A 111,888-nucleotide genomic window follows, 5' to 3' on the forward strand; every position below is an offset into this window, starting at 1 on the left:
ACAGGCTATATTCAGTCGAGCCGTGCAACCATGCAGGGCTGACACGTCCATTACTCATCGCCTACCTGAAACGGATGCCCTCTTCGTCATGAGCCAACAGCCCTTCCTGCCGTTTTCCAAACCTACCATTGATGAAGCCACCATCTCGGCGGTCGGCGATGTGCTGCGCTCGGGCTGGATCACCAGCGGGCCGAAGGTGCAGGCGTTCGAAGCGCAGCTGTCGGAATATTTCGGCGGTCGGCCGGTACGCACTTTCAACTCCGGCACCTGCACCATGGAGATTGCCCTGCGTATCGCCGGTATCGGGCCTGGGGATGAAGTCATTACCACACCGATTTCCTGGGTTGCCACGGCCAACGTTATTCTGGAGGTAGGCGCCACTCCGGTATTCGCCGATATTGACCCGGTGACCCGCAACATCGACCTGGCCCAGGTTGAAGCCGCGATAACCCCGCGCACCAAGGCGATCATCCCGGTCTATTTGGCCGGCTTGCCCCTGGACATGCCGATGCTTTACGCGCTGGCCAACAAGTACAACCTGCGCATCATCGAGGACGCCGCCCAGGCCCTGGGTTCCAGTTGGGACGGGCAACGCATCGGCGCTACCGGCGACTTTGTGTCGTTCAGTTTCCAGGCAAACAAGAACATCACCTCATCCGAAGGCGGCTGCCTGGTGCTCAACAACGCCGAAGAGGCCCGTCTGGCCGAGAAATACCGCCTGCAAGGCGTGACCCGCAGCGGTTTTGATGGCCTGGATGTGGACGTGTTGGGTGGCAAATTCAACATGACCGATATCGCCGCCGCCATTGGTCTGGGGCAGTTTGCCCACATCGAGAAGATCACCGCCCATCGCCAGAACCTGGCTCGGCATTACTTCGAATGCTTCGGCAGTGATTTTGAACAAGTGTACGGCGCGCAACTGCCGCCGGCCGACTTCGAAAACAGCAACTGGCACCTGTTCCAGCTGGTATTGCCGGAGCGTCAGGACGGTTTGCCTGCCCGCGCCACCTTTATGGAACGGATGCAGGCCCACGGCGTCGGCATCGGTTATCACTACCCGCCGATCCACCTGCTGAGCCTGTATCGGGCACAAGGGTTCAAGGAAGGCATGTTCCCGGTGGCGGAGCGTGTTGGGCGTCTGATCGTGTCGTTGCCGATGTTTACGGCGATGACAGAGGCGGATGTAGAGCGGGCTGTGGCGGCGGTCAAAGCAGTACTGAAAGCAAGCTGATCACATAATGTGGGAGGGGGCAAACCCCCTCCCACATTGGGTTTTGCGTTTACTCGCCGATAGCGGCTTTGTAGCCGGCAGCGTCGAGCAGTTTTTCCAGATCAGCCGAGTTGCTTGGCTTGAGCTTGAAGATCCAGGCGCCATACGGGTCAGAGTTCAGCAGCTCAGGACTACCGCTCAACTCTTCGTTGACCGCAATCACCTCGCCAGCAACCGGCGAGTAGATATCCGAAGCGGCTTTCACCGACTCAACCACACCCGCCTGGCCTTGCGCTTCAAAAGTGGCACCAACCTCAGCCAGTTCAACAAACACCACATCACCCAAGGCTTCCTGAGCATGGTCGGAGATCCCGACGGTCACGGTGCCGTCGGCTTCCAGACGGGCCCACTCATGACTTTCGGCAAAACGCAGGTCGGCAGGGATATTGCTCATAGTCTGTGTCCTCAAGAAGAAATGTCAGCGGCCATAGGCCTGCCGGAAAATAGTTAGATCAGGGTTTTGCCATGGCGTACGAAGGTCGGCTTGACCACTCGCACCGGGTACCACTTGCCGCGGATTTCCACTTCGGCCCGGTCGGCAGTCGCCGTCGGTACGCGCGCCAGGGCAATGGATTTGCTCAGCGTAGGTGAGAAACTACCACTGGTGATCTCTCCTTCGCCAACATTGGCGATACGAACCACCTGGTGAGCGCGCAGAACCCCCCGTTCTTCCAGGACCAGTCCCACTAATTTGAATTGCACCCCGGCAGCCTTTTCCGCCTCCAGCGCGGCGCGGCCGATGAAATTTCGCCCGGCGGGCTCCCAGGCGATGCTCCAGGCCATGTTGGCGGCCAGGGGTGATACCTGCTGGTGGATATCCTGGCCATACAGGTTCATGCCGGCTTCCAGGCGCAGGGTGTCGCGGGCACCGAGGCCGATGGGGGAAATACCGGCGCCCACCAGATCGTTGAAAAAACCCGGCGCCTGGTCTGCAGGCAGGACAATTTCCAGGCCGTCTTCGCCGGTGTAACCGGTGCGGGCAATAAACCAGTCGCCGTCGGCCTGGCCTTCGAAGGGCTTGAGCTGATGGATCAGGGTGCCACGGGACTGGGTCACCAATTCGGCGATCTTGTGCCGCGCATAGGGACCTTGAATGGCGAGCATGGCCAGCTCGGGGCGCTCCTGGAGTTGCACTTGATAGCTGCCCAGTTGCGCCTGCATCCAGGCCATGTCCTGGTCACGGGTGGCGGCGTTGACCACCAGCCGGTAACCGGTTTCGGTACGGTAGACGATCATGTCGTCCACTACCCCGCCCTGCTCGTTGAGCATGGCGCTGTACAACGCGCGGCCGCAGCCGTGCAATCGATCAACGTCATTGGCCAGCAAGTGCTGGAGCCATTCCTTGGCCTGAAGGCCGCTGACATCGATCACGGTCATATGAGATACATCGAACACCCCGCAGTCGCGCCGCACCTGATGGTGCTCCTCAACCTGCGAGCCGTAATGCAAAGGCATATCCCAACCGCCAAAATCGACCATTTTCGCGCCGAGGGCGAGATGCAGGTCATACAGAGGCGTACGCTGTCCCATGGGTTTCTCCTTCCGGGCTTGGCGAAGGTGCGCAGAGTTGCCGCCAGTGCCGAGCGCCTTGGATTACAAGGCCAGCAGACACATGCGCCAACCCGCCTCGAAAGACGCGGCACACCGAATGCCGCGCATTGTAGCCGCAAGCTGTAGGACTGGCACCTAACCGATTTGTCGTGCGGAGCGTCGGATCAGCCCGACGACCGGCAACAACCCAACCAGTACCAGGGTCAGCGCCGGCAGCGAGGCCCGCGCCCATTCCCCTTCACTGGTCATTTCAAAGATCCGCACCGCCAGGGTGTCCCAGCCAAACGGGCGCATCAGCAAGGTGGCGGGCATTTCCTTGAGCACATCGACGAACACCAGCAGCGCCGCGCTCAGGGTGCCGGGCAGCAACAGTGGCAGATACACCTTGCAAAACAGTTGTGGGCCGCTCACCCCCAGACTTCGTGCGGCCTCGGGCAACGACGGACGGATACGCGCCAGGCTGTTTTCCAGCGGCCCGTAGGCCACCGCCAGGAACCGCACCAGATAGGCGAGCACCAGCGCCGAGAGGCTGCCCAGCAGCAACGGTTTGCCCGTACCGCCCAGCCAGCCCGACAGCGGCACCACCAGTTCGCGGTCCAGGTAGCTGAAGGCGAGCATGATCGACACCGCCAGCACCGATCCGGGCAAGGCATAACCGACATTGGCCAGGCTGATGCCGGAGCGAATCGCCCGAGTCGGCGCAAGGCGGTTGGCGAACGCCAGTATCAGCGCCACGCCGACGGTGATCAGCGCCGCAATCCCGCCCAGATACAGGGTGTGCAGGATCAGGCCGGTGTAGCGCTCATCCAGGTCGAACCGGCCACGCTGCCAGAACCACACCACCAGTTGCAGCACCGGGATCACAAACGCGCAGGCGAACACCAAGCCACACCAGCCACTGGCCGCTGCCGCCTTGAACCCACGCAGGTGATACAACGCCTTGCCTCGCGGGCGCTCGTTGCTGGGTCGGCTTGCTCCACGGGCGCGCCGTTCGCCATACAGCACCAGCATCACCACCAGCAGCAACAGGCTGGCGAGTTGGGCTGCGCTGGACAGGCTGAAAAAGCCGTACCAGGTTTTATAGATGGCGGTGGTGAACGTGTCGAAATTGAACACCGAGACCGCACCGAAATCCGCCAGGGTTTCCATCAAGGCCAGGGCGACACCCGCCCCAATCGCCGGCCGCGCCATGGGCAGCGCCACGCGCCAGAATGCTTGCCAGGGCGACTGGCCCAGCACCCGCGCCGCTTCCATCAAGCCCTTGCCCTGGGCCAGGAATGCAGAGCGCGCCAGCAGGTAGACATAGGGGTAGAACACCAGCACCAATACGATGATCACGCCACTGGTGGAGCGCACACGCGGCAGGCGCAGCCCGGCGCCGAACACGTCGCGCAGCAGGGTTTGCACGGGGCCCGCAAAATCCAGCAGTCCCACGAACACGAAGGCCAACACGTAGGCCGGAATTGCAAAGGGCAGCATCAGTGCCCAGTCCAACCAGCGGCGGCCGGGGAATTCGCAGAGGCTGGTCAGCCAGGCCAGGCTTACGCCCAGCAACGTCACGCCAAGGCCGACGCCGAGCACCAGGGTCAAGGTGTTACCCAGTAAACGTGGCATCTGGGTGTCCCAGAGGTGGGACCAGATCTGGGCGTCGACGCTTTGCCAGGACAGCAACAGCACGCTCAGCGGCAGCAGCACCAGGGCGGCGACGCTGAAGACCGGCAGGTACCAGCGGCGTTGGGCGGGATGGGCCACGGCTTAATTCTCTGGAGGGTGAACACAACACTGTGGAGGGGACGTGCCCTACAGCCTGTTAAGGCTTTTTGTAGGAGCGAGCTTGCTCGCGAAGAACTCAGGGCCCCCGCGTTTATCCAGAATGAACGCGTTGCCTGAACGTTTTTCGCGAGCAAGCTCGCTCCTACAGTGGCATGGCGGTGAATCAGCCCCCCTCCCACATTTTTTGATCTGCGGCGATTTACAAAATCAGTTCCAGCCGGCGCGATCCATTAAGCGAATAGCCTCGGCCTGGCGCTTGCCCGCCACTTCCACCGGCAAGGTGTCGGCCACGAATTTGCCCCAGCTCGCCACTTCAGCCGACGGCGCTACCGCTGGGTTGGCGGGGAACTCCTGGTTCACATCGGCGAAAATCTGCTGCGCCTCGGGCGTGGTCATCCACTCCACCAAGGCCTTGGCCGCCGCCGGGTGTGGTGCGTGCTTGGTCAGGCCAATGCCCGACAGGTTCACATGCACGCCACGGTCGCCCTGGTTCGGCCAGAACAGCTTCACCGCCAGGTCCGGCTTCTGCTTGTGCAGGCGACCGTAGTAGTACGTGTTGACGATACCCACATCGCATTGCCCGGCATTGATCGCCTCCAGCACCGCAATATCGTCGGAGAATACGTCGGTGGACAGGTTATTCACCCAGCCTTTGACGATTTCTTCAGTCTTGCTCGCGCCATGGGTTTCGATCAGCGTGGCGGTCAGTGACTGGTTGTAGACCTTTTTCGCCGTGCGCAGGCACAGCCGGCCTTCCCACTGTTTGTCGGCCAGGGCTTCGTAGGTGGTCAGGTCGCCCGGTTTTACCCGGTCGGTGGAATAGGCGATGGTCCGCGCGCGCAGGCTCAAGCCGGTCCAGGCGTGGGCCGAAGAACGGTATTGCAACGGAATGTTCTTGTCGATCACCTCGGAGGTGAACGGCTGCAGGATGCCCATCTGCTCGGCCTGCCAGAGGTTGCCGGCGTCGACGGTGAGCAGCAGGTCGGCGGTGGCGTTTTCGCCTTCGGCCTTGATGCGCTGCATCAGCGGCGCTTCCTTATCGGTGATGAATTTGACCTGTACACCGGTCTTGCGGGTGTAGGCGTCGAACACCGGCTTGATCAGTTCGTCGATGCGCGAGGAGTACACCACCACTTCGTCGGCGGCCTGCACGGCGGTGCTGCCGATCAGGGTGAGTGCCAGGGCAGTCAGGAGGCGCTTGGGTGCCAACATGGGTGCGGTCGCTCATTTGCAAAAAGAGCGCAAATGATAAGGACTCACATTTGGTACCGCTTGCTGGAGGCGTTACCAGATGTTGCACGGTCGGAGGTATGCGTGAGGGCTGATGGCCTCATCGGGGGCAAGTCGAATCGTCGCACCGCCCCTCCCACAGGGTGCCGCATTTCAGTTCACAGTTTGGCGAGTTCCGGAAGATCGCCGGTCAAGCCCAGGGCCTGGCGTACAAACAATGCCTTGGCTTCGGGCAACTGGTCGACCATTTTCAAGCCGGCATTGCGCAGCCAGCGCAACGGCAGTTGATCGGCCTGGAACAAGCGCTCGAAGCCCTCCATTGCCGCCATCAGCGCCAGGTTATGCGGCATGCGCCGCCGCTCGTAGCGGCTCAGCACCTTCACATCCGCCAGACGTTCACTGCGTTCGTTGGCCGCCAGCAGCACTTCAGCCAGCACCGCGGCATCGAGAAATCCCAGGTTCACGCCCTGCCCCGCCAACGGGTGGATGACGTGAGCCGCATCGCCAATCAATGCCAGGCCTTCGGCCACATAGCGTTTGGCGTGGCGCTGACGCAACGGCACGCAGACGCGCGGGTCGGCGCTGATCACGTTGCCGAGGCGCCCTTCAAAGGCGCGCTCCAATTCATCACAAAAGCGTTCATCATCCAGGGCCATCAGGCGCTCGGACTCCGCCGGCGTGGTCGACCACACAATCGAGCACCAATCCTCTTGCCCATCGCGCACCAGCGGCAAAAACGCCAGCGGGCCGGTATCGGTGAAGCGTTGCCACGCCGTGCGCCGGTGCGGCAGGCTGCTGCGCACGCTGGTCACGATGGCGTTATGCAGGTAATCCCATTCACGGGTGGGAGTGCCGGTCAGGCGGCGCACCGCCGAGTTGGCGCCGTCGGCGGCCACCACCAGCGGCGCGCGCAGCTTGCGCCCATCGGCCAGGGTCAGCAGCCAGTCATCGCCGGAACGGCGCATCTGCTCCAGGCGCGCAGTCGCCAGCAGCCCCAGGTCGCAATCATGCAGGCGGTCCAGTAGGGCATCCTGGACCAGGCGGTTCTCGACGATATGCCCCAGCACCTCGGCATGTACGCTGGCTGCCGAAAAGTGGATCTGCCCGGTGCCGCTGCCGTCCCACACGTGCATCTCGCCATACGGGCTGGCGCGACGCTGGACGATGCCGTCCCACACGCCAAGGCGCTCCAGAATGCGCTGGCTGGCGGCGGACAACGCACTCACCCGCGGTTCAAACGGCGCTGCCGGCTCGAACGGCTTGACGCTCAGCGGGCTGCCGTCAAGCAGCAACACCTGCAGGCCACTGCCCTGCAACGCCAGCGCCAGGGCGCTTCCGACCATTCCGGCCCCGACAATCAGCACATCTGCGCGCATGTCCATGCTTTAAGCCTTGTCTCGTGTGCGGCACAGGCCGCCAATAAAGTGATGGGCCGGCTCAAACATCGGAGCGCACCCCCAGCCCCATGGCCTGGCGGGCGAACCAGCGTTTGGCCGGCGGTAACAGATCCAGGCCGAGCAGGCCCATGTTGCGCCCCAGCGCCACCAACGGTTGCCCGCTGCCGAACAGGCGCGTGACCTGGTCGGAGAAACCCACGGTCAGTTGCTGGTCCAGGCGCTGGCGCTCGCGATAGCGTTGCAGTGTCGCCAGGTCACCCGGCACTGCCGGCCCGGCCAGCAAGGCTTCGGCCAGGGCATTGGCATCGCGCAGGGACAGGTTGAAACCTTGCCCGGCGATCGGGTGCAGGCTGTGCGCGGCATTGCCGAGCACCACCAGGTGCGAGCGTACTTGCTCTTCCGCTTCCACCAGGGTCAGCGGATAAAGATGCCGCGCGCCCACCTGTTTCAGGGTGCCCAGGCGATAGCCGAACACGCCCTGCAATTCGCTCAGGAAACTGCGCTCATCCAGGTTGGCCAGGCGCTGGGCGTCCATGCCGATGCGGGTCCAGACCAGCGCACAGCGGTTGTCGGGCAGCGGCAGCAAGGCCATCGGCCCCTCATCGGTGAAACGCTCGAACGCTTCGCCATTGTGGGCTTCGCTCGGGGTAATATTGGCGATCAGCGCGCTCTGGTTGTAGGGCCGGGTTTTCACGCCGATGCCAAGCTGCTCGCGCAGACCGGAGCGACCGCCATCGGCCAATACCGCAAGCTCGCATTCCAGTACGGTTTCGTCATTGAGGGTCAGCCGATAGCCATCGGGCAGCGGCTCCATGCGCGTCACTTCCGCCGGGCAGCGCCAGCTCACCACGTCCTTGTCCAGGCCTTGCCACAGGCACTGGCCGAGCCAGGCGTTTTCCACCACATACCCCAGGGCCGGCACGCCTTCTTCCAGGGCCGACAAGCGTGCGGTAGAGAAACGCCCGCGGTCCGACACATGAATCTGTTTGATCGGCTCCGCGCGCCGGGAAATTGCTTGCCAGACGCCCAGGCGCTGATAAATCTGGCGAGCGCCGAATGACAACGCCGAAGAACGCGCGTCGTAGCTCGGCTGATAGCTGTCACCCGGCGCGAAGGGTTCGATCAGTGCGATTTTCCAGCCGCGCGCCTTGGCCCCGGCCTGCAACGCCACGGCCAGGCTCGCGCCCACCAGGCCGCCGCCGATGATCGCCAGGTTGACCCGGCTCATCGGGCCGCCGCCATCAGCGCTTCGATCTCGGCCACCGTCTTGGGCACCGCGCCGGTCAGGATTTCACAGCCTTGCTTGGTCACTATCACGTCGTCCTCGATGCGTACGCCAATGCCACGCCACTTCTTCGCTACGTTCTGGTTGTCCGGTGAAATATAGATCCCCGGCTCCACGGTCAAGGCCATGCCGACTTCCAGCACGCGCCATTCACCGCCCACTTTGTACTCGCCCACGTCATGCACATCCATGCCCAGCCAGTGGCCGGCGCGGTGCATGTAAAAGGCGCGGTAGGCTTCACTGGCGATCAGCTCGTCAACGTCGCCTTGCAGCAACCCCAGCTTGACCAACCCGGCAGTGATGACCTGCACGGTCGCCTCATGCGCCTGGTTCCAATGCTTGTTCGGCGCGATCTGCTTGAAGGCGGCTTCCTGGGAAGCCAGCACAATTTCGTAGATCGCCTTCTGCTCGGGCGAAAACTTGCCATTGACCGGCCAGGTGCGGGTGATGTCACTGGCGTAGCAGTCGATCTCGCAACCGGCGTCGATCAGCACCAGGTCACCGTCCCTGAGCAGCGCGTCATTCTGCTGGTAATGCAGGATGCAGCTGTTACGCCCGGACGCGACGATGGAGCCATAGGCCGGCATTTTCGCGCCGCCCTTGCGGAATTCGTAATCCAGCTCGGCTTCCAGGCTGAATTCATGCAGGCCGGCACGGCTGGCCTGCATCGCCCGCACATGGGCCGCGCAGGAAATCCGCGCCGCCTCGCGCATCACCTTCACTTCCGCCGCCGATTTATACAGGCGCATGTCGTGCAGCAGATGATCCAGGGCAACGAACTCGTTCGGCGGCTGGGCGCCCAGGTGCGCTTTGGAGCGGATCACGTTGATCCACTCCATTACATGCCGGTCGAATTCGGCATTGCTGCCCATGGCTGAATACACCCGATCACGGCCTTCGATCAGGCCGGGCAGGATGTCGTCGATGTCGGTGATGGGAAACGCGTCATCAGCCCCGTAATCACGGATCGCGCCTTCGGTGCCGGCGCGCAGGCCATCCCACAATTCGCGTTCGGCATTGCGCTCGCGGCAGAACAGCACGTACTCGCCATGCTGACGACCGGGCATCAGCACGATCACCGCTTGCGGTTCGGGAAAACCGCTCAGGTACTGGAAGTCGCTGTCCTGGCGGTAGACATGCTCCACATCACGATTGCGGATCGCCACGGCGGCGGCCGGCAGGATCGCGATGCTGTTGGGTTCCATCTGCGCCATGAGCGCCTTGCGGCGACGGGTGTATTCCGCTTTGGGGATATGGATCATGGGCAGATGGGCTTCCTCGTTTAGTGCAGCGACGGCTTGGGCGAAGCAGGCTCAGCGGACTTTTTGGTCTCGGTGAACAGCAGCAACGGCGCAACGCGCAGGTATTCCATGACTTCCATGTAGTCGCCCTCGCCGTCTTCGGACTCTTCCAGGGCGTCCTGCACTTGGGAGATGGCGGCCAGGTCCTGCAGCACCTCCTTGGCGTCGGTGCTCAGCTCCAGGCCGCCGGCGTTCACGCCGAAACCGTGGAGGAAACCCTGGCACCATTGGCCCAGCGCGGCGGCGCGTTCGGCCAGCGGCGCATCGTCGGTGGGCAGCAGCAGGACCACGGTGACGTCATCACCGGTCAGCTCGCCCTTGACCATCTCTTGCAGGCCGATCAGCGCATTGCGCACGTTTTCTTCGGGTTCTTTCTCCAGCAGCTCGGCCACATCGGCCAGCCAGTTGTCGGCATCGAAGCCGACACCGGTGCAGCTGCGGCCCAACAGCACGCCGTGCAGTTCGGCAGGCGAGCAAGAATGGCCGCTGGTGCTCAGCAGTTTGGAAAAAGCGTCGTACGGGGAGTTCTGAATGGGCATGGTGAGCTAGGCGCCAGACGGCGCAATGTCTAGAATGGAGCGCTGTATCCTAGCACCGGCAGACGTACCAAGACTATCGAGGGCGTCAGATCGTTTATCCTGCAGTTGCCATTCATCAGACAAATCCAGTGGAACCCAATGGAAGACACCGACCTGCAAGCGCTGATGGCCAGACTCGAACTGCTAATTGATCGGGTCGAGCAACTTAAGAGTCAAAACGGACTCCTACTAGCTCAGGAAAAAACCTGGCGCGAGGAACGCGCTCACCTCATTGAAAAAAACGAAATCGCCCGGCGTAAGGTCGAATCGATGATTTCGCGCCTGAAGGCCCTGGAGCAAGACTCATGAGTTCAAGCAATAGCGTTACCGTGCAGATCCTCGACAAAGAATATTCGATCATCTGCCCCCAGGAAGAGCGCAGCAACCTGGTGAGCGCTGCCCGCTACCTGGACGGCAAGATGCGCGAAATCCGCAGCAGCGGCAAAGTGATCGGCGCCGACCGCATCGCCGTGATGGCCGCGCTGAACATTACCCACGACCTGTTGCATAAGCAGGAACGCCCTGACGTGCAGGCCAGCGGCTCGACCCGCGAGCAAGTGCGTGACCTGCTCGAACGCGTTGATCTGGTGCTTTCCACCGATTCAGACGCACCCAAGGGCTGATTGCCGAGTCTGTTTAAGGTATACTCGCCCCACTCCCTGGCGTGCTTGCCAGTCGGCGATGTCCCGGAGCCGATTCGCACTACCCTGGAAGTTGCACGTTGGGCTGGTGTGCATGTCCGCTAGACGGAAAGCCTTAAAGCCTACTGCTTCTTCCACCTTGAACTTTCGGGTTCAAGGGCTTAGTCGACAGCGGTTCTGTCGGGGAGCCTGAATTCCCAAACTCAATGCCAGTCCCAGGACTGGCATTGTTTTATGAGCCGAAAAGCCATGACCGAACCTGCGCCGCTTTCCCGTCCGCAACTTCGACGCATGTTGCGCAAAGCCCGCCGCGCCCTCACGCCCCGCGAGCAGCGCCAGGCCGCCTGCGGCCTGTATCGGCAACTGGCACAGCACCCGCTGTTTCGCCGGGCCAAACATATTTCCTTATATCTACCGACGGACGGCGAAATCGATCCGCGTCTGCTGCTGCGCGCTGCCCAGCGACAGGGCAAGGCCACCTACCTGCCCGTACTGAGTGCGTGGCCACGTACCAAGATGGTGTTCCAACGCGTGCGGCCTGGGGATAAGTTGTTGCCCAACCGCTTTCGCATTCTGGAGCCACGGGCCAATGCCCGGTGCCAACGCAAGGTGTGGGCGCTGGACCTGGTACTGCTGCCGCTGGTGGGGTTCGATAACGAGGGTGGGCGATTGGGCATGGGGGGCGGATTCTATGACCGCAGCCTGGCCTACCTTGCCAGGCGAAAAACCTGGCGCAAGCCGACGCTGCTGGGGCTGGCCCATGAATGTCAGCAAGTCGATCGCCTGGCGCAGGCGAGCTGGGACGTGCCGCTGGCGGGCACGGTCACCGATAAGCAATGGTTTGTCGCAGAAACGTCGCTGGAACCGCGACGCGGTTAAAACCGAGTTAACGCTTGAATTGCTGTTGCACAGGCGAGAGTTCGACCGGCGCATCGGTCTTGTTCGACCACAGGCTCTGGGCATACCCGGTGGTCACGACGCCCAGACCAAACAAAATTACCAAAATCCATAGTAAATCCGGTTTACGTTGCATCGATTGCCCCCCTTCAGGCACCTCGTACACGATGACAACAACGTTCCAAAGTAGTCCGTTGCAGCTGCACCAAGCTTAAAAGCCGGCATTCTGCGGTAACGTGAACCAACACGCAAACCTTGACGCCAACCGACTGTCGGTTTGTCATGGCATTGCCCGACAACTTGCCCAATGCCTTTCTCAGGAGTCCCGAATGGCCTACTGGCTGATGAAATCCGAGCCCGACGAGCTCTCCATCAACGACCTGGAAAAGCTCGGCGAAACGCGCTGGGACGGGGTTCGCAACTACCAGGCGCGCAATTTCCTGCGCGCCATGGCGGTGGGCGATGAGTTTTTCTTCTATCACTCCAGTTGCCCGGAGCCCGGCATTGCCGGTATCGGCAAAATTATCCAGGCCGCCTACCCCGACCCCACCGCGCTGGATCCGGACAGCCATTATTTCGACGCCAAGGCCAGCGCGGAGAAAAACCCGTGGAGTGCGATCACCGTGGCCCACGTCAAAACCTTCCCCAAGGTACTTGGCCTGAGTCACTTGAAACAGCAAACCACGCTCGTCGAGTTGCCACTGGTGCAGAAGGGCAGCCGGCTTTCGGTGATGCCGGTCACGTCGGATCAATGGGCTGCGATTCTTCGACTGCTTTAACTGTTCCGATGCTGTTGCTATCAGGCGGCAGATGTCACTGGACCGGGATGCAGGGTATGTGTGATGTACCGGACTTACTGGCGCGGGATTGACTGTTGTTTTTTTGCGGTGGCGCTGTCGCGGTGCAGGAGAAGTCTTGCCTCTTGAGACAAGCATCTAAGACCCTTCGATTATAAAAAGAATAGAAATCAGAAAAAACAACATAAAGAACTGTCACTTATGACAGTAGCGGGCTCCTTCTCCTTAGCGCTTACTTTTGGCGTAACGGTTGCCACCGAAAACTTGAGCAACTGGTCACACTCATTACTTAAGGGAATAGCCATGCCTGACATAACGACATCCAAGCACTGCGAATGTGGCGATATTACTACCATCATTATCGATAAAAATAACCCCACGGGAATAACGACCGTAACAGGAGAATATCCATCACGGGGATTCAAGGGCGACATAGAGGTTGAGTACGCCGCTTCTGGAAGTGTATTCACCCTTAAAACTCGAAGGTATAGATTCAGCGGTGCGAACCAAGGGCAGAACCAGAGATTCGAAGTTAGGTTCGGCCCAATATTGGCGATAGAACCAATACAGAATGGACAATGGATTAATTGGCCTTCATCTATGGATGTGCCCTATTATCCTCCGGGGATGATTTTTACATTTTTATTCAACTTTCATGTTGATCCATGTGGAACAACCAGATACGACAGGAAAGGCGTGATTCTCAAATAATTACTTCAATTGTAAACACCAACGAGCCTGCGGCTTGCCACGCGAGCCGCAGGCTTCGTTAATCAACAGTTACTGAATAATCAAGTTATTGAACAACAAATCCTCAACCACCGGCTTGCCCGTCTCGTCATTCATCACTTGCTGGGTTTGCTTAAGGGCTTCCTGGCGCAGCTTTTCCTTGCCTTCAACGGTGCTCATGGCCTCGTTGGTCTGCTGGGTAAACAGCGCCACCAACTGGTTACGGATCAAGGCGTCGTTTGCCTTCACCGCCGCGGCGGCTTCGGACCCGGTCACGCGCAGGGCGATGTCAGCCTTGAACACCTTGAGTTTCGCCGTGCCATCCAGGCCGTAGTTACCCACGAACGGCGGGCTCAGGCTGATATAGCTGACCTTCGGCGCCTCGCCCTCTTTGGCTTCTTCGGCCTGAGCCGCCATCGGCAAGGTCAGGGCCAGCATCAATAGGATCCACGCTTTCACAGTTCATTCCTCGAATTCGGTTGCCGGGTAGCATAACGCTAGCAAGGCTGAGCACAAGCTTATGGGGGCTTATCAGGCGCGGGCATGCTCGTTGACCCACGGGCGTACCCTCCTACACTTATCGGCCACGACGCCAAAAGGAATAGTCCGATGAAAGCTGTGCTGTGCAAAGCCTTCGGCCCCGCCGAAAATCTGGTGCTGGAAGAGATCGCCAGCCCTGCGATCAAGCAGAACGAAATCCTGCTGGACGTGCACGCGGCCGGGGTGAATTTCCCGGACACCCTGATCATCGAAGGCAAGTACCAGTTCAAGCCGCCCTTCCCGTTTTCGCCGGGTGGCGAAGCGGCGGGCGTGGTGAGTGAGGTTGGGGAGAAGGTCAGTCACTTGAAAGTCGGTGATCGCGTGATGGCCCTGACCGGCTGGGGCAGCTTTGCCGAGCAGGTCGCGGTGCCGGGCTATAACGTGCTGCCGATCCCGCCGAGCATGGACTTCAACACCGCCGCCGCCTTCAGCATGACCTACGGCACCTCGATGCACGCGCTGAAACAGCGGGCCAACCTGCAACCCGGCGAAACCCTGTTGGTGCTTGGCGCTTCCGGTGGCGTGGGCCTGGCCGCCGTGGAAATCGGCAAGGCCATGGGCGCCCGGGTGATCGCCGCCGCCAGCAGCGCCGACAAGCTGGCGGTGGCCAAGGCGGCCGGCGCCGATGAGCTGATCAACTACAGCGAAGCCAGCCTCAAGGACGAGGTCAAGCGCCTGACCGGTGGCAACGGCGCCGATGTGATTTACGATCCCGTGGGTGGCGACCTGTTTGACCAGGCCATCCGCTCGATCGCCTGGAACGGCCGCTTGTTGGTGGTGGGCTTTGCCAGCGGGCGCATCCCGGAACTGCCGGTGAACCTGGCACTGCTCAAGGGCGCGGCGGTGGTGGGGGTGTTCTGGGGTTCGTTTGCCCAGCGTCAGCCCCAGGACAATGCGGCGAATTTTCAGCAGTTGTTCACCTGGTATGGCGAGGGCAAGTTGAAGCCGTTGGTGTCGCAGGTGTATCAGTTGGAACAGGCTGCCCAGGCGATCAATGATCTGGGGCAGCGCAAGGCGGTGGGTAAGGTGGTCGTTCAGACCCGCTGATAGCCAGTTGAAATGCGAACAATGTGGGAGGGGGCTTGCCCCCGATAGCGGTGGATCAGTTGACACATATGTTGACTGAACCACCGCTATCGGGGGCAAGCCCCCTCCCACATTTGGATCTCCAGCGCCTGCAGAATCCACTTACGACCACACCTTATCTATTCGCGACATGTTCATTAAAGAACATGCAATTGCTCCCATTTCCTGTGTTTGCAGATAAGAGGCGATGCTATTTTCGGTAACGAAACTGTAACATTCGCATCCGCAGTCAAAACAAGAAATCTGGAGCTCTTGAATGTTTGCTTTCTTTCGACCTGCCGCACATCAGGCGCCCCTGCCTGAAGAAAAAATAGACACGACCTACCGACGGCTGCGCTGGCAGATCTTCGCCGGTATTTTCATCGGTTACGCCGGCTACTACCTGCTGCGCAAAAACTTCTCCCTGGCCATGCCCTACCTGATCGACGAGGGTTACACCCGTGGGGAACTGGGCCTGGCGATGTCGGCCATCGCGATAGCCTACGGCCTGTCCAAGTTCCTCATGGGCCTGGTGTCCGACCGCTCCAACCCGCGCTACTTCCTGCCCTTCGGCCTGCTGGTTTCAGCGGGGGTGATGTTCATTTTCGGTTTCGCGCCTTGGGCAACGTCCAGCGTGACCATGATGTTCATTTTGCTGTTCATCAACGGTTGGGCCCAGGGCATGGGCTGGCCGCCGAGTGGGCGGACCATGGTGCACTGGTGGTCGCAGAAGGAACGCGGCGGCGTGGTGTCGGTGTGGAACGTGGCGCACAACGTCGGCGGCGGCCTGATCGGCCCGCTGTTCCTCTTAGGCATGGCCTGGTTCAACGACTGGCATGCGGCATTTTACGTGCCGGCCACGGTGGCGCTGGCGGTGGCGGTGTTTGCCTTCATTACCATGCGTGACACCCCGCAATCGGTGGGCCTGCCGCCTATCGAAAAGTACAAGAACGACTACCCGGAAGGCTACGACGCCAGCCACGAAGACGAATTCAGCGCCAAGGAAATCTTCGTCAAGTACGTGCTGCGCAACAAAATGCTGTGGTACATCGCGTTCGCCAACGTGTTCGTCTACCTGCTGCGCTACGGCGTACTGGACTGGGCGCCGACCTACTTGAAAGAAGCCAAGCATTTCACGGTCGACAAGTCGTCGTGGGCGTATTTCTTCTACGAGTGGGCCGGTATCCCGGGCACGCTGCTGTGCGGCTGGATGTCGGACAAGATCTTCCGTGGCAATCGTGGCCTGACCGGCATCGTGTTCATGGCGCTGGTGACCGTGGCGACCCTGGTTTACTGGCTTAACCCGCCGGGCAATCCAACGGTCGACATGATCGCGCTGGTTTCCATCGGCTTCCTGATCTACGGCCCGGTGATGCTGATCGGCCTGCAGGCGCTGGAACTGGCACCGAAGAAAGCCGCCGGTACGGCTGCGGGTTTCACCGGCCTGTTCGGCTACCTGGGCGGTTCGGTGGCGGCGAGTGCGGCGATGGGCTACACGGTGGACCACTTCGGTTGGGACGGCGGTTTCGTGCTGTTGATCGGCGCGTGCGTCCTGGCGATTGCCTTTCTGATCCCAACGCTGTGGCACACCAACAGTGTCAGCTCGGCGCGTTAACCGCCTGAGCAATCCTTTGCACAACGCTTGAGCCGCGCCTCCAGGTTTTTATCTGGCATGGCGTGGCTACGCAGGGCGTTCACGGTCTGTTCGACATAATCGCGAGTGGTGCCGTAACGCCCGCAAGCGCTTTGCAGCACATGATTGAGCACAATATCGGGCAAGTTGCCGGCATAGCTGGGCAAGTGCCGCTCCAGCACAAACCCCAACGCCTGTACCTGGCTGCCATCTTCCAGCCGGCAACTGAGCCAGTGCGGTCGATAGGACGGGTAAGGCATTTCGCGTTGCCACAACGCATAGAGCGAAGCCTCCAACTGATCTTCCGGCAAGCGGTAAGCAAACCCGCTGCACGAGCCGCCCCGATCCAGCCCGAACACCAGGCCCGGCAGCTCCGGCGTACCCCGGTGCTCATGCGACCACAAGTACAAGCCCCGATGATAACCATGGACCCGCGCCCGCACCCGCTCGGTGGATGAACATTCCGGGCGCCAGATCAGCGAACCATATGCAAATAGCCAGACCGGCCCACCCTTGTGCCGAGCCATGGTGGCCTGCATCGAGCTCATCAATTGTTCGTGAGTGAGTTGCGGCCCCAAGTCGAGCCGCGGAGGGTAAGCCAACTGCAAAAGATCGGTTTCAATGGCGGTCATGGCGAAAAGCGGTACGCCTCCTATGTATTACCAGTTGTAAGCGACTTTACCGTAATAAAACGCGCCGCTGTAACCGTACGGCGAAAAAGTGCTGTAGGCGAGATTGGCGGCGCAATGGTGCTGCCGGATTTGATCTGCTCAGGGCCGAGGGGCATAGGCAAACACGTCAGCGCGCATCTGGTGCGCATCCATACCGGCGTCGACCAACGCATCCAGCGTGCCGTAGATCATCGCCGGGGATCCACTGGCGTATACATGCATGGCCTTAAGATCCGCAATGTCCTCGCAAACGGCTTCATGCAGCAACCCGCAACGTCCTTCCCAGCCGCACAGGTCACTGACGACTTTGTGCAGAAACAGGTTGGGCAGTTGCCGCCACTGATCCCAGTGCTCGATCTCGTAGAAATCTTCCGGGCGACGCACGCCCCAGTACAGGTGCACCGGGTGCTTGAAGCCGGAAGCCCGGCAATGCTCGATCAGGCTGTGCATCTGAGCCATGCCGGTACCGGCGGCGATCAGCACCAGCGGCCCGTCCGGCAGCTCCGCCAGGTGTGTGTCACCGAACGGCAGTTCGACGCGGGCCATCTGATTGCGCTGGAGCTGGTCCAACAGGTTGCGTGCGCTGTCTTCGCGGGCCAGTACGTGCAGTTCCAGCTCGCGTCCACAGTGAGGCGCCGACGCCAGAGAAAACGCCGACTTCTCGCCGTTCTCACGCTCGATCATCAGGTATTGCCCGGCGTGGTAACGCACGGCCTTGCCTGCAGGAGCCCGCAGGCGCACGCGCCACACATCGCCGCCGACTTCCACGCATTCGCTCAATTGGCACGCCAACTTGCGCAACGGCAGTTCCCCCGGCGCCAGCACGCCATCCCACAAGACAATGCAATCTTCCAACGGCTCGGCAATGCAGGTGTAGAACTCACCATGGTCACGCACCTCACCCGCCTGCTGCACCCGACCCTCCACCAGCAGCGCCGCGCAGACGTGGCAGACGCCGTTGCGACAGGCCTGCGGGCATTCGTAGCCCAGGCGGCGCGCGCCATCGAGAATTCGTTCGCCAGGGTCCAGTTCCAGGACCGCGCCGGAAGGTTGCAAGGTTACACGCATCAATCTATTCCCAATTCTTTCCAGATTGCATCGACGCGAGCAGTCACTGCGTCATCCTTGACGATCACCCGGCCCCACTCGCGGGTAGTTTCGCCCGGCCATTTGTGAGTGGCATCCAGGCCCATTTTCGACCCAAGGCCTGAAACCGGCGAGGCAAAATCGAGGTAATCGATGGGCGTGTTGTCGATCATTACCGTGTCGCGCTTGGGGTCCATGCGCGTGGTAATGGCCCAGATCACGTCATTCCAGTCGCGGGCGTTGATGTCGTCGTCGGTGACGATAACGAACTTGGTGTACATGAATTGTCGTAAAAACGACCACACGCCCAGCATTACCCGCTTGGCATGGCCCGGATACGACTTCTTCATGGTGACGATGGCCATGCGGTACGAGCAACCTTCCGGCGGCAGGTAGAAGTCGGTGATTTCCGGAAACTGCTTTTGCAGGATCGGCACGAACACTTCGTTCAGCGCCACGCCGAGAATGGCCGGCTCGTCTGGTGGCCGGCCGGTGTAGGTACTGTGGTAGATCGGTTTGATCCGATGGGTGATGCGCTCGACGGTGAACACCGGAAAACTGTCGACTTCGTTGTAATAACCCGTGTGGTCACCGTAAGGCCCTTCATCGGCCATCTCACCGGGGTGAATCACACCCTCGAGGATGATTTCGGCGGTGGCCGGCACTTGCAGGTCATTACCACGGCATTTCACCAATTCGGTGCGGTTGCCACGCAGCAGGCCGGCAAAGGCGTATTCGGACAGGCTGTCCGGCACTGGCGTCACGGCGCCCAGGATAGTGGCCGGGTCGGCGCCGAGGGCCACGGACACCGGGAACGGCTGGCCCGGATGCTTTTCGCACCACTCGCGAAAGTCCAGGGCGCCGCCACGGTGGCTCAGCCAGCGCATGATCACCTTATTGCGGCCGATCACTTGCTGGCGGTAGATGCCGAGGTTCTGGCGGTCCTTGTTCGGTCCCTTGGTGACGGTCAGGCCCCAGGTGATCAGCGGGCCGACATCGCCGGGCCAGCAGGTCTGCACCGGGAGCATGGCCAGGTCGACGTCATCGCCTTCGATGACCACTTCCTGGCACACCGCGTCCTTGACCACCTTGGGCGCCATGGCAATGATCTTGCGAAAGATCGGCAGCTTCGACCAAGCGTCCTTCAAGCCTTTGGGCGGCTCGGGCTCCTTGAGGAAGGCCAGCAGCTTGCCGATCTCGCGCAGCTCGCTGACCGCCTCGGCGCCCATGCCAAAGGCGACGCGTTCGGGGGTGCCGAACAGGTTGCCGAGCACCGGGATGTCAAAGCCGGTCGGGTTCTCGAACAGCAGCGCCGGGCCCTTGTTGCGCAAGGTGCGGTCGCAAATCTCAGTCATTTCCAGTACCGGTGAAATCGGCATCTGGATACGTTTCAACTCTCCGCGCTGCTCAAGTTGCTGCACGAAATCCCGAAGATCCTTGAATTTCATTAACCATGCCACCCGTAAAATAGGCGTACATCCTACCTGCTCTAGAGGCGGCTGGCAGCTTAATTGGCCGTCAACCCCCGTGATTGCAGCGATCTGAACAACGGCTCCAGGAAGGCCTCGATGTGCCGCGCGCCTACGTCGGAAAGGTGGTTATCGTCGGTGTACAGCGCGCGGCCATTGAGTTCCACCCGGCACAAGCCGTCGGTGCCGCACAGCAAGGGCGCGGGGTCCAGAACCCTGACACCGCTGTCGGCCGCCGCCAGCTCGTCGAACAGCTGGGTAATAAAGGCCTGGCGCTTCACATGCTCGGCCACGGCAAGCCCTTCACCGTCCACCGGTCGGTTCATCATTGCCAGGCGACTGAGGCGGTAAGGCACGATGATTTCCTGCAGCGGCACCTCCTTGACCAGCCAGACCTTATGCCCGGCAGCGCGCAGCGCCTGGATGCGCTCGCGCAGGCCCTGGGCAAAGCGCTGCTCGGCGACCGCACGCACATACTCACCAGTGCTGGGGTCCTTGAGCGCATGCTCTTTGTCGCCCGACATTTGCCCATAGACATACAGGCTCCAGCGCGCCGCCAGCACCACATCGCTGAATTTTTTCTCGGCCATCGCCTTCTCGACGCGACGGTTGAAATGCGCGCACCGGGCAATATTCTCCAGGCCATCCAACGGAATACAGCCCGCGAAGCTGGCTTCAACCAGGCTGATATCGTGGCGATCAGCGCCCTCTTTGAGTGCCGGAATCAGCGCGGTGGCATGACTGTCACCCCATACCAGCGCCGAGACGGACTGGGTTGGCGGACCAAAATGGCAGAACAACCGCTCGTCGGGCGTGTCTTTGTCAGCCATGCACGCCAGCAGGTCCGGGCTCCACTTTTTCGCCTGGGCGAAACGCAACGCCTGTTCGGACAACCGTGAAGGCACACCGTCGAATTCACGTATCGCAAGGCCCGTAAAGCCCAATCCCAGAATGCCGACCACAGCTGCCGCCAGAATCGACTTGCGGGCCGCCAACAGGCGTTTTTCCCGGAACGGCGTTTCCACAAAGCGCCAGGACAAGTAGCCCAGCACCAACGAGAGCAGCATCAACCCGGCTAACTCCAGGGTGCTCAAGCCATCCACCGCAGCATAGTTGGCGTACACAAACACCGGCCAATGCCACAGGTACCAGGAATAGGAAATCAGCCCGATACCGACCATCAGCCGCGTGCTCAACAGGCGCCCGACCCAGGTGTGTTGCTGCCCGTTGGCCCAGATCAGCCCGACGACACCCAGCACCGGCAGTAGCGCGGTCGCGCCGGGGAAAGGGGTTTTCGCGTCGTAACCCAATACGGCGATCAGAATCAGCGCCAGGGAGGCCAGGCTGACCCCCTGCGCCAGGGCGGGCGAGGCGCGCCACTCATATTTGGGCAGCACCGCCAGCATCGCGCCGGCCAACAATTCCCAGGCCCGCAGGTGCAGCAGGAAAAACGCTTTTTGCGGCTCATGCTCAACCGCCCAGACGCTCATGCCAAAGGAGCCCAGCAACACCGCGAACAGCGCCAGGCGCCAGTGCTTCAGGCGGCTTGAAAGCAAGGTGAGCAGCAGTGGGAAAACAATATAGAACTGCTCTTCTACCGCCAGCGACCAGGTATGCAGCAGAGGCTTGATGTCAGAGGACGCATCGAAGTAGCCATGCTGGCGTGCGAACAGCAAATTTGAGGTAAAGGTCACCTGATAGTGCGCCGACCGCCCCAACTCCTCATAGTCCTTGGGCGCCAACAGGAACCAGCCCACCGCCAGTGTCGCTGCAATCATTACAAACAGCGCCGGCAGGATGCGCCGTGCGCGGCGGGCCCAGAAATCAATGAAACTGAAGCGTCCGGCCTGGCGCTCGCGCCAGATAATGGACGTGATCAGAAAACCGGAAATAACGAAGAAGACGTCAACGCCAACGAAACCGCCGGTAAGGCCAGGAACGCCGAAGTGAAACAACACGACGGCGAGGACAGCGATGGCACGCAGCCCATCGATGTCTCTGCGGTAAGCAAGAGTGGTCATAAGAATTGTGGTCAGTCTGTGACGAAAGGAGTGAGCGTAGTCGCGCGTACAATTTTTGTTACTTAACGGACACTTATGCCATAAAACCCGATGAATCTCGACGCAAAAAAATGGCGCCCCCATTGGGGCGCCATTTTTCGGACCTGAAACGCGGTTTTACTTGCGCTTCATCGACAGGAAGAACTCGTCGTTGGTCTTGGTGGTTTTCAGCTTGTCGATCAGGAACTCGATGGCGGCCACTTCGTCCATCGGGTGCAGCAGCTTGCGCAGGATCCACATGCGCTGCAGTTCGTCGTCGGCAGTCAGCAACTCTTCGCGGCGCGTGCCGGAGCGGTTGATGTTGATGGCCGGGAACACACGCTTTTCAGCGATACGACGGTCCAGGGGCAGTTCCATGTTGCCGGTACCCTTGAACTCTTCGTAGATCACTTCGTCCATCTTCGAGCCGGTTTCAACCAGCGCGGTGGCGATAATGGTCAGCGAGCCGCCTTCTTCGATGTTGCGCGCGGCGCCGAAGAAACGCTTTGGCTTCTCCAGGGCGTGGGCATCGACACCACCGGTCAGCACCTTGCCGGAGCTCGGGATCACGGTGTTGTAGGCACGGGCCAGACGGGTGATGGAGTCGAGCAGGATCACCACGTCTTTCTTGTGTTCGACCAGGCGCTTGGCCTTCTCGATCACCATTTCAGCCACCTGCACGTGGCGGGTTGGCGGCTCATCGAACGTCGAGGCAACCACTTCGCCACGCACGGTGCGCTGCATTTCGGTCACTTCTTCCGGACGCTCATCGATCAACAGTACGATCAGGTGAACTTCAGGATTGTTACGCGCAATGTTCGCTGCAATGTTTTGCAGCATGATCGTTTTACCGGCTTTCGGCGGCGCGACGATCAGGCCACGCTGGCCTTTGCCGATAGGGGCGCACAGGTCGATTACACGACCGGTCAAGTCTTCGGTGGAACCGTTACCGGCTTCCATCTTCATGCGCACGGTCGGGAACAGCGGGGTCAGGTTCTCGAAGAGAATCTTGTTTTTCGCGTTCTCTGGACGATCGAAGTTGATCGTGTCGACCTTGAGCAGGGCGAAGTAACGCTCGCCTTCCTTCGGAGGGCGGATCTTGCCCACGATGGTGTCGCCGGTGCGCAAGTTGAAGCGACGGATCTGGCTCGGCGAGACGTAGATATCGTCTGGGCCGGCAAGATAGGAAGCGTCTGCGGAGCGGAGGAAGCCGAAGCCGTCCTGGAGAATCTCCAGCACGCCATCACCGGAGATTTCCTCGCCGCTTTTCGCGTGCTTCTTGAGCAGGGAGAAAATCACGTCCTGCTTGCGCGAACGGGCCATATTTTCTATGCCCATTTCTTCGGCCAGTTGGAGCAGGTCGGTAATCGGCTTTTGCTTGAGTTCAGTCAGATTCATATAGGAATGACGTAATCATTTATGGAGGGGGGAAATTAAGCTTTTGGCTTAATGAGGCCGCGCCGCAGAGAAGGCGACAGGATCGCGTACTAATCGAAAAGGAATGCGTCGGCGACGGCTTGCAGGGGGCAGTGGAGAAACCAGTGCGGGGCCGAATGTACCACCTGAATTTCGGAGCGTCTAGCCCTGTTTTACGAAAAAGCCCCGAGATTTTCGGGGCTTTTTTGGCGACGCTTAAATGTTGGCGTCGAGGAAGGCTTGCAGCTGGGACTTCGACAGCGCGCCTACTTTAGTGGCTTCGACGTTGCCGTTCTTGAATAGCATCAACGTCGGAATACCACGCACGCCGTGCTTGGCCGGGGTTTCCTGGTTCTCGTCGATGTTCAGCTTGGCAATGGTCAACTTGCCGTCATAAGTGGTTGCAATGTCGTCCAGGACCGGAGCGATCATTTTGCAAGGGCCGCACCATTCGGCCCAGTAGTCAACCAGCACCGGGCCGGCAGCCTTGAGTACTTCGGCCTCAAAGGTCGCGTCGGTGACGTGCTTGATAAGATCGTTGCTCATGGATGTCTCCGGAATGTAAGCAAAAAAAACGTTGCCCATCATAGCCGCCCTTCCCTCGTTCAGGAAGCCGCCTCTGATTGAGTCTTGCTATGGCGACGCATGACTTTGCATATCGCCGGCTCACGGCGCGACGGGTGTGACGAAGGCAATACCCGTGCGCAATGCGGCATTACGTACATGTTCCTGCATGGTTTTCTGCGCCGCCGCACTGGTGCGCCGGGCCAGGGCACGCAAAATCCTGCGATGCTCCTGCCAGGTTTCCATGGCGCGCTCTGGCCGGATGAACGGTAGTTTCTGGCTTTCCAGGAATACATCGGCGCTGGCGCTCAGAATACTCACCATCGCCTGGTTGCCGCTGGCCAGCAGGATGCGCTGGTGAAACTTGAAGTCCAGCCGGGCGGCAGCTTCAAAGTCACCCGCTTTGAGCACCTTGCGCATCGCCTCGACATTGTCTTCCAGGCTGTCGAGCTCGTCGGTGGTCAATGTGACCGCCGCCAACCCTGCCGCGAACCCTTCCAGGGCGTAACGCAGCTGGAAGATCTCCAGCGGCGTGGCCTGCGCCGCAAACGGCCAGGCGAGTTCGGACGGTGGGTCCGGCGCCTGCACAAACACGCCCTTGCCCGGCTGCACACTGACCACACCCAAGGCGCTCAAAGACGATAACGCCTCACGCAACGATGCCCGGCTGACGCCCAACCGCACCGCCAGATCGCGTTGCGAGGGCAATGCATCGCCCGGCCCGAAGCCCTGCTCCTTGATCAGTTTGCGGATGGCCTGCAGGGCCGCTTCCGGTACGGCTTGGGCGATGGAATTCATAAAAACTCAAGGTTCCAGTCAACTGAGCGGCTAGTTGTAAAGCTATTCACGCCTGCCGGCAAGCCACGCCCCAAAGGGGCTCGCGGGGTTTTTACGGCGCTCGAAAAGGGTGCGAAAAGCTTAATGACTGTTCAGACCAGTAAGACCATCCCACCCCAACGGATCCGTGCCTTACAGACAATTCAATGAGCGCTGGCATGGGCTGTGCACTGGGCAAACTCAGAAAATTCCTTCGCCCTTCTCGGAGAGTGCCATGACCAAGCGCTACAGCGCCCTGCTCACTGCCCTGTTTGCCAGCCTGATGCTGAGCCAGGCACCCGCCCAGGCCAACGGTTTGGACGACATTGTTGCCCGAGGCACCCTCAAGGTCGCCGTGCCGCAGGACTTCCCGCCGTTCGGTTCGGTGGGCCCCGACATGAAACCCCGCGGCCTGGACATCGACACCGCCAAGCTGCTGGCCGACCAGCTCAAGGTCAAGCTGGAGCTGACTCCGGTCAATAGCACCAACCGCATCCCCTTCCTCACCACCGGCAAGGTCGACCTGGTGATCTCCAGCCTGGGCAAGAACCCCGAACGCGAAAAAGTTATCGATTTCTCCAAGGCCTACGCGCCTTTCTACCTCGCCGTGTTCGGCCCGCCTGACGCGGCGATCAGCACCACCGACGACCTCAAGGGCAAGACCATCAGCGTGACCCGTGGCGCCATCGAGGACATCGAGCTGACGGCTGTCGCGCCCAAAGAGGCGACCATCAAGCGCTTTGAAGACAACAATTCGACTATCGCCGCCTACCTGGCCGGCCAGGTCGACCTGATCGCCAGCGGCAACGTGGTGATGGTGGCGATCAGCGAGCGCAACCCGAAACGCGTACCGGCGCTGAAGGTGAAGCTCAAGGACTCCCCGGTGTACGTGGGTGTGAACAAGAACGAGCCGGCGTTGCTGGACAAGGTCAACCAGATACTGGTCGCGGCGAAGGCTGATGGCAGCCTGGAAAAGAACGCTATGCAGTGGCTCAAAGAGCCGCTGCCGGCTGATCTGTGACGCGACGGAGCTGACTGATGGCGTATCAATTCGACTTTGTACCGGTGCTGGCCAACACCGACCTGTTGTTACGCGGCGCCCTGTTTACCCTTGAGCTGACGGCTATCGGCGCACTCCTGGGAGTGGCCCTGGGCACCGTCGGTGCAGTCGTGCGGGCATGGAAGATTCAGCCGTTCGCCTGGTGCTTCGGCGTGTATGTCGAGTTGATCCGCAACACGCCCTTTCTGGTGCAGCTGTTTTTCATCTTCTTCGGCCTGCCGTCCCTGGGCTTGAAAATCACCGAGTGGCAAGCCGCCGTACTGGCGATGGTGATCAACCTGGGGGCCTATTCCACGGAGATCATCCGTGCCGGTATCCAGGCCATACCGCGCGGGCAACTGGAGGCTGCGGCGGCATTGGCCATGACGCGTTTCGAAGCGTTTCGCCATGTGGTGCTGCTGCCGGCACTGGGCAAGGTGTGGCCGGCCCTGAGCAGCCAGATCATCATCGTGATGCTTGGCTCGGCCGTCTGTTCGCAGATCGCTACCGAAGAGCTGAGCTTTGCCGCCAACTTCATTCAGTCGCGCAATTTCCGCGCCTTTGAAACCTATGCCCTGACCACCCTGGTGTACCTGTGCATGGCGTTGATGATTCGCCAGTTGCTCAACTGGATCGGCCGCCGCTATGTGATGAGGAACAGCCGATGAGTGATTTTTCCTTCTGGGACATCGTGCGCAACCTGCTCACCGGCCTGCAGTGGACGCTGTTGCTGTCGCTGGTGGCGTTCATAGGCGGCGGTGTGATCGGCCTACTGGTGATGGCGATGCGCATCAGTCACAAGGCATTCCCGCGCAATGTCGCCCGCACCTATATCGAACTGTTCCAGGGTACGCCGCTGCTGATGCAACTGTTCCTGGTGTTTTTCGGTGTGGCGTTGCTCGGGGTGGATATTTCGCCCTGGCTGGCGGCGGCCATCGCCCTGACCCTGTTTACCAGCGCCTACCTGGCCGAAATCTGGCGCGGCTGCGTTGACTCCATTGCCCATGGGCAATGGGAGGCATCGGCCAGCCTGGCGCTCAACCCCCTTGAACAACTGCGCTACGTGATCCTGCCCCAGGCCCTGCGCATTGCCGTGGCGCCGACCGTGGGGTTTTCGGTGCAGGTGGTCAAAGGCACCGCCGTGACTTCGATCATCGGTTTTACCGAACTGACCAAGACCGGCGGCATGCTCGCCAATGCCACCTTCGAACCCTTCATGGTCTACGGCCTGGTGGCCCTCGGTTACTTCCTGCTCTGCTACCCCTTGTCCCTCAGTGCGCGCTACCTGGAAAGGAGACTGCATGCCTCTGCTTAGAATTTCCGCCCTGCATAAGTATTACGGCGATCATCACGTACTCAAGGGCATCGACCTCTCCGTTGAAGAGGGCCAGGTGGTGGCGATCATCGGCCGCAGTGGCTCGGGTAAATCCACCTTGCTGCGGACCCTCAATGGCCTGGAGTCGATCAACGACGGCGTGATCGAAGTCGATGGTGAATACCTCGATGCCGCCCGCGCCGACCTGCGCAGCCTGCGGCAGAAGGTCGGGATGGTGTTCCAGCAGTTCAACCTGTTCCCGCACCTGACCGTCGGCGAGAACGTCATGCTCGCCCCGCAAGTGGTGCAGAAGGTGTCCAAGGCCAAGGCCGCGCAGTTGGCCAAGCAGATGCTGGAGCGGGTCGGCCTGGGGGAAAAGTTCGACGCTTTCCCGGACCGGCTGTCCGGTGGCCAGCAACAGCGCGTCGCCATAGCCCGCGCCCTGGCCATGTCACCCAAGGTGCTGCTGTGCGACGAAATCACCTCGGCCCTCGATCCGGAACTGGTCAACGAAGTGCTCAGCGTGGTGCGCCAACTGGCCAGGGACGGCATGACGCTGATCATGGTGACCCACGAAATGCGCTTCGCCCGGGAAGTCGGTGACAAGCTGGTGTTCATGCACCAAGGCAAGGTGCATGAAGTGGGCGACCCCAAGGTCCTGTTTGCCAACCCGCAAACGCCGGAGCTCGCCAACTTCATCGGTTCAGTGGAACAGCCGGGCTGACCAGTTCGAAACGGCCTTGCCCCTCCAGCGACGTCTGGCTCCGCACTTGCAGGGCCTCGGCGGGCAGGTCGGTGTCGATGTCGACCTGGGCGGTCAAGCGCTGACCTGTTACCGGCCTCCCTGCGACGCGTGCCGTCAGGACCTGGCCCGGTAATAACTGCCCAGCCGCACCACCGCCGGGCGGGTCCCAGTCGACGGCACGCCCATCCACCTGTGCATGCTTGAGGCTAAGCCGCAACCGCCCCTGCCGGCCAAAACGGAACGCTTGCCCATCGGCGGCACCGATAAACCGCAACGCCATCACCGACGGCTCGACGCACAACACGTTGAGCTGCAGCGTGCGCGTGGCGAGCGTCACGGTGGTGCTTTCGACCAGCGCCTCCCGGCGAATGACCCCGTAGTCGATACGCGGTTGGCTCACGGACAACCGGCAGTTTTCGGCGTGCGCGCCCTGAGCCAGCAACACCGTACAAAACAGCGCACAGCCGAGGCATTTAAGCTTACCGACCATGGCACACCGCCGCTGTTGTATCGAAGAACTTGTCATTATCAGGCTGGCTCCCAGGGGAAATGTTCAGCAGGCAACTGGCCGAGTCCGGCAATGAAACCCTCAGGTCTTGCACCTCGTTCACGTCGTTCAGGAAGATCATGCCCTCGCCCACTACGCTGGTCAGAAAACGATCGCCCTTGCCGAACACCGCAGCCCCCTGAGGCAGTGGCCGCCCTTGATCATCGCTGGCGTTGACCAGCATGCGGCGCACCTTCACCACATCAAATGCCACGGTGTTGACGGAACCGCGACCTGCGGCGAGCACACGGGTGCCGTTCTTCAGATCAACGCGTTTTGGCAAGGACTGGGTTTGCACCTCGATATGGCTGTTGGTGTAGGCAGGCAAGTTTGGAAGCACGGCCTGGCCGGTGAAGTCGGTCCACACCGGGCCTTGCGGGGTGTCGATTTTTGCAGAACCAATGTCGCCCACCGACGCAATACCAAACGTGTCCTGCACCGTGTAGGGCGAGAAGGTAATCCCACCTTCATGAGCGACCACGCCACCTTGCAGTTGCCCGGTGTAACTGGTGCCTAACGGGTCGCGACTGACACCCAGACCGACTCGGGTGTAACGCGGCGTGAGGTCTACCTGGCCGCGCATCGATTGCTCCTGCGCACTGAGGTCGCGCTCGACACCCACTTCATAGTTCACATACTCATTGACCCGTTCAGTGAGCGCCGTGCCGGTACGGGACTGCCCCCCACGGCGACTGACATAGCTGTTCACACGACGATCACCGCCCAGGGGCACGCTGACCTGCAGCCGCAAGGACAAATCATCATCGAGGACGGTGTCGCGCCGGTTTCGATCCCGAGTGGCGTCGCGGCGTGCCTGAGTGCTGCCCACCTGCGAGTCGGCAATCAACGCAACATCGGCATAGCGAAACGATTTGTTCCATGAGGCGAACACGTGTTCGCTCGATTGCCCGTCAAATTGAGCGTTACGGGTATAGCCCAGGGAGAAGGCACCCAGGGTGGCGTCGACCCATGTCACGCCCGCCGTGTATTGATTCTTGAAGCGTGACGCCAGCACGTCGGCCGTGGTCGGGCGGCCGGCCTCGATCACCTCGCGATAGCCGCGGGTCTGGCTGGTTGCGCTGAGGTTGAGCTCGACGTTGGCGGATACCGGGCTGCTCACGGACACGCTACTGCGTGAGCCGGACACGGCATGACGGCTGTCGCGGGACAGGTTATGACGCGCGCCCACCGACACTCGCTGGAAAAACACGCTGCTCAACGTGCCACCTGCCGACCAGTACTCGTCGGTACTCAACAAGCCGAAACCACCCGTTGAGTCGCGCCCCAGGCCCCACGTCCCGCTGCCCATGGCAACGACGGGCGACGGCCCCTCGCCCTGCCTCTCTTCACGTAGTTTGCCGAGGGACAAGTAATAACCGGGTGCCGCCGGCGCAGCGCCGGCGAACGAAGCCGCCGGCACCACGAAGCTGCGTCGGCCCCCGCGTACATCGATCACACTGACCTCAAGGTCGCTTGTGCCATTGAGCAGCGGCAAACCGGTCAGCCGGAAAGGCCCTTCGGGCACCAGCGTACTGTGGATCAAAACGCCGGACTGACGCACCTCAATCCGCGACTGGCTCTGTGCCAGGCCTTCCACCACCGCGTTATTGCTGCCTGCCGGCACGCGCGACTGGCCGTCGGGGGAAAACTGCACACCCGACAGCTGGATGCCACCAAACAGCGGATTGTTGCTGGACAGCTGGCCCGCCTGGAAAGTCGAGCGCAACGCGGCGATATCCCGCTGCGCATAGGCATACAGGTGCTCGTTGTGCGTCACGCCGTTATCGGAGACGTAGATTTGACGACTGCGAAGAATCCAATCACCCAGGTTGAAACCCGCTTCGGTGTAAGCCGACACGAACCGGTTGTTCCCACTGCGCGAATGGCTGTCGAAACCCTGCACATCATAGTTGAACAAGCCCGCCGCACCGCCCCGGGCGAACTCCCCGGCCTCCCACTGCGGTTCGCGCAGTGATGAGGTGGGCACCACCAGCGCCACTTCATCGTTGCCAGGGCGCAGCCGCACCATGGTCGTGGGAAACGCCCCCAGAAAGTCATGGCATGCCTGGTCGGCAGTGGCGCCTTTGCGGACGATGGCAGTGGGTTTGACCAACCCGGCTTTGTCCAGCAATGCCGGGGTAAAGCACAATTGCCCATCGGCATCGAACTGGGCGTCCACCAAGCCGAGCGGGTTGCCGTTGACTTTCAACCCCACCACCTGGGTGCCCTCGCGAAAGCGCGCCGCCGTGCGGAAGTAGTCCGAGACTTTCGGGTCAATGCCGTGCGTGGTCAGTGCTGCCAGGTCAAAGCCCTCGCCCAGTTCCAAGGCAGGGGCAACGCCAGGCAAGCTCCACAGTGTTGCCATCCCCATGAGCAACGTGGGTCGGCGGGTCCATAAAAAAGCTCCGATTCGGTGACTCGACAGGTTTGTCATGGGTCGATCAACCCCCGTCGGTATTGATCGGGGCCCGGTAGTTTTCTACCGAAAAGCCGTAGATCGTGGCCGGTTGAATCTCTATATCAGTCAGTTCCTCCAAGGGTCCTTCAACCTTCACCGCCAGCGCTTCGCCCGGCAAAATGTAGGTGCGCGGCAGCGTAGCCAGGGCTCCCTGTGGCAATAACCGAACCTGCGGAGCCATGCGCACCACATAAGCGCTATCGTTGTGGACCGTCAAACGTTGCCCTGTACGTCGCCACTTCAGCAGCTCCCAGGGCGTGTGATGAACCGGCAGGCCTTGGGGATGCAGGATCAGCGGCAAATTCTGCCGCAAGGTGATACCAATGGTCGCACCGCCCGCAGCACGCGCCTGGGGAATGCCCTCGAAAGACACGCGTTTGAGCCGCTGAGTCTTCAACGGGGCCTTCAACGTGCTGATGAAACGCACCAGTTGCGTTTCACCCCCTTCCACCCGCGCAATAGGCGGCGTCACGATCAAAAGCGGTTCCACATCTTCCGGTATGTTTTCTATTACCGAATGCAGCAGCGCTGGAGCCGCGTCGGTATTCCTGATGTTTATCGTCGCTTCACCCTGCTCTTCGTTCAATACAATGACCGTGGTTTCCGGCAACATACCATCAGCCACCGCAACACCGACAAAGCACAAGAGCAACAGTGCATATAACAAACGCGTACTCTTTCTTACGGGACGACTAAGCACTCTGTGTTCCCCACAACCTTGAAGTTGACTATTGAGCGACGGGCGCGCTTTAAAACAGCCGACCAGAAACACATGTTTCTTGATCGACTGTTGTTATGTCGCTTAGATGTAACTCAATTCAAGTGTTGCGCGCCCATCAAGGGTAACGTCACGACTCAGGTCCAGGTCCTGGCCTTTATTGATCACCGCGCGCACAGCAATCGTCCCGGTCAACTGGTTGATAGAGGCGGGTGTGGCGGCCGTGCTGCTACGCCAGGAATATTGGCTAGGCGCTTGTGCGACTTTGCCATCACTGTTCTGCCAGGCGCCGGCGCTGATTCGCATGATCGGAAACAGTGTTGCGGTCGGCGAGCGCAGGTCCCTGAGGGTAACGGCAAAGCCACCCGTTCTCCGGCCGGCCACAGTCCCCAACCCAAAGTTGTTCGCCTCGGTGTAACCACCCCCGAGCGCAGTGAGGATGCCCGTTACCTTGCTGCCGGCCTGCAGGTCGACAAATTTGAGCCCGAACTGGACAGGCGTATTGCCACAGCTGACGGTGATAGGCGTGGTTTTTTCGGTGAGCGCGTTAAACGCCGTCTGGGACAGTTGGCCCGAAGGAATATCGCCGTAGTTGATAATGCCACCGCCGCTCATACTGAGGTTACAGGCGGCGGGCTTGATGACCCCCCTGACGATCAGTTCTGCGCTGGTGGCAGCATGTGCGCCAATGTTTGCCGCCAGGCAAACGAGCCCCAGGGTCAATCCAACAATTTTTTTCATATTCGACCTGTCACTTGAAAGTTATCAGGTGCTCTCTACATTCGTCTTGGCGGTTCCATCGCCAAACGGTTTATCTTCCTGGATGTCGACAACGACACATAAATAACACCAAGGCAAAATTGCCGGGTGACAGTGTGTCGCCTTGGTGCTTCATTAAAGAATCAGATAACGCCTGGGTTAATGTGAGAACTGTAAAACCTGCTGGTCATTTAAACCCAATTTAAAAGTAGGCTAAAACAAAATACCCGATGACATAATCAAACGCGTCCTGTAGGGAAAATCAAAACGCGGCTTTACTACGAGGCGAAGTTAAAACTCCTACAAAATTAATTCACTACTCCCCCGCTTGTCATTCGATGCCATCCTACATATCTCACAAATTACCCCCACAGACAGCCGCAGAAAAATTACCGAAGCACAACGCGTTGGCTCCAGCGGTCGATCGTGGCACGATGGCAAGGTTATCGACCGAGACCCCAAACCATGCCGCAATCCCAAGCCAAGAATCTGTCCCTGATCGCTGCCATCGACCTGGGCTCCAACAGCTTTCACATGGTCGTGGCCAAGGCCCAGAACGGTGAAATCCGCATCCTTGAGCGGCTCGGCGAGAAAGTGCAACTGGCTGCCGGGATCAACGACGAACGCCAGCTCAATGAAGAGTCCATGCAGCGCGGCCTCGACTGCCTCAAGCGCTTTGCGCAACTGATCAACGGCATGCCGCCTGGCGCTGTACGAATAGTGGGCACCAACGCCTTGCGTGAAGCCCGTAACCGCAACGAATTCATCCATCGCGCCGAGGAAATCCTCGGGCATCCGGTAGAGGTTATTTCCGGTCGCGAGGAAGCACGCCTGATTTACCTCGGGGTCTCCCATACGCTGGCTGACACCCCGGGCAAACGCCTGGTGGCGGACATTGGCGGTGGCAGTACCGAATTCATCATCGGCCAGCGTTTCGAACCCCTGCTGCGCGAAAGCCTGCAGATGGGCTGCGTCAGCTACACGCAGCGTTATTTCAAGGACGGCAAGATCACCCCGGCGCGCTATGCCCAGGCCTACACGGCGGCGCGGCTGGAGATCATGAGCATCGAACACGCCCTGCACCGCCTGAGCTGGGATGAAGCCATCGGCTCTTCCGGCACCATCCGTGCCATCGGCCTGGCGCTCAAGGCCGGCGGCCATGGCACCGGCGAGGTGAATGCCGAAGGCCTGGCGTGGCTCAAGCGCAAGCTGTTCAAGCTGGGGGATGCCGAGAAGATCGACTTCGACGGCATCAAGCCTGACCGCCGCGCCATCTTCCCCGCCGGCCTGGCGATTCTTGAAGCCATTTTCGACGCCCTCGAACTGCAACGCATGGACCACTGTGACGGCGCCCTGCGCGAAGGTGTGCTCTATGACCTGCTCGGTCGCCATCACCATGAAGATGTGCGTGAGCGCACCCTCAGCTCGTTGATGGAGCGTTACCACGTAGACGTGGAGCAAGCGGCGCGCGTAGAGCGCAAAGCCCTGCACGCCTTCGACCAGGTGGCCGATGACTGGGACCTGCAAAACGGCGTATGGCGTGAACTGCTGGGCTGGGCCGCCAAGGTGCACGAGGTGGGCCTGGACATCGCCCATTACCATTACCACAAGCACGGCGCCTACCTGATCGAACACTCGGACCTGGCCGGGTTCTCACGGGAAGACCAACAGATGCTCGCGCTGTTGGTGCGCGGCCACCGCCGCAATATTCCCAGGGACAAATTTGCCGAGTTCGGCAAAGACGGCATCAAGCTGATTCGCCTGTGCGCGCTGTTGCGCTTTGCCATCCTGTTCCACCACATCCGTGGCACCCAGGAAATGCCCCAGGTGAAGCTGCGCGCCGACGGCGACAGCCTGGAGGTGATGTTCCCCAAAGGCTGGCTGGATGAAAACCAGCTGACCCAGGCGGACTTCGCCCAGGAAGCGGAGTGGCTGACGCGGGTGGGGTTCAGCCTGAACCTGCATTAAAGAACACCGCAAAACAAATGTGGGAGGGGCGGTGCGACGATTCGACTTGCTCCCGATGCGGTGTGTCAGTCACTTGATACTTTGACTGACCCACCGCTATCGGGAGCAAGCCCCCTCCCACATTTTTGACCGCACTGGTTGTCAGTTCACCGTCAGGATCGGGCTGCCCAGCTTCTCCAGCAACGTGGCCTGCGCACTGCGTGGGTTCTGGTTGCCGGTCGGTGTGTTGCGCACATACCGCCCATCCGACTGCAGGCTCCAGCTGTGGGTGTTGTCGGTCAGGTAGCTTTCCAGCTCCTTCTTGACCCGCATGACCAGCTTCTTGCCCTCCACCGGGAAGCAGGTCTCCACGCGTTTGTCGAGGTTGCGCTCCATCCAGTCGGCGCTGGAGAGGAACATCTGCTCTTCGCCACCGTTGAGGAAATAGAACACCCGCGTGTGCTCCAGGAAGCGGCCGATGATCGAGCGCACATGGATGTTATGCGAGACGCCGACAATGCCCGGGCGCAGGCAGCACATGCCACGGACCACCAGGTCGATGCGCACGCCCGACTGGCTGGCCTTGTACAGCGCACGGATGATCTTAGGATCGGTCAGCGAGTTGAATTTGGCGATGATGTGCGCCGGCTTGCCCTCGAGGGCAAACTGGGTCTCGCGGGCAATCATGTCGAGCATGCCCTTCTTCAAGGTGAACGGCGCGTGCAGCAGCTTCTTCATGCGCAAGGTCTTGCCCATGCCGATGAGCTGGCTGAACAACTTGCCGACGTCTTCGCACAGGGCGTCGTCGGACGTCAGCAGGCTGTAGTCGGTATAGAGCTTCGCGTTGCCGGCGTGGTAGTTGCCGGTGCCCAAATGGGCGTAACGCACGATTTCACCGGCTTCGCGGCGCAGGATCAACATCATCTTGGCGTGGGTCTTGAAGCCGACCACGCCATAGATCACTACCGCACCGGCTGCTTGCAGGCGGCTGGCCAGCTGCAGGTTGGACTCCTCATCGAAGCGCGCTCGCAGCTCGATCACCACCGTGACTTCCTTGCCGTTACGCGCAGCGTCGACCAGTGCATCGACGATTTCCGAGTTGGCGCCGGAGCGATACAGCGTCTGGCGCACAGCCAGGACGTGCGGGTCCTTGGCGGCCTGGCGCAACAGGTCGACCACCGGGGTGAACGACTCGAAGGGGTGCAACAGCAGAATGTCCTGCTTGCTCACCACGCTGAAGATGTTCTCGCTGTTTTGCAGCAGTTTCGGGATTTGCGGTGTAAACGGCTTGTATTGCAGCTCCGGGTGGCTGTCCAGTCCGGTGATGCTGAACAGGCGCGTCAGGTTCACCGGGCCATTGACCTGGTACAGCTCGGATTCGGCCAGGTTGAACTGCTTGAGCAGGTAATCCGACAAGTGTTTCGGGCAGGTGTCCGCCACTTCCAGGCGCACCGCATCGCCGTAGCGCCGCGAAAACAGCTCACCGCGCAGGGCACGGGCCAAGTCTTCGACGTCTTCAGAGTCCAGCGCCAGGTCGGCGTTACGGGTCAGGCGGAACTGGTAGCAGCCCTTGACCTTCATGCCCTGGAACAGGTCATCGGCGTGCGCATGGATCATCGACGACAGGAATACATAATTATCGCCAGCGCCCCCTACTTCTTCGGGTACCTTGATGATTCGTGGCAGCAGGCGCGGCGCCGGGATGATCGCAAGGCCCGAGTCGCGGCCGAAGGCGTCGATGCCTTCGAGCTCGACGATGAAGTTCAGGCTCTTGTTCACCAGCAACGGGAACGGGTGCGTCGGGTCGAGGCCGATCGGGGTGATGATCGGTGAAATCTCGTCACGGAAGTAACGGCGCACCCAGGTCTTGATCTTGGTGGTCCAGTGCCGGCGGCGGATGAAGCGGACCTGATGTTTTTCCAGTTCCGGCAGCAGGATGTCGTTGAGGATCGCGTATTGGCGGTCCACATGGCCGTGCACCAGCTCACTGATGCGCGCCAGGGCCTGGTGCGGTTGCAGGCCGTCGGCACCGGCTTGCTCACGGGCGAAGGTGATCTGCTTCTTGAGGCCGGCGACGCGGATCTCGAAGAACTCGTCCAGGTTGCTCGAGAAGATCAACAGGAACTTGAGCCGCTCCAGCAATGGATAGGACTCATCCAGCGCCTGTTCCAGCACGCGAATGTTGAATTGCAGTTGGGACAGCTCGCGGTGGATGTACAGGCTGCTGTCATCCAGGTTGGTAACCACGGCCACTGGCGCCGGCGCCGGCGCTTCGGCGGCCACCACAGGCGGGGCAGGCTCAAGCTCCGGCGGGGTCTCGGTGACTTGTTCAACCACCGGATGAGCGTCTTTTACGGCAACTTCTGTAAGTCCTTCGGTATTCATCGAGTGTTCCTGTGAGGGCTATGGTTGCTCTCTAAGCAATTGGGCAGCGCCGGGATTCCCAGTTCCACCCAATGGGCGGCTTCTTCGAGCAGCAGGTCAATGCTCAAGCGCTCCACCCCCGGCATCGAGGCCACCGCTTCCCGGCGATTTTCACCGTCCAGCACGAATACCGGCAGGATCAGATCATTCGTCGTCAGTACATTTTCACGTACCAGACGGCGAGAAAAATCATCACGGCGGTTGCGGCGCAGACGTGTGGCGGGAAATAGCCGGTTGGCGGAGATAAAGCTCACGACAGACTCCTGAGCCCGCGTTTACGGGCGGGCGGTGCAGTTATAAGCGGCCATTATGACGAATGAATGACAGTTGTGCTTATCGATCCGACCTGAAGTCGCATTCGGCATTTGCGTAGGAATTGTTCACTTCGTGACACATCTCGATACTTTCATGAATCTTCGTGAAGGCGTAGGCTGCGCGTTCATTTCGCCAGCACCCTAGACCATGCTTCAACAATTTCTGCATGACTTCGGCTACTTTGCCCTCTTCCTCGGCACGTTCTTCGAAGGCGAGACCATCCTCGTGCTCGCAGGCTTCCTGGCGTTCCGTGGATACATGGATATCAACCTGGTAGTAGTCGTTGCCTTTTTCGGCAGCTACGCCGGCGACCAGCTGTGGTACTACATGGGGCGCAAGCACGGCCGCAAATTGCTGGCGCGCAAACCGCGCTGGCAATTGATGGGCGACAAGGCGCTGGAACATATCCGCAAACATCCGGATATCTGGGTGCTGAGCTTTCGCTTCGTCTACGGTCTGCGCACGGTGATGCCGGTGGCGATTGGCCTGTCCGGCTACCCGCCCCTGCGCTATTTGATCCTCAACGGTATCGGTGCGGCGATATGGGCGGCTGCGCTAGGGGCTGCGGCCTATCATTTCGGCGCGGTACTCGAAGGCATGCTCGGCAGTGTCAAGAAATACGAGCTGTGGGTGCTGGGCGCCTTGCTGGTGCTGGGCTTGGGCCTGTGGCTGCGACGCCGCGTCAAGAATGCCCGCATCGCCCGCGAGGCGTGTGCCGAAGCCAAGGCCCGGCTCGCTGCCGAACCCGCCCCGGTCGAACCCCCTAAGACGCCAGGCGAGTAACCCGGCTTCTGCAGCAGTAGAGGCCAATCACGCTGAGCAGGCTGTAGCTCAGCAGCGCCAGCCAGCCCAGAGCGCTGGCCGGCCATAGCCCGACCCACGGGGCCAGCCATACCAACGGCAGATTCAGCCCCAGGCGCACCCCTTCTGCCTTCAGCGCCCACGGGCGATTCTCCAGTGCGACCCCCAGCGTGAACAGCCCCAGGGCCATCGCGCCCCAGCCCAGCACCAGCGCCGCCGTGGGCAGGCCTTCTGCGAAATTCATCAAATAACTGCCAAACCCCACATAGACCGCAAACTGCACGGCAACGTAGACCTGCTGGCGCGTATCCAGCGGCACCTCGAATTTGCGGAACCGGGCCAGGTCCGGCTTGGCTATCGGGTAGTTGGCTTTTACATCTGCGGGGCGCCAGCCGGTGCGCATGAACCAGATGCGCAGCTTGTCCCAGCGGTTCTCAGTACGACGGGCATCGCTCCACAACTGCGCATAAAACTGCAGGTTCGCCCACAGCGGATTCCAACTGGCCAGGGGCGTGGTCACGCCGAAAATCACCGGTTCGTTGTCGTCTTCTTCCTGGAACGTGCCGAACAAGCGGTCCCAAAAAATGAACACCCCGCCATAGTTGCGATCCATGTAGAGGGCGTTCTGCGCGTGGTGGGCACGATGATTGGACGGTGTAACGAAGAACACCTCGAACCAGCCGAGCTTGGGCACGTGACGTGTATGCACCCAGAATTGATACAGCAGGTTGAGCGAAGCCACACTGACGAACACCACCAATGGCACACCGAGCACGGCCAGGGGCAGGTAGAAGATCCAGCTCAACAAAAAGCCGGTACTGGTCTGACGCAACGCGGTGGTGAGGTTGTAGTCCTCGCTCTGGTGGTGCACTGAGTGCGCAGCCCACAGGATATTGCGCTCATGGCCCAGGCGATGCAGCCAGTAGTAGCAGAAGTCGTAGAGCACAAAGGCGCACACCCAGGTCCACACGCTTTGGGCCGACCATTCGATCAGCGCCAAGTGCTTGAGGGCGAATGCATAGGTGAGCAAACCCACGCCCTTGGTCAGTAACCCGGTGGTGGTAGACAGCACGCCGGTGCTGAGGCTGTTGATAGCGTCGGCTACTCGATAGTTGCGCGCACCGCGCCAGCGGTCAGCCAGCAGCTCCACCACGATCAAGGCAATGAAAAACGGTACCGCGTAAGGCACGAAGTCCATGGGCTAGTCCGGTCTATTTTTGTTACATCAGATTAGTGCAGTCCCATGAGATCCCATTGGCAACAGGTTACAAATTAGTAGACATTTAACGCCATGAATCAGGAGAAATGCCCATGAGCAAAAAGATTGCAGTGATCCTTTCCGGCTGTGGCGTGTACGACGGTGCAGAAATCCATGAAAGCGTGATCACCCTGCTGCGCCTGGACCAGCGCGGCGCTCAGGTTGAGTGCTTTGCGCCAGATATTGCGCAACTGCATGTGATCAACCACCTTACCGGCGAAGAAATGCCCGAATCGCGCAATGTGTTGGTGGAGTCAGCGCGCATCGCCCGAGGCGCGGTGAAAGATATCCGTGAGGCCAATGTGGCTGACTTCGATGCGCTGATCGTGCCGGGCGGGTTTGGCGCGGCGAAGAACCTGTCGAATTTCGCAGTGGAAGGCGCCGGCTGCAGCGTCAATCCGCAGGTGCTGGAGCTGGCGGAAGCCTTTGCCGAAGCGGGCAAGCCGGTGGGGCTGATCTGCATTTCCCCGGCCCTGGCCGCAAAAATCTACGGCCCGGGCGTGATCTGCACCATCGGCAACGATACCGACACCGCAGCGGCCTTGGACAAAATGGGCGCCACCCATCAGGAATGCACGGTGGAAGATATCGTTGAGGACAAGGCACGCAAGTTGGTGAGTACACCGGCGTATATGCTGGGCAAAAATATCAGCGAGGTGGCGTCGGGCATCAACAAGCTCGTGGACCGGGTGCTTGAACTGACCCACGAAGACGACTAACGCCCTCTTTCTGCAGGAGCGAGCTTGCTCGCGAAGAACCTGAGGGCGCCGCGTTTATCCGGAGTGCCCGCGTTATCGTTGCCGTTCTTCGCGAGCAAGCGCGCTCCTACACAGGCTTCATCAAACGGGTGAGCAGGCGGTCCAGCGCGTTGGCGAACGCCTGTTTGTCCTTCTCGCTGTGCGGCGGTGGCCCGCCGCCCATCTGGCCTTGCTCGCGCAAGTCGGTGAACAGGTTACGCACTGCCAAGCGCTCACTCATGTTCGCCGGGCTGAACTCTTTGCCGCGCGGGTCGAGGGCCGTGACGCCCTTCTTGACCAAGCGGTCGGCCAAGGGCACATCGCTGCAGATCACCAACTCGCCCGGCATGGCGTGCTCTACCAGGTAGTCATCGGCCGCATCGGGACCACTGGGCACCACGATCAGCTTCACACAGGCAAAGCTGGGTTTGATCTGGCTCTGGCCGGCCACCAGCACCACGTCAAACTGGCGCTTGAGGGCGAACTTCACCACCTGATCCTTGGCCGCCCGCGGGCAGGCGTCCGCATCGATCCACACCCGCATGACTATGCCGCCACCCGCTTCTCGGCCAGGCGACTGCGGCCATACAGCACCACAATCGCCAGGATCGCCACGGCCTGCGCACTCAACGAATACGCATCGGCGTGAATGCCCAGCCAGTCGAAGTCAAAGAACGCCACCGGCCGCGTGCCGAAGACGCCCGCTTCCTGCAATGCTTTGACGCCATGCCCGGCGAACACCACCGAAAGTGCGCACAGCAGCGCGGCGTTGATACCGAAGAACAGCGCCAACGGCAACTTCGCCGAACCGCGCAGGATCACCCAGGCCAGGCCCACCAGCAGCACCAATGCGGTGGCACCACCCGCCAACACCGCGTTGTGCCCGGCCGGGCCGGCTTGCAGCCACAGGGTTTCGTAGAACAGGATCACTTCGAACAGCTCGCGGTACACCGAGAAGAAGGCCAGCAGCGCAAAGCCGAAACGCCCACCACCGCCCACCAGGCTGCTCTTGATGTAGTCCTGCCAGGCCGCCGCGTGGCGCCGGTCGTGCATCCATACGCCCAGCCACAGCACCATCACGCTGGCGAACAGCGCCGTGCAGCCTTCCAGCAATTCACGCTGGGCGCCGCTGACATCAATCACATACGCCGCCAGCGCCCAGGTAGCCAAGCCGGCCAACAGCGCCAGGCCCCAGCCGACGTTGACGCTGCGCACCGCCGATTGCTGGCCGGTGTTACGCAGGAAGGCCAGGATCGCGGCCAGCACCAGGATCGCTTCCAGGCCTTCGCGCAGCAGGATCAACAAACCGGAGATGTAGCTCAACGACCAGCTCAAGCCATCGCCGCCGAGCAAGCCGGCGGACTCGCCGAGCTTGCCCTTGGCCGCGTCCAGGCGCTGTTGCACCTGTTCGATCGGCAGCCCGTCCTGCAAGGACTGGCGGTAGGCCATCAGCGCCTTCTCGGTGTCTTTGCGCACGTTGGCGTCGACGTTATCCAGCGAGCTTTCCACCAGCTCGAAGCCTTCCAGGTAAGCGGCTACCGACAAATCATAGGCTTGTTCGTGGTCGCCGTTACGGAACGCGGCCAGGCTTTTGTCCAGGGTGGCGGCGGTGTAGTCGAGCAACTGTGCCGGGCCACGCTTGACCTGCGGCGGCTGTGCGCGTTGGGCGCGGAAGGTCGCTGCCACCGCCGGGCCGTCAGCGGCCAGTACTTCGTTGGGCGTCTGGCGTGCCAGGTCGGCCAGGTTGAAGGTGTGTTCGCTGTTGGCCGCAGCCGGGTCAGCCGTGAAACCTGCGATGTAGGTGGCGAGGTCCCAGCGCTGGCGGTCATCCAACTGGTCGGCAAAGGACGGCATGTCAGTGCCTTCGACACCCAGGCCCAGGGTGTTATAGATCGCGTAGAGGCTCAGGCGATCCAGGCGCGTGGCATCGCGCAGGTTAGCGGGCGGCGGGGTCATGCCCATGCCTGCCGGGCCATCGCCAGCGCCGGCCGTGCCGTGGCACACCGAACAATGCTGGGCATATAGCGGCGCACCGCGCGTAGGGTCGGGAGTGATCGCCGGCGCCTGGCTGACTTCATACGCCACCGCCAGCCTGGCGCCCAATTGACGGGCCTGGCGGGCGACAGTTGCGCCGTCTGCATGGGCGGTGACTGCCGCGAGCAACTCATCAACGCCCTTGATTAACTCGACGCGTTCGGGCTTTTCCGGCAGTTGCGCAACCAGACCCTGCAGCACGCCCAAGAACTCCACCTGTTCGCGAAATTCCGATTCGTCCACCACCTTGCCTGCCTCCACAGTGGGCGGATAGTCGGCGCCAATGTAGTCAAGCAGATGCAACGCCTGGGGTGCGCCTTCGGCCGTCGCGGCCAACAGATTGAAGCTGCACGACATCAACGCCGGCAGCACCAGCCAGGCGAGAAAACGGAAGGGGGCAGTCATGAATGAATCTCAAGTGGAAATACGAAGTAACACTATTGTTGAGCTTTAACGGATTTGACTCAAGGTGTTATTTCGTCACGCCACAAAACCAATGTGGGAGGGGGCTTGCTCCCGATGGCGGTGGTTCAGCTCCAGACTTGCTGGCTGACACACTGTCATCGGGAGCAAGCCCCCTCCCACATTTTGATTCGGTTTCGTCAATTACGCCGTGGCGCGATGCAGGCTGGCGAGGAAACCGGCGGCGCCGACGAACAACCCGGCGAATGTGCGGTTCACGCGCTTCTGCTGCTTGGGCGAGCGCAACAGGCGCAGGACTTTCGAGGCCAACCCCGTATAACCGGCCATCACGATCATATCGACGCTGATCATCGTCGCACCGATGATCAGGTACTGGACCGCCAACGGTGCCTGTGGATTCACGAACTGCGGCAATACCGCGAGCATGAACACCAACGCCTTCGGGTTGCTGGCATTGACCAGAAAACCACGGAACATCATGGCCATCGGCTTGCCAATCGGGCGCACCGCAGCGTCATCGGTCATGTCCATGGGCAAGGCGCGCCATTGCTTGATGGCCAGGTAGACCAGGTACGCCACGCCAAACCATTTGATCGCATAAAACGCGGTGGAGGACGTCGCCAGGATGGCACCCAAGCCGCCCGCCACCACAGCAATCTGCATCGCCAGGCCCAGCTGCAGGCCAATGGCGTTCCAGTAACCGCGTACGAAACCGTATTGCAGGCCGCTGGACATCGAAGCGATGGCGCCCGCGCCGGGGGAAAGGGAGATGATCCAACTGGCCAGGAAAAAGGCCAGCCACGTGTCGAGTGCCATTGCACACCTCGGAAAGGAGTTTGCGGTTGTGCCTTAAGCTAACGCTGCCGGCCAAAGGCTGGCTATCAATTTTTGCAGGCGGTGATTTCTAGCGGTCGCCAGGAAACACATGGGTACCGGGCCAACGCCGCACCGAGCGCTGGAAGAACAGACTGTTGGGCACTTGTACCATCGCGCTGTCCGTACCGGCCTCTGCCACCTCGACCAGCGTGGTATAGAGCAGATTGATCGCCACGACGCGCCCTTTCACACCGGGTTTGTCGACGGTGTCCACCAGTTCGACGATGTCGCCGAGGCGAAACGGCCCCACGGTGAAGATCAAGATCGCGCACAGCAAGTTGGACAGCACCGACCACATGGCGAAGAACGCCACCGCCGCCACCGCCACAAAGCCTGACAGTGCCGTCCACAGCACCGTGGCGGATACGCCCAGGCGGCCCAACACGAAGATCAGCGCACTGCCCATGATCAGCCAGCGCAGGCCACCGCGCAGCGGCATCAACAACTGTGGCGGGAACGGATAGCGCTCACCCAGGCGAGTCAGGCCCTTGGCGACAAAACGCTGGGCAAGGTAACCCGCCAGCAGGATCAGCAGGATTTGCACGCCGATCCACACAGGCTCGATCCATTGCGCCGGCAAAGGCAGTTGCAACGCTTCCATCAGGACAGCGCCTCCAGCTCCGCTTGCAGGGTTTCAAGCACTTCGAGGGCTTCCATCCAGGATTCCTCCAGTTGCCCCTCTCGCACCTTGAGCCGGGCCTGTTCGGCCAGCAGGTCGCGCAGTTCATCCTTACGCGCGGCCTCATACACAGCGCTGTCGCCCAGGCTGGTTTCGATCTTGGCCAGGCGCTCGTGCACCTTGCCCAACTCGACCTCCAGCTTGTCGGCTTCGCGCTTGTGTGGCGCCAACTGCTGACGCAGTGCGGCGGCAGCCTGGCGCTGGGCTTTCTTGTCGGTCTTGTCCGGGTTGACCGGTGTGTTGCTGGCCGGCGCATTGCGCAGACGGTAGTCGGTCAGCCAGCGCGCATAGTCGTCCAGGTCGCCGTCGAATTCCTCGACCCTGCCGTCGGCCACCAGCAGGAAGTTATCAGTGGTGCTTTTGAGCAGGTGGCGATCGTGAGACACCACCAGTACCGCGCCGCTGAATTCCTGCAGGGCCATGGTCAGCGCCAGGCGCATTTCCAGGTCCAGGTGGTTGGTCGGCTCGTCGAGCAGCAGCAGGTTCGGGCGGTCCCAGGCGATCAGGGCCAGGGCCAGGCGTGCCTTTTCGCCACCGGAAAAATTCAGCACCGGCTCATCGATACGCGCGCCACGGAAGTCGAAACCCCCGAGGAAATCACGCAGGGTCTGTTCGCGCTCGGTGGGCGCCAGGCGCTGCAGGTGCAACAGCGGGCTCGCCTTGGAATCCAGCGAGTCCAGTTGATGCTGGGCGAAGTAGCCCACCACGGTGTTCTCGCCACGGGTCAGGCGGCCGGCCAAGGGCTCCAGTTCGCCCGACAGGTTCTTGATCAGCGTCGACTTGCCCGCGCCGTTAGGCCCCAGCAAACCGATACGCGCGCCAGGCGTGAGCTGCAGCTTGACCTTCTCGAGGATGGTCTTGTCGCCATAACCCAGGCGCGCATCCGACAGATCGAGCAAGGGGCTGGAGATTTTCACCGACTCACGGAACACGAAGTCGAACGGCGAATCGACATGGGCCGCCGACAGTTCTTCCATGCGCTCCAGCGCCTTGATCCGGCTCTGAGCCTGCCGCGCCTTGGTGGCCTGGGCCTTGAACCGGGCGATATAGCTTTCCATATGCGCGCGCTGCGCCTGCTGCTTCTCGAAAGCCTGCTGCTGCTGGGCCAGGCGTTCGGCACGGGCGCGCTCGAAGGCGGTGTAGCCGCCCCGATAGAGCGTGATTTTCTTCTGTTCGACATGGGCGATATTGTCGACCACGGCGTCGAGGAAATCCCGGTCGTGGGAAATCAGCAACAGGGTGCCCTGATAGTTCTTGAGGAAGTCTTCCAGCCACAGGATCGCATCGAGGTCCAAGTGGTTGGTCGGCTCGTCGAGCAGCAACAGGTCCGAGGGACACATCAGCGCCTGGGCCAGGTTCAGGCGCATGCGCCAGCCGCCGGAGAAATCGGCGACCGGGCGATCCATCTGTTCATTGGTGAAACCCAGGCCGGCGAGCATCTTGCGGGCGCGGGCGTCGGCGGTGTAGCCGTCGGCGCTGTCCAGCTCAGAATGCAGGCGGGCTTGGGCGGCGCCATCCTGGACTTGCTCTGCGGCGGCGAGGTCGTGTTGCACCTGGCGCAGGCGCAGGTCGCCATCGAGCACGTAGTCGATCGCGATGCGGTCCAGGGTGTCGATCTCCTGGCGCATATGGGCGATGCGCCAGTCGGCCGGCAGCAGGCAGTCCCCGGAATCCGGGGTCAACTCACCCAGCAACAGGGCGAACAACGTGGATTTGCCGGCGCCATTGGCACCGATCAGGCCGGCTTTGTGACCGGCGTGCAGGGTCAGCTCGGCATCTTCAAGAAGACGCTGCGGGCCACGCTGTAATGTTAGGCTTTGAAGTCGGATCATAATGGCGGCGGAGTCTACCAGCTTCGTTGGCCGCTGGCTTGGGTGTGAATATGTGCGCTGACCTGTGGAGCTTTGCCCTCTCGACTTACGCCCGCCCCGGCGTGGAGGCTGCTTGCCTGCGGTTGCAGGCGCAAGGCGCGGATGTGTGCCTGTTGCTGTGTGGTGCGTGGCTGGAGCAACGGGGTGTGGCGCGGTTGCCCGAACGCGTGGTGGCGCTGCAGCAGCTTGCGCGGCCATGGCGCACGCGTGTCGTCGAACCCTTGCGCGAAGTCCGCGTGCAATGGCGGGCGCTGGCACAGCAGGATGCGCAGTTGGCTGAATTACGGCGTCAGGTCAAAGCATTGGAACTGGAGGCCGAGCGAGCATTACTGACACGCCTGGAAGCGCTGGCGAAGACATGGCCGACCAACGAGGGGAAAGGGCAATACGAATGGCTTGAAGACCTGGCAAGCGAAGCCGCCGACCTTGACCACAACGCGCTGCAGCAGCTGCGCGTTGGGGTCACCCGCACTTAGGAAGCGCTGGTTGGGGTGGTGCTTGGCGCTACCGGTGCAGAGCTGCTGCTGGCCGATGCGGTTGGAGCGGAGGACGTTGCCGGGGTAGCGGCAGGTGCCGCAGGAGTTGCTGGCTTGGCAGCAGTGGTTTTAGCAGCTGGCTTGGTGGCTGGTTTGGCAGCGGCGGTTTTAGCGGCTGGCTTGGCGGCTGGTTTCGCAGCAGCGGTTTTAGCGGCTGGCTTGGCGGCTGGTTTCGCAGCAGCGGCTTTGGCAGCTGGCTTGGCGGCTGGTTTCGCAGCAGCGGTTTTAGCGGCTGGCTTGGCGGCTGGTTTCGCAGCAGCAGTTTTGGCAGCTGGCTTGGCGGCTGGTTTCGCAGCAGCAGTTTTGGCAGCTGGCTTGGCGGCTGGTTTCGCAGCAGCAGTTTTAGCAGCTGGCTTGGCGGCTGGTTTCGCAGCAGCAGTTTTGGCAGCTGGCTTGGCGGCTGGTTTCGCAGCAGCAGTTTTGGCAGCTGGCTTGGCGGCTGGTTTCGCAGCAGCGGTTTTGGCAGCTGGCTTGGCGGCTGGTTTCGCAGCAGCGGTTTTGGCAGCTGGCTTGGCGGCTGGTTTCGCAGCAGCGGTTTTGGCAACTGGCTTGTTGGCTGGTTTCGCAGCAGCAGTTTTAGCAGCTGGCTTGGCGGCAATTTTAGCCGGCGCCTTCGCTGCAACAGCTTTGCTGGCTGGCTTTTTGGCCGCGCTGGCGGTGACGGCTTTTGCCGGCGTACGCGCGCCAAGGGCCTTGGAGACGGCTTCTTTCACACGACCAATGCCCTGGGCCAGTTTCAGGCTTTCCTGAGCGTCTTTTTTGAGCTGGGAAATGTAGGTGCGGGTTTCGGTTTGACGGTCCTTGAGGGCGTCCAGCAGGTCCTCAAGTTCGTTAACTGCGTCTTTGGCCTTGGCTTGTGCCTTGGCTTTACCGGCAGTGGCGGCGTCTTGCAATTTGGTGCGGGATTTGTGCAGCTTTTCTTGCGCTTTGCCGCGTTGTTTTTCCAGTTTGGCGAGCAGTTTTTCTGCATCGGCCAAGGCCTGGGAACAAGCGCTTTCCAGATGTTCGAGCAAGCTGCCCGACAATTGTTGGAGCAAGTGCAACGGGGTATTTACAGGCTTCTGTTTGGCCGACATGGTTTACCTCCTGGCTGACGTGGGTGCGGCTCATACTAGCCCTCTGCTCTTACCGCCGCTAGGCCATGTTGACAGTATCGTTTGCGTTGCGTTGCAACGTACGAAAATTCTTATCGATATAACAGAAAACCACCCCACTGCTCAGCCACTCACGCTGGCATAATCCGTCGCACTTTCGGCGGAGAACACCCATGTTGCGTTACCTTTTCCTAGTGCTTGGCCTGGCGATTTTCAGCGCCGATGCGAGCGAGCAATCGCCGCCAAAAACCGCTACTCAAGACCAGCACGACCTCGCCTACAGCCTGGGCGCCAGCCTCGGTGAGCGTCTGCGCCAGGAGGTGCCCGACTTGCAGATCCAAGCTCTCGTCGATGGTCTCAAACAAGCCTACCAAGGCAAACCATTGGCACTGGATGACACCCGCATCGAACAAATTCTTGCCCAGCATGAGGCACAGAACGCCACCGACGCCCAAGCGCCGCAGAGCGAAAAAGCACTCGCTGCCGAACAGCAATTTTTGTCGAAGGAAAAAGCTGCAAAGGGTGTGCGCGAATTGGCGGACGGCATCCTGCTCACCGAGTTGACGCCGGGCACCGGCAACAAGCCATTGGCAAATGACGAAGTGCAGGTGAAATACGTGGGTCGACTGCCCGATGGAAGCGTGTTCGATCAGAGCGCACTGCCCCAATGGTTTCGCCTGGACAGCGTGATCAGTGGCTGGAGCAGTGCATTGCAACAGATGCCGGTAGGCGCGAAATGGCGCCTGGTCATTCCCTCGGCCCAAGCCTATGGCGCGGACGGCGCAGGCGAATTGATCCCACCCTACACCCCTCTGGTCTTCGAAATCGAATTGCTCGGGACTCGCCACTAGCCCATAAAAAACGGTGCGACATGCGCACCGTTTTTAATTGCCTCTCAACGCTTCATGCCGGTGTAGCTGGCTCTTCTTTGTGAGCGTTGTGCAGCACTTCAATCAGGCAATCTTCCAGTTCGAAGCGCTCATGCAACAGAGCGCCCAGCTCCTTGAATTTTTCAGCAACACACTTCCCCGCATCGCACAGGTCAGTGAACGCCAGCAGCTTTTCGGTGATGACATCGATGCGCGGGTAAAGGGTCTCTGCCAACTTCAGGCCACGCTGATCGTCGAACGCTTCTGCCTCCTTGGTCAGTTGCTCGTAGACGCCGAAATGACCTGCAGACACATAATCCACCAGCACTGCGCAGAAATCTTGCAGCGGCTCGCGCTTCTCGGCCAGTGCCTCTGGCTTGGCACCGAGCGCATCAAAGGCCCGAACCAGTTCGTGGCGTGCTTTCAACCAGCTGTCGATCAGCTTGTGCACCCCACCCCAGCGTTCCTGAGCATTCTGACAACTTTCCAGCATGATGATCTCTCTTCCCTATGGGGACGCTGCTGCCGTGTGCCCGTGCAACACTTCAAGGTTAAAGCGGCGGCCGGACAAGGCCACGTCTGACAAGCGGTTTCGATAACGCGTGCGGGCCAGATTATGCCCGCATCACTATGGCTTCAAGGTACGCAGGAGAGAAAGTTCATACAAGCGTTTAATCCCGTCCTACAACATGAACCGTATTTTCCTCGCTGTACGCTACATAACGCCGGCTTAGCAACAACCGAGAAAGCGGCGTGGCACCCAGAATCAGCATCGCCACGAAAAACAACAGACTCCACTCCGGCAGGCTGAGGTCAAATAGCGTCCAATTGATTTCGACGCAATCAACAGTACCCTTGAAGACTGACCGAGCAGCCTGCCAAAACGACAGGTTTTCAATCATGTAATCAAGGGTTGGCCAGCACTTCGGCATTTGGTCCGACGCAGTGTTCTGCAGCAGCACCTGGCGCCCAGCGGTGACGGCGCCAAACAACGCACACCCCATGCTCGCCAGCCCATACACATACACGCCGGAGCGGCCAGGGTTATGAAGGGCCGCGATCAGGTTGATCAGTACAAAGGCGGCGAGCAACAACCGTTGCACCTGGCACAAAAAGCATGGCTGCAACAGTGCGCCATATTCCAGATAGAAAGACACGCCCAACGTCAGCGCACCGGCCATGAACGCCAGGAAAAACAAGGAGCGTAAGGGGGCCAAAGACATTGTTTATCCGCACCGCAAGAGATAGGTCGCTACGGTAGAGGAAAGGCCCGACCCCTTTCAATACGCCTTGGAGCAGACAATTCCGCTAAAACACAGGGAGATCCCGCCAGCACACTGAGGAAATCGCCCTTCAAGACGTAAGAATTGGTTACGAGCCCACTTAAGCCGAATGTTTACATAGGGTTATGGGATTGGCTTCTGGATCCGTCTGAGCCAACCGATTGGTCCTTTCCTACTTCAAGCTCGGGCGGGGGCTGGCAACGGTGAGGCCAGCAGACGATTGTCGAGTAACCCCAAGCCTTCCTGGAACAGCTGGTTGCTGCGCTCGGTATCACCCAGTTGGGCCAGCAGGCGGGCCAATTCGGCGCAGGCTTCGGGATTGCGCTGCACCTGCAGGCTGCTTTCCAGATAATCACGTGCCTTACCCCACAGGCTGTTCTGCAGGCACAGACGGCCCAGCGTCAGCAACAGGCTGGCATCGCCCGGATGATCCTTCAGCCAGCCTTCGGCAAACTTCAACTGACGGGCCGGGTCGCTGCCGCGCAGCAGGCCGTAGAGCCGAATAAGATGGCTGTCGTAACTGCGCTTGAGCGCACCGCGCAGTGCTTCCTCGGCCTTGGCGTCCGCGCCCAGTCGACGCAGTTGGTCAGCATACGCCAACACCAGTTGCGGCTCCTGACGCTGGGCTGAAGTCAGTTGCTCCCAGGCGCGATCAAGAGACCGCAAGCCGGCCTCGCCCGGCTCCTCACGGTGTGCGGCCAGGCTGAGGTTTTCTCCCCAGGCCCGGCGCTCCAGTTCGGCCAGTTCACTGGCCGGCAGCACCTTGTCCTTACGCAGTTCAGGCAACAGGCGAATCACCGCCGACCAATCACCGCGCTGCTGGTGCAGCCGCTGCAGCTGTCGCAGGACCTGGGCATTGTGAGGATGGCGCTCATGCATCGCCTGCAGGGTGACCAGGGCACCTTCAGTATCACCACGGTCCATCTGCAATTGCGCATGGCTCAAGGCAACGGCCAGTTCCGCCTGGGGCTGGCGAGCCAGCGCGCGCTCCAGCAAACCATCCGACTCTGCATAACGTCCCAGCTCATTGGCCGCACGCGCCGCACCAAGGTAATACAGTAGTGGTTGGCGCTCCGCTTCCGCAGCGCGGTGCAGGTGGCGTTCGGCACTGGCCCAGCGGCCTTCGGCCAGGTCCATCTGGCCTTGCTCGATTGCAATCTGCACACGGCGGCTGCGATTGCGCCGCGACCAGGGGTTGACCACGCCACCCGAGGCAGTGACCAGACTCAGCAGGACGCGAATCAGATAGATCGCCAGGCCTATGGCAAACACCGCCACCAAGGTGGCCCACAGGCTCGATTCGTAATGCAGCACATGAGGATAGGTAATCAGCACGTAGCCGGTGTGTTTCGAAATACCCACGGCCAACGCGAGGGCGATCGCAATTGCCAGCACCAGGATCACATAGAAACGCTTCATCGGTTCTACTCCTGGGCCGCAGGCTTGGCAGCCGAAGCCTTGGCTTCGTCGGCAGACAGATGACGACGCTCAAGGTACGCCTGCACAGCCGCGAGGCTCGCGGCCAGGTCAGGCGTCACCACTGACACAGCCTTGGGCTCGAGCTCGGCGATACGCGCCAGCATCGCCTTGCTCTGCGGGTTGTCCTGGTTGAAGTTATCCTGCAGTACGCTGCGCGCTTCACCCAGCGACCGGCTATACACCGCCGATTCGCCGTTGAGTGCTGCCCACTGCGCTTGCTCCAGCGCCAGGCTCAGGGCCAGGCGCACCTGATTCAACCCTTGGCCCGCCAGCAGCGGACGAATGTTGTCATCGGGATTGAAGTCGATACGGAAATAACGGGATACCTGCTCCCACCATTGGCTCAACTGATTGCCCGTATCGCTGGTCGGGCGGCCCTGGGAAGCGGGCTCCGTGAGTTGATACTCCGGGGCGATCGCCGCCAGTTGCACCACTTGGTCGCGCAATGCGGCCAACTGCAGGTACAACCCGGTGCGGTCCGGCTGTTCGGTGCTGCGCAAAGCCGCCAGGCTCTTGGCCAGTTGCTCGCGCGCCGCGAACGCGCCGGGGTCGCTCTGCTCACGCAGAATCTCGTCGGCACCCTGGACCAGCGACTGAGCGCTGTTGATGTCCTGCAAGGCCGACAGACGCAAGCTGGCCAGACGAATCAGGTGCTCGGCCTCGGCCAGGCGCCAATCCTTGCGGCTGGCACCCAGTACGGTTTCCAGGCGCTGGTTCAGGCGCTGCTGGTCACCCTGCAACTGTGCGACCAGGCGTCGGCGCTCTTCCAGCTCATCGGCGCCGGGCAACTGCGCCAGGCGGGCGGCCAACTGTTGCTGGCTCTGCTTGAGGCTCTGGGATTGCTCATCCAGGGTCTGTACCTGACCCAGTTGCTGCTGGCTGCTGGCTTGCAGGGCACGGACCTGCCAGATTCCCCAGCCGCCGGCGGCAACGCCCGCAGCGCCAAGCAGCAGAGCGACGACTGCCAGGCCATTGCCACGGCGTGGCGCGGCGACCGGCGTTCCGACCGGCGCATCGAGCGCGGGCTGAGCTTCATCTTTAGGCAAGGCTGTTTCGCTCACGTATCCGTCCTTTGCGTATCAGAGAGTGGGAACGGGATGACTCCCTAACGCCACTAACAAAGCCGCAGCACTCGCGCCGCGACAATCCACAACTTTTTCTGCGCCAGCGGCCCGCGCCATCTCGTAGACGCGCGGGCTGGGCACGAACAACGGCAGCTGCGCCACCTCAGGCCAATCGGAGCCGGCCACGGCCTGCAAGTGTAAAAAACCTTGCCCACTGCTGACCACCACGCCGTTCAAGCGTTCCAACTGGATGCGCTGCGTCAGTGCGCCCGGGTCGTAGGCCGCAAGCAAACGGCGATACAATTCCAGATAGTCGACACTAACACCTCGCTCGCGTAAACGCTCCGCGAGCAGCTCCCGACCGCCCTCGCCGCGCAGGATCAACACCCTGGCACCAGGAAGTGCGATAGCCTCGCGCAACGCCGGCAATTGAAGCAAGGCCTCGCTGTCGTCACCCGTTGGCGGATAGTGCACGTCCAGACCCTGCTCGGCCAGTATCTGTGCAGTAGCAGCACCGACACTGAACCACGGCAGTCGCGGCCAGGGCGCGCTCAATTGTTGCAGGGCAAGACGCGCCGCCGGCTTGCTCACCACGATCACTGCGCAGTAGCGCTGCAGCGCCCCGAAGACTGCCCGTTGTTCAGGCGTGACCGGCAAGGCTTCGATCTCCAGCAAGGGCAGCTGGCTGCTGAAAACACCCGCATCGGCCAATGTCGCCGCCAAGGCCGCCGATTCTTCGGCAGGCCGTGTGAGCAGCAATCGCCACGGGGTCACTGCGGGCCGGCCTCGCCGTAGACTTTTTGCAGAATGGCGCCAGCGCCCTTGCTCAGCAATTCCTCGGCGACCTGGATGCCCAGGGCCGTGGCCTCACGTTGCGGGCCGCGCACTTGCGCGGTCAGCAGCGTGCCGCCGTCCGGGTCCCCGACCAGGCCACGCAGCCACAGGTTCTCACCTTCGAGCACGGCATAGCAGGCGATCGGTACCTGGCAGCCACCGTTGAGGTGCTTGTTCAGGGCACGCTCGGCGGTGACGCGAACCTCGGTGTCCGCGTGATCAAGCGGTTTGAGCAGTGCATGAATTTCGCTGTCGGCGGTGCGACATTCAACGCCGACCGCACCCTGCCCTCCAGCGGGCAAGCTGTCCTCTACGCTGATTGCATGGGTGATGCGGTCTTCGAAACCCAGGCGGATCAGGCCAGCCGCTGCGAGGATGATCGCGTCGTACTCACCCGCATCCAACTTGGCCAGGCGCGTGTTGACGTTGCCGCGCAGAAAGCGGATCTGCAGGTCGGGGCGACGGGTCAGCAACTGGGCCTGGCGACGCAGGCTGGAGGTGCCCACGATGCTGCCCAGGGGCAAGTCATCCAGGGAGGCATAGGTGTTGGAAACAAAGGCGTCGCGGGGGTCTTCGCGCTCACAGATGCAAAAAAGGCCCAGGCCTTCAGGGAAGTCCATGGGCACGTCTTTCATCGAATGCACGGCGATGTCGGCTTCGTTCTCCAGCAGCGCGGTTTCCAGTTCCTTGACGAACAAGCCCTTGCCGCCAATTTTCGACAGTGGCGAGTCCAGCAATTTATCGCCGCGACTGACCATGGGGACCAGGGTCACCCTGAGGCCAGGGTGGGCCTGCTCAAGGCGTGCTTTGACGTATTCGGCCTGCCATAAGGCCAGGGCACTTTTACGGGTGGCGATGCGGATTTCGCGAGAAGACATGGATCAATCCGTACTGAATAGATACGGCAGATAATAACAGCTCAGGCAAATACGCTTTGATTTGAATCAGCAAGTGCGGGGCCTCCCTGGCCGCGTCGCACCGGGATAAGGACTGCGCAGCTCGCCAGGGCCTCTGGGTTAAAGCTGCTGCATCATCTTGCGCACGCCGGCGACATGGCGCCGACTGACGATCAAGGCATCGCCATTGAGCCCTTTCAGGAACAGCTGAAAGTGCCCCAGAGGCGTGCGTTGCAAGCGTTCGATACGCTCACGGGCAACCAGCGCATTGCGATGGATACGCACGAAGCGGTCGCCGAATTCATCTTCCAGGGCTTTGAGCGGCTCATCGAGCAACACTTCGCCGGCTTCGTGGCGCAGGGTCACGTATTTATGGTCGGCGATAAAATAAACCACCTGACCGAGGGGAATCAGCTCGATGCCCTTGCGGGTGCGTGCACTGATATGGCTGCGGGGGCCGTTACCACTCTGGGCGGCAGGCTGGGTCAGGGCTGCGAGCTGAACACGGCTGGGGCGCTCGGCTTTCTTCAAGGCCTTGAGCAACGCTTCGCCAGTCACCGGCTTGACGAGAAAACTGACACCGCTGTCTTCCAGCGTCTGTGCAGAAAACTCTTCCTCGGCCGCGCATAACACCACGGCAGGGGGCGACTCGCGCTCGCTCAGGCGGGCGGCAACTTGCAGACCATCGAGGCCCGGCATACGGATATCGAGCAACACCACATCCGGCTTGAGGCTGTCGATCAACGTCAACGCCTCCTCGCCGCTGGTGGCGCTCGGCTCAAGGACTGTATAACCCTCGAGTTCACTGACCAGACGGCTCAGTCGCTCGCGGGCTTGGGGTTCGTCATCAACGATCAGGACATTCATATAGCGCTGGATTCCTGCGTGAGTCTCGCACAAGGATAGCGTAGACAGGTGCGGTGACTTGCGTCACAGCGATCCACGCTAAGACTAGCGCGAGCGGCAAAAAGTGCCCTGGGAGCGGCACCCAAATTTACCCGGACCTGTTCAATAGCGCCCAAGACCCGCTGCATTCGCGCAGCGTCGTAGGGTTTGCTGATACACAATCCGAATACCCCCCTTTTTTAATGGATAGTCTGGGCTCTGACCGCATGACCCGACTTTGGTGCATTCACACACTCTCAGTCCAACTGTAGACGCTCGCTGAGACGATATTGCTCAATCGTCAAATATCGTTTCAATAAGAACCTGCTCCCAGTCTCGTCCCGGACGCGGTCGGCGGCAAGGCACTTAGCCATCCTTTGCACAAATAAAATTGCCGTCCGCCCACAGCACCGCGTCTGCGGACAACCCTGTTATTATCGGCGGCACACCTCCACGCCTCTTTTAAGCAGATCACGAGCGAATCCATGAGCACCGACAAGACCAACCAGTCCTGGGGCGGCCGCTTCAGTGAACCCGTCGACGCCTTCGTCGCGCGCTTCACCGCCTCCGTCACCTTCGACCAGCGCCTGTACCGCCACGACATCATGGGCTCCATCGCCCATGCCACGATGCTGGCCAAGGTCGGCGTACTCACCGACGCCGAGCGCGACAGCATCATCGATGGCCTGACCACCATCCGTGGCGAGATCGAAACCGGTACGTTCGACTGGCGCGTCGACCTGGAAGACGTGCACATGAACATCGAGGCTCGCCTCACTGATCGCATCGGCGTGACCGGCAAGAAGCTGCACACCGGTCGCAGCCGTAACGACCAGGTGGCCACCGATATCCGCCTGTGGCTGCGCGATGAAATCGACTTGATCCTGGCTGAAATCACCCGCTTGCAGAAAGGTTTGCTGGAACAGGCCGAGCGTGAATCGGGCACCATCATGCCCGGCTTCACTCACCTGCAGACCGCTCAGCCCGTGACTTTCGGCCACCATCTGCTGGCCTGGTTCGAAATGCTCAGCCGCGATTACGAGCGCCTGGTGGATTGCCGCAAGCGCACCAACCGCATGCCGTTGGGCAGCGCCGCGCTGGCGGGCACCACCTACCCGATCGACCGTGAGTACACCGCGCAGCTGCTGGGTTTCGACGCCGTCGGCGGCAACTCCCTGGACGGTGTGTCGGACCGTGATTTCGCCATCGAATTCTGCGCCGCCGCGAGCATCGCGATGATGCACCTGTCGCGCTTCTCCGAAGAGCTGGTGCTGTGGACCAGCGCGCAATTCCAGTTCATCGACCTGCCAGACCGTTTCTGCACCGGCAGTTCGATCATGCCGCAAAAGAAAAACCCCGACGTGCCCGAGCTGGTGCGTGGCAAGAGCGGCCGCGTATTCGGCGCACTGATGGGCCTGCTGACCCTGATGAAAGGCCAGCCGCTGGCCTACAACAAGGATAACCAGGAAGACAAGGAGCCGCTGTTCGACGCCGCCGACACCCTGCGCGACTCGCTGCGTGCGTTTGCCGACATGATCCCGGCGATCAGGCCCAAGCACGCGATCATGCGCGAAGCAGCCTTGCGGGGTTTCTCCACCGCGACCGACTTGGCCGACTACCTGGTGCGGCGTGGCCTGCCGTTCCGTGACTGCCATGAAATCGTGGGCCATGCCGTGAAATACGGCGTGGACACCGGCAAGGACCTGGCTGAAATGAGCCTGGAAGAATTGCGCCAGTTCAGCGACCAGATCGAGCAGGACGTGTTCGCCGTGCTGACCCTGGAAGGCTCGGTGAATGCCCGTAATCACGTAGGCGGCACCGCGCCGGCGCAGGTGAAGGCAGCAGTGGTACGCGGCAAGGCCCTGCTCGCCAGCCGCTGAATAAAATGTGGGAGGGGCCAGCCCCCTCCCACACTTGATCACTTTTTAGCCGCAATCATCGCCATAAACCCAGGCATCGCCGCCTGCCGGTCCGCCTCGACCTTTTGCGCATTGGGCATCGCATTCAAACGCTCCAGCAGCGCCTTCGCCGCTGGCATTTCAGCCAGCAAATCCAGCCCAAACAGTTTCTCGCCCACGGCACAGGCGAGGTTCATGCTGTACATGAAATACAGATCGGCAATGGTGAAGCGCTCCCCTGCTACATAAGGCGCGAACTTGCCGTGCCGGCCTAACGTACCGACGCCAAGCAACAATTCGGCTCGGGCTTTCTCCTTGATCGCCTCCGGCACATGCATGCCAAAGAACGCCTCGGCGAAGCACGCCCGTGCGGGCAATTCAATGTACAACTCGATCTCCCTGCACAACGCCAGCACCTGGGCGCGCTGAAACGGCTCGGCCGGCAGCAGCGCAGGCCCTTCCTGAGTCTGCTCGATGTATTCGAGGATCACGCTGGTTTCATTGATGAAGCCTTGCTTGACGCCGAGCACCGGCACTTTGCCTCGTGGGCTTACCGCCAGGGCTTCAGGCGTTTGTCCTGCATAAAAAGGCACCTCTTCGAAAGGCAGGCCTTTCTCCATCAGCGCCAGCTTGACCATGTTGTAGTAGTTGCTGACCGAAAAACCGTAGAGCTTGAGCATTGCGAACGCCTCCAGGCCGGGTGTGGGGTTGGCTGCAAGCGTTATAGACGCTGAGGCACGGCCTGACCAGCAGCATCACCCGCCTGAATGGAGTTAGACTGGCGCCCTTTCCTTGAGGAGCCTGCCATGAGCGAGCCGACCGATATCGACAATGACGAAGAAGAATTCACCGAAAACACGCTGATCGAAGCGATTGAAAACCAGATCGAAAGCGACAACCCGCCAGCAGCCAAGGCCACGTTCAACAAACTGACGCTGGTCGGTTATGAGCGCGAAGAGATTCTGAATCTCATGGCCCATGTGCTGGCCTTCGAGATCGATGCAATGCTGGACGAAGACCGCGCTTTTGATACCCAGTGGTATGAAACAGCGCTGCGAGCATTGCCTGAGTTGCCGCCGGAAAAACAATAACCCTCGGCCGCGCAGCAACACGCTGGACAGTTCGGCAAAGTGCGTTCACCTTATGGCCTGCTAGCCTCTAATAAATTTTAGAAAGTCTGGAGTCCTTATGTCGTATACCCCTGAGTTGGTTGCCGAACTGGAAATCCTTGTACTCTTCCCCCTGGACAGCACCAAGGAAGGTCTGAAAGTCCATCAGACCGCCGCCCCCACCGCCATCGCCGCTGCCAAGCGTCTCCATGCGAAAGGGCTTATCGACCAACCGGATGGAGGCTATCTGACCAGCCTTGGCCGGGACGCCGCCGAGCAAGCGCAGACCTTGCTGACTATCTTGACCACCGCCTCCACCAAAGAAGCCGCCTGACACCTGATCCCGCCCATGGAGTCCGCCCCGCTGCGGATTCCACGGGCGTTGCTGTGCAAGGTGCAAAATTCTAGCGCCAACCGCCATTTCCCTCTAAACCTCCTACGCTACTGTCTGTAAACTCCTACACGGCCGCCCACGTCGGGCCCTGCGAGCCACCGAATTCGACATGACCCGCACCCATGAAATCCGCCCCGACCTGGACGAAGGCATCGACCGTAAGGTGCTGACCCAATTGCGCGCGCGTTTCATGGCCCTCAATGAAGGCCGCATGGCCCGGGCCGTCGAAGGGCTGACCCCGCGCCAACAAAGCGTGCTGACGTTGTTGCCGCTGTTTTTCCACGTTAATCACCCTTTGTTGCCGGGCTATGTCTCCAGCGGCACGCCGGCCGGGCTGTCGAATTTCGAACCCGATGCCCAGGCCCTGGCCGAAGCCCAGCGCCTGACCCGTTCGTTCTCCTACAAGCCGCGCCATGGCAACCCGCCCCGCCCGATCCACGGCCTGTTCCTGATGGGCAGCCTGGGCACGTTGGCCCAGGCGGATCAGAGCGATATGGACGTGTGGGTGTGTCACGCTCCGGACCTGAATGAAAACGAACTGGCCGAGCTGCGCAAGAAGTGCCAACTGCTGGAAGCCTGGGCCCAGAGCATGGGTGCCGAGGCGCATTTCTTTCTGATCGAACCGACGCGCTTTGTGCTCGGTGAACGGGACACCCAACTGAGTTCCGACGATTGCGGCACCACCCAGCACTATTTGCTGCTGGACGAGTTCTACCGCACCGCCATCTGGCTGGCCGGACGCACGCCGATCTGGTGGCTGGTCCCGGTGTACGAAGAAAGCCGCTACGCCGAGTTCACCCACACGCTGATCTCCAAACGCTTCATTCGCGCCGACGAAACCCTCGACCTCGGCCATCTGGCGCGCATTCCTCCAGGGGAATTCATCGGCGCCGGGCTGTGGCAACTGTTCAAGGGCATCGAGTCGCCCTATAAATCGGTGCTCAAGCTGCTGCTGACCGAGGTCTACGCCAGCGAACATCCCAACGTGCACTGCCTGAGCCTGCGCTTCAAGCGCGCGGTGTTTGCCAATCAGCTGGACCTGGACGAGCTGGACCCGTACATCGTGGTCTACCGCCGCATCGAGGAATACCTCAAGGCCCGCAATGAACCCGAGCGCCTGGAACTGGTACGGCGCAGCCTGTACCTGAAGGTCAACCGCAAGCTCAGCGCCGGCCAGCGAACCGCCAGTTGGCAACGACTGCTACTGGAGCGCCTGGCCGATGAGTGGGGTTGGGACCAGCGCCAACTGGCCCTGCTGGACAGCCGCAGCCAATGGAAGGTGCGTCAGGTCGCTTCCGAGCGCCGTGCCCTAGTCAACGAGCTGAACTACAGCTACCGCTTCCTCACCCAGTTCGCCCGTACGGAACAGACCGTCAGCCTGATCAACAAGCGCGACCTCAATGTGCTGGGCCGGCGCTTGTACGCAGCCTTTGAACGCAAGGCCGGCAAGGTCGAGTTCATCAACCCCGGGATTGCCCCGGACCTGGCCGAAGACACCCTGACCCTGGTGCATTCACCCAACCGCAAAGAGCCGGGCCAGCACCATTGGGGTCTGTATAACGGCAACCTCACGGCCCTGGAATGGGAGCACTTCGCGCCGATCAAACGCAGCCGCGACCTGCTGGAAATGCTCACCTGGTGCCATCGCAACGGAGTGATCGACAGCAGCACGCGCCTGGCGCTGCACCCCGGCGCCAGCGACATGACCGAGTTCGAGCTGTTCAACCTGCTGGGCAGCCTGCAACAGACCATCGCCCTGCCCCTGGCCAGCGTCGATGAAGCGCGCCTGTTGCGTTCGGCGGTACCGGAAGAAGTGTTGTTGCTGATCAACGTCGGCGTCGACCCACTCAAGCATCACCGTGACCTGAATATTCTGATGACCACCGAGCGCACCGACTCCCTGAGTTATGCCGGCGTGCGTGAAAACCTGGTATTGACCTTGGACCAGGTCACGCTCAATAGCTGGAACGAGGTGATGGTCAGCCGCTACGACGGCCCCCATGCGCTGCTCGACTGCCTGCGCGACTACCTCAACCAACTGCCGCCGGCTCATTTGCCGCGGTTGCGGGTGCGCTGTTTCTGTCACAACCGAGCGCAGTTCATTGCTCAGCGCGTCGAAGAAATATTCGACACCGCACAGCATCTGCTGCTCGGCCAAAGCAACCACCGCTACCTGCTCCAGGTGCAGCAGCACTATCACGTCATGGAACTGATTCCCGGCCAAGCCACCCACGTGTCACTGCCGACCCAGGACGCCTTGGTCGCCTACCTCAGCGAAGAGCTGGCCAGCTACAGCCCGTGGCACCTGGACGCCATGGCGCTGGAAGACCACGACCTGGCGCTGCTGCTGCCCATGGGCCAGGCCGATTGCATACAAGTGTTCTATCGGGTCAATGAAGGCTTCGCCGAGCTGTATGTGCTCGACGAATTCAACGCGCTCTGGCAGCAGCGCTTGCCGTTCCATGATGAACAGAGCCTGTTGGCACCGCTGCAGCGGTTCCTGCTGTCGATCATCTACCGCCGCGAAGCGCTGTCACCGCTGGACACCCAACAGCCGCTGGGCGAAGTACAAACGCTGTACTACCAACTGTTGCCATCGGGCAGCGCTCGCGCACGCGTTGTCGAACCAAGGCCGGCGCCGCAACACCCGGCCAACAAGCCGTTTTATGACGTGCAGGCGATTATCGGCAAGGCGGCGCCCGGCCAGGTGGGTGTCACGCTGTACTGCAATCAGCGGGAATTTTCCGAAATGGAGTTTGGCGACCAGCTGTTTGCGGTGGTCGCCCGGGAGATCATCGGGCAACGCCGCGAATCCGAGCGTTACCGTTGCTACATCACCGACCTCGATCTGTCGGGCCTGCTGGGCGACGTGCAAAGCCCGAGCAATCTGTACCTGCGCTACAAGGCCGAGCTGGAGCTCGCGCTCAATGAAGCGCTGAGCCAGATTTAAAGCGGGAAGGCCCCGCCGTCTTTGGGCTGGCCTTCGACACTCAGCAATTCAAGCTTGAGGGTCTTGCCGCCCGGTGCAGGCCAATCGATGTGCTGGCCCACTTGCAGGCCGAGCAAAGCACTGCCGACCGGTGCCAGGATCGAGATCTTGCCTTCGTCGGCGTTCGCGTCCTTGGGGTAAACCAGGGTCAGGTGATAGTCCTTGCCACTGCCTTGTTCACGGCAATGCACTCTGGAGTTCATGGTCACGACAGTTGCAGGCACTTCATCGTGACCAACCACGTCTTCGGCGCGGTCGAGTTCGGCCTGCAACGCTTCGACGCCGAGAGCCTTGTCGCCCAAGCGCTCGATTAGTTGCTCCAGACGCTGCACGTCAAGACGGGTGAGAATGATGGACGGTGCGGTGGTCATGATTCAGGCAGACTCCTTTTTTCTGCACAAAAAAGCAAAACCCCGCCAGGAAAAGGCGGGGTTCTCACGGGCCTCGATGAGTTGAGGCGTACCCGGACACTACCACAGCGTCACAAATAAACAAGATAGCGTCAGGCGTGGGCCCGGCGCTGCTCGGCCTGCGCGCAGATCACTCGACGTCGGGCATCGTCGGCGGAGCGCCATTCACGGATGTCTTCGACATGCCGGAAGCAGCCCAGGCAGACTTTTTGCTCATCCAGGCGACACAAGCTGATACAAGGCGACGGCACCGCCGGGCTGACGTTGCTGAACAGCGGCTTGGGCGGGCGGGCGGGTACGGGCTGGGTCACTGTCAGATCTCGTCGAAGTCCAGCTCGGCGCCGGTATATTCCTCGACCAGCCGCGTGAGCATCTCGCCCAGCAACTCTTCACTTTTGTCGCACTGCCATGTGCCGCTGTCTTCGTCATAGTCAAAGTGAACGCCACCGGAGCGCGCCGCCAGCCACAACTGACGCAGCGGTTCCTGGCGACTGAAGATCAGTTGCTGGCCGCTCTCGAATTTGACGGTCAGCACACCGGCCGAGTTTTCCAGATCCACGTCCAGGTCGCTGTCGTCGAAAATATCTTCCAGCTTCTCCTGGGTGGCATCCACCAGGTCGTGAAAACGGGCTTCGGTCAAACTCATTGTGGCAACCTCAAAAGTGTCTGGTTCTGCTCAAGCGCCGCACGATACGGACGCGCCCCGCCGATTGCAAAGGATACCGATTTCATCACAGATGGCGGTACGAAATATCCCCAGCTAGCGTAGCCCGCTTCCCGACTCTCTCGGCAAACCCCCGCCGGACGGGTATTCCGGCGCATAGGCAAGCTGGCGGGTGGTCGGTATACTCGGGCGCAATTAATGCATATTCAAGGATTTCGCCATGAAGCGCCTGATCTCTTCCCTTGCTGCGCTCGTCGCGGTCGCTTGCCTCGTTAGTGCCTGTGGTCAAAAAGGCCCGCTGTACCTGCCCGACGACAGCAAAGACCCGAACGAACAGGCGCAGTCGTCGCAAAAGCCATCGAAAGCGCACAAGCACGACACTTACTAAGGGACCCTCATGGACGCTTTTAACTACCGGGACGGCGAGCTGTTCGCGGAAGGCGTGGCGCTGTCTGCGATTGCCGAGCGCTTTGGCACCCCGACGTATGTGTATTCCCGTGCACATATCGAAGCGCAATACCGCTCGTTCACCGACCCGCTGGAAGGCGTGCCGCACCTGGTGTGCTACGCGGTGAAAGCCAACTCCAACCTGGGTGTACTCAATGTCCTGGCGCGTCTGGGCGCTGGTTTTGACATTGTGTCCCGTGGCGAACTCGAACGTGTATTGGCCGCCGGTGGCCAGGCCGACAAGATCGTGTTTTCCGGCGTCGGCAAGAGCCGCGAAGACATGCGCCGCGCCCTGGAAGTAGGTGTGCACTGCTTCAACATCGAGTCCACCGACGAGCTGGAGCGCCTGCAGGTCGTGGCCGCCGAGATGGGCGTTCGCGCGCCGATCTCCCTGCGCGTCAACCCGGACGTCGATGCGGGCACCCACCCGTACATTTCTACCGGCCTCAAGGAGAACAAGTTCGGCATCGCCATAGCCGACGCCGAAGACGTGTACATCCGCGCCGCCCAATTGCCGAACCTGGACGTGTTGGGTGTCGACTGCCATATCGGCTCGCAACTGACCACCCTGCCGCCGTTCCTGGATGCGCTCGACCGCCTGCTGGCGCTGATCGACCGCCTCGGCGATTGCGGCATCTACCTGCACCACATCGATCTGGGTGGCGGTGTGGGCGTGCGTTATCGCGATGAAGAACCGCCGTTGATCGCCGACTACATCAAGGCGGTGCGCGAGCGTATCGAAGGCCGCGACCTGACGCTGATGTTCGAGCCGGGCCGCTACATCGTCGCCAATGCCGGTTTGCTGCTGACCCAGGTCGAGTACCTCAAGCACACCGAACACAAGGACTTCGCCATCGTCGACGCGGCGATGAACGACCTGATCCGCCCGGCGCTGTACCAGGCCTGGATGAATGTCACCGCCGTGGCCCCTCGCGCCAGCGAAGCGCGTGCGTACGACATCGTCGGCCCGATCTGTGAGACCGGCGACTTCCTGGCCAAGGATCGTCAACTGGCCCTGGAGGAAGGCGACCTGCTGGCCGTGCATTCGGCCGGTGCCTATGGGTTTGTCATGAGTTCCAACTACAACACGCGCGGGCGAGCCGCCGAGGTGCTGGTGGACGGTGATCAAGCATTCGAAGTGCGTCGCCGCGAGACGGTAGCCGAGTTGTATGCTGGCGAAAGCCTGCTGCCGGAGTAAGCCATGCTGCTGCGTTTTACCAAGATGCACGGGCTGGGCAATGACTTCATGGTTCTCGACCTGGTCAGCCAGCACGCACACATCCTGCCCAAGCACGCCAAACAATGGGGCGACCGGCATACCGGTGTCGGCTTCGACCAATTATTGCTGGTGGAAGCGCCGACCAACCCGGAGGTGGATTTCCGTTATCGGATCTTCAACTCCGATGGCTCTGAAGTGGAACAGTGCGGCAACGGTGCGCGCTGCTTTGCGCGCTTCGTGCTGGACAAGCGCCTGACCGCCAAGCGCCAGATTCGCGTCGAAACCAAGGGCGGCGTGATCGAACTGGATATCCGCAGTGACGGCCAGATCAGCGTCAACATGGGCGCGCCACGCCTGGTGCCGGCGGACATTCCGTTCCAGGCGCCCGAGCAGGCCCTCAGTTATGCGCTGGAGGTGGACGGTACCCGCGTGGATATCGCCGCCGTGTCCATGGGCAATCCCCATGCGGTGCTGCGGGTCAATGACATCAACAATGCGCCCGTGCATGAACTGGGGCCGAAGATCGAACATCACCCGCGCTTTCCGGCGCGGGTCAATGTGGGCTTCCTGCAGGTGATCGACCGTTCCCGCGCGCAATTGCGTGTGTGGGAGCGCGGCGCCGGCGAAACCCAGGCCTGCGGCACCGGTGCCTGCGCCGCTGCCGTGGCCGCGATCAGCCAGGGGTGGATGGATTCACCGCTGCTGATCGACCTGCCGGGTGGGCGCTTGTCCATCGAATGGGCAGGCCCTGGCCACCCGGTGATGATGACCGGGCCGGCCTCGCGTGTATACGAAGGACAGGTCCGTCTATGAGTGAGCCAAGCCAATGACCGATAAGCCTCAAGTACCCGCACAAATCACCCCAAGTGAAAGCCTGGAGGCCGCTGCAGTCGCGGCGTACCTTGAGGCTCATGCGGATTTTTTCGTCGAGCACGAGCAATTGCTTCCGGCCTTGCGCATCCCCCACCAACGCGGCGATACCGTGTCGTTGGTGGAGCGGCAAATGCAGATCCTGCGCGAGCGCAATATCGAAATGCGCCACCGGCTCTCGCACCTGATGGATGTGGCCCGCGACAACGATCGCCTGTTCGACAAGACCCGTCGCCTGATCCTGACCCTGCTGGACGCCGCCAGCCTGGAAGAAACGGTGATAGCTGTGGAAGACAGCCTGCGCCAGGACTTCCAGGTGCCGTTTGTCAGCCTGATCCTGTTCAGCGACAACCCGATGCCGGTGGGGCGCTGGGTCAGCGGTGGCGAAGCGCAAACCGCCATCGGCGGCCTGCTTTCCGAAGGCAAGACCATCAGCGGCACCCTGCGCGAGCATGAATTGGACTTCCTGTTTGGTGCCGAACAGCGCCAACAGATCGGCTCCACCGCCGTGGTTGCCCTCAGCCACCAAGGCCTGCATGGCGTACTGGCCATCGCCAGCCGCGACCCCGCGCATTACAAAAGCTCGGTGGGCACCCTGTTTTTGACCTACATCGCCGAAGTGCTGGGCCGCGTCCTGCCGCGCTTCACCACTGCCCTGCGCGCGGTGCGCTAGCCATGGAACGGCAACTGGACGCTTACTGCGCTCACCTGCGCAACGAGCGCCAGGTGTCGCCTCATACCTTGGAAGCCTACCGGCGGGACTTGAACAAGGTCCTGGCCTATTGCGAAAAGCAGCAGGTCGCCAGCTGGAAAGCCCTGGATATCCAGAGCCTGCGCAGCCTGGTCGCACGGCTGCATCAGCAAGGCCAGTCCTCGCGTAGCCTGTCGCGCCTGCTGTCGGCGGTGCGCGGCCTCTATCACTACCTGAACCGCGAAGGCCTGTGTGACCACGACCCGGCCAATGGCCTGTCGCCGCCCAAAGGCGAGCGCCGCCTGCCCAAGACCCTGGACACCGACCGCGCTCTGCAACTGCTCGATGGCGCGGTCGAGGATGACTTCCTGGCGCACCGCGACCAGGCGATCCTCGAGTTGTTCTATTCCTCGGGCCTGCGCCTGTCCGAGCTGACCGGCCTGAACCTCGATCAACTGGACTTGGCGGATGGGCTGGTGCAGGTGCTGGGCAAAGGCAGCAAGACGCGGGTGCTGCCGGTCGGCAGGAAAGCCCGTGACGCCCTGCAACTATGGTTGCCGTTACGGGCGCTGGCCAATCCGCAAGACGACGCGGTATTTATCAGCCAACAGGGCCGACGCCTGGGGCCACGGGCCATTCAGTTGCGCGTAAAAGCCGCCGGCGAGCGCGAACTGGGGCAGAACCTGCACCCGCATATGCTCAGGCACTCCTTTGCCAGCCATATGCTGGAGTCGTCCCAGGACCTGCGCGCGGTACAGGAGCTGCTCGGCCACTCCGACATCAAGACCACGCAAATCTACACCCACCTCGACTTCCAGCACCTGGCAACGGTGTACGACAGCGCCCATCCACGGGCCAAACGCATCAAGGGCGGCGACTCATGAGCATCAAGCTGATCACCTTCGACCTGGACGACACGCTCTGGGACAACGTACCCGTCATCATCAGCGCCGAAGCGTCAATGCGCGAATGGTTGGCGCTCAACGCATCCAAGGTCGGCGACTTGCCCCTGGAGCATTTCGCCAGCCTGCGCCAACAGGTGCTGCAGCGGCACCCAGAACTCAAACACCGCATCAGTATCCTGCGCCATCGGGTGTTGATGCATGCGTTTGAGGAGGCAGGTTATCCACAGCCTGAAGCCACGGAAATGGCCGACGTGTGTTTTGAAGCGTTCATTCATGCGCGGCATCAACTCACCGTCTTCCCCGAAGCCGAGCCGATGCTCAAAGCCCTGCGCCAGCACTTCCTGCTCGGGGTGATCACCAATGGCAATGCCGACGTACAACGCGTAGGCCTGGCGGACTACTTTCACTTTGCCTTGCGTGCCGAGGATATCGGCATCGCCAAGCCGGATGCGCGGTTGTTTCAGGAGGCATTACAGCGCGGCGGCGTGAAGGCCGAAGCGGCGGTGCATGTTGGCGATCATCCGGGCGATGACATTGCCGGGGCGCAGCAGGCGGGGCTGCGAGCAGTGTGGTTCAACCCGACGGGCAAGGCGTGGGAAGGGCATAAACTCCCGGATGCGCAAATTCGCAGCCTGACGGAGCTACCGCAATTGCTCCGCAGCTGGCAGTAACACCAGCGATCCAAATGTGGGAGGGGGCTTAAAGGGGTTCCCTGTAGGAGCGAGCTTGCTCGCGAAAAACGCCCAGGCAACGCGTTCATTCTGGATGAACGAGAGAGCCCTGAGTTCTTCGCGAGCAAGCTCACCCCTACAAAAAGCCTTCACTGACTGGCATTAGGGCTTGCCCCTCCCACATCTGGATCACCACAACGCTCGAATAAATCAGCAGGCATGAAAAAACCCGCAGCGACGGCGGGTTCTTTCTTACAAGCAGGTAGCTGACCTCAGATAGGACGGCTGCCGTATTTGTTATCCGGCTTCTTCGGTGGATCAGCCACCACGTTGGGCTCGACTTCGACCACTTTGCCGCCTTTGGCGAGGAATTCTTCCATCGCACGGGCCAGGGCATCGCGCTCTTTGTTCTTGGCTTCAACGCTGGGCAGTTCGTCTACCGAAACAGCAGCCTTGGCCTTGCCTTTGGCTTTGGGCGCGACATCATCGCCAGCACTGTCATCAAGGTCTTCAGCAACGTCATCAGCCGCCGCTTCAAGACTTTCCTCAGTGTCGTCTTCGTCACCTACTTCGAGGTCGTCGTTTTCCAGATCATCGTCGCTCATGTTCTACCTCATGACTTGCGAAAAGCAGATTAGTTATAGCCCAGCTTTACCCTCTGTCGAGGTCGCCGGAAAAAAATCAACATCCACTGGATCACCAGTGGCTTATGCCCCTTCACCGTGCAAGGTGGCGAGGACTTTACGAGCACCGCCATGATCACGGTGCTCGCCCAGATAAACACCTTGCCAGGTCCCCATCGCCAAGCGGCCAGCCTTCACCGGCAAACTCAGCTGGCAGCCCAGGAGACTGGCTTTGAAGTGCGCCGGCAGATCATCCGGACCTTCGTCGTTGTGTTCGAACCCTGCATGGCCTTGCGGCACCAGCAAGTTGAAGAAACGCTCGAAGTCACGGCGAACCGCCGGATCGGCATTCTCGTTGACCGTCAACGAGGCCGAGGTGTGCTGCAGCCACAGATGCAACAGGCCCACGCGACACGCCTTCAATTCAGGCAAGCCGGCAAGCAACTCGTCGGTCACCAGGTGAAAGCCCCGGGGCTTGGCCCGAAGGGTAATCAGGGTCTGTTGCCACATACAGTTCTCCGCCCATCGGCGCGCATTCTAGCGCGCTCTGGAAAAAAACAAAGTGCCGAATACGCCTACATGCCTGTAAGACATTCGCACCCTTAAAAGTGCCGTGTGGATCCCATCACAAAGTTGACGAAAAACCCATGCCACTTATAGGCAGAGACAAACGCCAGACAAAAAAATGCCCGGCAAGCCGGGCATCTTTTTTTCGCGTACTTACAGGTTGTAGCCACGCTCGTTATGTTGCGCCAGGTCGAGACCGACCGCCTCTTCCTCTTCAGTGACGCGCAGGCCCATGACCATGTCCAGCACCTTGAGGATCACGTAGGTGACGATCGCCGTGTAGATCACGGTGAAGCCGACGCCTTTGCACTGGATCCACACCTGGGCGGCGATGTCAGTGGTAGCGGCGTTGAAGCCACCCATCGAGGGAGCCGCGAACACGCCGGTCAGGATCGCGCCGAGGATACCGCCGATACCGTGCACGCCGAAGGCGTCCAGGGAGTCGTCGTAGCCCAGCTTGCGCTTGAGGGTAGTGGCGCAGAAGAAACACACCACGCCCGCCGCCAGGCCAATGACCAGGGCGCCCATAGGGCCCACGGTGCCAGCCGCCGGAGTGATCGCAACCAGGCCGGCCACCACACCCGAGGCGATGCCCAGTGCGCTCGGCTTACCGTGGGTGATCCACTCGGCGAACATCCAGCCCAGCGCCGCAGCAGCGGTAGCAATCTGGGTAACCAGCATCGCCATGCCGGCCGTGCCGTTGGCTGCGGCAGCGGAACCGGCGTTAAAGCCGAACCAGCCGATCCACAGCATGGCCGCGCCGATCAAGGTGTAACCCAGGTTGTGCGGGGCCATCGGGGTGGTCGGGAAGCCTTTACGTTTGCCGAGCACCAGGCACGCCACCAGGCCAGCCACACCGGCGTTGATGTGCACCACGGTGCCACCGGCGAAGTCCAGCACGCCCCAGTCCCACATCAGGCCGCCGTTGCCGCTCCAGACCATGTGCGCAATCGGCGCATAGACCAGCGTGAACCAGATGCCCATGAAAATCAGCATCGCGGAGAACTTCATGCGCTCGGCGAAGGCACCGACGATCAGCGCCGGAGTGATGATGGCGAACGTCATCTGGAAGGTGATGAACACCGCTTCCGGAAACAGCGCCGCAGGCCCGGTAATGCTGGCTGGAGTGACCCCTGCCAGGAATGCCTTGCCCATGCCGCCGAAGAAGGAGTTGAAGTTGACGACGCCCTGCTCCATACCGGTGGTATCGAACGCAATGCTGTAACCGTAGACGACCCACAGGATGCTGATCAGGCCAGTGATGGCAAAGCACTGCATCATCACCGACAGAATATTCTTGGAGCGGACCATGCCGCCGTAGAACAGCGCCAGACCAGGAATGGTCATGAACAGCACCAGTGCGGTGGCGGTCAGCATCCAGGCAGTGTCGCCGGAGTTGAGGACTGGAGCCGCCACTTCGTCTGCAGCCATTGCAAGGCCTGGCATTACGATGGACAACAGGGCTCCGAGCCCTGCGAATGTACGCAGAGTCATAGTGTTTTTCTCCTGGGGCGTTGGGGTTTGGCGGCTTAGATTGCGTCGGTATCGGTTTCGCCGGTACGGATGCGGATAGCCTGTTCCAGATTGACCACGAAGATCTTGCCGTCACCGATCTTGCCGGTGTTGGCGGCCTTGGTTATCGCCTCGATAACCCGGTCAAGATCCTTGTCGTCAATGGCGACATCAATCTTCACCTTCGGCAGGAAATCGACCACATATTCCGCGCCGCGATACAGCTCGGTATGACCCTTCTGCCGACCGAAGCCCTTGACCTCAGTAACGGTAATGCCCTGCACGCCGATCTCGGACAGTGACTCGCGTACGTCGTCCAACTTGAACGGCTTGATGATGGCAGTGACTAGCTTCATGAAAACTCTCTCCCGAATTGGTGGACTTGCCCCAGGAAAACAAACCCGTCTCAAGTCTAAGCGCAGTGCCTGGCTTTGTAACGCATCGTCGCCTCGGCATTTACCGTAGCGACGCCAGCGAACCACTGGTGACGAAACCTGTACCCCTGATCCGTCGGCGCACTGCATTCGTCACAGCGACTGCATCAGTGCATGGGTCATGATCGTCTAAGCAGAAACCTTGCCAGCTCCGTAAAAATCACTGAAATCAGTCCATTGCCCACTCATGCCCACCTGCGGGGCGTTCCGGCGGTGGCGATGCGCATCAAAACAGTGCGCAAGCGCCCGTCCCGATGCGCGAAAAGCGTGCGCGTCAGGGCCGTGAAAAGACTATAGACGCTGCGTGATACACTGCCTGCCAACAGTTTTCCGGAATATTTCCCATGCTCGCGCCCAAAGACTTCCTCGACGCCCTGAGCGGCCACGCCTCTCGCCTGTTCAGCGGCGACACTCCGCTGCCCCGCAATGAAATCGAAAGCCAGTTCAAGGCACTGCTGCAAAGTGGCTTCAGCAAGCTCGATCTGGTGAGCCGTGAAGAGTTCGACAGCCAGATGGTGGTGCTCGCCCGCACGCGGGCGCGGCTGGAAAGCCTGGAGGCAAAAATGGCGGAACTGGAAGCGCGGCTGACGCCGCCCTCTGCCGAGTGAACGCAATCAGTGTGGGAGGGGGCAAGCTCCCTCCCACATTTGTCCGGCGTCTTGGCCTGATACGTTCTGTAAAACCTCCCCCGCTTTGCTTTTCCCACCCTCGTCTACCCTTGAATAACCCGCAGGAAGCGGCCCCATTCAAGGATCGAGCATGTCCCTCGCCATCGTCCACAGTCGCGCCCAGATCGGCGTTGAAGCCCCCGTCGTCACGGTTGAAGTGCATATGGCTAATGGCTTGCCATCACTGACGCTGGTGGGCTTGCCGGAGACGGCGGTAAAGGAAAGCAAGGACCGTGTACGCAGCGCCATTCTCAATTCGGCCCTGCAATATCCGCCGCGTCGCATCACTCTCAACCTCGCGCCTGCCGACCTGCCCAAGGACGGCGGGCGTTTTGATTTGGCGATTGCCCTGGGGATCCTGGCGGCCAGTATGCAGGTGCCGGCGTTGATGCTCGATGACGTTGAGTGCCTGGGCGAGTTGGCGCTGTCCGGCGAAGTACGCGCGGTGAAAGGCGTGTTGCCCGCCGCACTGGCGGCGCGCAAGGCCGGGCGCACCTTGATCGTGCCCAGGGCGAACGCTGAGGAAGCGTGCCTGGCATCGGGGTTGAAGGTGATTGCGGTGGACCACTTGCTGCAGGTGGTAGCGCACTTGAACGGGCATGTGCCGATCGAGCCCTACCAGGCGGACGGCTTGCTGTATCTGAATAAACCTTACCCGGACCTCAGCGAAGTACAGGGCCAGTTGGCTGCCAAGCGCGCCTTGCTGATCGCCGCTGCGGGGGCGCACAACCTGTTATTCAGCGGACCGCCCGGCACTGGCAAGACATTGCTCGCCAGCCGCCTGCCGGGGTTGCTGCCACCACTGAGTGAGCACGAAGCGCTGGAAGTCGCGGCGATTCAATCGGTGGTCAGCCTGGCGCCGTTGAGCCATTGGCCGCAACGGCCGTTTCGCCAGCCGCACCACTCGGCGTCTGGCCCCGCGCTGGTCGGCGGCGGATCGAAACCACAACCGGGGGAAATCACCCTGGCCCACCACGGCGTATTGTTCCTCGACGAATTGCCGGAGTTCGATCGCAAAGTCCTGGAGGTGCTGCGTGAGCCACTTGAGTCGGGGCATATCGTGATTTCCCGCGCCCGCGACCGGGTAAGCTTCCCGGCACGCTTCCAATTGGTCGCGGCGATGAACCCCTGCCCTTGCGGCTATCTGGGCGAACCCAGCGGCCGTTGTCGATGCACACCGGAGCAGATCCAACGCTATCGCAACAAGCTGTCCGGGCCGTTGCTGGATCGAATCGATCTGCACCTGACCGTGGCGCGGGAGGCCACGGCACTGAGCCCGGCACAACAGACCGGTGACAACACTGCGAAAGCTTCCGCAGCAGTGGCCGATGCACGGGAACGCCAGCAACGCCGCCAAGGATGCGCCAACGCCTTCCTCGACCTGCCGGGGTTGCGCAAGTACTGCAAGCTGGCAAAGGTCGATGAAGGCTGGTTGGAAAGCGCATGCGAACGACTGACGCTGTCGCTGCGGGCGGCCCATCGGTTGCTCAAGGTAGCGCGTACCCTGGCGGACCTGGAACAAACAGAGAACATCGCCCGCCACCATCTGCAAGAGGCCTTGCAGTACCGTCCGGCGGCGAGCACTTGAGCCATGCGCCTGCGCATTCTGAATGGCGGTGGCTTAGCGGAACCGGTCTACTTCATGCCGCAGGCCCGCCGCCAGGGTCTCCAGTTCCTTGGCGGTGATCGCCAGGTTCGACACCACTTCACGCTGCTCGCTGTTAGCCAGCGCAATACTTTGCAGGTTGCTGCTGAGCAAGGTCGCGGTGCTGCTCTGCTCCTGGGTGGCGGTAGTGATGGCGGCGAACTGCTGGCCGGCCGAGCGGCTCTGCTCGTCGATGCGCGCCAGGGCCGAAGCCACGTCGGCATTGCGCGACAGGCCTTCCTGCATCAGTACATTGCCGTGTTCCATGGTGCTGATGGCATTCCCGGTTTCCTGCTGGATGCTCTGGATCATGCCGGAAATTTCATCGGTGGCCTGGCGGGTGCGCGAGGCCAGGTTGCGCACTTCGTCGGCGACCACGGCAAAGCCACGGCCTTGCTCGCCCGCGCGGGCGGCTTCGATGGCAGCGTTCAGCGCCAGCAGGTTGGTCTGTTCCGCGATCGACGTAATCACGCCAACGATGCCGCCGATTTCCTGGGAACGCTGGCCCAAGGTGTTGATCACCGTCGCGGTGCTGTTCAGAGCAGTGGCGATATGTTCCAAGGACGACGACGCCTCCTGCATCGAGGCACGCCCGATGCGGGTCTGCTGGGCATTTTCCTGGGCCAGGCGCTCGGTACTGCCCATGTTGTCGGCGATATTCAGCGAAGTGGCGCTGAATTCTTCCACCGCGCCCGCCATGCTGGTGATCTCGCCGGACTGTTGTTCCATGCCTTCATAGGCACCGCCAGACAAACCGGACAACGCCTGGGCACGGCTGTTGACCTCTTCCGCCGCCTTGCGGATGTGCGAAACCATGGTCGACAGCGCTTCGCCCATCTGGTTGAAGCTGCGCGCCAACTGGCCGATTTCGTCATGGCTGGAGACGTTCAGGCGCGCGCTCAGGTCGCCCGCACCGAGCGCTTCGGCTTGGCGCACCAGGTCACTCAGGGGCGCGAGCTTGCTGCGCAACAGCCACACGGTGGCGCCCACCGCCAACAGCATGGCCAGCACGCTGCCGATCACCAGGCGCAGGCCGACGTCCCAGGTCACTGCACGAATCTCAGCCTTCGGCATGCTCGCCACCACCGCCCAGGGGCCGCCCTCGAACGGTACCGAAACGCTGTAGAAATCTTCGTTCTTGTCGCTCCAGAAGCGCCCTTCACCCGGTTTCTTCGCCAGGTCGAGCATCACCGGAATGGCTTGATCCAAGGCTTGTACACCGGCCGGCGGCACCAGCCAGTGCTTCTGTTCATCCAGCAACGAGAGAGAGCCGGTCTGGCCGATACGGAAGCGCTTGAGGTTGTCGAACTGGGCTCTCTGCTCGTCGGTGTAGTCGAAACCGATGAACAGCACCGCAATGACTTTTCCGCTGGCGTCACGCACTGGGCTGTACTGGGTCATGTACGAGCGATCGAACAACACTGCCCGACCGATGTAGGTCTGCCCGCTGAACACACGCTGGTAGGCCGGCCCCTGGCGGTCCAGCACGGTGCCTATGGCGCGGTTGCCATCCTGCTTGGTCAGGGACGTGCTGATGCGGACAAAGTCATCGCCGCTGCGCACGAATACCGTGGCCACGCCGCCGGACATGTCCTTGAATTCATCCACTTCGCTGAAGTTGTTGTTCAGCAACTGGCTGCCCAGGTAGAGGCTTGGGGTTTGCACACCGGCCACGGCGACTGGCTGGTCCGCACGCACGCTCAAGCCGGCGCCGAAGCGCTTTTCAAACAGCCCGCTCAAACGCTGGGTGCTCTCGCGCAAGGTGCTGTGGAAGGTATTGAGTTGGTCGGCGAGCAGGCGCGCCTCGCTGGCCAGGTGTTCCTCGCGGGTGGCGAGGTTGGCGGTGTCGAGGGAGCGTAGAGCGAAAACGGTACTGCCGCTGATTACGACAGCAAGAATCACGGCCAATGCGAGGCCTAACTGGGAGGCGATCCGAGCGCGAGGTTGAGACATGACAGCTCCTGAGCCGAGGCCAGGATCATCCTGATCTCTTAGCGCTGCTCGGCGAATTATCTGGTGGGAAACGTAAGTGCACGATGGTTCCAACACTCCTACTTCGGCGGAGTTTTACAATACTTGAGCGATTCACAGGGGTATCGCGCAAACGATTGCCGTACACATGCCAAACCCTTCATTCAAGGCGGGCCACTTCGGGCAAAACCATCGCATGCACCTCGCCCTGGAGAAACTCCGCCAAACGCCGCAGGCGCTCACCACCGGGGCGGGTTTTGGGCCACACCAGGTAATAGCTTTCCCCGCTGGCGACGGCCGTTGGCCAGGGCAAGCTCAGGCGTTTCTGGGCGACGTCCTCGGCCACCATCAGCAGGTCACCCATGGACACCCCATAACCCCGCGCGGCGGCGATCATGCCCAACTCCAGCGTATCGAACACCTGCCCACCCTTGAGCGAAACCCGGGACGCCAACCCCATGCGTTCCAACCAGTAGCGCCAGTCGCGGCGGTCCGGTGTCGGATGCAGCAGTTCAGCCGTTGCCAGCCGCGTCACGTCCCAGGGGCCGTCATCCAACAGATTGGGCGCGCCAACCGGAATCAGCATTTCGGCAAACAGGTAACTGGCTTCCCAGTCTGCGGGAAAGTGCCCGTTACTGAGCAATACCGCGCAATCGAACGGCTCCTGGTTGAAGTCCACTTCATCGATGCTCATCCACGCACTGGTGAGCTGCACCTCATTGCCCGGCTGCAAGGCCCGAAAGCGACTCAACCGCGCCAGCAGCCAGCGCATGGTCAAGGTGGACGGCGCTTTCATACGCAAGATGTCATCTTCGGCATTCAGGGTATGGCAGGCGCGCTCCAGGGCGGCGAACCCTTCGCGCACGCCGGGCAGCAACAAGCGCGCCGCCTCCGTGAGCTGCAGGGTGCGGCCGCTGCGCTGGAAAAGCCGGCAGGCGAAATGCTCTTCGAGCGTACGAATATGCCGGCTGACCGCACTTTGGGTAATCGACAACTCCTCTGCCGCGCGGGTAAAGGAGTGGTGACGGGACGCGGCTTCGAACGCCCGCAAGGCGTAAAGCGGAGGAAGACGACGGGACATTCTGAAAGCTCCGACAGCGCAATCCGCAAACCCTACCAGAATAGATCAGGCATGAGTTTTAATCATGCAAACGATCGCTTTTATCCTTTTGTGCAATGCGCCCAAAGCGCCGAGAATCAGCCCTCTCCACCACCCTGACCTGTCGAGCGTGATGATCATGCAGCATCCGGTACGTACCGAACTCTGGGCCATTCTGCGGCTATCGGGGCCGTTGATTGCCTCACAGTTGGCGCACATGCTGATGGTGCTGACCGACACCCTGATGATGGCCCGCTTGAGCCCCGAAGCCCTGGCCGGCGGTGGCCTGGGCGCGGCGAGCTATTCGTTCGTGGCGATTTTCTGCATCGGTGTGATTGCGGCGGTGGGCACCCTGGTGGCCATCCGTCACGGCGCGGGCGACATCGACGGCGCCACCCGCCTGACCCAGTCCGGGCTGTGGCTTGCGTGGTTGATGGCCCTGGCGGCGGCGCTGCTGCTGTGGAACCTCAAGCCAGTGCTGCTGCTATTCGGCCAGACCGAAACCAACGTGCAGGCCGCCGGGCAGTTCCTGACCCTCCTGCCATTCGCCCTGCCCGGCTATCTGAGCTTCATGGCGTTGCGCGGTTTCACCAGCGCTATCGGCAAAGCCACGCCAGTGGTGGTGATCAGCCTGTGCGGCACGGTGGTCAATTACCTGCTCAACCATGCGCTGATCGAAGGCATGTTCGGCCTGCCGAAGCTCGGGCTGATGGGCATTGGCCTGGTGACGGCCATCGTCGCCAATGGCATGGCGTTGGCGCTGATGTGGTACATCCGCAGCAACCGGACCTACGCCGCCTACCCCCTGACTACCGGCCTGCTGCGCCTCAATACCCAGTATCTGCGCGAGCTGTGGCGCCTGGGCCTGCCGATCGGCGGCACCTATGCAGTGGAAGTCGGGCTGTTCGCGTTTGCGGCGCTGTGCATGGGCACCATGGGCAGTACGCAGTTGGCGGCGCACCAGATTGCCCTGCAGATCGTCTCGGTGGCGTTCATGGTCCCGGCAGGGATGTCCTACGCGGTGACCATGCGTATCGGCCAGCACTATGGCGCCGGGCGGTTGTTGAGCGCGCGCCTGGCCGGGCGGGTCGGTATAGGGTTCGGCGCCATGGTCATGCTGGGGTTTGCCGTGGTGTTCTGGCTGTTTTCCGACCCGCTGATCGGACTGTTCCTCGACCATGACGACCCGGCCTTTCACGAGGTGATCGTGCTTGCCGTCAGCCTGCTGGCCGTCGCGGCCTGGTTCGAACTGTTCGACGGTGTGCAGACCATTGCCATGGGCTGCATCCGTGGCCTCAAGGACGCCAAGACCACCTTCCTGGTGGGGCTCGGTTGTTACTGGCTGATCGGCGCGCCATCGGCCTGGTTGATGGCGTTCACGTTAGGCTGGGGGCCGACCGGCGTGTGGTGGGGCCTGGCGCTGGGCCTTGCCTGTGCGGCGGTGAGCCTGACGTGGGCGTTTGAGGCGAAGATGAAACGCATGATTCGACAGGAGCCGGAAATACAAACTGGTTTCCAGACCGCACAGACGCACTAAGGTCCCACATTTTTAGATTGAGTTTATTCAGCCCAACAGCGCCTGCTGGCCCTTGCCAAACGTCAGGTACTCCACCAGCTCGGCCAGTGGCAGCGGTTTACTGATCAAGTAGCCCTGGGCTTGATCGCAACCAAACAGCCTCAAAAGCGCAAGCTGCTCAGCGGTCTCCACGCCTTCGGCCACCACTTCCAGGTTGAGGTTGTGGGCCAGGTTGATCATGGCGTGCACCAATTTGCGATTCTCTTCGCGCTCTTCCATGCCGCCGACGAAGCTCTTGTCGATCTTCAACAAGGCAATCGGCAGGCTGTTGAGGTGCACGAACGATGAGAAACCGGTGCCGAAGTCATCCAGGGAAAACCGCACGCCGAGGCGGCCGAGGGCGTCCATGGTCTGTTTGACCAGGTCGCTGCGACGCATCACGGCGGTTTCGGTCAACTCGAACTCCAGCCATTGCGCTTCCACGCCACGCTCGGCAATCAGCCGACTGAGTGTCGAGAGCAGTTGACTGTCCTGAAACTGGCGAAACGACAGGTTGACCGCCATGTGCAACGCCGGCAGGCCGCGTTCGCGCAGGTCCTGCATGTCGCGCAGGGCGCGGGAAATCACCCAATACCCCAACGGCACGATCAGGCCGCTCTGCTCGGCCAGGGGCACGAACTCGCTCGGTGGCAACAGGCCACGCTCGCCGTGGCGCCAACGCACCAAGGCTTCCAGGCCGACGATATGCCCATCGTCCAGGTCCAGGCGCGGCTGGTAGTGCAGCTCCAGCTCATCGCGGCGCAGCGCACGGCGCAATTCGCTTTCCAGGTCGGCCAGGCTGCGCGCGTTGCGGTTGATGCGTTCGTTGAAGATATGAAAGGTACAGCCCTGGGTGCTTTTGGCCTGCTGCATGGCGATATGGGCGTGCCACATCAACGGGTCGGCCCCGGCACGGGCGCGGGCATGCGCCACACCCAGGCTGCAGCCGATCAGCAGGCTTTCACCGTCCACCCAGTAAGGCTCGGCCATGACTTCGGTGATGCGCTCGGCCATCCACTCGGCGCGCTGGGGCGCACGGCGGGTGTCGATCAGCAGCGCGAACTCATCGCTGCCCAGGCGCGCCAATTGGTCACCGGCTTCAAGCTGGCTCTTGAGCCGCGATACCACCTGCAGGATCAAGCGGTCGCCGGCCTGATGACCGAGGGCATCGTTGGCGTGACGGAAATTGTCCAGGTCCAGGTGACCGAGGGCCAGGCCGCGACCTTCGTTATCCGCCAGTCGCGCCGCCAGCAAGGTCTGGAAACCCTGGCGGTTGGCGATACCGGTGAGCGGGTCCTGTTCGGCCAGGCGCTGCAACGTGTTCTCCAGCACGCCACGCTCGCGCACATGGCGCAGGCAGCGGCGCAAGGTATCGGCGTCCAGCACGGAATGGACCAGCCAATCGCTGACACCGAGCGGCGAAACCAATGGTTCCTGTTCCAGCAACAACACACACGGCAAGCTGCACCGGCCCGGGCCGGGTTGCAGAGGGGGCGTGGTCAAGAGCACCGCACCGTGGTCGTCGTCGAACAGACGACTCACCGAGTCCCAGTTGGGCGCGCTGATCAGCACAGCCCCGTCGCCCATCGGCGCCAGGCACTCGCGCAACAACGCTGCCCACTCAGGCTCATCGGCCAGCAGCAGCAAACGCAAGGGTTCGACAGGCGTAGACAAGCTAGCTCCCTAGACTCTGCAAGAATTCGTTGGCGGTGGCATTATGACGTGCGGTCTGACAATGACCAATGCCTGACAAATGATAGGTGCTATCAAACACGCCGACTGTGAAAAATAGTCGCAATACCCCGCACATCCTGCGGCAAAGTAGCAAAACCGGCAAATTTAGATCGAGTGGTACGTCACACCGTCGATCCAGGGCAGCAGAAACTTGCCAGCCTGTTAAAATGCCCGCCCTTTTGAACGACGACTCCCCGAACTCTGTATGTCCCGACTCAATCCCCGGCAGCAAGAAGCCGTGAACTACGTCGGCGGCCCTCTATTGGTGCTCGCCGGTGCTGGCTCCGGCAAGACCAGCGTGATCACCCGCAAGATCGCGCACCTGATCCAGAACTGCGGCATCCGCGCCCAGTACATTGTCGCCATGACCTTTACCAACAAGGCGGCGCGGGAAATGAAAGAGCGCGTCGGCACCCTGCTCAAGGGTGGCGAAGGCCGTGGCCTCACCGTGTGTACCTTCCACAACCTCGGGCTGAACATCATCCGCAAGGAACATGCGCGGCTGGGCTACAAGCCGGGCTTTTCGATCTTCGACGAGGCCGACGTCAAAGCACTGATGACCGACATCATGCAGAAGGAATACGCGGGCGACGACGGCGTCGACGAGATCAAGAACATGATCGGCGCCTGGAAAAACGACCTGGTCCTGCCCGCCGAAGCCCTGGAAGCCGCACGCAACCCCAAGGAACAGACCGCCGCCATCGTCTACACCCACTATCAGCGCACGCTCAAGGCGTTCAATGCGGTGGACTTCGACGACCTGATCCTGCTGCCGGTCAAACTGTTCCAGGAACACAAGGACATCCTGGAAAAGTGGCAGAATAAGGTGCGCTACCTGCTGGTGGACGAATACCAGGACACCAACGCCAGCCAATACTTGCTGGTGAAACTGCTGATCGGTACACGCAACCAGTTCACCGTGGTGGGCGACGACGACCAGTCGATCTACGCCTGGCGCGGTGCGCGCCCGGAAAACCTGATGCTACTCAAGGATGATTACCCGTCTTTGAAAGTGGTGATGCTGGAGCAGAACTACCGCTCCACCAGCCGTATCCTGCGCTGCGCCAACGTGCTGATCTCGAACAACCCCCACGAGTTTGAAAAACAGCTGTGGAGCGAGATGGGCCATGGCGACGAAATCCGCGTGATCCGCTGCCGCAACGAAGACGCCGAAGCCGAGCGCGTGGCCGTGGAAATCCTCAGCCTGCACCTGCGCACCGACCGGCCTTACAGCGACTTTGCGATCCTGTATCGCGGTAACTACCAGGCCAAGCTGATCGAGCTGAAACTGCAGCACCACCAGGTACCGTATCGCCTGTCGGGCGGCAACAGCTTTTTCGGGCGCCAGGAAGTGAAAGACCTGATGGCCTACTTCCGCCTGATCGTGAACCCGGATGACGACAACGCCTTCCTGCGCGTGATCAACGTCCCACGTCGGGAAATCGGTTCGACGACCTTGGAAAAACTTGGCAACTACGCCACTGAACGCAAGATCTCGATGTACGCCGCCACCGACGAAATCGGCCTGGGCGAACACCTGGACACGCGCTTCACCGACCGCCTGTCGCGCTTCAAGCGCTTCATGGACAAGGTACGCGAGCAGTGCGCCGGTGAAGACCCGATCAGCGCCCTGCGCAGCATGGTCATGGACATCGACTACGAAAACTGGCTGCGCACCAACAGTTCCAGCGACAAGGCCGCGGACTACCGCATGGGCAACGTCTGGTTCCTGATCGAAGCCCTGAAGAACACCCTGGAAAAAGACGAAGACGGTGAAATGACCGTTGAGGACGCCATCGGCAAGCTGGTGCTGCGCGACATGCTCGAGCGCCAGCAGGAAGAGGAAGACGGCGCCGAAGGTGTGCAGATGATGACCTTGCATGCGTCCAAGGGACTGGAGTTTCCCTACGTGTTCATCATGGGCATGGAAGAGGAAATCCTCCCGCATCGCTCCAGCATCGAAGCCGACACCATCGAGGAAGAACGGCGCCTGGCCTACGTGGGCATTACCCGTGCGCGTCAGACACTGGCCTTCACCTTCGCTGCCAAGCGTAAGCAATACGGCGAAATCATCGATTGTGCCCCCAGCCGCTTCCTCGATGAGCTGCCGCCGGATGACCTGGCCTGGGAAGGCAACGACGACACCCCGACCGAGGTGAAGGCCGTTCGCGGCAACAGCGCCTTGGCTGATATACGCGCGATGTTAAAGCGCTAGAATCGACTACTTTTTAATCTACTTTCGGCGCCTGTTGCGCTAACAGAGGAAGCTTTCCGTGGAAGCACTGCACAAGAAAATTCGCGAAGAAGGCATCGTGCTTTCCGATCAGGTACTCAAGGTTGATGCCTTTCTGAACCACCAGATCGATCCGGCACTGATGAAACTGATCGGCGACGAATTCGCCGCGCTGTTCAAGGACTCCGGCATCACCAAGATCGTCACCATCGAAGCCTCAGGCATCGCCCCGGCGATCATGACCGGCCTGAACCTCGGCGTGCCGGTGATCTTCGCACGCAAGCAGCAGTCCCTGACACTGACCGAAAACCTGCTGTCGGCGACGGTGTATTCCTTCACCAAGAAAACCGAAAGCACCGTGGCAATTTCCCCACGCCACCTGACCAGCAGCGACCGCGTGCTGGTCATCGATGACTTCCTGGCCAACGGCAAGGCCTCCCAGGCGCTGATTTCGATCATCAAGCAAGCGGGCGCGACCGTCGCCGGCCTGGGCATCGTGATCGAGAAGTCGTTTCAAGGTGGCCGTGCGGAGCTGGATGCGCAGGGTTATAGGGTTGAGTCGCTGGCGCGGGTGAAGTCGCTGGCGGGTGGGGTTGTGACCTTTATCTGATTCAACACAGCTCAAAATGTGGGAGGGGGCTTGCTCCCGATGGCAGTGGGTCAGCCAACCTTTTTGGTGACTGATACACCGCTATCGGGAGCAAGCCCCCTCCCACATTTGCCCTGTGTTGGAATGTTAGTGCGCGGTGGCCTGAAGGCCGGCGAGTAACAGGCGCTGATACAGATCCTCTTTCAACCCCTCCGGCTGATCCAACCGCATCCGCTCCAAGTGCTTGGGAAACGCCTCCGGCTCCGGTGCATCCAGCGCCGCCTTGCCCAGTTCCAGCATCTCCGTGAGCTTGAATTTGCTCTTGAGCCAATTCAGAGCACGCAACAGGTCCCGCTCCTCATCCGTGAAATCACTGCCCAACGGGTATTCCGGGAACAGCCGTCGATGCTTGGCCTGAATCGCCTGCAGCCGCTGCGGTGTGTTGTCGGCAAAACGCGGGTCCAGCTTGAAATCCTTGGGCAGCTTGCCGGCTTTTTGCGCCTGTTCGATCAAGCCTTCCTGGAAGCGCGAGTCAGTGATATTGAGCAACGCCTCGATCACCTGGGCATCCGTCTGACCGCGCAAATCGGCAATCCCGTACTCGGTAATGACGATATCCCGCAGGTGCCGGGGAATGGTGCAATGGCCGTACTCCCAGACGATATTCGAACTGACCTCCCCCGCCGACTCGCGCCAGCTGCGCAGGATCAGCACCGAGCGTGCGCCTTCCAGTGCGTGGCCCTGGGCAACGAAGTTGTACTGCCCGCCCACGCCGCTGAGCACGCGGCCATCTTCCAATTGGTCGGCCACACCGGCGCCGAGCAGGGTGACCATGATCGCGCTGTTGATAAACCGTGCGTCCTGGCGCTGTAAACGCTTGAGCTCTTCCTGGCCGTACAGCTCGTTGATATAGCTGATGCGGGTCATGTTGAATGCCAGCCGCCTGGCGTGGCTCATCTCCTGCAAGCGCTGGTAGAAACTGCGCGGGCCGAGGAAGAAACCGCCATGGATCGAGATGCCATCGGGCTGCGCCGCATCGTCGAGCAGCCCGGCGTTGGCCTGCTCCTGGGTTGCCACATCCGCGTACACCTTGCGCCGGATGATTCCGGCATCGGCCAGCACCAGCAAGCCGTTGACGAACATTTCGCTGCAACCGTAAAGGCCACGAGCGAATGGCTCAACGCCGCCCTCACGGCTGATCAAGGGCGCCCATTGATACACATCCAGGTCAGTCAGCAGCAATCGATAGGCTTCGTTGTCGGCCTGGCGCGCCAGCAATGCGGCGGTCAGCGCGTCGCCCATGGAGCCGATACCGATCTGCAAGGTGCCGCCATCGCGCACCAGTGTGCTGGCGTGCAGGCCGATAAAGTGGTCCTGGAAGCCCACCGGCATGTTTGGCGTGGAGAACAGCGTAGTGCTGTCTTTCTCATCGAGCAGGTAGTCGAATGCGTCCATGCCCAACTCGGCATCGCCGGGCATGTAGGGCAAGTCGCTATGGACCTGGCCGACGATCAGGATCGTCTCACCCGCCGCGCGCCGCTTGGCGATCATCGGCAGCAGGTCGAGGGTGATATCGGGGTTGCAGCTCAGGCTCAGGCGGTCGGGGTGCTCGGCGCTGCTGGCAACCAGTTGCGCCACCAGGTTCAGGCCGGCGGCGTTGATGTCCCGCGCGGCATGGCTGTAGTTGCTGCTGACGTAGTCCTGCTGCGCCGAGTCGCTGTGGAGCAGGCTGCCGGGCTGCATGAAGAACTGCTGCACGCGGATGTTTTTCGGCAGGCTGTCCGTGTGCAGGTCAGCGAGGAAATCCAGCTCGGGGTAATCGCCAAATACTCGCTCGATAAACGGTTCGAGAAAGCGCTTCTGCAAACCGTCGCCAAGGGCGGGACGACCCAGGCTCAGCGCGGTGTAGATCGTCAGCGCGCGCTCGGGCAGCTTGGCGATACGCCGGTAGAGCGCATTGGCGAAGAGGTTGGGTTTGCCCAAACCCAGGGGCATGCCCATGTGGATATGCGCCGGCAAGCGCGCCAATACGTCGTCAACTGCTTGCTCGATTGAACACAACTGCACCATCCGACTGCTCCCGAACATTCCATGAATTGGGGTTGGACCGAGCTTGCCGGGTCTTTGCTGCAATGAACAGCCACGAAACTCAAATCGCGAGCACAAAAAAGCCGCTCGTGAGCGGCCTTTTTGGCGAAGATCGACGGGTTAGAGCCCGGACATCTTCTTGATCGCACCCTTCAGATCGTCATCCGAGCAATCCGCGCAAGTGCCCTTGGGCGGCATGGCATTGATGCCCGTGATCGCCTTGGCGAGGATGCCGTCAAGGCCGCCCTGGTGATCGGCGCGCTCTTTCCACGCGGCGGTATCGCCAACTTTCGGCGCTCCCAACAAGCCGGTGCCGTGGCAAGCATTGCAGTGCTTGGCGATGATCTCGTCCGGGGTTTTCGCCCCACCGCCGCCCGCCGCGACCGCGACCTCCATGCCCTTGCATTCCTGGCCCTGGACACACACCTGGCCCACAGGCTCCAGGCGCTTGGCGATGTCATCGTTGGTCGCAGCTTGAGCGCTGACAGCCCATAGGGCCAGTACGGTTGCTGGTGCAGCCAGCATTTTCATAATTAGGTTCACGCGTTCACCCTCAATGGTGGCTATTCACGCCTGCGGCCACGGTTTCACAGGCGGCGAAAGTATAGCGGTTAGCCCGCCCGGCCGAAACAACCCTATTAAATAAAGGGAGATTCGGCCTCACGGTGTACAGCTGCGCGAACCTCTGCAACGCTGGCAGGGCGCCTCTGTTTTAAAAGTTCGCGGGTGTGGCTGCGCTGATTAGTCGCGCCGGCACGTCGAACGGATTGCGAAAACGATGGGGCTTGGTGCTTTCAAAGTAGTAGCTATCGCCTGCTTCGAGCACAAAAGTTTCAAGGCCGACCACCAGTTCCAAACGCCCTTCCACCAGAATCCCGGTTTCTTCGCCTTCGTGGGTGAGCATTTCTTCGCCCGTGTCGGCGCCTGGCGGGTAGATTTCGTTGAGAAACGCGATGGCCCGGCTCGGGTGCGCTCGGCCTACCAGCTTCATGGTGACGGCACCGTCAGAGATGTCGATCAGCTCATTGGCTTTATAGACGATCTGCGTCGGTATTTCCTGGAGGATCTCTTCGGAAAAGAACTCGACCATGGACATGGGAATGCCGCCCAGGACCTTGCGCAGGGAACTGATCGAGGGGCTGACGCTGTTTTTCTCGATCATCGAAATGGTGCTGTTGGTGACGCCCGCACGCTTGGCAAGCTCGCGCTGGGAAAGACCTTTGAGTTTACGGATGGATTGCAGTCGTTCGCCGACGTCCAATGCAGGAGCCTCCTAGGATTCAGGCTTTGTTGTAATTGAGCGTTATCATGGCGACAGCGTTCAGTATTTACAACACTTGGGCCTAAATCCCGGACAGCTGTATTCGTACCGGGCGATCAAGCGCCGCAATAGAGCCTTGGCACCCGGCGCAGGTTGCAGAAGATCTGGTAAGGGATGGTATCGGCAGCGGTCGCGACCTCGCTGGCGAGGATGTGCTTGCCCCACAACTCCACTGTGGAACCCAGGCCCGCCTGGGGCACATCCGTCAGATCGACGCAGAGCATGTCCATGGACACCCGGCCCAGCAACTGGCTGCGCTGACCGGCGACCAGCACCGGCGTGCCCGTAGGCGCGTGGCGCGGGTAGCCATCGGCGTAGCCCATGGCAACCACGCCGATACGCATCGGCTTGGGCGTGACGAACCTGGCGCCGTAGCCCACGGGCTCGCCGGCGGGCAGTTCGCGTACGCAAATGATCTTGGACTCCAGGGTCATCACCGGCTGCAAGCGGGCAGCGATGGCCTGGTCGTCACCAAAGGGCGTGGCGCCGTAGAGCATGATGCCTGGGCGCACCCAGTCGCTGGGCACACTCGGCCACCCCATGACGGACGGTGAATTGCGCAGGCTCACCTCCGCCGCCAGCCCTTGGCGGGCCGCTTCGAATACCGCCACTTGTTCGTTGCTGCTCACACAATCGAGCTCATCGGCGCGGGCGAAGTGGCTCATCAACACAATCTTTGCGACGTTGCCGCTGGCCAGCAGGCGCTTATACGCCTCCTGGAAATCCTTGGGATGCAGGCCGACACGGTGCATGCCCGAGTCCAGCTTGAGCCAGAGGGTCAACGGTTGGCTCAGCGAAGCCTGCTCGATAGCCTCGAGTTGCCACAGCGAATGCACCACGCACCACAGGTTCTGCTCGACGATCAGCGGCAGCTCGTCGGCTTCGAAAAAACCTTCCAGCAGCAGCACCGGCGCACGTACGCCGGCGGCGCGTAGTTCCAGGGCTTCTTCGATGCACGCCACGGCGAACCCGTCAGCCTCGGCCTCCAGCGCCTGAGCCACGGGCACCGCGCCATGCCCGTAGGCATCTGCCTTGATCACGGCGAGGGCTTTGGCCCCGCTGACTTCGCGGGCCAGTTGGTAGTTGTGGCGCAGGGCTTGAAGGTCGATCAGGGCACGGGCAGGACGCATGGCGGCAGGCTTCTAGGCGGCAGAGTAAAAAAACCGGTGCCGACCAACAACGTCGGCGCCGGGAGAGGGATTCAGTTAAGGCAGCGCAGCCACGACGGACAGCTCTACCAGAATGTTCGGCTCACACAGTTTGGCTTCAACCGTAGCGCGAGCGGGCGCGGCGCCTTTGGGCAGCCACTTATCCCACACCGCGTTCATACCAGCGAAGTCGGCATCGATGTCTTTCAAATATATCGTCACCGACAGCAACCGGGTCTTGTCGGTGCCGGCCAGGTCCAGCAGACGCTCGATGTTGGCCAGGGTTTCACGGGTCTGCTGCTCGATGCCGGCATTCATGTCATCGCCGACCTGGCCTGCCAGGTACACGGTGCCGCTGTGAACAACGATCTGGCTCATGCGTTCATTGGTGAGCTGGCGCTGGATTGACATGTCGTGCGGACTCCTGGTGGTTGCCGTAACGGGAAATAGCGAGGCCTTCGGCGCTGATCTGCGGGGTTTTCTTCGCCATCAGGTCAGCCAGCAAACGACCGGAGCCGCATGCCATGGTCCAGCCGAGGGTGCCGTGGCCGGTATTCAGGAACAGGTTCTTGAATGGGGTGCCGCCGACAATCGGTGTGCCATCGGGTGTGGTCGGGCGCAGGCCGGTCCAGAAACTGGCTTGGGCCAAATCGCCGCCCTGAGGATAAAGGTCGTTGACGATCATCTCCAGGGTTTCACGCCGGCGCGGGTTGAGCGACAGGTCAAAACCGGCTATCTCAGCCATGCCGCCGACGCGGATGCGGTTGTCGAAACGGGTGATCGCGACTTTGTAGGTTTCGTCGAGGATCGTCGAGGTAGGCGCCATTGCCGGGTTGGTGATCGGCACGGTCAGCGAATAGCCCTTGAGGGGGTACACGGGAGCCTTGATCCCCAGCGGCTTGAGCAGCTTCGGCGAATAACTGCCGAGGGCCAGCACATAGCGGTCGGCGGTTTCCAACTTGCCATCGATCCACACGCCATTGATGCGGTCGCCTGCATGATCGAGGCGCTGGATGTCCTGTTCGAAACGAAACTCAACGCCCAACTGCTCACACATCTGCGCCAGGCGCGTGGTGAACATCTGGCAGTCGCCGGTCTGGTCGTTGGGCAGGCGCAGGGCGCCGGCGAGAATATCGGTGACGCTGGCCAGGGCTGGCTCGACCCGGGCGATGCCGGCACGGTCAAGCAACTCGAAGGGCACGCCGGACTCCTGCAACACGGCGATGTCCTTGGCCGCGCCATCGAGCTGGGCCTGGGTGCGGAACACTTGGGTGGTCCCCAGGCTGCGCCCTTCGTAGGCAATCCCGGTTTCAGCGCGCAGTTCATCGAGGCAGTCGCGGCTGTACTCAGAGAGGCGAACCATACGCTCCTTGTTCACCGCATACCGGCTGGCGGTGCAGTTGCGCAGCATCTGTGCCATCCACAGGTATTGGTCGATATCGGCAGTGGCCTTGATTGCCAGCGGCGCATGGCGCTGCAGCAGCCACTTGATCGCCTTGAGCGGCACGCCCGGCGCGGCCCATGGCGACGCGTAGCCTGGGGATACCTGGCCGGCGTTGGCGAAACTGGTTTCCATGGCGGCAGCGGGTTGGCGGTCGACCACGACGACTTCAAAGCCGGCCCGCGCCAAATAATAGGCACTGGTCACCCCAATGACGCCGCTACCCAAGACCAGAACGCGCATTTTTATATCCTCACCACGGGCTGAGCCGCTGACGTGTGTTATTCGAGCAATGATGGACGCAGTGTAAAAAACAATCGCCAGTGCATTTCACTATATAAATGCCTATATTTGGCGACAATTCTCGGCACAAACCGTTTTAACAGAGGCGTATCCCCTATGCGTACCAACACCCAGACCAAGCGGGAGCTGGACAAGATCGACCGAAATATCCTGCGCATCCTGCAGACCGATGGGCGCATTTCGTTCACGGAACTGGGCGAGAAGGTTGGGCTGTCGACGACGCCGTGCACCGAGCGGGTACGCCGGCTGGAGCGCGAGGGGATCATCATGGGCTACAACGCGCGGCTCAATCCGCAGCATTTGAAGGGGAGTTTGCTGGTATTTGTCGAGATCAGCCTGGATTACAAGTCTGGCGATACGTTCGAAGAGTTTCGCCGCGCCGTGCTCAAACTGCCCCATGTGCTGGAGTGCCATTTGGTGTCCGGGGACTTCGACTACCTGGTGAAAGCGCGGATTTCCGAAATGGCTTCGTACCGCAAATTACTCGGCGATATCCTGCTCAAGTTGCCCCATGTGCGCGAATCCAAGAGCTATATCGTGATGGAAGAAGTGAAGGAAAGCCTGAACCTGCCGATTCCGGACTGACTGGCACAACTCATTCAAATGTGGGAGGGGGCTTGCTCCCGATTGCAGTGGTTCAGCCAGCCTGTGTGTGCCTGGTGTATCGCAATCGGGGGCAAGCCCCCTCCCACATGGTTAGACCAGTACTTGCCGGGTGCTCGCCATGTACTCATGGATCTGCTTTTCCACCCGTGGATGAATCAGCTCCACCGGTCGCCGACCATTGGGGCATGGCAGGGTCTTGGTGGTGCCAAACAGCCTGCAGATCAACGGGCGCTCGTCGTAAACCGTGCAACCGTTCGGCCCCAGGTGCACACAGTTCAGCTCATCCATCGCAGCTTCCTGCTCGGCGGCCGTCTTGCGTGGCAGGCGCGACATTTCCTCGGGCGAGGTGGTGACCGGCCCACAGCAGTCGTGGCAGCCAGGGACACACTCGAACGAAGGAATCTGTCGGCGCAAGGCGCTGACTTTCTGACTGTTGCAACTCATCGACACCCACACCCCACCGCGAACAGGCCTGGATTCTGCCGTAAAACGGCGCGCACAGACAGCTCCGTCGGACCGTTGTATCCTGCGTCAAATTTTCCAAACAGGGAGGCCCCCCATGACCGCCAGCGCCCGGCACACCGCGTCCTACTACGCCGCCAGCAGCGTGCCGCACCCCGATTACCCGGCGTTGACGGGCGAGGTGCGCGCCGATGTCTGCGTGATTGGCGGGGGGTATTCCGGGCTCAATACCGCCCTGGAACTGGCCGAGCGCGGCTTCAGCGTGGTGCTGCTGGAAGCGCGCAAGATCGGCTGGGGCGCCAGCGGGCGTAACGGCGGGCAACTGATTCGCGGCGTCGGCCATGGCCTTGACCAGTTCGCCAATGTGATCGGCACCGACGGCGTGCGCCAGATGAAACTGATGGGCCTGGAAGCGGTGGAGATCGTGCGCGAGCGTGTCGAACGCTTCCAGATCCCCTGCGACCTGACTTGGGGCTACTGCGACCTGGCCAACAAACCCCGCGACCTGCAGGGCCTCGCCGCAGACGCCGAAGAGCTGCGCAGCCTGGGTTATCGCCATCCAGTGCGCCTGCTGCAAGCCAGCGAAATGGCCAGCGTGATCGGCTCCGACCGCTATGTGGGCGGGATGATCGACATGGGCTCCGGACATTTGCATCCGCTGAACCTCGCCCTGGGTGAAGCCGGCGCGGCGCAGCAGTTGGGCGTGAAATTATTCGAGCAGTCGCAAGTGACGCGCATCGACTACGGCGGGCAGGTCAAGGTGCACACCGCCCAGGGCCAGGTACAGGCCAAGACCCTGGTGCTGGCCTGCAACGCCTACCTCAACGACCTCAACCCACACTTGAGCGGCAAGATATTGCCCGCGGGCAGCTACATCATCGCCACCGAGCGCCTGAGTGAAGCGCAAGCCGCCCGCCTGTTGCCGCAGAACATGGCAGTGTGTGACCAGCGGGTAACAGTGGATTATTTCCGCTTGTCCGCCGACCGCCGCCTGTTGTTCGGCGGCGCCTGCCACTATTCCGGGCGCGACCCGAAAGACATCGGCGCCTACATGCGGCCAAAGATGCTGCAGGTATTCCCGGAATTGGCCAATGTGAAGATCGATTACCAATGGGGCGGCATGATCGGCATCGGCGCCAATCGGTTGCCGCAGATCGGACGCCTGGCGGATCAACCCAATGTGTATTACGCCCAGGCCTATGCCGGCCATGGCCTCAACGCTACACACCTGGCGGGCAGGTTGCTGGCCGAAGCCATCAGCGGCCAGCAGCAAGGGCGCTTCGACCTGTTCGCCCAGGTGCCGCACATGACTTTCCCTGGCGGCAAATACCTGCGCTCGCCGCTGCTGGCCCTGGGGATGCTCTGGCACCGCCTCAAGGAACTGGCCTGATCAATCGCGCCAGAACGGTTTCAAGCCTTCATGGCGCGCCTGTTCTGCCGTCAGGCCCACGTCGCGCAACTGCTCGCGGGTCAGCGTCAGCAACGCCTTGCGGGTATGACGGCGGCGCCAGAACAGGCTCCAGCGATTGTCGGCAGGCATCGACAACGTCCGCTCCTGCGCTGCTTCCAGTTCCTGGCCATGTAATGCCAGCCGTACATCGCTCATGCCGTTCATGTTCCCGTCCCTCGTTAGCTTGCTGCCTGAGTGACTAGAATGAGCGCACGGGCAAAACCAATACAGATCCAACCTACCTTTATTAAATCCATACAGATGCTGCTATGAACGGCTGAATCCTGTATTTTCCTCCTATCTGTATTGGTCTGCTGGGAGTGACCGTCGTGACTCTGTACGTCAACCTCGCCGAATTACTGGGCACTCGCATCGAACAAGGCTTCTACCGCCCCGGCGACCGACTGCCCTCCGTGCGGGCCTTGAGCGTGGAGCATGGGGTCAGCCTGAGCACCGTGCAGCAAGCCTATCGATTGCTGGAGGACAATGGCCTGGCGATGCCCAAGCCCAAGTCCGGCTATTTTGTACCGGTGGGCCGTGAACTGCCGGCGCTGCCCGAGGTGGGTCGCCCCGCCCAGCGGCCGGTGGAAATTTCCCAGTGGGACCAGGTGCTGGAGTTGATCCGTGCCGTGCCGCGCAAAGACGTCATACAGTTGGGCCGTGGCATGCCGGATGTATTGTCGCCGACTATCAAGCCATTGCTTCGCAGCCTGGCCCGCGTCAGTCGTCGCCAGGATCTGCCGGGGCTGTATTACGACAACATCCTGGGCTGTATGGAATTGCGCGAGCAGATTGCGCGACTGTCATTGGATTCCGGTTGCCAACTGACTGCCGAAGACATCGTCATCACCACGGGCTGCCACGAGGCCCTTTCCACCAGCATCCGCGCCATTTGTGCGCCCGGCGATATCGTTGCGGTGGATTCACCGAGTTTTCACGGCGCCATGCAGACCCTCAAGGGCCTGAGCATGAAAGCCTTGGAGATCCCCACCGACCCGATCACCGGCATCAGCCTTGAAGCCCTGGAACTGGCGCTGGAACAGTGGCCGATCAAAATCATCCAGCTCACCCCCAACTGCAACAACCCCTTGGGCTACATCATGCCGGAGGCGCGCAAGCGCGCACTGCTGACCCTGGCCCAGCGCTTTGACGTGGCGATCATCGAAGACGATGTGTATGGCGAACTGGCCTACAGCTACCCGCGCCCGCGCACGATCAAATCCTTCGACGAGGACGGCCGGGTGCTGTTGTGCAGCTCGTTTTCCAAAACCCTGGCGCCTGGGCTGCGCATTGGCTGGGTCGCGCCGGGGCGTTACCTGGAACGGGTGCTGCACATGAAATACATCAGCACGGGCTCTACCGCCACGCAGCCGCAGATTGCCATAGCCGAATTTCTCAAAGGCGGGCATTTCGAGCCTCATTTGCGCAGGATGCGTACGCAATACCAGCGCAATCGCGACCTGATGCTCGACTGGGTCAGCCGCTACTTCCCCGCCGGCACGCGCGCCAGCCGGCCTCAGGGTAGTTTCATGCTGTGGATAGAATTGCCGGAGGGCTTCGATACCCTGAAACTCAACCGCATGCTGATGGAACAGGGCGTACAGGTGGCGGTAGGCAGCATTTTTTCTGCATCCGGCAAGTACCGTAATTGCCTGCGCATGAACTACGCTGCCAAACCGACCCCACAGATTGAAGAGGCCGTGCGCAAGGTCGGTGGCGCTGCGCGCATCCTGCTGGCCGAATCGGCGGACTGACCTTTTCCGAGCAATTGCCGTCATATGCCGACAACCGCCCTGACCTGGATGGCGCTTCCTTGATGACTCAACGGCTTTTATCGCTTTTCCTGTTGGGAGCGCTGGCACTGGGTGGCTGCGCGACGGCCCCCACACCGCGTGTGCCCAGTGATGCCCTGCCCGCGGCACAGTCTTCCTTCGGCCGCTCGATCCAGGCCCAGGCGGCGCCGTATCAGGGCCGTTCGGGCTTTCGTTTGCTGCCCAACAGCAGCGAAGCCTTCATGGCCCGCGCCGAGTTGATCCGCAACGCCCAGACCAGCCTCGACCTGCAGTACTACATCGTGCAGGACGGCATCAGCACGCGCATGCTGGTGGATGAACTGCTCAAGGCCGCCGACCGCGGCGTGCGTGTGCGCATCCTGCTGGATGACACCACCAGCGACGGGCTCGACCAGATCATCGCGACCCTTGCCGCCCATCCCAAGATCGAAATTCGCCTGTTCAACCCGCTGCATCTGGGCCGCAGCACGGGGGTGACGCGGGCCATGGGGCGCCTGTTCAACCTGTCGCTGCAACACCGGCGCATGCATAACAAACTCTGGCTGGCAGACAACAGCGCCGCGATCGTGGGCGGGCGCAACCTGGGGGATGAATATTTCGACGCCGAACCCAACCTGAATTTCACCGATATCGACATGCTCAGCGTCGGGCCGGTGGCTGAGCAACTGGGCCACAGTTTCGATCAGTACTGGAACAGCGCGCTGAGCAAACCTATCGATGAGTTTGTCGCAACCATGCCCTCCAAGGTCGACCTGGCTGTCGCACGCGGACGCCTGGAGGCGTCACTGGCCCAATCGCGCCAACAGAACCACGCCTTGTATAACCGCCTGCGCACCTACCAGACCCAGCCACGCATGGATATCTGGCGTCGCGAGTTGATCTGGGCCTGGAACCAGGCGCTGTGGGATGCGCCGAGCAAGGTGCTGGCCAAGGCCGACCCGGACCCGCAATTGCTGCTCACCACGCAACTGGCGCCGCAGTTGGCAGGCGTCAGCCGTGAGCTGATCATGATTTCGGCGTACTTCGTTCCGGGCCCGCCTGGGCTGGTGTACCTGACCGGCCGCGCCGACGCGGGCGTGTCGGTGAGTCTGCTGACCAATTCCCTCGAAGCCACCGATGTACCGGCGGTGCACGGCGGCTACGCACCCTATCGCAAGGCGCTGCTGGAGCATGGCGTGAAACTCTATGAGCTGCGTCGACAACCGGGCGACCCCAGCGCAAGCAGCGGCCCGCACCTGTTTCGACGAGGCAGCTTGCGCGGTTCCGACTCCAGCCTGCACAGCAAGGCGATGATTTTCGATCGGGAGAAGTCGTTTATCGGCTCGTTCAATTTCGATCCACGCTCAGTGCTATGGAACACCGAAGTCGGCGTGCTGGTGGACAGTCCGGAACTGGCGGAGCATGTGCGCAACCTGGCGCTGCAAGGTATGGCGCCGGCGTTGAGCTACGAGGCGAAGCTGCAGGACGGGCAGATCGTGTGGGTGACCGAAGATAACGGCCAGCTGCACACCCTGACCCGGGAGCAGGGCAGTTGGTGGCGCCGGTTCAATGCCTGGTTCGCCACCAGCGTCGGCCTGGAGCGCATGCTCTAAAACGTGTGGGAGGGGGCTTGCTCCCGATTGCGGTGTATCAGTCACCAGATGCAGCGACTGACACTAAGCTATCGGGAGCAAGCCCCCTCCCACATTTGTTAGAGCTTGATCCAGGTCGCCTTCAGCTCGGTGTATTTGTCGAACGCATGCAGCGATTTATCGCGACCGTTACCCGACTGCTTGAAGCCACCGAACGGTGCGGTCATGTCGCCGCCATCGTACTGGTTGACCCACACACTGCCCGCACGCAGAGCCTTGGCGGTCAGGTGGGCCTTGGAAATATCCGCCGTCCACACCGCTGCGGCCAGGCCATATTGGGTGTCGTTGGCGATGGCGATGGCTTCTTCGGCGCTGTCGAACGTGATCACCGACAGGACCGGGCCGAAGATCTCTTCCTGGGCAATCTTCATGGCGTTGGTCACGCCGTCGAAAATGGTCGGCTCGACGTAAGTGCCACCGGTCTCTTCCAGGGTGCGCTTGCCACCGGCGACCAGCTTGGCGCCATCGGCATGGCCCGATTCGATGTACGACAGCACGTTATTCATCTGCTGGGTATCCACCAGCGCGCCCACGTTGGTGGCAGGGTCCAGCGGGTTACCCGGCTTCCACCCCTTGAGCGCCTCGATCACCAACGGCAGGAAAGTGTCCTTGATCGAACGTTCCACCAGCAGGCGCGAACCGGCGGTGCAGACTTCGCCCTGGTTGAAGGCGATGGCACTGGCGGCGGACTCGGCGGCAGTTTGCAGGTTCGGCGCATCGGCAAACACGATGTTCGGGCTCTTGCCGCCGGCTTCCAGCCACACGCGCTTCATGTTCGATTCGCCGGAACGGATCAACAGCTGCTTGGCGATTTTGGTGGAACCGGTAAACACCAGGGTATCCACGTCCATGTGCACCGCCAGCGCGTTACCCACGGTGTGGCCGTAGCCTGGCAGCACGTTGAACACGCCTTTTGGAATGCCGGCTTCAACGGCCAGGGCAGCGATGCGGATGGCGGTCAGCGGAGACTTTTCGGACGGCTTGAGGATGACCGAGTTACCGGTCGACAGCGCCGGGCCGAGTTTCCAGCAGGCCATCATCAGCGGGAAGTTCCACGGCACGATCGCACCGACCACGCCCACGGGCTCACGGGTCACCAGACCCAGTTGGTCATGGGGGGTGGCCGCCACTTCATCGTAGATCTTGTCGATGGCCTCGCCGCTCCAGCTCAGCGCCTGCGCCGCGCCGGGTACGTCGATGTTCAGGGAGTCGCTGATCGGCTTGCCCATGTCCAGGGTTTCAAGCAGGGCCAGCTCTTCGGCATTGGCCTTGAGCAGCGCGGCGAAACGGATCATGACGGACTTACGCTTGGCCGGCGCCAGGCGCGACCAGACACCGGAATTGAAGGTGGCACGGGCATTTTCCACGGCGCGCTGGGCGTCGGCGGCGTCACAGCTGGCTACGGTGGCGAGCAGACGGCCATCGACCGGGCTGATGCACTCGAAGGTGTCACCGGAAGCGGCGGCGGTGTATTCGCCATTGATGTACGCGCGACCTTCGATCTTCAGGTCCTTGGCGCGTTGTTCCCAGTCGGCACGGGTCAGGGTGGTCATGCAAGTGTCCTCCTCTTATTTGGATACAAGGGCCTGGGAGATTTGATCCCGGCGCCTCCACGAATTCTTGCCTGGCCAGCCTGCTGTTCGGCTCAAGGCACTTGCCACCCTAAACCAGCGACTGGGGATGTTTCAATATATTTGACATAACGGCGGCAAACGCCCTTGCGATGTTCATTTTAATAAACATAGACTTTGAGCTTTCCAACCGCAGGCCCGACGGGATAAGCCCATGAGCATCCAGGACATCGTTGATTTCAGCCAAGCCAACACCGCCCCCGAACGCTATCGCCCTGCCGCCGAAAAAATCCTCAAGGGCGATCCCGAACAGACGATCTACAACCACTACAACAGCCCATGTGGACAAATGAACGCGGGTGTCTGGGAGGGGGAAATCGGGCAGTGGAAGGTCAATTACACCGAACATGAATACTGCGAGATCGTGCAGGGGGTGTCTGTGCTGCGCGATGCCGAGGGGAATGCCAAAACCTTGCGCGCCGGCGACCGCTTCGTGATCCCTGCCGGCTTCAGCGGCACCTGGGAAGTGCTGCAAGCGTGCCGCAAGATCTATGTGGTGTTCGAACAGAAAGCCTGATCAATGAGCAGCGGGACGCGGAGCGCCCAGGGCGGCGTTACCAACGATCATCCCAGGCAAAAAAAAGCCCGTATCGTGAGATACGGGCTTTTTTTCACAAGGAAGGAAATCAATTACTTGATTTTGCCTTCTTTGTAGATCACGTGCTTGCGAACGCGCGGGTCGAACATTTTCTTTTCGAGCTTGTCCGGGGTAGTACGCTTGTTCTTGTCGGTAGTGTAGAAGTGACCAGTACCGGCGCTAGAGATCATTCGAATCAATTCACGCATGATAGAGCTCCTTAGATCTTGCCGGCGGCGCGGATTTCGGCCAGCACGACAGTGATGCCACGCTTGTCGATGATACGCATGCCTTTGGCAGATACACGCAGGCGAACAAAACGTTTCTCTTCTTCAACCCAGAAGCGGTGATGCTGCAGGTTCGGCAGGAAACGACGACGGGTTTTGTTATTTGCGTGGGAAATGTTATTCCCAGTCACCGGACCCTTACCGGTAACTTGACAGACTCTCGACATGCCTCAGCCCTCTAAAACCACATGCCCAACCCGGCATGGGTTGGCCGCTTAATCTCTCAGTCATTTGGCGCCAGGCGCCGCGTTTCTTTAGGGTCTTACCGGCTACACCTACAAGCGAAGGAACCGGGCCCCTAGAAAAGAGCGCTGCTTTATACCAGAAAGACCCAGATGCAACAACAGCGAGTGTGTTTTTACCTGGGTAAATCTCGGCTATTGGCGCCTGAACCGTTGCCAGGAGGGGCCGCTACAACAGCCGACCGCTCGTCGCACAGAATGATTTTCAGCGCCCGCAAGTACTCGGACCTGCAAGGTGAAACGCGCTGAGGCGCCATCAAAACAGCATTTGAGCCAAAAGCACAGGCAAAAATAGGCTAGTCATTTAACCAACAGGCCACTACGGTAGGCCTTTTCCAGACTGCACTTGCAGATGGGCCTTCGATTTGCACAGGAAACCCAATATGCGCCTCGCTGCCCTACCGCTATTGCTAGCCCCCCTCTTAATCGCGCCGACGATGGCCGTTGCCGCCACCAATCTGAGCGTTTGCACCGAGGCCAGCCCCGAAGGGTTCGACGTGGTGCAGTACAACTCATTGACCACCACCAACGCCTCGGCGGACGTGCTGATGAACCGTCTGGTGGACTACGACGCAACCGGCGCAAAACTGGTGCCGAGCCTGGCGGACAGTTGGGACGTCTCGCCAGACGGCCTGACGTACACCTTCAAGCTGCACCCGAACGTGAAATTCCATCGCACCGAGTATTTCACCCCGAGCCGTACCCTGACCGCCGAAGATGTGCGCTTCAGCTTCGAACGCATGCTCGATCCAGCCAACCCGTGGCACGAGATCGCCCAGAGCGGCTTTCCTCACGCGCAATCCCTGCAATTGCCCACGCTGATCAAGAAGATCGACGCACTCGACCCGCTGACTGTGCGCTTCACCCTCGATCACGCCGATTCCACGTTTCTTGCCGCATTGAGCATGGGCTTTGCCTCGATCTACCCGGCCGAATATGCCGACAAACTGCTCAAGGCCGGCACCCCGGAAAAGCTCAACAGCCAGCCCATTGGCACCGGGCCCTTCGTTTTTGTGCGATTCCAGAAGGATGCGGTGGTGCGCTACAAGGCCAACCCGGACTACTTCGCCGGCAAACCGACGGTGGACAACCTGATTTTCGCGATCACGCCGGATGCCAATGTGCGCCTGCAGAAACTGCATCGCGAGGAATGCCAGATCGCCCTGTCGCCCAAACCTCTGGATGTGGGCGAAGCCGAAAAAGACCCGGCCCTGAAGGTGGAAAAAACCGCAGCCTTCATGACCGCGTTCGTCGCCATCAATAGCCAGCACCCGCCGCTGGACAAGCCCGAAGTACGCCAGGCGATCAACCTGGCCTTCGACAAAGGCAGCTACCTCAAGGCCGTCTTCGAAGGCACCGCCGAAGCGGCCAACGGTGTTTACCCACCCAATACCTGGAGCTACGCCAAGGAGCTGTCGGGTTACCCACAGGACCTGGCCAAAGCCAAGGCGCTGCTCAACCGCGCCGGCCTCAAGGATGGCTTCAAGACCACTATCTGGACCCGCCCGACCGGCAGCCTGCTGAACCCCAACCCAAATCTTGGCGCTCAACTGTTGCAGGCCGACCTGGCCAAGGTCGGCATCCAGGCCGACATCCGTGTGATCGAATGGGGCGAGTTGATTCGCCGCGCCAAAGCTGGCGAGCATGACCTGCTCTTCATGGGCTGGGCCGGTGACAATGGCGACCCGGATAACTTCCTCACCCCGCAATTTTCCTGCGCGGCAGTCAAGTCCGGCACCAACTTCGCCCGCTACTGCGACCCTGCGCTGGACAAGCTGATCAGCGCTGGCAAGACCACCAGCGAACAAGGCGTGCGCAGCAAGCTTTACCAGCAGGCGCAGGCGCAGATCCAGCAGCAGGCCCTGTGGCTGCCCTTGGCGCACCCCATGGCGTTTGCCCTGACACGCAAAAATGTCGATGGCTACCAGGTCAGCCCGTTTGGTCGCCAGGATTATTCCAAAGTCAGCGTCAAGCCTTAAGCTGCAAGCTGCAAGCTGCAAGCCGATTTGTGGCTTGCAGCTGCCCTCTACATCCATCCATATTCCGCCATCGACAATGGATCACCATCACCCACGATGATGTGATCCAGCACCCGCACGTCCACCATTTCCAGGGCCTTCTGGAGAACTTTGGTCAACTTTCGATCAGCGGCGCTTGGATCCGCGCTTCCCGAGGGATGGTTGTGGCACAGGATCAATGCCGCCGCGTTGTACGCCAGCGCGCGCTTGACCACTTGCCGGGGATAGACCACAGCGGTATCGATAGTGCCGTGGGACAGCGCTTCGAAACCCAGCACCCGATGTTTGGAGTCGAGAAACAGGCAGCCAAACACCTCGTGAGTTTCATGACGCAGCAGCGCCTTGAGGTATTCGCGCACGGCCAGCGGACTCTCCAGCACCGAATCGTTGCGCAGGCGCTCGGCCATATGGCGCCGGGACATTTCCAGCACCGCCTGCAACTGGGCAAACTTCGCCGGCCCCAGGCCCAACTGCTGATTGAACAGCGCCTGGCTGGCTTCCAGCAGCGGGCGCAGGCCACCGAATTGCGCCAATAAATGGCGCGCCAGGTCCACCGCACTCCTGCCAGACACTCCGGTGCGCAGGAAGATCGCCAGCAATTCGGCATCGGACAGACTGGCCGCGCCCCACTCCAAAAGCTTCTCTCGCGGCCGCTCGGCAGCAGGCCAATCGCGAATACTCATCCCACCTCCTCTCCATGATGTACGCCGCATGCGCCGCTGTTGCCAGACGGACGCTGTGTTATCGTAGGCCCTCTTTTTTGCATGCGATTTCACCTGGGGAGGGGTCATCGCAGGCGTCACTGAACTGGCTTCACTGAACTGGAAAGGCAAACCAATGCAGCGTCTGTATCGGAAACGCATCGTTCTCGGCGTCGGCGGCGGCATTGCCGCCTACAAGAGCGCAGAGCTGGTTCGCAGGCTCCTGGACCAAGGCGCCGAAGTGCGCGTGGTCATGACCCGTGGTGGCAGTGAGTTCATCACCCCGCTGACCATGCAGGCCTTGTCCGGCCACCCGGTTCACCTGGACCTGCTGGACCCGGCGGCCGAAGCCGCCATGGGCCACATCGAACTGGCCAAATGGGCCGACCTGGTCCTGATCGCGCCGGCCACCGCCGACCTGATCGCGCGCCTGGCCCAGGGCATCGCCGATGACCTGCTGACCACCCTGGTACTGGCCACCGACGCCACCGTCGCCATCGCCCCGGCGATGAACCAGGCCATGTGGCGCGACCCGGCCACCCAGGCCAACACCCAGCTTCTGCAAAGCCGTGGCCTCAAGGTCTTCGGCCCGGCGTCCGGCAGCCAGGCCTGCGGCGACGTCGGCATGGGCCGCATGCTCGAAGCCACCGACTTGGCGCTGTGTGCTGCCGAGTGCTTCCAGCACCTGGCCCTGACCGGCAAACATGTACTGATCACCGCTGGCCCGACCCAGGAAAACATCGACCCAGTGCGCTACATCACCAACCATAGCTCAGGAAAAATGGGCTTTGCCCTGGCTGAAGCCGCGGTTGAGGCAGGCGCACGTGTCACCCTGATCACCGGCCCGGTGCATCTGCCGACGCCTGATCGGGTGACGCGAATCGACGTAGTCAGCGCCCGGGACATGCTGGCGGCCTGTGAGGCTGCCATTCCGTGCGACCTGTTCATCGCCTCCGCAGCGGTTGCAGACTACCGACCGGAAGTCGTTGCGCCGCAAAAGCTCAAGAAAGACCCTACAAGCGGTGATGGCCTGCTCCTGCAAATGGTGCGCAACCCGGACATCCTGGCCACCATCGCCACCCGTCCGGATCGTCCGTTCAGCGTCGGTTTCGCCGCCGAGACCGAACATTTGCTGGACTACGCCGCACGCAAATTGAAAGACAAAAACCTTGATCTGATCGTTGCCAATGATGTCGCCAACCCGAGCATCGGCTTCAACAGCGAGGAAAATGCCATCAGCGTGATCGACCGCGAGTTGCACGCCACCGTTTTCGCCCAGACCAGCAAGGGCAAGATTGCCCGCCAACTGATCTCTTTTATCGCCCAACGGCTGAACCAGGTTTAATGTCCATGCACGCTTTGCAAGCCAAGATCCTCGACCCCCGCATCGGTAGCGAATTTCCACTGCCGGCCTACGCTACCCCAGGCTCCGCTGGCCTGGACCTGCGCGCCATGCTCAAGCAAGACACTGTCCTCGAGCCGGGCCAGACCCTTCTGATCCCCACCGGCCTGTCGATCTACGTCGGCGACCCAGGCCTGGCAGCCCTGATCCTGCCGCGCTCCGGCCTGGGCCACAAACACGGCATCGTGCTGGGCAATCTGGTGGGCCTGATCGACTCCGACTACCAGGGCGAGTTGATGGTGTCGTGCTGGAACCGCGGCCAGACCGCGTTCAACATTGCTGTCGGCGAGCGTATTGCCCAACTGGTGCTGGTGCCGGTGGTACAGGCTCATTTCGAACTGGTGCAGGAATTCGACGAAACCCAGCGCGGCGCCGGCGGTTTCGGGCATTCCGGCAGCCACTGACTAAGCTGAACCTGGCCGGATGCGATTGTTCGGCCAGACGCCACCGCCCGGCTTTTGAGGATGAAGAATACGCACACGGCATCAGCGATTTTTCTACAATAAAATCAAAGGATTACGTACAAATAAGCACACCGCCGAAGCGCCGATGGCACTTTTACACCACGAACTCTCTGCCGAAAACGCCGTCATACCCTTCAGTTTGAGCCTGCCGGCCAGCCACACCAGGCCAGCCTTGCCCCCTTTCAGATGGAGTTCTTCCCGCGATGAGTACCGCAGCCCGTGTAGCCCCGACTTTTCCCGACAGCATCTTTCGTGCCTACGACATTCGTGGCGTGGTGCCCAAAACCCTGACCGCCGAAACCGCCTACTGGATCGGCCGCGCCATCGGCGCGCAGAGCCTGGCCCAGGGCGAGCCGAATGTTTCGGTGGGCCGTGACGGCCGCCTGTCCGGCCCGGAGTTGGTGGAGCAACTGATCCAGGGCCTGGCAGACAGCGGTTGCCATGTCAGCGACGTCGGGCTGGTGCCCACGCCTGCGTTGTACTACGCCGCCAACGTGCTGGCCGGTAAATCCGGCGTCATGCTTACCGGCAGCCACAACCCGTCGGACTACAACGGTTTCAAGATCGTGATCGCCGGCGACACCCTCGCCAACGAACAGATCCAGGCCCTGCACACGCGCCTGAAAACCAACGACCTGACCAGCGGCACCGGCAGCATTACCAAGGTCGATATCCTGCAGCGCTACTCCGACGAAATCACCCGCGACGTCAAGCTCGACCGCCGCCTGAAAGTGGTGGTGGACTGCGGCAACGGCGCGGCTGGCGTGATCGCACCGCAATTGCTCGAAGCCTTGAACTGTGAAGTGATCCCGCTGTTCTGCGACGTCGACGGCAACTTCCCCAACCATCACCCGGACCCAGGCAAGCCTGAAAACCTGGTGGACCTGATTGCCAAGGTCAAGGAAGTGGGCGCCGACGTGGGCCTGGCCTTCGACGGCGACGGCGACCGTGTAGGGGTGGTGACCGAAACCGGCGAGATCGTGTACCCGGACCGCCTGTTGATGCTGTTTGCCCGTGACGTGGTGGCGCGCAATGCCAACGCCGAAATCATCTTCGACGTTAAGTGCACCCGTCGCCTCACGCCGCTGATCAAGGAATACGGCGGTCGCCCGCTGATGTGGAAGACCGGACATTCGTTGATCAAAAAGAAAATGAAGGAAACCGGCGCCTTGCTGGCCGGCGAAATGAGCGGTCACGTGTTCTTCAAGGAGCGCTGGTTCGGTTTCGACGACGGCATTTACAGCGCTGCGCGCCTGCTGGAGATCCTCAGCAAGGAAAAATCCACGGCGCAAGAGCTGTTTCAGACTTTCCCCAACGATATTTCTACGCCAGAGATCAATATCCATGTGACCGAGGAGAGCAAATTCAGCATCATTGACGCACTGCACGATGCGCAATGGGGTGAAGGCGCCAACCTGACCACCATTGATGGTGTGCGAGTCGATTACGCCAAAGGCTGGGGCCTGGTTCGCGCGTCCAACACCACACCGGTGCTGGTGCTGCGCTTCGAGGCGGATACCGAGGCTGAGTTGCAGCGCATCAAGGACGTCTTCCACGTCCAGTTGAAACGTGTTGCCCCTGATCTCCAATTACCGTTCTGATTTTTTACCGGAGCCCTGAATGACCCTCGAACGCGAAGCCGCTGCCAACACCGCCAAGGTCCTGTCCGAAGCGTTGCCTTACATTCGACGCTACGTCGGCAAGACGCTGGTGATCAAGTACGGCGGCAATGCCATGGAAAGCGACGAGCTGAAAACCGGCTTTGCCCGCGACATCGTGATGATGAAAGCCGTGGGGATCAACCCGGTTGTCGTCCACGGTGGTGGACCGCAAATCGGCGATCTGCTCAAGCGCTTGTCGATCGAGAGTCACTTCATCGATGGCATGCGCGTCACTGACGCGCAGACCATGGACGTGGTGGAGATGGTGCTCGGTGGCCAGGTCAACAAAGACATCGTCAACCTGATCAACCGCCACGGCGGCAGCGCCATCGGCCTGACCGGCAAGGATGCGGAACTGATCCGCGCGAAAAAACTGACCGTGACCCGTCAGACGCCGGAGATGACCCAGCCGGAAATCATCGACATCGGCCAGGTGGGGGAAGTGATCGGCATCAACACCGATCTGCTCAACCTGCTGGTCAAGGGTGACTTCATCCCGGTGATCGCGCCCATCGGCGTGGGCGTCAACGGTGAGTCCTATAACATCAACGCCGACCTGGTGGCAGGCAAAGTGGCTGAGGCGCTGAAGGCTGAAAAGCTGATGCTGCTGACCAACATCGCCGGCCTGATGGACAAGCAAGGCAAGGTGTTGACCGGCCTGACTACGCAACAAGTCGACGAACTGATCGCCGATGGCACCATCTATGGCGGCATGCTGCCGAAAATCCGCTGCGCGCTGGAAGCCGTGCAAGGCGGCGTCGGCAGCTCGCTGATCCTCGACGGCCGGGTGCCAAATGCAATCCTGCTGGAAATCTTTACCGATACCGGTGTGGGTACGTTGATCAGCAATCGCAAGCGTTCTTAGGTTCCAGAAAACAAAAAGGCCCCGCTCAATCGAATTGAGCGGGGCTTTTTTGCATAGGTCTTGAAAACACCGAAGATCAAATGTGGGAGGGGGCTTGCCCCCGATAGCAGCGGGTCTGTGCTGAATTAATCAACTGATACACCGCCATCGGGAGCAAGCCCCCTCCCACACAAGCCCTTACCTTCATGAAGTTCTGTGTCAGACGCCAAACTGCTCGCGATACGCCCGCACCGCCGGCAAGTGCTGCTTAAGCTGCGGATCATCTTCCAGGAACTGCAACACCTGGTTCAACGACACAATGCTCACCACCGGAATGCCGAAATCACGCTCCACTTCCTGGATCGCCGACAACTCACCGTTGCCACGCTCCTGGCGGTTCAGGGCGATCAGCACACCCGCGGCCTTGGCGCCGTCCTGGGAAGCGATGATCTGCATCACTTCACGGATCGCGGTGCCGGCGGTAATCACGTCATCGATGATCAGCACATCGCCCGTGAGCGGCGCGCCCACCAGGCTGCCGCCTTCGCCGTGGGCCTTGGCTTCCTTGCGGTTGAAGCACCACGGCAGGTCCTGCCCATGATGTTCCGCCAGCGCCACCGCAGTAGCCGCAGCCAGGGGAATGCCCTTGTAGGCCGGGCCAAACAGTACGTCGAAGGAAATACCGCTTTCAACAATGGCCGCCGCGTAGAAACGCCCCAGTTGAGCCAGGGCCGAACCCGAGTTGAACAGGCCAGCATTGAAGAAATACGGACTGGTGCGCCCGGACTTGAGGGTGAACTCACCGAAGCGCAAAACCCCGCGATCGATGGCAAAACGAATGAAATCGCGTTGATACGCCTGCATGAAAAAAGCCTCAGATACCACGGATTTAGCTAATTAGGTAGACGGCGTGTATCATACACGCACGCGATTTTTGGGGCCATTTATGCGGATCATCAGTGTGAACGTTAATGGTATTCAGGCTGCAGTCGAGCGTGGTTTGCTCAGTTGGCTGCAAGCACAGAATGCCGACGTCATCTGCCTGCAGGACACCCGCGCCTCCGCCTTTGAACTGGACGACCCAGCCTTCCAACTGGATGGCTACTTCCTTTATGCCTGCGATGCCGAAGTGCCCACCCAAGGTGGCGTGGCTTTGTACTCGCGGTTGCAACCCAAGGCGGTCATCAGCGGCCTCGGCTTCGAGACAGCCGACCGCTACGGGCGCTACCTGCAAGCCGATTTCGACAAGGTCAGCATCGCGACCTTGCTGCTTCCTTCGGGGCAGAACGGCGATGAAGACTTGAACCAGAAATTCAAGCTAATGGACGATTTCGCCCGTTATCTGGATAAACAGCGACGCAAACGTCGCGAGTACATTTATTGTGGCTCGCTGTACGTGGCGCAACAGAAGCTGGATATCAAGAACTGGCGCGACAGCCAGCAATCCCCGGGTTTCCTGGCGCCGGAACGGGCCTGGATGGACGAGATTGTCGGCAACATGGGCTATGTCGACGCCCTGCGCGAAGTCAGCCGCGAAGGCGACCAGTACAGCTGGTGGCCGGATAACGAACAGGCTGAAATGCTCAACCTGGGTTGGCGTTTCGACTACCAGCTGCTGACCCCAGGTCTGCGCCGGTTCGTACGCAGTGCCCGCTTGCCGCGCCAGCCGCGCTTCTCGCAGCACGCGCCACTGATCGTGGACTACGACTGGACCTTGACCATCTGAGGTGTTTTTCCAGGCACAAAAAAACCGACAGCGATGTCGGTTTTTTTTGGATGGCGATTATTTGACCAGACGCCAGGTCAGAGGATAGCGATAGGCGATCCCCTTGTTGGCCTTGATACTGCCGATGATGGTCAGCACCACCGTGGCAATCGCCAGGGCAATCATCAGGAAGAAACCAATCACTGCGAAGGCCAGCACGATGCAAGCGATCCAGGCGATGGCGACGGTGATCTGGAAATTCAGGGCTTCCTTGCCCTGATCATCAATAAACGCATCCTGCTCCTTCTTCATCTGCCACAGGATCAGTGGCCCCACAACGCTGCCGAAGGGGAACACGAACCCCAGAAACGCCGCGAGATGGCACAACATTGCCCCCTGCCGCACTTCGTAGGAAGGCGCAGGCACCGGCATTTGGCTGTTGTCATTCATGGCGTTTCTCCTTGAGACCGGCTCAGTCAGCCAGTGCGGCGTTCTGCAGTTCGAAAATTTCGTTCATGCCTTTCTGCGCCAAGGCCAGCATGGCGTTCAGTTCAGCTGGCTGGAATGGCGCGCCTTCGGCGGTGCCCTGCACTTCAATGAAACCACCGGTGCTGGTCATGACCACGTTCAGGTCGGTCTCGGCGGCCGAGTCTTCCAGGTAGTCCAGGTCCAACACCGGCTCGCCCTGGTACATGCCGACCGAGACGGCGGCGATCATTTGCTTGAGCGGGTCGCCGCCTTTGAGGCCGCCACGCTTCTTGATCACTTTCAATGCGTCAACCAGGGCCACCATGGCGCCGGTGATCGAGGCGGTGCGGGTGCCGCCGTCGGCCTGGATCACGTCGCAATCGACGTACAGGGTCACGTCGCCCAGCTTGGTCATGTCCAGGGCTGCGCGCAGGGAACGGCCGATCAGGCGCTGGATTTCCAGGGTACGTCCGCCCTGCTTGCCACGGCTGGCCTCACGCTGGTTACGCTCGCCAGTGGCGCGCGGCAGCATGCCGTATTCAGCGGTCAACCAACCCTGGCCCTGGCCTTTGAGGAAGCGCGGCACGCCGTTCTCGACGCTGACGGTGCAGATGACCTTGGTATCGCCAAACTCGACCAGTACGGACCCCTCGGCGTGTTTGGTGTAGTTGCGGGTGATGCGGATCGAGCGGAGCTGATCGGCAGCGCGACCACTTGGACGTTTCATAGGGAATACCTGTACTGAGGACGAAAAACTGCCGAGCATTATAGAGCCGCCAGCCGATTCGGGGCACTTCTTAAAATCCGGTTACGAATGCGCATGTTTGGGCGCCTCCTGCGCACTGCGCTACAATCCTGCGCCTTCTTAACCACCAGCCCGTGTTTGCGGGACTGTAACGCGAGGTACCTCCATGGTGCACAGCATGACCGCCTTTGCCCGCGTCGAAAAAGCCGGCGCACAAGGCACCCTGAGCTGGGAACTGCGCTCGGTCAACAGCCGCTACCTGGAGCCGCATCTGCGCCTGCCGGAGTCGTTCCGCGACCTCGAGGGCGCCGTGCGTGAAGCGCTGCGCCAGGGCATTTCCCGCGGCAAGCTGGAATGCACCCTGCGCTTTACCGAAGAAACCACCGGCAAACCATTGCAGGTCGACCGCGACCGCGCCGCGCAACTGGTGGCTGCCGCTGAAACCATCGCCAGCCTGATCAAGCAGCCGGCCGCGCTGAACCCCCTGGAAGTGCTGGCCTGGCCCGGCGTGCTGGTGGCCGACGCCACCGACCCGCAAGCCCTCAACGCCGAGGCCCTGGCCCTGTTCAACCTGGGCCTCAAGGAACTCAAGGCCGGCCGCGAGCGTGAAGGCGCCGAGCTGGCGCGGTTGATCAGCGAGCGCTTGAGCTCAATCGAAGAAGACGTCGTCACCCTGCGTGAGCTGGTGCCGCAGATGCTCGCCACCCAGCGCCAGAAGGTCCTGGATCGCTTCGCCGACATGAAGGCCGACCTCGACCCCGTGCGCCTGGAGCAGGAAATGGTCCTGCTGGCACAAAAGAGTGATGTCGCCGAAGAGCTCGATCGCCTGAGCACCCACATCCTCGAAGTGCGCCGCGTGCTCAAGTCCGGTGGTGCCGCCGGTCGGCGCCTGGACTTCCTGATGCAGGAACTCAACCGCGAAGCCAATACACTGGGCTCCAAAGCGTTTGATCCACGCAGCACCACGGCTGCGGTCAACCTCAAAGTGTTGATCGAGCAAATGCGCGAACAAGTACAGAATATTGAGTAAGGCACCCTCCATGACCCACAGCACCGGCACCCTTTACATCATTTCCGCCCCTTCGGGCGCGGGCAAGAGCAGCCTGGTCAAGGCGCTGACCGACGCTGACGAGCAGATCCGCATCTCGGTTTCCCACACCACGCGCGCCATGCGCCCGGGTGAAGTGAACGGCGTGCACTATCACTTCGTCGAGCGTACCGAGTTCGTCAAGATGATCGAGCACGGTGACTTCCTGGAGCGCGCCGAAGTGTTCGGCAACCTCTATGGCACTTCGCAAAGCCATCTGCAGCAGACGCTGGATGAAGGCCACGACCTGATTCTGGAAATCGACTGGCAGGGCGCCGAACAAGTGCGCCAGCTGATGCCCAAGGCGCGCTCGATCTTCATCCTGCCGCCCTCGCTTGCAGCCCTGCACCAGCGCCTGACCAACCGCGGCCAGGACAGCGACGAGATCATCGAGGGCCGCATGCGCGAAGCCGTCAGCGAAATGAGCCACTACGTCGACTACGACTACCTGATCATCAACGACGATTTTGCCCACGCGCTGGATGATTTAAAGGCGATTTTCCGCGCCAACCAGCTGCAGCAAAAGCGTCAACAGCAGCGTTTCGGCAAATTACTCGCCGAACTGCTCGGCTGATTGGCCCTTCCCAAAACCGCTGCAAGGGCTTTACATTGGCACTTGCAGCGGTTTTGCGAGGGCCTGCGAAAAATCAGCGCTTCCCTAAACGCTGGTGATTTTTTAAACTGCTCAGTCCGCTCGCCCAACCGGGCAGCGCGCATCTTGCATTCGCTCCGAGGAATACCATGGCCCGCGTAACCGTTGAAGACTGCCTAGAACACGTGGATAACCGCTTTGAGCTGGTCATGCTCTCTACCAAGCGTGCCCGTCAACTGGCCACTGGCGGCAAAGAGCCCCTGGTCCAGTGGGAAAACGACAAGCCTACCGTTGTAGCCCTGCGTGAAATCGCAGAAGGCCTGATGAGCTATGAGTTCATCGCCAACGCTGAAATCGTTGAAGACGAACCGCTGTTCGCAGCGTTCGAGGACGAGTCCAACGAGGCCGTCTAAGCCTATGCCTGGTCGACGTAGCACGGCGCGGAGTCACAGCCTTCGGCAGGAGTTCACACTTTGCCGAGCATAGACGCCCTCGCCGATCGCTTATCGGCCTACCTCGGCCCCGACCAGGTCAACCTGGTCCGCCGAGCGTATTTCTACGCCGAACAAGCTCACGATGGCCAACGCCGTCGTAGTGGCGAAGCGTATGTCACCCATCCTCTTGCGGTGGCAAATATTCTGGCCGACATGCACATGGACCATCAGAGCTTGATGGCCGCGATGCTGCATGACGTGATCGAAGACACCGGCATCGCCAAGGAAGCGCTCAGCGCGCAATTTGGCGAAACCGTGGCCGAGCTGGTCGACGGGGTCAGCAAACTGACCCAGATGAACTTCGAGACCAAGGCCGAAGCCCAGGCGGAAAACTTCCAGAAGATGGCCATGGCCATGGCCCGCGATATCCGCGTGATCCTGGTCAAGCTGGCCGACCGGCTGCACAACATGCGCACGCTGGAAGTGCTCTCCGGCGAAAAACGCCGGCGAATCGCCAAGGAAACCCTGGAAATCTACGCGCCCATCGCCAACCGGCTGGGCATGCACGCCATTCGTATCGAGTTCGAAGACCTCGGTTTCAAGGCCATGCACCCGATGCGCTCGGCGCGCATCTACCAGGCGGTCAAGCGCGCCCGGGGCAACCGCAAGGAAATCGTCAACAAGATCGAAGAGTCCCTGAGCCATTGCCTGGCGATCGACGAGATCGAAGGCGAAGTCAGCGGACGGCAGAAACACATCTACGGCATCTACAAGAAGATGCGCGGCAAGCGTCGGGCCTTCAACGAGATCATGGACGTGTATGCGTTCCGGATCATCGTCGACAAGGTCGACACCTGCTACCGCGTACTGGGCGCTGTACATAATTTGTACAAACCGCTGCCGGGGCGCTTCAAGGACTACATCGCGATTCCCAAGGCCAACGGCTATCAGTCGCTGCATACCACGTTGTTCGGTATGCACGGCGTGCCGATCGAGATCCAGATCCGCACCCGCGAAATGGAAGAGATGGCCAACAACGGCATCGCTGCCCATTGGCTGTACAAATCCAGCGGCGATGAGCAGCCCAAAGGCACCCATGCCCGTGCCCGCCAGTGGGTCAAGGGCGTGCTGGAGATGCAGCAACGTGCCGGCAACTCCCTGGAGTTCATCGAAAGCGTAAAGATCGACCTGTTCCCGGACGAGGTCTACGTGTTCACGCCCAAAGGCCGGATCATGGAGCTGCCCAAAGGCTCCACGGCGGTCGACTTTGCCTACGCCGTGCATACCGATGTGGGCAACAGCTGCATCGCCTGTCGGATCAATCGTCGTCTCGCACCGCTGTCCGAACCGCTGCAAAGCGGCTCCACGGTGGAGATCGTCAGCGCCCCAGGCGCGCGGCCGAATCCAGCCTGGCTCAACTTCGTGGTGACCGGCAAGGCGCGTACGCATATCCGCCACGCTTTGAAACTGCAGCGGCGTTCCGAATCCATCAGCCTGGGCGAACGCCTGCTGAACAAGGTGCTCAACGGTTTTGACAGCGCCTTGGACAAGGTCCCGCAGGAGCGCGTGCAAGCGATGCTTCACGAGTACCGCCAGGAAACCATCGAGGACCTGCTCGAAGACATCGGCCTGGGCAACCGCATGGCCTACGTGGTTGCACGCCGCCTGCTCGGCGAAGGCGAACAGCTGCCGAGCCCCGAAGGCCCGCTGGCGATTCGCGGCACCGAGGGCCTGGTGCTCAGCTATGCCAAATGCTGCACACCGATCCCGGGCGACCCGATTGTCGGCCACCTGTCGGCGGGCAAAGGCATGGTGGTGCACCTGGACAACTGCCGCAATATCAGCGAAATCCGGCACAACCCGGAAAAATGCATCCAGCTTTCGTGGGCCAAGGATGTCACCGGCGAATTCAATGTCGAGCTGCGCGTGGAGCTGGAGCACCAGCGTGGCCTGATCGCGCTGCTGGCCAGCAGCGTCAACGCGGCCGACGGCAATATCGAGAAAATCAGCATGGACGAACGCGATGGGCGCATCAGCGTGGTCCAGCTGGTGGTCAGCGTGCACGACCGCGTGCACCTGGCCCGCGTGATCAAGAAACTGCGTGCCTTGACCGGGGTGATTCGCATCACCCGCATGCGTGCGTAGTTCTTCAAACAAGCCATCGCCTATTACGAGGAGTCATTCATGACCAAGACAGTAATCACTAGCGACAAAGCCCCGGCCGCCATCGGTACGTATTCCCAGGCGATCAAGGCGGGCAATACCGTCTACATGTCCGGCCAGATCCCGCTGGACCCAAAGACCATGGAACTGGTGGAAGGCTTTGAAGCACAGACCGTACAGGTCTTCGAAAACCTCAAGTCCGTGGCTGAAGCGGCTGGCGGTTCGTTCAAAGACATCGTCAAGCTGAACATCTTCCTCACCGACCTGAGCCACTTCGCCAAGGTCAACGAGATCATGGGCAAGTACTTCGAACAGCCGTACCCAGCCCGCGCCGCCATCGGCGTCGCTGCCCTGCCAAAGGGCGCGCAGGTTGAAATGGACGCGATTCTGGTCATCGAGTAAAAGCACCCGGCGCAGCCTCAACCGCTGCGCCGACTTTGTTTCAGAAGGATTTAGTCATGCGCAAAGCGCTTATTGCCTCTTCGTTGCTCGCCTTGCTGCTCGGCGGCTGTGCCAGCAACCCTGCCAATCTGGATGTGAGCGGTACCTGGATCAACCAGGCCGCCATCGATGCGGCAGCCAAGGGCGGCCCTTTGCGTGAAGCCTTGCAGACCTTTGGCCCGAACCTCGAATGGGAGGTCAACACCAAGGCCCTGCAGGCACGCTACTACAACGGTTTTGAAGTGGCGGAAGGCAAGTTGCTGGCGCAAAAGCCCGGCGCCTGGAGCGTGGACTTCTACGGCAGCTCTGCCACCGAGCTCAAGCGCAGAGGCAAAAAGCTGCTGCAGGTGGCCAACGACAACGAGCCTGAGCAACTGTTCACGCGCTCCAAGGACCCGGCTCCGGAGGGCGCGCCACTGGGCGCCAACTTCGAGCGGGCGCTTTATGCGGCGTACTTGGGCGGAGACTGGAAGATCACCGACGGTGTCGGTAATGGCGCCACGGTACAGTTCCAGGCCAACGGCAAAGTCGCCGGCCTGCCTGGCGCTGATCAGTATTCGCTGTGCCTGGCCGGGGATTGCGCCTCCATGAGCGGCGGCTACGACAGCCTTTGGCTGCAGGAGAATGGCGTGGGCAACCCGTGGATCTTTGC

Annotated in this window: 110 protein-coding genes, 1 other RNA gene and 2 pseudogenes (1 of these 113 cut by a window edge); 50 read left to right on the forward strand and 63 right to left on the reverse strand. The window is 61.0% G+C overall.

Annotated elements, in window-relative coordinates:
• The first annotated feature begins 88 nt into the window (after positions 1–88).
• Complete coding sequence (locus tag C4J88_RS26030) at positions 89–1,231, forward strand: DegT/DnrJ/EryC1/StrS aminotransferase family protein (RefSeq protein ID WP_124408464.1); 1,143 nt, start codon at positions 89–91, stop codon at positions 1,229–1,231.
• Between the two features lie 49 nt (positions 1,232–1,280).
• Here the strand turns inward: C4J88_RS26030 and gcvH are convergent, their stop codons facing one another.
• The 8 genes from gcvH to C4J88_RS26070 all read right to left on the reverse strand — a co-directional run bounded on the left by gcvH (position 1,281) and on the right by C4J88_RS26070 (position 10,346).
• On the reverse strand, positions 1,281–1,664 hold the full coding sequence (gcvH, locus tag C4J88_RS26035; protein ID WP_124368756.1) for a glycine cleavage system protein GcvH: 384 nt from the start codon (positions 1,662–1,664) through the stop codon (positions 1,281–1,283).
• A 53-nt stretch (positions 1,665–1,717) separates the two neighbouring features.
• Entirely contained in the window at positions 1,718–2,800 is a 1,083-nt protein-coding gene (gene gcvT / locus C4J88_RS26040; protein WP_124408465.1) for a glycine cleavage system aminomethyltransferase GcvT, read from the reverse strand.
• 156 nt (positions 2,801–2,956) lie between these two features.
• Positions 2,957–4,573 (reverse strand): iron ABC transporter permease, encoded by a 1,617-nt coding sequence (locus C4J88_RS26045; protein WP_124408466.1) that lies wholly within the window; start codon positions 4,571–4,573, stop codon positions 2,957–2,959.
• 228 nt (positions 4,574–4,801) lie between these two features.
• Complete coding sequence (locus C4J88_RS26050) at positions 4,802–5,806, reverse strand: extracellular solute-binding protein (protein WP_124408467.1); 1,005 nt, start codon at positions 5,804–5,806, stop codon at positions 4,802–4,804.
• A gap of 176 nt (positions 5,807–5,982) precedes the next feature.
• Entirely contained in the window at positions 5,983–7,200 is a 1,218-nt protein-coding gene (locus tag C4J88_RS26055; RefSeq protein WP_164487754.1) for a 2-octaprenyl-3-methyl-6-methoxy-1,4-benzoquinol hydroxylase, read from the reverse strand.
• A gap of 61 nt (positions 7,201–7,261) precedes the next feature.
• Positions 7,262–8,449, reverse strand: coding sequence for a 2-octaprenyl-6-methoxyphenyl hydroxylase (ubiH, locus tag C4J88_RS26060; protein ID WP_124408469.1), 1,188 nt, complete (start codon positions 8,447–8,449; stop codon positions 7,262–7,264).
• Positions 8,446–9,768 (reverse strand): Xaa-Pro aminopeptidase, encoded by a 1,323-nt coding sequence (gene pepP / locus C4J88_RS26065; RefSeq protein WP_124368762.1) that lies wholly within the window; start codon positions 9,766–9,768, stop codon positions 8,446–8,448. Before pepP ends, ubiH begins: the two co-directional genes overlap by 4 nt.
• 20 nt (positions 9,769–9,788) lie before the next feature.
• Positions 9,789–10,346, reverse strand: a complete 558-nt coding sequence (locus C4J88_RS26070; protein ID WP_124408470.1) for a YecA family protein — start codon at positions 10,344–10,346, stop codon at positions 9,789–9,791.
• A gap of 138 nt (positions 10,347–10,484) precedes the next feature.
• On the opposite strand from C4J88_RS26070, the gene C4J88_RS26075 reads away from it, so the two are divergent.
• The 4 genes from C4J88_RS26075 to C4J88_RS26090 all read left to right on the forward strand — a co-directional run bounded on the left by C4J88_RS26075 (position 10,485) and on the right by C4J88_RS26090 (position 11,905).
• Positions 10,485–10,694: a TIGR02449 family protein gene (locus tag C4J88_RS26075; RefSeq protein WP_003177365.1), complete on the forward strand. Its 210-nt coding sequence runs from the start codon at positions 10,485–10,487 to the stop codon at positions 10,692–10,694.
• Positions 10,691–11,008 carry a cell division protein ZapA gene (locus C4J88_RS26080; RefSeq protein ID WP_005792389.1) on the forward strand — a complete coding sequence of 106 codons (318 nt, stop codon included), beginning with the start codon at positions 10,691–10,693 and terminating at the stop codon, positions 11,006–11,008. Before C4J88_RS26075 ends, C4J88_RS26080 begins: the two co-directional genes overlap by 4 nt.
• Before the next feature lie 30 nt (positions 11,009–11,038).
• Positions 11,039–11,217: non-coding RNA, 6S RNA (ssrS, locus tag C4J88_RS26085), on the forward strand.
• Positions 11,218–11,275: 58 nt separating this feature from the next.
• Complete coding sequence (locus tag C4J88_RS26090; RefSeq protein ID WP_124408687.1) at positions 11,276–11,905, forward strand: 5-formyltetrahydrofolate cyclo-ligase; 630 nt, start codon at positions 11,276–11,278, stop codon at positions 11,903–11,905.
• Positions 11,906–11,912: 7 nt separating this feature from the next.
• On the opposite strand, the gene C4J88_RS27505 is transcribed toward C4J88_RS26090, so the two are convergent.
• On the reverse strand, positions 11,913–12,059 hold the full coding sequence (locus tag C4J88_RS27505; RefSeq protein WP_015886446.1) for a hypothetical protein: 147 nt from the start codon (positions 12,057–12,059) through the stop codon (positions 11,913–11,915).
• A 193-nt stretch (positions 12,060–12,252) separates the two neighbouring features.
• Here C4J88_RS27505 and C4J88_RS26095 point away from each other — a divergent pair, with 193 nt between their 5' ends.
• Positions 12,253–12,702: an EVE domain-containing protein gene (locus C4J88_RS26095; RefSeq protein WP_124408471.1), complete on the forward strand. Its 450-nt coding sequence runs from the start codon at positions 12,253–12,255 to the stop codon at positions 12,700–12,702.
• A 321-nt stretch (positions 12,703–13,023) separates the two neighbouring features.
• Positions 13,024–13,431 carry a hypothetical protein gene (locus C4J88_RS26100; protein WP_124408472.1) on the forward strand — a complete coding sequence of 136 codons (408 nt, stop codon included), beginning with the start codon at positions 13,024–13,026 and terminating at the stop codon, positions 13,429–13,431.
• Positions 13,432–13,500: 69 nt separating this feature from the next.
• Here C4J88_RS26100 and C4J88_RS26105 read toward each other — a convergent pair whose 3' ends face one another.
• Positions 13,501–13,908 carry a flagellar basal body-associated protein FliL gene (locus C4J88_RS26105; RefSeq protein ID WP_124368766.1) on the reverse strand — a complete coding sequence of 136 codons (408 nt, stop codon included), beginning with the start codon at positions 13,906–13,908 and terminating at the stop codon, positions 13,501–13,503.
• 150 nt (positions 13,909–14,058) lie between these two features.
• On the opposite strand from C4J88_RS26105, the gene C4J88_RS26110 reads away from it, so the two are divergent.
• Together C4J88_RS26110 and glpT are read left to right on the forward strand one after the other, a co-directional pair.
• On the forward strand, positions 14,059–15,036 hold the full coding sequence (locus tag C4J88_RS26110) for an NADPH:quinone oxidoreductase family protein (protein ID WP_124405617.1): 978 nt from the start codon (positions 14,059–14,061) through the stop codon (positions 15,034–15,036).
• A gap of 295 nt (positions 15,037–15,331) precedes the next feature.
• Positions 15,332–16,669, forward strand: a complete 1,338-nt coding sequence (glpT, locus tag C4J88_RS26115; protein ID WP_124405618.1) for a glycerol-3-phosphate transporter — start codon at positions 15,332–15,334, stop codon at positions 16,667–16,669.
• On the opposite strand, the gene C4J88_RS26120 is transcribed toward glpT, so the two are convergent.
• The 7 genes from C4J88_RS26120 to C4J88_RS26150 all read right to left on the reverse strand — a co-directional run bounded on the left by C4J88_RS26120 (position 16,666) and on the right by C4J88_RS26150 (position 24,730).
• A complete protein-coding gene (locus C4J88_RS26120; RefSeq protein ID WP_124364902.1) occupies positions 16,666–17,319 on the reverse strand; it encodes a gamma-glutamylcyclotransferase in 654 nt (217 codons plus the stop codon). The two genes, glpT and C4J88_RS26120, sit on opposite strands and share 4 nt — an antisense overlap.
• 138 nt (positions 17,320–17,457) lie before the next feature.
• Positions 17,458–18,426, reverse strand: a complete 969-nt coding sequence (locus C4J88_RS26125; RefSeq protein ID WP_124408473.1) for a CDP-6-deoxy-delta-3,4-glucoseen reductase — start codon at positions 18,424–18,426, stop codon at positions 17,458–17,460.
• The gene (ubiD, locus tag C4J88_RS26130; RefSeq protein ID WP_124368770.1) at positions 18,426–19,892 is read right to left on the reverse strand and encodes a 4-hydroxy-3-polyprenylbenzoate decarboxylase; all 1,467 of its coding nucleotides are present in this window, start codon (positions 19,890–19,892) and stop codon (positions 18,426–18,428) included. Before ubiD ends, C4J88_RS26125 begins: the two co-directional genes overlap by 1 nt.
• A 59-nt stretch (positions 19,893–19,951) precedes the next feature.
• On the reverse strand, positions 19,952–21,934 hold the full coding sequence (locus tag C4J88_RS26135) for an acyltransferase family protein (RefSeq protein WP_124408474.1): 1,983 nt from the start codon (positions 21,932–21,934) through the stop codon (positions 19,952–19,954).
• A gap of 156 nt (positions 21,935–22,090) precedes the next feature.
• Positions 22,091–23,350: a transcription termination factor Rho gene (gene rho, locus C4J88_RS26140; RefSeq protein WP_003176825.1), complete on the reverse strand. Its 1,260-nt coding sequence runs from the start codon at positions 23,348–23,350 to the stop codon at positions 22,091–22,093.
• Positions 23,351–23,584: 234 nt separating this feature from the next.
• Positions 23,585–23,914, reverse strand: a complete 330-nt coding sequence (gene trxA / locus C4J88_RS26145; RefSeq protein ID WP_124364909.1) for a thioredoxin TrxA — start codon at positions 23,912–23,914, stop codon at positions 23,585–23,587.
• Positions 23,915–24,034: 120 nt separating this feature from the next.
• Positions 24,035–24,730: a FadR/GntR family transcriptional regulator gene (locus C4J88_RS26150; protein WP_124364910.1), complete on the reverse strand. Its 696-nt coding sequence runs from the start codon at positions 24,728–24,730 to the stop codon at positions 24,035–24,037.
• Positions 24,731–24,983: 253 nt separating this feature from the next.
• Between C4J88_RS26150 and C4J88_RS26155 the strand changes: the two genes are divergently transcribed.
• From C4J88_RS26155 to C4J88_RS26170, 4 genes are read left to right on the forward strand one after another with little or no spacing between them, the layout of a single operon-like run.
• Entirely contained in the window at positions 24,984–25,769 is a 786-nt protein-coding gene (locus tag C4J88_RS26155) for a transporter substrate-binding domain-containing protein (protein ID WP_124372242.1), read from the forward strand.
• Between the two features lie 17 nt (positions 25,770–25,786).
• The gene (locus tag C4J88_RS26160; protein WP_124364912.1) at positions 25,787–26,455 is read left to right on the forward strand and encodes an amino acid ABC transporter permease; all 669 of its coding nucleotides are present in this window, start codon (positions 25,787–25,789) and stop codon (positions 26,453–26,455) included.
• Positions 26,452–27,102 carry an amino acid ABC transporter permease gene (locus C4J88_RS26165; RefSeq protein WP_124364913.1) on the forward strand — a complete coding sequence of 217 codons (651 nt, stop codon included), beginning with the start codon at positions 26,452–26,454 and terminating at the stop codon, positions 27,100–27,102. Before C4J88_RS26160 ends, C4J88_RS26165 begins: the two co-directional genes overlap by 4 nt.
• On the forward strand, positions 27,089–27,826 hold the full coding sequence (locus C4J88_RS26170; protein WP_124408475.1) for an amino acid ABC transporter ATP-binding protein: 738 nt from the start codon (positions 27,089–27,091) through the stop codon (positions 27,824–27,826). Before C4J88_RS26165 ends, C4J88_RS26170 begins: the two co-directional genes overlap by 14 nt.
• On the opposite strand, the gene C4J88_RS26175 is transcribed toward C4J88_RS26170, so the two are convergent.
• The 4 genes from C4J88_RS26175 to C4J88_RS26190 form a co-directional block, all read right to left on the reverse strand.
• Positions 27,798–28,337, reverse strand: a complete 540-nt coding sequence (locus C4J88_RS26175) for a hypothetical protein (RefSeq protein WP_124408476.1) — start codon at positions 28,335–28,337, stop codon at positions 27,798–27,800. The two genes, C4J88_RS26170 and C4J88_RS26175, sit on opposite strands and share 29 nt — an antisense overlap.
• Positions 28,327–30,828, reverse strand: coding sequence for a fimbria/pilus outer membrane usher protein (locus C4J88_RS26180; protein ID WP_124408477.1), 2,502 nt, complete (start codon positions 30,826–30,828; stop codon positions 28,327–28,329). The genes C4J88_RS26175 and C4J88_RS26180 overlap by 11 nt, the downstream gene beginning before the upstream one ends.
• A gap of 7 nt (positions 30,829–30,835) precedes the next feature.
• Positions 30,836–31,519: a fimbria/pilus chaperone family protein gene (locus C4J88_RS26185; RefSeq protein WP_218567112.1), complete on the reverse strand. Its 684-nt coding sequence runs from the start codon at positions 31,517–31,519 to the stop codon at positions 30,836–30,838.
• A 135-nt stretch (positions 31,520–31,654) separates the two neighbouring features.
• On the reverse strand, positions 31,655–32,311 hold the full coding sequence (locus C4J88_RS26190; RefSeq protein ID WP_124368777.1) for a DUF1120 domain-containing protein: 657 nt from the start codon (positions 32,309–32,311) through the stop codon (positions 31,655–31,657).
• Between the two features lie 483 nt (positions 32,312–32,794).
• On the opposite strand from C4J88_RS26190, the gene ppx reads away from it, so the two are divergent.
• Entirely contained in the window at positions 32,795–34,297 is a 1,503-nt protein-coding gene (gene ppx / locus C4J88_RS26195) for an exopolyphosphatase (RefSeq protein WP_124364918.1), read from the forward strand.
• Between the two features lie 141 nt (positions 34,298–34,438).
• On the opposite strand, the gene ppk1 is transcribed toward ppx, so the two are convergent.
• Both ppk1 and C4J88_RS26205 read right to left on the reverse strand, forming a co-directional pair.
• Positions 34,439–36,661, reverse strand: a complete 2,223-nt coding sequence (gene ppk1, locus C4J88_RS26200; RefSeq protein ID WP_124368778.1) for a polyphosphate kinase 1 — start codon at positions 36,659–36,661, stop codon at positions 34,439–34,441.
• 44 nt (positions 36,662–36,705) lie between these two features.
• Positions 36,706–36,954, reverse strand: a pseudogene (locus C4J88_RS26205) (porphobilinogen synthase); the annotation flags it as partial.
• Positions 36,955–37,162: 208 nt separating this feature from the next.
• Between C4J88_RS26205 and C4J88_RS26210 the strand changes: the two are divergent.
• Positions 37,163–37,798, forward strand: a complete 636-nt coding sequence (locus tag C4J88_RS26210; protein ID WP_124364920.1) for a DedA family protein — start codon at positions 37,163–37,165, stop codon at positions 37,796–37,798.
• On the opposite strand, the gene C4J88_RS26215 is transcribed toward C4J88_RS26210, so the two are convergent.
• Complete coding sequence (locus C4J88_RS26215) at positions 37,779–39,014, reverse strand: sterol desaturase family protein (RefSeq protein ID WP_124408478.1); 1,236 nt, start codon at positions 39,012–39,014, stop codon at positions 37,779–37,781. The two genes, C4J88_RS26210 and C4J88_RS26215, sit on opposite strands and share 20 nt — an antisense overlap.
• 113 nt (positions 39,015–39,127) lie before the next feature.
• On the opposite strand from C4J88_RS26215, the gene elbB reads away from it, so the two are divergent.
• The gene (elbB, locus tag C4J88_RS26220) at positions 39,128–39,793 is read left to right on the forward strand and encodes an isoprenoid biosynthesis glyoxalase ElbB (protein WP_124364922.1); all 666 of its coding nucleotides are present in this window, start codon (positions 39,128–39,130) and stop codon (positions 39,791–39,793) included.
• A gap of 106 nt (positions 39,794–39,899) precedes the next feature.
• Here the strand turns inward: elbB and C4J88_RS26225 are convergent, their stop codons facing one another.
• The 5 genes from C4J88_RS26225 to C4J88_RS26245 all read right to left on the reverse strand — a co-directional run bounded on the left by C4J88_RS26225 (position 39,900) and on the right by C4J88_RS26245 (position 45,655).
• On the reverse strand, positions 39,900–40,355 hold the full coding sequence (locus C4J88_RS26225) for a YaiI/YqxD family protein (protein ID WP_124364923.1): 456 nt from the start codon (positions 40,353–40,355) through the stop codon (positions 39,900–39,902).
• A gap of 2 nt (positions 40,356–40,357) precedes the next feature.
• Positions 40,358–42,250 carry a cytochrome c/FTR1 family iron permease gene (locus C4J88_RS26230; protein ID WP_124408479.1) on the reverse strand — a complete coding sequence of 631 codons (1,893 nt, stop codon included), beginning with the start codon at positions 42,248–42,250 and terminating at the stop codon, positions 40,358–40,360.
• A 201-nt stretch (positions 42,251–42,451) separates the two neighbouring features.
• Positions 42,452–43,084, reverse strand: coding sequence for a LysE family transporter (locus C4J88_RS26235; protein WP_124364925.1), 633 nt, complete (start codon positions 43,082–43,084; stop codon positions 42,452–42,454).
• Positions 43,085–43,172: 88 nt separating this feature from the next.
• Positions 43,173–43,745, reverse strand: a complete 573-nt coding sequence (locus C4J88_RS26240) for a mechanosensitive ion channel family protein (protein ID WP_015886482.1) — start codon at positions 43,743–43,745, stop codon at positions 43,173–43,175.
• Positions 43,745–45,655 carry an ATP-binding cassette domain-containing protein gene (locus C4J88_RS26245; protein WP_124408480.1) on the reverse strand — a complete coding sequence of 637 codons (1,911 nt, stop codon included), beginning with the start codon at positions 45,653–45,655 and terminating at the stop codon, positions 43,745–43,747. The genes C4J88_RS26240 and C4J88_RS26245 overlap by 1 nt, the downstream gene beginning before the upstream one ends.
• A 50-nt stretch (positions 45,656–45,705) precedes the next feature.
• On the opposite strand from C4J88_RS26245, the gene C4J88_RS26250 reads away from it, so the two are divergent.
• A complete protein-coding gene (locus C4J88_RS26250; protein ID WP_177412760.1) occupies positions 45,706–46,170 on the forward strand; it encodes a TIGR02444 family protein in 465 nt (154 codons plus the stop codon).
• Here C4J88_RS26250 and C4J88_RS26255 read toward each other — a convergent pair.
• Positions 46,167–47,306, reverse strand: coding sequence for an AlgP family protein (locus C4J88_RS26255; RefSeq protein WP_124408481.1), 1,140 nt, complete (start codon positions 47,304–47,306; stop codon positions 46,167–46,169). The two genes, C4J88_RS26250 and C4J88_RS26255, sit on opposite strands and share 4 nt — an antisense overlap.
• A 191-nt stretch (positions 47,307–47,497) precedes the next feature.
• On the opposite strand from C4J88_RS26255, the gene C4J88_RS26260 reads away from it, so the two are divergent.
• Entirely contained in the window at positions 47,498–48,175 is a 678-nt protein-coding gene (locus C4J88_RS26260; protein WP_124408482.1) for an FKBP-type peptidyl-prolyl cis-trans isomerase, read from the forward strand.
• Positions 48,176–48,227: 52 nt separating this feature from the next.
• Here the strand turns inward: C4J88_RS26260 and rsd are convergent, their stop codons facing one another.
• The 7 genes from rsd to C4J88_RS26290 form a co-directional block, all read right to left on the reverse strand.
• Complete coding sequence (gene rsd, locus C4J88_RS26265) at positions 48,228–48,686, reverse strand: sigma D regulator (RefSeq protein WP_124368788.1); 459 nt, start codon at positions 48,684–48,686, stop codon at positions 48,228–48,230.
• Positions 48,687–48,864: 178 nt separating this feature from the next.
• Positions 48,865–49,416, reverse strand: coding sequence for a disulfide bond formation protein B (locus tag C4J88_RS26270; RefSeq protein ID WP_124408483.1), 552 nt, complete (start codon positions 49,414–49,416; stop codon positions 48,865–48,867).
• Between the two features lie 237 nt (positions 49,417–49,653).
• On the reverse strand, positions 49,654–50,895 hold the full coding sequence (locus C4J88_RS26275) for a heme biosynthesis protein HemY (RefSeq protein ID WP_124408484.1): 1,242 nt from the start codon (positions 50,893–50,895) through the stop codon (positions 49,654–49,656).
• Positions 50,896–50,900: 5 nt separating this feature from the next.
• Positions 50,901–52,016: a uroporphyrinogen-III C-methyltransferase gene (locus C4J88_RS27915; protein WP_256659064.1), complete on the reverse strand. Its 1,116-nt coding sequence runs from the start codon at positions 52,014–52,016 to the stop codon at positions 50,901–50,903.
• Positions 52,017–52,034: 18 nt separating this feature from the next.
• Positions 52,035–52,793: a uroporphyrinogen-III synthase gene (locus C4J88_RS27920; RefSeq protein ID WP_256657843.1), complete on the reverse strand. Its 759-nt coding sequence runs from the start codon at positions 52,791–52,793 to the stop codon at positions 52,035–52,037.
• Complete coding sequence (gene hemC / locus C4J88_RS26285; RefSeq protein WP_124364934.1) at positions 52,790–53,731, reverse strand: hydroxymethylbilane synthase; 942 nt, start codon at positions 53,729–53,731, stop codon at positions 52,790–52,792. The genes C4J88_RS27920 and hemC overlap by 4 nt, the downstream gene beginning before the upstream one ends.
• 138 nt (positions 53,732–53,869) lie before the next feature.
• Positions 53,870–54,616: a LytTR family DNA-binding domain-containing protein gene (locus C4J88_RS26290; protein ID WP_124364935.1), complete on the reverse strand. Its 747-nt coding sequence runs from the start codon at positions 54,614–54,616 to the stop codon at positions 53,870–53,872.
• 503 nt (positions 54,617–55,119) lie between these two features.
• On the opposite strand from C4J88_RS26290, the gene argH reads away from it, so the two are divergent.
• Positions 55,120–56,514: an argininosuccinate lyase gene (gene argH, locus C4J88_RS26295; RefSeq protein ID WP_124408485.1), complete on the forward strand. Its 1,395-nt coding sequence runs from the start codon at positions 55,120–55,122 to the stop codon at positions 56,512–56,514.
• 38 nt (positions 56,515–56,552) lie between these two features.
• Here the strand turns inward: argH and C4J88_RS26300 are convergent, their stop codons facing one another.
• Positions 56,553–57,212, reverse strand: coding sequence for a glutathione S-transferase family protein (locus C4J88_RS26300; protein ID WP_124368792.1), 660 nt, complete (start codon positions 57,210–57,212; stop codon positions 56,553–56,555).
• 126 nt (positions 57,213–57,338) lie between these two features.
• On the opposite strand from C4J88_RS26300, the gene C4J88_RS26305 reads away from it, so the two are divergent.
• The 3 genes from C4J88_RS26305 to C4J88_RS26315 all read left to right on the forward strand — a co-directional run bounded on the left by C4J88_RS26305 (position 57,339) and on the right by C4J88_RS26315 (position 60,985).
• Positions 57,339–57,623 carry a hypothetical protein gene (locus C4J88_RS26305; protein ID WP_124364938.1) on the forward strand — a complete coding sequence of 95 codons (285 nt, stop codon included), beginning with the start codon at positions 57,339–57,341 and terminating at the stop codon, positions 57,621–57,623.
• Between the two features lie 97 nt (positions 57,624–57,720).
• Positions 57,721–57,975: a TIGR02647 family protein gene (locus tag C4J88_RS26310; protein ID WP_003195403.1), complete on the forward strand. Its 255-nt coding sequence runs from the start codon at positions 57,721–57,723 to the stop codon at positions 57,973–57,975.
• A gap of 169 nt (positions 57,976–58,144) precedes the next feature.
• Positions 58,145–60,985, forward strand: coding sequence for a class I adenylate cyclase (locus C4J88_RS26315; protein WP_124408486.1), 2,841 nt, complete (start codon positions 58,145–58,147; stop codon positions 60,983–60,985).
• Here C4J88_RS26315 and rnk read toward each other — a convergent pair.
• The 3 genes from rnk to cyaY form a co-directional block, all read right to left on the reverse strand.
• Positions 60,982–61,395 carry a nucleoside diphosphate kinase regulator gene (rnk, locus tag C4J88_RS26320; protein ID WP_124408487.1) on the reverse strand — a complete coding sequence of 138 codons (414 nt, stop codon included), beginning with the start codon at positions 61,393–61,395 and terminating at the stop codon, positions 60,982–60,984. The two genes, C4J88_RS26315 and rnk, sit on opposite strands and share 4 nt — an antisense overlap.
• A gap of 131 nt (positions 61,396–61,526) precedes the next feature.
• The gene (locus C4J88_RS26325) at positions 61,527–61,745 is read right to left on the reverse strand and encodes a DUF1289 domain-containing protein (RefSeq protein ID WP_124408488.1); all 219 of its coding nucleotides are present in this window, start codon (positions 61,743–61,745) and stop codon (positions 61,527–61,529) included.
• A gap of 2 nt (positions 61,746–61,747) precedes the next feature.
• On the reverse strand, positions 61,748–62,080 hold the full coding sequence (gene cyaY, locus C4J88_RS26330) for an iron donor protein CyaY (RefSeq protein ID WP_124408489.1): 333 nt from the start codon (positions 62,078–62,080) through the stop codon (positions 61,748–61,750).
• 238 nt (positions 62,081–62,318) lie between these two features.
• Here cyaY and C4J88_RS26335 point away from each other — a divergent pair, with 238 nt between their 5' ends.
• The 6 genes from C4J88_RS26335 to C4J88_RS26360 are packed head-to-tail and all read left to right on the forward strand — an operon-like array spanning position 62,319 to position 66,901.
• A complete protein-coding gene (locus tag C4J88_RS26335) occupies positions 62,319–62,486 on the forward strand; it encodes a lipoprotein (RefSeq protein WP_003195417.1) in 168 nt (55 codons plus the stop codon).
• Positions 62,487–62,495: 9 nt separating this feature from the next.
• Positions 62,496–63,743 (forward strand): diaminopimelate decarboxylase, encoded by a 1,248-nt coding sequence (gene lysA / locus C4J88_RS26340; protein ID WP_124408490.1) that lies wholly within the window; start codon positions 62,496–62,498, stop codon positions 63,741–63,743.
• A gap of 3 nt (positions 63,744–63,746) precedes the next feature.
• Positions 63,747–64,577 (forward strand): diaminopimelate epimerase, encoded by an 831-nt coding sequence (gene dapF / locus C4J88_RS26345; protein WP_124368796.1) that lies wholly within the window; start codon positions 63,747–63,749, stop codon positions 64,575–64,577.
• Between the two features lie 13 nt (positions 64,578–64,590).
• The gene (locus C4J88_RS26350) at positions 64,591–65,307 is read left to right on the forward strand and encodes a DUF484 family protein (RefSeq protein WP_124408491.1); all 717 of its coding nucleotides are present in this window, start codon (positions 64,591–64,593) and stop codon (positions 65,305–65,307) included.
• Positions 65,308–65,309: 2 nt separating this feature from the next.
• The gene (gene xerC / locus C4J88_RS26355) at positions 65,310–66,209 is read left to right on the forward strand and encodes a tyrosine recombinase XerC (protein WP_124408492.1); all 900 of its coding nucleotides are present in this window, start codon (positions 65,310–65,312) and stop codon (positions 66,207–66,209) included.
• Entirely contained in the window at positions 66,206–66,901 is a 696-nt protein-coding gene (locus C4J88_RS26360; RefSeq protein ID WP_124408493.1) for an HAD family hydrolase, read from the forward strand. The genes xerC and C4J88_RS26360 overlap by 4 nt, the downstream gene beginning before the upstream one ends.
• Before the next feature lie 272 nt (positions 66,902–67,173).
• Here C4J88_RS26360 and sutA read toward each other — a convergent pair whose 3' ends face one another.
• From sutA to glnK, 4 genes are all read right to left on the reverse strand, one after another.
• Positions 67,174–67,506 (reverse strand): transcriptional regulator SutA, encoded by a 333-nt coding sequence (gene sutA, locus C4J88_RS26365; protein ID WP_124364948.1) that lies wholly within the window; start codon positions 67,504–67,506, stop codon positions 67,174–67,176.
• Positions 67,507–67,608: 102 nt separating this feature from the next.
• Positions 67,609–68,034 carry a secondary thiamine-phosphate synthase enzyme YjbQ gene (locus C4J88_RS26370; RefSeq protein ID WP_124368800.1) on the reverse strand — a complete coding sequence of 142 codons (426 nt, stop codon included), beginning with the start codon at positions 68,032–68,034 and terminating at the stop codon, positions 67,609–67,611.
• Between the two features lie 210 nt (positions 68,035–68,244).
• Positions 68,245–69,585, reverse strand: a complete 1,341-nt coding sequence (locus C4J88_RS26375; RefSeq protein WP_124372266.1) for an ammonium transporter — start codon at positions 69,583–69,585, stop codon at positions 68,245–68,247.
• Positions 69,586–69,620: 35 nt separating this feature from the next.
• Positions 69,621–69,959 (reverse strand): P-II family nitrogen regulator, encoded by a 339-nt coding sequence (glnK, locus tag C4J88_RS26380; RefSeq protein ID WP_002555808.1) that lies wholly within the window; start codon positions 69,957–69,959, stop codon positions 69,621–69,623.
• A 422-nt stretch (positions 69,960–70,381) separates the two neighbouring features.
• On the opposite strand from glnK, the gene C4J88_RS26385 reads away from it, so the two are divergent.
• Together C4J88_RS26385 and C4J88_RS26390 are read left to right on the forward strand one after the other, a co-directional pair.
• The gene (locus C4J88_RS26385; protein ID WP_124368801.1) at positions 70,382–70,645 is read left to right on the forward strand and encodes an accessory factor UbiK family protein; all 264 of its coding nucleotides are present in this window, start codon (positions 70,382–70,384) and stop codon (positions 70,643–70,645) included.
• 151 nt (positions 70,646–70,796) lie between these two features.
• A complete protein-coding gene (locus C4J88_RS26390) occupies positions 70,797–72,293 on the forward strand; it encodes a YifB family Mg chelatase-like AAA ATPase (RefSeq protein ID WP_124368802.1) in 1,497 nt (498 codons plus the stop codon).
• A gap of 33 nt (positions 72,294–72,326) precedes the next feature.
• Here the strand turns inward: C4J88_RS26390 and C4J88_RS26395 are convergent, their stop codons facing one another.
• Together C4J88_RS26395 and C4J88_RS26400 are read right to left on the reverse strand one after the other, a co-directional pair.
• Entirely contained in the window at positions 72,327–74,303 is a 1,977-nt protein-coding gene (locus C4J88_RS26395; RefSeq protein WP_124408494.1) for a methyl-accepting chemotaxis protein, read from the reverse strand.
• Between the two features lie 178 nt (positions 74,304–74,481).
• The gene (locus tag C4J88_RS26400; RefSeq protein ID WP_124364954.1) at positions 74,482–75,402 is read right to left on the reverse strand and encodes a LysR substrate-binding domain-containing protein; all 921 of its coding nucleotides are present in this window, start codon (positions 75,400–75,402) and stop codon (positions 74,482–74,484) included.
• Positions 75,403–75,553: 151 nt separating this feature from the next.
• On the opposite strand from C4J88_RS26400, the gene C4J88_RS26405 reads away from it, so the two are divergent.
• Positions 75,554–76,957 carry a NorM family multidrug efflux MATE transporter gene (locus tag C4J88_RS26405; RefSeq protein ID WP_124368805.1) on the forward strand — a complete coding sequence of 468 codons (1,404 nt, stop codon included), beginning with the start codon at positions 75,554–75,556 and terminating at the stop codon, positions 76,955–76,957.
• Positions 76,958–76,984: 27 nt separating this feature from the next.
• On the opposite strand, the gene C4J88_RS26410 is transcribed toward C4J88_RS26405, so the two are convergent.
• Positions 76,985–78,649, reverse strand: a complete 1,665-nt coding sequence (locus C4J88_RS26410) for a bifunctional diguanylate cyclase/phosphodiesterase (protein WP_124408495.1) — start codon at positions 78,647–78,649, stop codon at positions 76,985–76,987.
• Between the two features lie 265 nt (positions 78,650–78,914).
• Between C4J88_RS26410 and rep the strand changes: the two genes are divergently transcribed.
• Positions 78,915–80,924, forward strand: coding sequence for a DNA helicase Rep (rep, locus tag C4J88_RS26415; protein ID WP_124364957.1), 2,010 nt, complete (start codon positions 78,915–78,917; stop codon positions 80,922–80,924).
• Positions 80,925–80,982: 58 nt separating this feature from the next.
• Entirely contained in the window at positions 80,983–81,552 is a 570-nt protein-coding gene (locus C4J88_RS26420) for a xanthine phosphoribosyltransferase (RefSeq protein WP_003176890.1), read from the forward strand.
• 126 nt (positions 81,553–81,678) lie between these two features.
• On the opposite strand, the gene C4J88_RS26425 is transcribed toward C4J88_RS26420, so the two are convergent.
• The 6 genes from C4J88_RS26425 to dadA all read right to left on the reverse strand — a co-directional run bounded on the left by C4J88_RS26425 (position 81,679) and on the right by dadA (position 87,772).
• Positions 81,679–83,601, reverse strand: coding sequence for an acetyl-CoA hydrolase/transferase C-terminal domain-containing protein (locus C4J88_RS26425; protein ID WP_124408496.1), 1,923 nt, complete (start codon positions 83,599–83,601; stop codon positions 81,679–81,681).
• Between the two features lie 138 nt (positions 83,602–83,739).
• Positions 83,740–84,150: a cytochrome c5 family protein gene (locus tag C4J88_RS26430; protein WP_057022711.1), complete on the reverse strand. Its 411-nt coding sequence runs from the start codon at positions 84,148–84,150 to the stop codon at positions 83,740–83,742.
• A 181-nt stretch (positions 84,151–84,331) separates the two neighbouring features.
• Positions 84,332–84,880 carry a cupin domain-containing protein gene (locus tag C4J88_RS26435; RefSeq protein ID WP_003176893.1) on the reverse strand — a complete coding sequence of 183 codons (549 nt, stop codon included), beginning with the start codon at positions 84,878–84,880 and terminating at the stop codon, positions 84,332–84,334.
• 116 nt (positions 84,881–84,996) lie between these two features.
• Positions 84,997–86,070: an alanine racemase gene (alr, locus tag C4J88_RS26440; RefSeq protein ID WP_124408497.1), complete on the reverse strand. Its 1,074-nt coding sequence runs from the start codon at positions 86,068–86,070 to the stop codon at positions 84,997–84,999.
• Positions 86,071–86,145: 75 nt separating this feature from the next.
• Positions 86,146–86,499, reverse strand: a complete 354-nt coding sequence (locus C4J88_RS26445; RefSeq protein WP_124368809.1) for a RidA family protein — start codon at positions 86,497–86,499, stop codon at positions 86,146–86,148.
• The gene (gene dadA, locus C4J88_RS26450; RefSeq protein ID WP_124368810.1) at positions 86,471–87,772 is read right to left on the reverse strand and encodes a D-amino acid dehydrogenase; all 1,302 of its coding nucleotides are present in this window, start codon (positions 87,770–87,772) and stop codon (positions 86,471–86,473) included. Before dadA ends, C4J88_RS26445 begins: the two co-directional genes overlap by 29 nt.
• A 156-nt stretch (positions 87,773–87,928) precedes the next feature.
• On the opposite strand from dadA, the gene C4J88_RS26455 reads away from it, so the two are divergent.
• Positions 87,929–88,417: an Lrp/AsnC ligand binding domain-containing protein gene (locus tag C4J88_RS26455; RefSeq protein WP_003176896.1), complete on the forward strand. Its 489-nt coding sequence runs from the start codon at positions 87,929–87,931 to the stop codon at positions 88,415–88,417.
• Positions 88,418–88,528: 111 nt separating this feature from the next.
• Here the strand turns inward: C4J88_RS26455 and C4J88_RS26460 are convergent, their stop codons facing one another.
• Complete coding sequence (locus C4J88_RS26460; protein ID WP_124364962.1) at positions 88,529–88,882, reverse strand: YkgJ family cysteine cluster protein; 354 nt, start codon at positions 88,880–88,882, stop codon at positions 88,529–88,531.
• A 115-nt stretch (positions 88,883–88,997) separates the two neighbouring features.
• Between C4J88_RS26460 and C4J88_RS26465 the strand changes: the two genes are divergently transcribed.
• Positions 88,998–90,290 (forward strand): FAD-binding oxidoreductase, encoded by a 1,293-nt coding sequence (locus C4J88_RS26465; RefSeq protein WP_124408498.1) that lies wholly within the window; start codon positions 88,998–89,000, stop codon positions 90,288–90,290.
• Here the strand turns inward: C4J88_RS26465 and C4J88_RS26470 are convergent, their stop codons facing one another.
• Positions 90,291–90,515, reverse strand: a complete 225-nt coding sequence (locus tag C4J88_RS26470) for a DUF1127 domain-containing protein (RefSeq protein WP_124368811.1) — start codon at positions 90,513–90,515, stop codon at positions 90,291–90,293.
• A 164-nt stretch (positions 90,516–90,679) separates the two neighbouring features.
• Here C4J88_RS26470 and C4J88_RS26475 point away from each other — a divergent pair, with 164 nt between their 5' ends.
• Positions 90,680–92,104 carry a PLP-dependent aminotransferase family protein gene (locus C4J88_RS26475; RefSeq protein ID WP_124408499.1) on the forward strand — a complete coding sequence of 475 codons (1,425 nt, stop codon included), beginning with the start codon at positions 90,680–90,682 and terminating at the stop codon, positions 92,102–92,104.
• 62 nt (positions 92,105–92,166) lie between these two features.
• Positions 92,167–93,735, forward strand: a complete 1,569-nt coding sequence (locus tag C4J88_RS26480; RefSeq protein ID WP_124408500.1) for a phospholipase D family protein — start codon at positions 92,167–92,169, stop codon at positions 93,733–93,735.
• 98 nt (positions 93,736–93,833) lie between these two features.
• On the opposite strand, the gene C4J88_RS26490 is transcribed toward C4J88_RS26480, so the two are convergent.
• Positions 93,834–95,327, reverse strand: a complete 1,494-nt coding sequence (locus C4J88_RS26490) for an aldehyde dehydrogenase (RefSeq protein ID WP_124364967.1) — start codon at positions 95,325–95,327, stop codon at positions 93,834–93,836.
• A gap of 232 nt (positions 95,328–95,559) precedes the next feature.
• Here C4J88_RS26490 and C4J88_RS26495 point away from each other — a divergent pair, with 232 nt between their 5' ends.
• Complete coding sequence (locus C4J88_RS26495) at positions 95,560–95,922, forward strand: cupin domain-containing protein (protein ID WP_124408501.1); 363 nt, start codon at positions 95,560–95,562, stop codon at positions 95,920–95,922.
• Positions 95,923–96,035: 113 nt separating this feature from the next.
• On the opposite strand, the gene rpmG is transcribed toward C4J88_RS26495, so the two are convergent.
• Entirely contained in the window at positions 96,036–96,191 is a 156-nt protein-coding gene (gene rpmG / locus C4J88_RS26500) for a 50S ribosomal protein L33 (RefSeq protein WP_003176906.1), read from the reverse strand.
• 11 nt (positions 96,192–96,202) lie between these two features.
• On the reverse strand, positions 96,203–96,436 hold the full coding sequence (gene rpmB, locus C4J88_RS26505) for a 50S ribosomal protein L28 (RefSeq protein WP_003176907.1): 234 nt from the start codon (positions 96,434–96,436) through the stop codon (positions 96,203–96,205).
• A 458-nt stretch (positions 96,437–96,894) separates the two neighbouring features.
• Here rpmB and C4J88_RS26510 point away from each other — a divergent pair, with 458 nt between their 5' ends.
• Entirely contained in the window at positions 96,895–98,490 is a 1,596-nt protein-coding gene (locus tag C4J88_RS26510; protein WP_124408502.1) for an ABC transporter substrate-binding protein, read from the forward strand.
• Positions 98,491–98,537: 47 nt separating this feature from the next.
• On the opposite strand, the gene radC is transcribed toward C4J88_RS26510, so the two are convergent.
• On the reverse strand, positions 98,538–99,212 hold the full coding sequence (radC, locus tag C4J88_RS26515) for a DNA repair protein RadC (RefSeq protein WP_124368817.1): 675 nt from the start codon (positions 99,210–99,212) through the stop codon (positions 98,538–98,540).
• 154 nt (positions 99,213–99,366) lie between these two features.
• Here radC and coaBC point away from each other — a divergent pair, with 154 nt between their 5' ends.
• From coaBC to argB, 4 genes and pseudogenes are all read left to right on the forward strand, one after another.
• Entirely contained in the window at positions 99,367–100,575 is a 1,209-nt protein-coding gene (gene coaBC / locus C4J88_RS26520) for a bifunctional phosphopantothenoylcysteine decarboxylase/phosphopantothenate--cysteine ligase CoaBC (protein ID WP_048723622.1), read from the forward strand.
• 5 nt (positions 100,576–100,580) lie between these two features.
• Positions 100,581–101,036, forward strand: a complete 456-nt coding sequence (gene dut, locus C4J88_RS26525) for a dUTP diphosphatase (RefSeq protein ID WP_124368818.1) — start codon at positions 100,581–100,583, stop codon at positions 101,034–101,036.
• Between the two features lie 257 nt (positions 101,037–101,293).
• Positions 101,294–102,697, forward strand: a pseudogene (locus C4J88_RS26535) (phosphomannomutase/phosphoglucomutase); the annotation flags it as partial.
• A gap of 19 nt (positions 102,698–102,716) precedes the next feature.
• The gene (argB, locus tag C4J88_RS26540; protein ID WP_124372285.1) at positions 102,717–103,622 is read left to right on the forward strand and encodes an acetylglutamate kinase; all 906 of its coding nucleotides are present in this window, start codon (positions 102,717–102,719) and stop codon (positions 103,620–103,622) included.
• A gap of 198 nt (positions 103,623–103,820) precedes the next feature.
• On the opposite strand, the gene pyrE is transcribed toward argB, so the two are convergent.
• Positions 103,821–104,465, reverse strand: a complete 645-nt coding sequence (gene pyrE / locus C4J88_RS26545) for an orotate phosphoribosyltransferase (RefSeq protein ID WP_003195489.1) — start codon at positions 104,463–104,465, stop codon at positions 103,821–103,823.
• An 82-nt stretch (positions 104,466–104,547) separates the two neighbouring features.
• Here pyrE and C4J88_RS26550 point away from each other — a divergent pair, with 82 nt between their 5' ends.
• Complete coding sequence (locus tag C4J88_RS26550; RefSeq protein WP_003195493.1) at positions 104,548–105,327, forward strand: exodeoxyribonuclease III; 780 nt, start codon at positions 104,548–104,550, stop codon at positions 105,325–105,327.
• A gap of 57 nt (positions 105,328–105,384) precedes the next feature.
• On the opposite strand, the gene C4J88_RS26555 is transcribed toward C4J88_RS26550, so the two are convergent.
• Positions 105,385–105,756, reverse strand: coding sequence for a DUF4870 domain-containing protein (locus C4J88_RS26555; RefSeq protein ID WP_124364976.1), 372 nt, complete (start codon positions 105,754–105,756; stop codon positions 105,385–105,387).
• Positions 105,757–105,778: 22 nt separating this feature from the next.
• The gene (gene rph / locus C4J88_RS26560; RefSeq protein WP_124368821.1) at positions 105,779–106,501 is read right to left on the reverse strand and encodes a ribonuclease PH; all 723 of its coding nucleotides are present in this window, start codon (positions 106,499–106,501) and stop codon (positions 105,779–105,781) included.
• 184 nt (positions 106,502–106,685) lie between these two features.
• Between rph and C4J88_RS26565 the strand changes: the two genes are divergently transcribed.
• From C4J88_RS26565 to C4J88_RS26590, 6 genes are all read left to right on the forward strand, one after another.
• On the forward strand, positions 106,686–107,549 hold the full coding sequence (locus C4J88_RS26565) for a YicC/YloC family endoribonuclease (RefSeq protein ID WP_124364978.1): 864 nt from the start codon (positions 106,686–106,688) through the stop codon (positions 107,547–107,549).
• Between the two features lie 10 nt (positions 107,550–107,559).
• Positions 107,560–108,180 carry a guanylate kinase gene (gene gmk / locus C4J88_RS26570; protein ID WP_124408503.1) on the forward strand — a complete coding sequence of 207 codons (621 nt, stop codon included), beginning with the start codon at positions 107,560–107,562 and terminating at the stop codon, positions 108,178–108,180.
• A 167-nt stretch (positions 108,181–108,347) separates the two neighbouring features.
• On the forward strand, positions 108,348–108,611 hold the full coding sequence (gene rpoZ, locus C4J88_RS26575; protein ID WP_003176920.1) for a DNA-directed RNA polymerase subunit omega: 264 nt from the start codon (positions 108,348–108,350) through the stop codon (positions 108,609–108,611).
• Positions 108,612–108,671: 60 nt separating this feature from the next.
• Positions 108,672–110,777: a bifunctional GTP diphosphokinase/guanosine-3',5'-bis pyrophosphate 3'-pyrophosphohydrolase gene (spoT, locus tag C4J88_RS26580; RefSeq protein WP_124364979.1), complete on the forward strand. Its 2,106-nt coding sequence runs from the start codon at positions 108,672–108,674 to the stop codon at positions 110,775–110,777.
• A gap of 39 nt (positions 110,778–110,816) precedes the next feature.
• Entirely contained in the window at positions 110,817–111,197 is a 381-nt protein-coding gene (locus C4J88_RS26585) for a RidA family protein (protein WP_003176922.1), read from the forward strand.
• Positions 111,198–111,253: 56 nt separating this feature from the next.
• Positions 111,254–111,888 carry the 5' portion of a hypothetical protein gene (locus C4J88_RS26590; protein ID WP_124408504.1) on the forward strand. Its footprint extends 109 nt past the window's final position, so the window shows 635 of its 744 coding nt (coding positions 1–635); its start codon is at positions 111,254–111,256; the stop codon falls past the right edge of the window.

The sequence above is a fragment of the Pseudomonas sp. R4-39-08 genome, assembly GCF_003852275.1.
GTDB lineage: Bacteria > Pseudomonadota > Gammaproteobacteria > Pseudomonadales > Pseudomonadaceae > Aquipseudomonas.

What these genes read in the sequence shown, in the direction of transcription:
- C4J88_RS26030 (WP_124408464.1), top strand. Translation starts at nt 89, where the DNA reads ATGAGCCAACAGCCCTTCCTGCCGTTTTCCAAACCTACCATTGATGAA.
- gcvH (WP_124368756.1), bottom strand. Translation starts at nt 1,664, where the DNA reads ATGAGCAATATCCCTGCCGACCTGCGTTTTGCCGAAAGTCATGAGTGG.
- gcvT (WP_124408465.1), bottom strand. Translation starts at nt 2,800, where the DNA reads ATGGGACAGCGTACGCCTCTGTATGACCTGCATCTCGCCCTCGGCGCG.
- C4J88_RS26050 (WP_124408467.1), bottom strand. Translation starts at nt 5,806, where the DNA reads ATGTTGGCACCCAAGCGCCTCCTGACTGCCCTGGCACTCACCCTGATC.
- C4J88_RS26055 (WP_164487754.1), bottom strand. Translation starts at nt 7,200, where the DNA reads ATGCGCGCAGATGTGCTGATTGTCGGGGCCGGAATGGTCGGAAGCGCC.
- ubiH (WP_124408469.1), bottom strand. Translation starts at nt 8,449, where the DNA reads ATGAGCCGGGTCAACCTGGCGATCATCGGCGGCGGCCTGGTGGGCGCG.
- pepP (WP_124368762.1), bottom strand. Translation starts at nt 9,768, where the DNA reads ATGATCCATATCCCCAAAGCGGAATACACCCGTCGCCGCAAGGCGCTC.
- C4J88_RS26070 (WP_124408470.1), bottom strand. Translation starts at nt 10,346, where the DNA reads ATGCCCATTCAGAACTCCCCGTACGACGCTTTTTCCAAACTGCTGAGC.
- C4J88_RS26075 (WP_003177365.1), top strand. Translation starts at nt 10,485, where the DNA reads ATGGAAGACACCGACCTGCAAGCGCTGATGGCCAGACTCGAACTGCTA.
- C4J88_RS26080 (WP_005792389.1), top strand. Translation starts at nt 10,691, where the DNA reads ATGAGTTCAAGCAATAGCGTTACCGTGCAGATCCTCGACAAAGAATAT.
- C4J88_RS26090 (WP_124408687.1), top strand. Translation starts at nt 11,276, where the DNA reads ATGACCGAACCTGCGCCGCTTTCCCGTCCGCAACTTCGACGCATGTTG.
- C4J88_RS27505 (WP_015886446.1), bottom strand. Translation starts at nt 12,059, where the DNA reads ATGCAACGTAAACCGGATTTACTATGGATTTTGGTAATTTTGTTTGGT.
- C4J88_RS26095 (WP_124408471.1), top strand. Translation starts at nt 12,253, where the DNA reads ATGGCCTACTGGCTGATGAAATCCGAGCCCGACGAGCTCTCCATCAAC.
- C4J88_RS26100 (WP_124408472.1), top strand. Translation starts at nt 13,024, where the DNA reads ATGCCTGACATAACGACATCCAAGCACTGCGAATGTGGCGATATTACT.
- C4J88_RS26110 (WP_124405617.1), top strand. Translation starts at nt 14,059, where the DNA reads ATGAAAGCTGTGCTGTGCAAAGCCTTCGGCCCCGCCGAAAATCTGGTG.
- glpT (WP_124405618.1), top strand. Translation starts at nt 15,332, where the DNA reads ATGTTTGCTTTCTTTCGACCTGCCGCACATCAGGCGCCCCTGCCTGAA.
- C4J88_RS26120 (WP_124364902.1), bottom strand. Translation starts at nt 17,319, where the DNA reads ATGACCGCCATTGAAACCGATCTTTTGCAGTTGGCTTACCCTCCGCGG.
- C4J88_RS26125 (WP_124408473.1), bottom strand. Translation starts at nt 18,426, where the DNA reads ATGCGTGTAACCTTGCAACCTTCCGGCGCGGTCCTGGAACTGGACCCT.
- ubiD (WP_124368770.1), bottom strand. Translation starts at nt 19,892, where the DNA reads ATGAAATTCAAGGATCTTCGGGATTTCGTGCAGCAACTTGAGCAGCGC.
- C4J88_RS26135 (WP_124408474.1), bottom strand. Translation starts at nt 21,934, where the DNA reads ATGACCACTCTTGCTTACCGCAGAGACATCGATGGGCTGCGTGCCATC.
- rho (WP_003176825.1), bottom strand. Translation starts at nt 23,350, where the DNA reads ATGAATCTGACTGAACTCAAGCAAAAGCCGATTACCGACCTGCTCCAA.
- trxA (WP_124364909.1), bottom strand. Translation starts at nt 23,914, where the DNA reads ATGAGCAACGATCTTATCAAGCACGTCACCGACGCGACCTTTGAGGCC.
- C4J88_RS26150 (WP_124364910.1), bottom strand. Translation starts at nt 24,730, where the DNA reads ATGAATTCCATCGCCCAAGCCGTACCGGAAGCGGCCCTGCAGGCCATC.
- C4J88_RS26155 (WP_124372242.1), top strand. Translation starts at nt 24,984, where the DNA reads ATGACCAAGCGCTACAGCGCCCTGCTCACTGCCCTGTTTGCCAGCCTG.
- C4J88_RS26160 (WP_124364912.1), top strand. Translation starts at nt 25,787, where the DNA reads ATGGCGTATCAATTCGACTTTGTACCGGTGCTGGCCAACACCGACCTG.
- C4J88_RS26165 (WP_124364913.1), top strand. Translation starts at nt 26,452, where the DNA reads ATGAGTGATTTTTCCTTCTGGGACATCGTGCGCAACCTGCTCACCGGC.
- C4J88_RS26170 (WP_124408475.1), top strand. Translation starts at nt 27,089, where the DNA reads ATGCCTCTGCTTAGAATTTCCGCCCTGCATAAGTATTACGGCGATCAT.
- C4J88_RS26175 (WP_124408476.1), bottom strand. Translation starts at nt 28,337, where the DNA reads ATGGTCGGTAAGCTTAAATGCCTCGGCTGTGCGCTGTTTTGTACGGTG.
- C4J88_RS26180 (WP_124408477.1), bottom strand. Translation starts at nt 30,828, where the DNA reads ATGACAAACCTGTCGAGTCACCGAATCGGAGCTTTTTTATGGACCCGC.
- C4J88_RS26190 (WP_124368777.1), bottom strand. Translation starts at nt 32,311, where the DNA reads ATGAAAAAAATTGTTGGATTGACCCTGGGGCTCGTTTGCCTGGCGGCA.
- ppx (WP_124364918.1), top strand. Translation starts at nt 32,795, where the DNA reads ATGCCGCAATCCCAAGCCAAGAATCTGTCCCTGATCGCTGCCATCGAC.
- ppk1 (WP_124368778.1), bottom strand. Translation starts at nt 36,661, where the DNA reads ATGAATACCGAAGGACTTACAGAAGTTGCCGTAAAAGACGCTCATCCG.
- C4J88_RS26210 (WP_124364920.1), top strand. Translation starts at nt 37,163, where the DNA reads ATGCTTCAACAATTTCTGCATGACTTCGGCTACTTTGCCCTCTTCCTC.
- C4J88_RS26215 (WP_124408478.1), bottom strand. Translation starts at nt 39,014, where the DNA reads ATGGACTTCGTGCCTTACGCGGTACCGTTTTTCATTGCCTTGATCGTG.
- elbB (WP_124364922.1), top strand. Translation starts at nt 39,128, where the DNA reads ATGAGCAAAAAGATTGCAGTGATCCTTTCCGGCTGTGGCGTGTACGAC.
- C4J88_RS26225 (WP_124364923.1), bottom strand. Translation starts at nt 40,355, where the DNA reads ATGCGGGTGTGGATCGATGCGGACGCCTGCCCGCGGGCGGCCAAGGAT.
- C4J88_RS26230 (WP_124408479.1), bottom strand. Translation starts at nt 42,250, where the DNA reads ATGACTGCCCCCTTCCGTTTTCTCGCCTGGCTGGTGCTGCCGGCGTTG.
- C4J88_RS26235 (WP_124364925.1), bottom strand. Translation starts at nt 43,084, where the DNA reads ATGGCACTCGACACGTGGCTGGCCTTTTTCCTGGCCAGTTGGATCATC.
- C4J88_RS26240 (WP_015886482.1), bottom strand. Translation starts at nt 43,745, where the DNA reads ATGGAAGCGTTGCAACTGCCTTTGCCGGCGCAATGGATCGAGCCTGTG.
- C4J88_RS26245 (WP_124408480.1), bottom strand. Translation starts at nt 45,655, where the DNA reads ATGATCCGACTTCAAAGCCTAACATTACAGCGTGGCCCGCAGCGTCTT.
- C4J88_RS26250 (WP_177412760.1), top strand. Translation starts at nt 45,706, where the DNA reads ATGTGCGCTGACCTGTGGAGCTTTGCCCTCTCGACTTACGCCCGCCCC.
- C4J88_RS26255 (WP_124408481.1), bottom strand. Translation starts at nt 47,306, where the DNA reads ATGTCGGCCAAACAGAAGCCTGTAAATACCCCGTTGCACTTGCTCCAA.
- C4J88_RS26260 (WP_124408482.1), top strand. Translation starts at nt 47,498, where the DNA reads ATGTTGCGTTACCTTTTCCTAGTGCTTGGCCTGGCGATTTTCAGCGCC.
- rsd (WP_124368788.1), bottom strand. Translation starts at nt 48,686, where the DNA reads ATGCTGGAAAGTTGTCAGAATGCTCAGGAACGCTGGGGTGGGGTGCAC.
- C4J88_RS26270 (WP_124408483.1), bottom strand. Translation starts at nt 49,416, where the DNA reads ATGTCTTTGGCCCCCTTACGCTCCTTGTTTTTCCTGGCGTTCATGGCC.
- C4J88_RS26275 (WP_124408484.1), bottom strand. Translation starts at nt 50,895, where the DNA reads ATGAAGCGTTTCTATGTGATCCTGGTGCTGGCAATTGCGATCGCCCTC.
- hemC (WP_124364934.1), bottom strand. Translation starts at nt 53,731, where the DNA reads ATGTCTTCTCGCGAAATCCGCATCGCCACCCGTAAAAGTGCCCTGGCC.
- C4J88_RS26290 (WP_124364935.1), bottom strand. Translation starts at nt 54,616, where the DNA reads ATGAATGTCCTGATCGTTGATGACGAACCCCAAGCCCGCGAGCGACTG.
- argH (WP_124408485.1), top strand. Translation starts at nt 55,120, where the DNA reads ATGAGCACCGACAAGACCAACCAGTCCTGGGGCGGCCGCTTCAGTGAA.
- C4J88_RS26300 (WP_124368792.1), bottom strand. Translation starts at nt 57,212, where the DNA reads ATGCTCAAGCTCTACGGTTTTTCGGTCAGCAACTACTACAACATGGTC.
- C4J88_RS26305 (WP_124364938.1), top strand. Translation starts at nt 57,339, where the DNA reads ATGAGCGAGCCGACCGATATCGACAATGACGAAGAAGAATTCACCGAA.
- C4J88_RS26310 (WP_003195403.1), top strand. Translation starts at nt 57,721, where the DNA reads ATGTCGTATACCCCTGAGTTGGTTGCCGAACTGGAAATCCTTGTACTC.
- C4J88_RS26315 (WP_124408486.1), top strand. Translation starts at nt 58,145, where the DNA reads ATGACCCGCACCCATGAAATCCGCCCCGACCTGGACGAAGGCATCGAC.
- rnk (WP_124408487.1), bottom strand. Translation starts at nt 61,395, where the DNA reads ATGACCACCGCACCGTCCATCATTCTCACCCGTCTTGACGTGCAGCGT.
- cyaY (WP_124408489.1), bottom strand. Translation starts at nt 62,080, where the DNA reads ATGAGTTTGACCGAAGCCCGTTTTCACGACCTGGTGGATGCCACCCAG.
- C4J88_RS26335 (WP_003195417.1), top strand. Translation starts at nt 62,319, where the DNA reads ATGAAGCGCCTGATCTCTTCCCTTGCTGCGCTCGTCGCGGTCGCTTGC.
- lysA (WP_124408490.1), top strand. Translation starts at nt 62,496, where the DNA reads ATGGACGCTTTTAACTACCGGGACGGCGAGCTGTTCGCGGAAGGCGTG.
- dapF (WP_124368796.1), top strand. Translation starts at nt 63,747, where the DNA reads ATGCTGCTGCGTTTTACCAAGATGCACGGGCTGGGCAATGACTTCATG.
- C4J88_RS26350 (WP_124408491.1), top strand. Translation starts at nt 64,591, where the DNA reads ATGACCGATAAGCCTCAAGTACCCGCACAAATCACCCCAAGTGAAAGC.
- xerC (WP_124408492.1), top strand. Translation starts at nt 65,310, where the DNA reads ATGGAACGGCAACTGGACGCTTACTGCGCTCACCTGCGCAACGAGCGC.
- C4J88_RS26360 (WP_124408493.1), top strand. Translation starts at nt 66,206, where the DNA reads ATGAGCATCAAGCTGATCACCTTCGACCTGGACGACACGCTCTGGGAC.
- sutA (WP_124364948.1), bottom strand. Translation starts at nt 67,506, where the DNA reads ATGAGCGACGATGATCTGGAAAACGACGACCTCGAAGTAGGTGACGAA.
- C4J88_RS26370 (WP_124368800.1), bottom strand. Translation starts at nt 68,034, where the DNA reads ATGTGGCAACAGACCCTGATTACCCTTCGGGCCAAGCCCCGGGGCTTT.
- C4J88_RS26375 (WP_124372266.1), bottom strand. Translation starts at nt 69,585, where the DNA reads ATGACTCTGCGTACATTCGCAGGGCTCGGAGCCCTGTTGTCCATCGTA.
- glnK (WP_002555808.1), bottom strand. Translation starts at nt 69,959, where the DNA reads ATGAAGCTAGTCACTGCCATCATCAAGCCGTTCAAGTTGGACGACGTA.
- C4J88_RS26385 (WP_124368801.1), top strand. Translation starts at nt 70,382, where the DNA reads ATGCTCGCGCCCAAAGACTTCCTCGACGCCCTGAGCGGCCACGCCTCT.
- C4J88_RS26390 (WP_124368802.1), top strand. Translation starts at nt 70,797, where the DNA reads ATGTCCCTCGCCATCGTCCACAGTCGCGCCCAGATCGGCGTTGAAGCC.
- C4J88_RS26395 (WP_124408494.1), bottom strand. Translation starts at nt 74,303, where the DNA reads ATGTCTCAACCTCGCGCTCGGATCGCCTCCCAGTTAGGCCTCGCATTG.
- C4J88_RS26400 (WP_124364954.1), bottom strand. Translation starts at nt 75,402, where the DNA reads ATGTCCCGTCGTCTTCCTCCGCTTTACGCCTTGCGGGCGTTCGAAGCC.
- C4J88_RS26405 (WP_124368805.1), top strand. Translation starts at nt 75,554, where the DNA reads ATGATCATGCAGCATCCGGTACGTACCGAACTCTGGGCCATTCTGCGG.
- rep (WP_124364957.1), top strand. Translation starts at nt 78,915, where the DNA reads ATGTCCCGACTCAATCCCCGGCAGCAAGAAGCCGTGAACTACGTCGGC.
- C4J88_RS26425 (WP_124408496.1), bottom strand. Translation starts at nt 83,601, where the DNA reads ATGGTGCAGTTGTGTTCAATCGAGCAAGCAGTTGACGACGTATTGGCG.
- C4J88_RS26430 (WP_057022711.1), bottom strand. Translation starts at nt 84,150, where the DNA reads ATGAAAATGCTGGCTGCACCAGCAACCGTACTGGCCCTATGGGCTGTC.
- alr (WP_124408497.1), bottom strand. Translation starts at nt 86,070, where the DNA reads ATGCGTCCTGCCCGTGCCCTGATCGACCTTCAAGCCCTGCGCCACAAC.
- C4J88_RS26445 (WP_124368809.1), bottom strand. Translation starts at nt 86,499, where the DNA reads ATGTCAATCCAGCGCCAGCTCACCAATGAACGCATGAGCCAGATCGTT.
- dadA (WP_124368810.1), bottom strand. Translation starts at nt 87,772, where the DNA reads ATGCGCGTTCTGGTCTTGGGTAGCGGCGTCATTGGGGTGACCAGTGCC.
- C4J88_RS26455 (WP_003176896.1), top strand. Translation starts at nt 87,929, where the DNA reads ATGCGTACCAACACCCAGACCAAGCGGGAGCTGGACAAGATCGACCGA.
- C4J88_RS26460 (WP_124364962.1), bottom strand. Translation starts at nt 88,882, where the DNA reads ATGAGTTGCAACAGTCAGAAAGTCAGCGCCTTGCGCCGACAGATTCCT.
- C4J88_RS26465 (WP_124408498.1), top strand. Translation starts at nt 88,998, where the DNA reads ATGACCGCCAGCGCCCGGCACACCGCGTCCTACTACGCCGCCAGCAGC.
- C4J88_RS26470 (WP_124368811.1), bottom strand. Translation starts at nt 90,515, where the DNA reads ATGAACGGCATGAGCGATGTACGGCTGGCATTACATGGCCAGGAACTG.
- C4J88_RS26480 (WP_124408500.1), top strand. Translation starts at nt 92,167, where the DNA reads ATGACTCAACGGCTTTTATCGCTTTTCCTGTTGGGAGCGCTGGCACTG.
- C4J88_RS26490 (WP_124364967.1), bottom strand. Translation starts at nt 95,327, where the DNA reads ATGACCACCCTGACCCGTGCCGACTGGGAACAACGCGCCAAGGACCTG.
- C4J88_RS26495 (WP_124408501.1), top strand. Translation starts at nt 95,560, where the DNA reads ATGAGCATCCAGGACATCGTTGATTTCAGCCAAGCCAACACCGCCCCC.
- rpmG (WP_003176906.1), bottom strand. Translation starts at nt 96,191, where the DNA reads ATGCGTGAATTGATTCGAATGATCTCTAGCGCCGGTACTGGTCACTTC.
- rpmB (WP_003176907.1), bottom strand. Translation starts at nt 96,436, where the DNA reads ATGTCGAGAGTCTGTCAAGTTACCGGTAAGGGTCCGGTGACTGGGAAT.
- C4J88_RS26510 (WP_124408502.1), top strand. Translation starts at nt 96,895, where the DNA reads ATGCGCCTCGCTGCCCTACCGCTATTGCTAGCCCCCCTCTTAATCGCG.
- radC (WP_124368817.1), bottom strand. Translation starts at nt 99,212, where the DNA reads ATGAGTATTCGCGATTGGCCTGCTGCCGAGCGGCCGCGAGAGAAGCTT.
- coaBC (WP_048723622.1), top strand. Translation starts at nt 99,367, where the DNA reads ATGCAGCGTCTGTATCGGAAACGCATCGTTCTCGGCGTCGGCGGCGGC.
- dut (WP_124368818.1), top strand. Translation starts at nt 100,581, where the DNA reads ATGCACGCTTTGCAAGCCAAGATCCTCGACCCCCGCATCGGTAGCGAA.
- argB (WP_124372285.1), top strand. Translation starts at nt 102,717, where the DNA reads ATGACCCTCGAACGCGAAGCCGCTGCCAACACCGCCAAGGTCCTGTCC.
- pyrE (WP_003195489.1), bottom strand. Translation starts at nt 104,465, where the DNA reads ATGCAGGCGTATCAACGCGATTTCATTCGTTTTGCCATCGATCGCGGG.
- C4J88_RS26550 (WP_003195493.1), top strand. Translation starts at nt 104,548, where the DNA reads ATGCGGATCATCAGTGTGAACGTTAATGGTATTCAGGCTGCAGTCGAG.
- C4J88_RS26555 (WP_124364976.1), bottom strand. Translation starts at nt 105,756, where the DNA reads ATGAATGACAACAGCCAAATGCCGGTGCCTGCGCCTTCCTACGAAGTG.
- rph (WP_124368821.1), bottom strand. Translation starts at nt 106,501, where the DNA reads ATGAAACGTCCAAGTGGTCGCGCTGCCGATCAGCTCCGCTCGATCCGC.
- C4J88_RS26565 (WP_124364978.1), top strand. Translation starts at nt 106,686, where the DNA reads ATGGTGCACAGCATGACCGCCTTTGCCCGCGTCGAAAAAGCCGGCGCA.
- gmk (WP_124408503.1), top strand. Translation starts at nt 107,560, where the DNA reads ATGACCCACAGCACCGGCACCCTTTACATCATTTCCGCCCCTTCGGGC.
- rpoZ (WP_003176920.1), top strand. Translation starts at nt 108,348, where the DNA reads ATGGCCCGCGTAACCGTTGAAGACTGCCTAGAACACGTGGATAACCGC.
- C4J88_RS26585 (WP_003176922.1), top strand. Translation starts at nt 110,817, where the DNA reads ATGACCAAGACAGTAATCACTAGCGACAAAGCCCCGGCCGCCATCGGT.